The sequence below is a fragment of the Nitrosomonas ureae genome (assembly GCF_900206265.1).
GTDB lineage: Bacteria > Pseudomonadota > Gammaproteobacteria > Burkholderiales > Nitrosomonadaceae > Nitrosomonas > Nitrosomonas ureae_C.
Window position 1 is genome coordinate 1,383,486 of sequence record NZ_LT907782.1, and the last position, 115,343, is coordinate 1,498,828.

102 protein-coding genes, 1 tRNA gene and 6 pseudogenes (1 of these 109 only partly in view) are annotated in these 115,343 nt (G+C 43.0%); 53 read left to right on the forward strand and 56 right to left on the reverse strand.

What is annotated here, in order from left to right:
• Positions 1–190 precede the first annotated feature (190 nt).
• The 4 genes from CPG39_RS06360 to CPG39_RS06375 all read right to left on the reverse strand — a co-directional run bounded on the left by CPG39_RS06360 (position 191) and on the right by CPG39_RS06375 (position 1,955).
• Positions 191–829, reverse strand: coding sequence for a tetratricopeptide repeat protein (locus CPG39_RS06360; RefSeq protein ID WP_096292563.1), 639 nt, complete (start codon positions 827–829; stop codon positions 191–193).
• 48 nt (positions 830–877) lie between these two features.
• A complete protein-coding gene (locus tag CPG39_RS06365; protein WP_096292564.1) occupies positions 878–1,096 on the reverse strand; it encodes a hypothetical protein in 219 nt (72 codons plus the stop codon).
• A 102-nt stretch (positions 1,097–1,198) separates the two neighbouring features.
• Positions 1,199–1,399 (reverse strand): DUF2905 domain-containing protein, encoded by a 201-nt coding sequence (locus CPG39_RS06370; protein WP_074719670.1) that lies wholly within the window; start codon positions 1,397–1,399, stop codon positions 1,199–1,201.
• Between the two features lie 28 nt (positions 1,400–1,427).
• Positions 1,428–1,955, reverse strand: coding sequence for a lipocalin family protein (locus CPG39_RS06375; protein ID WP_096292565.1), 528 nt, complete (start codon positions 1,953–1,955; stop codon positions 1,428–1,430).
• 698 nt (positions 1,956–2,653) lie between these two features.
• On the opposite strand from CPG39_RS06375, the gene CPG39_RS06380 reads away from it, so the two are divergent.
• Positions 2,654–2,848: a hypothetical protein gene (locus CPG39_RS06380; RefSeq protein WP_013646873.1), complete on the forward strand. Its 195-nt coding sequence runs from the start codon at positions 2,654–2,656 to the stop codon at positions 2,846–2,848.
• A 419-nt stretch (positions 2,849–3,267) separates the two neighbouring features.
• Here the strand turns inward: CPG39_RS06380 and CPG39_RS06390 are convergent, their stop codons facing one another.
• A complete protein-coding gene (locus CPG39_RS06390; protein ID WP_096292567.1) occupies positions 3,268–4,230 on the reverse strand; it encodes an MBL fold metallo-hydrolase in 963 nt (320 codons plus the stop codon).
• A 39-nt stretch (positions 4,231–4,269) separates the two neighbouring features.
• On the reverse strand, positions 4,270–6,240 hold the full coding sequence (acs, locus tag CPG39_RS06395) for an acetate--CoA ligase (protein WP_096292568.1): 1,971 nt from the start codon (positions 6,238–6,240) through the stop codon (positions 4,270–4,272).
• A gap of 273 nt (positions 6,241–6,513) precedes the next feature.
• Between acs and rimP the strand changes: the two genes are divergently transcribed.
• The 5 genes from rimP to truB all read left to right on the forward strand — a co-directional run bounded on the left by rimP (position 6,514) and on the right by truB (position 12,597).
• On the forward strand, positions 6,514–6,942 hold the full coding sequence (gene rimP, locus CPG39_RS06400; RefSeq protein ID WP_172424143.1) for a ribosome maturation factor RimP: 429 nt from the start codon (positions 6,514–6,516) through the stop codon (positions 6,940–6,942).
• Between the two features lie 23 nt (positions 6,943–6,965).
• Positions 6,966–8,438 (forward strand): transcription termination factor NusA, encoded by a 1,473-nt coding sequence (gene nusA, locus CPG39_RS06405; protein ID WP_096292570.1) that lies wholly within the window; start codon positions 6,966–6,968, stop codon positions 8,436–8,438.
• Between the two features lie 88 nt (positions 8,439–8,526).
• Complete coding sequence (gene infB / locus CPG39_RS06410) at positions 8,527–11,181, forward strand: translation initiation factor IF-2 (RefSeq protein WP_096292571.1); 2,655 nt, start codon at positions 8,527–8,529, stop codon at positions 11,179–11,181.
• A 31-nt stretch (positions 11,182–11,212) separates the two neighbouring features.
• A complete protein-coding gene (gene rbfA / locus CPG39_RS06415; RefSeq protein ID WP_096292572.1) occupies positions 11,213–11,596 on the forward strand; it encodes a 30S ribosome-binding factor RbfA in 384 nt (127 codons plus the stop codon).
• Between the two features lie 41 nt (positions 11,597–11,637).
• Entirely contained in the window at positions 11,638–12,597 is a 960-nt protein-coding gene (gene truB, locus CPG39_RS06420) for a tRNA pseudouridine(55) synthase TruB (protein WP_096292573.1), read from the forward strand.
• A gap of 106 nt (positions 12,598–12,703) precedes the next feature.
• On the opposite strand, the gene rimO is transcribed toward truB, so the two are convergent.
• The 4 genes from rimO to CPG39_RS06440 all read right to left on the reverse strand — a co-directional run bounded on the left by rimO (position 12,704) and on the right by CPG39_RS06440 (position 16,209).
• On the reverse strand, positions 12,704–14,083 hold the full coding sequence (rimO, locus tag CPG39_RS06425; protein ID WP_096292574.1) for a 30S ribosomal protein S12 methylthiotransferase RimO: 1,380 nt from the start codon (positions 14,081–14,083) through the stop codon (positions 12,704–12,706).
• A gap of 155 nt (positions 14,084–14,238) precedes the next feature.
• The gene (locus CPG39_RS06430) at positions 14,239–14,463 is read right to left on the reverse strand and encodes a hypothetical protein (RefSeq protein WP_096292575.1); all 225 of its coding nucleotides are present in this window, start codon (positions 14,461–14,463) and stop codon (positions 14,239–14,241) included.
• A 41-nt stretch (positions 14,464–14,504) separates the two neighbouring features.
• On the reverse strand, positions 14,505–15,116 hold the full coding sequence (locus CPG39_RS06435; protein ID WP_231990424.1) for a hypothetical protein: 612 nt from the start codon (positions 15,114–15,116) through the stop codon (positions 14,505–14,507).
• 175 nt (positions 15,117–15,291) lie between these two features.
• Positions 15,292–16,209, reverse strand: a complete 918-nt coding sequence (locus CPG39_RS06440) for a LysR family transcriptional regulator (protein ID WP_096292577.1) — start codon at positions 16,207–16,209, stop codon at positions 15,292–15,294.
• 207 nt (positions 16,210–16,416) lie between these two features.
• Between CPG39_RS06440 and CPG39_RS06445 the strand changes: the two genes are divergently transcribed.
• The 4 genes from CPG39_RS06445 to CPG39_RS06460 all read left to right on the forward strand — a co-directional run bounded on the left by CPG39_RS06445 (position 16,417) and on the right by CPG39_RS06460 (position 21,575).
• Positions 16,417–17,838: a form I ribulose bisphosphate carboxylase large subunit gene (locus tag CPG39_RS06445; RefSeq protein WP_096292578.1), complete on the forward strand. Its 1,422-nt coding sequence runs from the start codon at positions 16,417–16,419 to the stop codon at positions 17,836–17,838.
• 77 nt (positions 17,839–17,915) lie between these two features.
• The gene (locus CPG39_RS06450; RefSeq protein ID WP_096292579.1) at positions 17,916–18,272 is read left to right on the forward strand and encodes a ribulose bisphosphate carboxylase small subunit; all 357 of its coding nucleotides are present in this window, start codon (positions 17,916–17,918) and stop codon (positions 18,270–18,272) included.
• A gap of 107 nt (positions 18,273–18,379) precedes the next feature.
• Complete coding sequence (locus CPG39_RS06455; protein WP_096292580.1) at positions 18,380–19,186, forward strand: CbbQ/NirQ/NorQ/GpvN family protein; 807 nt, start codon at positions 18,380–18,382, stop codon at positions 19,184–19,186.
• Positions 19,187–19,247: 61 nt separating this feature from the next.
• Positions 19,248–21,575, forward strand: a complete 2,328-nt coding sequence (locus CPG39_RS06460; RefSeq protein ID WP_096292581.1) for a nitric oxide reductase activation protein NorD — start codon at positions 19,248–19,250, stop codon at positions 21,573–21,575.
• A 14-nt stretch (positions 21,576–21,589) separates the two neighbouring features.
• On the opposite strand, the gene CPG39_RS06465 is transcribed toward CPG39_RS06460, so the two are convergent.
• The 5 genes from CPG39_RS06465 to CPG39_RS06485 form a co-directional block, all read right to left on the reverse strand.
• Positions 21,590–22,783, reverse strand: coding sequence for an HD-GYP domain-containing protein (locus CPG39_RS06465; RefSeq protein WP_096292582.1), 1,194 nt, complete (start codon positions 22,781–22,783; stop codon positions 21,590–21,592).
• Positions 22,784–23,210: 427 nt separating this feature from the next.
• Positions 23,211–23,996 carry an aldolase gene (locus CPG39_RS06470; protein ID WP_096292583.1) on the reverse strand — a complete coding sequence of 262 codons (786 nt, stop codon included), beginning with the start codon at positions 23,994–23,996 and terminating at the stop codon, positions 23,211–23,213.
• Between the two features lie 17 nt (positions 23,997–24,013).
• Complete coding sequence (locus CPG39_RS06475) at positions 24,014–24,418, reverse strand: RNA-binding S4 domain-containing protein (protein ID WP_096292584.1); 405 nt, start codon at positions 24,416–24,418, stop codon at positions 24,014–24,016.
• Positions 24,419–24,424: 6 nt separating this feature from the next.
• Complete coding sequence (locus tag CPG39_RS06480) at positions 24,425–25,657, reverse strand: bifunctional alpha/beta hydrolase/OsmC family protein (protein ID WP_096292585.1); 1,233 nt, start codon at positions 25,655–25,657, stop codon at positions 24,425–24,427.
• Between the two features lie 227 nt (positions 25,658–25,884).
• Positions 25,885–26,739 carry a hypothetical protein gene (locus CPG39_RS06485; protein WP_096292586.1) on the reverse strand — a complete coding sequence of 285 codons (855 nt, stop codon included), beginning with the start codon at positions 26,737–26,739 and terminating at the stop codon, positions 25,885–25,887.
• 299 nt (positions 26,740–27,038) lie between these two features.
• On the opposite strand from CPG39_RS06485, the gene CPG39_RS06490 reads away from it, so the two are divergent.
• Together CPG39_RS06490 and CPG39_RS06495 are read left to right on the forward strand one after the other, a co-directional pair.
• Positions 27,039–29,156 carry a sensor histidine kinase gene (locus tag CPG39_RS06490; RefSeq protein WP_096292587.1) on the forward strand — a complete coding sequence of 706 codons (2,118 nt, stop codon included), beginning with the start codon at positions 27,039–27,041 and terminating at the stop codon, positions 29,154–29,156.
• A gap of 16 nt (positions 29,157–29,172) precedes the next feature.
• Positions 29,173–29,814, forward strand: coding sequence for a response regulator transcription factor (locus CPG39_RS06495; RefSeq protein WP_172424087.1), 642 nt, complete (start codon positions 29,173–29,175; stop codon positions 29,812–29,814).
• A gap of 113 nt (positions 29,815–29,927) precedes the next feature.
• On the opposite strand, the gene CPG39_RS06500 is transcribed toward CPG39_RS06495, so the two are convergent.
• On the reverse strand, positions 29,928–31,088 hold the full coding sequence (locus tag CPG39_RS06500; protein ID WP_096292589.1) for a glycoside hydrolase: 1,161 nt from the start codon (positions 31,086–31,088) through the stop codon (positions 29,928–29,930).
• Between the two features lie 417 nt (positions 31,089–31,505).
• Between CPG39_RS06500 and CPG39_RS06505 the strand changes: the two genes are divergently transcribed.
• Positions 31,506–31,796 (forward strand): hypothetical protein, encoded by a 291-nt coding sequence (locus CPG39_RS06505; protein ID WP_096292590.1) that lies wholly within the window; start codon positions 31,506–31,508, stop codon positions 31,794–31,796.
• Here the strand turns inward: CPG39_RS06505 and CPG39_RS06510 are convergent.
• The 3 genes from CPG39_RS06510 to CPG39_RS06520 form a co-directional block, all read right to left on the reverse strand.
• Positions 31,789–32,001 (reverse strand): hypothetical protein, encoded by a 213-nt coding sequence (locus tag CPG39_RS06510; protein ID WP_013646848.1) that lies wholly within the window; start codon positions 31,999–32,001, stop codon positions 31,789–31,791. The two genes, CPG39_RS06505 and CPG39_RS06510, sit on opposite strands and share 8 nt — an antisense overlap.
• A 54-nt stretch (positions 32,002–32,055) precedes the next feature.
• A complete protein-coding gene (locus CPG39_RS06515; protein ID WP_096292591.1) occupies positions 32,056–32,463 on the reverse strand; it encodes a universal stress protein in 408 nt (135 codons plus the stop codon).
• Positions 32,464–32,552: 89 nt separating this feature from the next.
• Entirely contained in the window at positions 32,553–33,893 is a 1,341-nt protein-coding gene (locus CPG39_RS06520) for a SulP family inorganic anion transporter (RefSeq protein WP_096292592.1), read from the reverse strand.
• A 1,216-nt stretch (positions 33,894–35,109) separates the two neighbouring features.
• On the opposite strand from CPG39_RS06520, the gene CPG39_RS06525 reads away from it, so the two are divergent.
• The 10 genes from CPG39_RS06525 (at position 35,110) to CPG39_RS14495 (ending at position 45,177) form a co-directional block, all read left to right on the forward strand.
• Positions 35,110–35,430: a hypothetical protein gene (locus tag CPG39_RS06525; protein WP_096292593.1), complete on the forward strand. Its 321-nt coding sequence runs from the start codon at positions 35,110–35,112 to the stop codon at positions 35,428–35,430.
• Between the two features lie 315 nt (positions 35,431–35,745).
• The gene (locus CPG39_RS06530; protein ID WP_096292594.1) at positions 35,746–36,666 is read left to right on the forward strand and encodes a branched-chain amino acid transaminase; all 921 of its coding nucleotides are present in this window, start codon (positions 35,746–35,748) and stop codon (positions 36,664–36,666) included.
• 25 nt (positions 36,667–36,691) lie between these two features.
• Positions 36,692–36,895: a zinc-finger domain-containing protein gene (locus tag CPG39_RS06535; protein ID WP_013646842.1), complete on the forward strand. Its 204-nt coding sequence runs from the start codon at positions 36,692–36,694 to the stop codon at positions 36,893–36,895.
• Between the two features lie 107 nt (positions 36,896–37,002).
• The gene (locus CPG39_RS06540; protein WP_096292595.1) at positions 37,003–38,379 is read left to right on the forward strand and encodes a phosphomannomutase/phosphoglucomutase; all 1,377 of its coding nucleotides are present in this window, start codon (positions 37,003–37,005) and stop codon (positions 38,377–38,379) included.
• Positions 38,380–38,403: 24 nt separating this feature from the next.
• Positions 38,404–40,035, forward strand: a complete 1,632-nt coding sequence (locus CPG39_RS06545; protein ID WP_096292596.1) for an NAD+ synthase — start codon at positions 38,404–38,406, stop codon at positions 40,033–40,035.
• 41 nt (positions 40,036–40,076) lie between these two features.
• Positions 40,077–41,591 (forward strand): M48 family metalloprotease, encoded by a 1,515-nt coding sequence (locus CPG39_RS06550; protein WP_096292597.1) that lies wholly within the window; start codon positions 40,077–40,079, stop codon positions 41,589–41,591.
• A 101-nt stretch (positions 41,592–41,692) separates the two neighbouring features.
• Positions 41,693–42,838, forward strand: coding sequence for an efflux RND transporter periplasmic adaptor subunit (locus CPG39_RS06555; RefSeq protein WP_096292598.1), 1,146 nt, complete (start codon positions 41,693–41,695; stop codon positions 42,836–42,838).
• Positions 42,838–43,590 (forward strand): ABC transporter ATP-binding protein, encoded by a 753-nt coding sequence (locus tag CPG39_RS06560; RefSeq protein WP_096292599.1) that lies wholly within the window; start codon positions 42,838–42,840, stop codon positions 43,588–43,590. The genes CPG39_RS06555 and CPG39_RS06560 overlap by 1 nt, the downstream gene beginning before the upstream one ends.
• Positions 43,587–44,810 (forward strand): ABC transporter permease, encoded by a 1,224-nt coding sequence (locus tag CPG39_RS06565; protein WP_096292600.1) that lies wholly within the window; start codon positions 43,587–43,589, stop codon positions 44,808–44,810. Before CPG39_RS06560 ends, CPG39_RS06565 begins: the two co-directional genes overlap by 4 nt.
• Before the next feature lie 211 nt (positions 44,811–45,021).
• The gene (locus tag CPG39_RS14495) at positions 45,022–45,177 is read left to right on the forward strand and encodes a membrane protein (protein ID WP_013646835.1); all 156 of its coding nucleotides are present in this window, start codon (positions 45,022–45,024) and stop codon (positions 45,175–45,177) included.
• Positions 45,178–45,823: 646 nt separating this feature from the next.
• Here CPG39_RS14495 and CPG39_RS06570 read toward each other — a convergent pair.
• Positions 45,824–46,054: a hypothetical protein gene (locus CPG39_RS06570; protein WP_096292601.1), complete on the reverse strand. Its 231-nt coding sequence runs from the start codon at positions 46,052–46,054 to the stop codon at positions 45,824–45,826.
• Positions 46,055–46,385: 331 nt separating this feature from the next.
• On the reverse strand, positions 46,386–47,558 hold the full coding sequence (locus CPG39_RS06575) for an alkaline phosphatase PhoX (protein ID WP_096292602.1): 1,173 nt from the start codon (positions 47,556–47,558) through the stop codon (positions 46,386–46,388).
• Between the two features lie 110 nt (positions 47,559–47,668).
• On the opposite strand from CPG39_RS06575, the gene CPG39_RS06580 reads away from it, so the two are divergent.
• The gene (locus CPG39_RS06580; protein ID WP_231990425.1) at positions 47,669–48,046 is read left to right on the forward strand and encodes a multidrug ABC transporter permease; all 378 of its coding nucleotides are present in this window, start codon (positions 47,669–47,671) and stop codon (positions 48,044–48,046) included.
• A gap of 102 nt (positions 48,047–48,148) precedes the next feature.
• Positions 48,149–49,615, forward strand: coding sequence for a sulfatase (locus CPG39_RS06585; RefSeq protein ID WP_096292603.1), 1,467 nt, complete (start codon positions 48,149–48,151; stop codon positions 49,613–49,615).
• 235 nt (positions 49,616–49,850) lie between these two features.
• Here CPG39_RS06585 and CPG39_RS06590 read toward each other — a convergent pair whose 3' ends face one another.
• Positions 49,851–50,714 carry an HDOD domain-containing protein gene (locus CPG39_RS06590; protein ID WP_096292604.1) on the reverse strand — a complete coding sequence of 288 codons (864 nt, stop codon included), beginning with the start codon at positions 50,712–50,714 and terminating at the stop codon, positions 49,851–49,853.
• A gap of 493 nt (positions 50,715–51,207) precedes the next feature.
• On the opposite strand from CPG39_RS06590, the gene CPG39_RS06595 reads away from it, so the two are divergent.
• Positions 51,208–53,229 carry an ATP-binding protein gene (locus tag CPG39_RS06595; protein WP_096292605.1) on the forward strand — a complete coding sequence of 674 codons (2,022 nt, stop codon included), beginning with the start codon at positions 51,208–51,210 and terminating at the stop codon, positions 53,227–53,229.
• Positions 53,230–53,322: 93 nt separating this feature from the next.
• On the opposite strand, the gene CPG39_RS06600 is transcribed toward CPG39_RS06595, so the two are convergent.
• Positions 53,323–55,449 (reverse strand): WD40/YVTN/BNR-like repeat-containing protein, encoded by a 2,127-nt coding sequence (locus CPG39_RS06600; RefSeq protein WP_096292606.1) that lies wholly within the window; start codon positions 55,447–55,449, stop codon positions 53,323–53,325.
• A gap of 1,113 nt (positions 55,450–56,562) precedes the next feature.
• Between CPG39_RS06600 and CPG39_RS06605 the strand changes: the two genes are divergently transcribed.
• Both CPG39_RS06605 and CPG39_RS06615 read left to right on the forward strand, forming a co-directional pair.
• A complete protein-coding gene (locus CPG39_RS06605; protein WP_172424088.1) occupies positions 56,563–56,859 on the forward strand; it encodes a transposase in 297 nt (98 codons plus the stop codon).
• A 409-nt stretch (positions 56,860–57,268) separates the two neighbouring features.
• A pseudogene (locus tag CPG39_RS06615) lies at positions 57,269–58,074 on the forward strand (IS5 family transposase).
• Positions 58,075–58,154: 80 nt separating this feature from the next.
• Here the strand turns inward: CPG39_RS06615 and CPG39_RS06620 are convergent.
• From CPG39_RS06620 to CPG39_RS06630, 3 genes are all read right to left on the reverse strand, one after another.
• Positions 58,155–58,466, reverse strand: a complete 312-nt coding sequence (locus tag CPG39_RS06620; protein WP_096292609.1) for a P-II family nitrogen regulator — start codon at positions 58,464–58,466, stop codon at positions 58,155–58,157.
• Between the two features lie 784 nt (positions 58,467–59,250).
• Positions 59,251–60,408: a glycoside hydrolase gene (locus tag CPG39_RS06625; protein ID WP_096292610.1), complete on the reverse strand. Its 1,158-nt coding sequence runs from the start codon at positions 60,406–60,408 to the stop codon at positions 59,251–59,253.
• Positions 60,409–60,831: 423 nt separating this feature from the next.
• Positions 60,832–60,907: transfer RNA gene (locus CPG39_RS06630), tRNA-Asn, on the reverse strand.
• Positions 60,908–61,781: 874 nt separating this feature from the next.
• Between CPG39_RS06630 and CPG39_RS06635 the strand changes: the two genes are divergently transcribed.
• The 4 genes from CPG39_RS06635 (at position 61,782) to CPG39_RS06650 (ending at position 65,281) form a co-directional block, all read left to right on the forward strand.
• Positions 61,782–62,519 (forward strand): TorF family putative porin, encoded by a 738-nt coding sequence (locus tag CPG39_RS06635; RefSeq protein ID WP_096292611.1) that lies wholly within the window; start codon positions 61,782–61,784, stop codon positions 62,517–62,519.
• Between the two features lie 128 nt (positions 62,520–62,647).
• The gene (locus CPG39_RS06640) at positions 62,648–63,229 is read left to right on the forward strand and encodes an RNA polymerase sigma factor (protein WP_096292612.1); all 582 of its coding nucleotides are present in this window, start codon (positions 62,648–62,650) and stop codon (positions 63,227–63,229) included.
• 24 nt (positions 63,230–63,253) lie between these two features.
• Complete coding sequence (locus CPG39_RS06645; protein WP_231990426.1) at positions 63,254–63,943, forward strand: zf-HC2 domain-containing protein; 690 nt, start codon at positions 63,254–63,256, stop codon at positions 63,941–63,943.
• A 12-nt stretch (positions 63,944–63,955) separates the two neighbouring features.
• Positions 63,956–65,281, forward strand: a complete 1,326-nt coding sequence (locus CPG39_RS06650; protein WP_096292614.1) for a S8 family peptidase — start codon at positions 63,956–63,958, stop codon at positions 65,279–65,281.
• A 981-nt stretch (positions 65,282–66,262) separates the two neighbouring features.
• Here CPG39_RS06650 and CPG39_RS14745 read toward each other — a convergent pair.
• The 12 genes from CPG39_RS14745 to CPG39_RS06710 form a co-directional block, all read right to left on the reverse strand.
• On the reverse strand, positions 66,263–66,430 hold the full coding sequence (locus tag CPG39_RS14745) for a hypothetical protein (RefSeq protein WP_231990309.1): 168 nt from the start codon (positions 66,428–66,430) through the stop codon (positions 66,263–66,265).
• Between the two features lie 278 nt (positions 66,431–66,708).
• Positions 66,709–67,098: a DDE-type integrase/transposase/recombinase gene (locus tag CPG39_RS14570; RefSeq protein WP_197702905.1), complete on the reverse strand. Its 390-nt coding sequence runs from the start codon at positions 67,096–67,098 to the stop codon at positions 66,709–66,711.
• Positions 67,099–67,575: 477 nt separating this feature from the next.
• Positions 67,576–68,838 carry a hypothetical protein gene (locus tag CPG39_RS06665; RefSeq protein WP_096292615.1) on the reverse strand — a complete coding sequence of 421 codons (1,263 nt, stop codon included), beginning with the start codon at positions 68,836–68,838 and terminating at the stop codon, positions 67,576–67,578.
• A gap of 113 nt (positions 68,839–68,951) precedes the next feature.
• Positions 68,952–69,716: a 16S rRNA (adenine(1518)-N(6)/adenine(1519)-N(6))-dimethyltransferase RsmA gene (gene rsmA / locus CPG39_RS06670; protein ID WP_172424089.1), complete on the reverse strand. Its 765-nt coding sequence runs from the start codon at positions 69,714–69,716 to the stop codon at positions 68,952–68,954.
• Positions 69,706–70,716: a 4-hydroxythreonine-4-phosphate dehydrogenase PdxA gene (gene pdxA, locus CPG39_RS06675; RefSeq protein ID WP_096292616.1), complete on the reverse strand. Its 1,011-nt coding sequence runs from the start codon at positions 70,714–70,716 to the stop codon at positions 69,706–69,708. Before pdxA ends, rsmA begins: the two co-directional genes overlap by 11 nt.
• Positions 70,713–72,038, reverse strand: a complete 1,326-nt coding sequence (locus tag CPG39_RS06680) for a peptidylprolyl isomerase (RefSeq protein ID WP_096292617.1) — start codon at positions 72,036–72,038, stop codon at positions 70,713–70,715. Before CPG39_RS06680 ends, pdxA begins: the two co-directional genes overlap by 4 nt.
• Before the next feature lie 45 nt (positions 72,039–72,083).
• Positions 72,084–74,300, reverse strand: coding sequence for an LPS-assembly protein LptD (locus CPG39_RS06685; protein WP_096292618.1), 2,217 nt, complete (start codon positions 74,298–74,300; stop codon positions 72,084–72,086).
• 198 nt (positions 74,301–74,498) lie between these two features.
• A complete protein-coding gene (locus CPG39_RS06690) occupies positions 74,499–74,873 on the reverse strand; it encodes a DMT family protein (RefSeq protein WP_013646816.1) in 375 nt (124 codons plus the stop codon).
• Positions 74,845–76,308, reverse strand: a complete 1,464-nt coding sequence (gene ubiD / locus CPG39_RS06695) for a 4-hydroxy-3-polyprenylbenzoate decarboxylase (RefSeq protein WP_096292619.1) — start codon at positions 76,306–76,308, stop codon at positions 74,845–74,847. Before ubiD ends, CPG39_RS06690 begins: the two co-directional genes overlap by 29 nt.
• Positions 76,309–76,317: 9 nt before the next feature.
• The gene (ubiA, locus tag CPG39_RS06700; RefSeq protein WP_096292620.1) at positions 76,318–77,187 is read right to left on the reverse strand and encodes a 4-hydroxybenzoate octaprenyltransferase; all 870 of its coding nucleotides are present in this window, start codon (positions 77,185–77,187) and stop codon (positions 76,318–76,320) included.
• Positions 77,184–77,726 (reverse strand): chorismate--pyruvate lyase family protein, encoded by a 543-nt coding sequence (locus CPG39_RS06705; RefSeq protein ID WP_096292621.1) that lies wholly within the window; start codon positions 77,724–77,726, stop codon positions 77,184–77,186. The genes ubiA and CPG39_RS06705 overlap by 4 nt, the downstream gene beginning before the upstream one ends.
• Positions 77,727–78,060: 334 nt before the next feature.
• On the reverse strand, positions 78,061–78,801 hold the full coding sequence (locus CPG39_RS06710) for a pteridine reductase (RefSeq protein WP_096292622.1): 741 nt from the start codon (positions 78,799–78,801) through the stop codon (positions 78,061–78,063).
• Between the two features lie 64 nt (positions 78,802–78,865).
• Between CPG39_RS06710 and CPG39_RS06715 the strand changes: the two genes are divergently transcribed.
• From CPG39_RS06715 to CPG39_RS06785, 16 genes and pseudogenes are all read left to right on the forward strand, one after another.
• Complete coding sequence (locus tag CPG39_RS06715) at positions 78,866–80,053, forward strand: class I SAM-dependent methyltransferase (protein ID WP_096292623.1); 1,188 nt, start codon at positions 78,866–78,868, stop codon at positions 80,051–80,053.
• Positions 80,054–80,328: 275 nt separating this feature from the next.
• Complete coding sequence (gene hisC / locus CPG39_RS06720) at positions 80,329–81,414, forward strand: histidinol-phosphate transaminase (protein ID WP_096292624.1); 1,086 nt, start codon at positions 80,329–80,331, stop codon at positions 81,412–81,414.
• A 41-nt stretch (positions 81,415–81,455) separates the two neighbouring features.
• Positions 81,456–82,043 (forward strand): imidazoleglycerol-phosphate dehydratase HisB, encoded by a 588-nt coding sequence (gene hisB / locus CPG39_RS06725; RefSeq protein WP_096292625.1) that lies wholly within the window; start codon positions 81,456–81,458, stop codon positions 82,041–82,043.
• A 30-nt stretch (positions 82,044–82,073) separates the two neighbouring features.
• A pseudogene (gene hisH / locus CPG39_RS06730) lies at positions 82,074–82,719 on the forward strand (imidazole glycerol phosphate synthase subunit HisH).
• 54 nt (positions 82,720–82,773) lie between these two features.
• Positions 82,774–83,529, forward strand: coding sequence for a 1-(5-phosphoribosyl)-5-[(5-phosphoribosylamino)methylideneamino]imidazole-4-carboxamide isomerase (gene hisA / locus CPG39_RS06735; protein ID WP_096292626.1), 756 nt, complete (start codon positions 82,774–82,776; stop codon positions 83,527–83,529).
• A 67-nt stretch (positions 83,530–83,596) separates the two neighbouring features.
• Positions 83,597–84,370, forward strand: coding sequence for an imidazole glycerol phosphate synthase subunit HisF (gene hisF, locus CPG39_RS06740; RefSeq protein WP_096292627.1), 774 nt, complete (start codon positions 83,597–83,599; stop codon positions 84,368–84,370).
• A gap of 48 nt (positions 84,371–84,418) precedes the next feature.
• Complete coding sequence (hisI, locus tag CPG39_RS06745) at positions 84,419–84,811, forward strand: phosphoribosyl-AMP cyclohydrolase (RefSeq protein WP_096292628.1); 393 nt, start codon at positions 84,419–84,421, stop codon at positions 84,809–84,811.
• Positions 84,808–85,134: a phosphoribosyl-ATP diphosphatase gene (locus CPG39_RS06750; protein ID WP_096292629.1), complete on the forward strand. Its 327-nt coding sequence runs from the start codon at positions 84,808–84,810 to the stop codon at positions 85,132–85,134. Before hisI ends, CPG39_RS06750 begins: the two co-directional genes overlap by 4 nt.
• A gap of 5 nt (positions 85,135–85,139) precedes the next feature.
• A complete protein-coding gene (locus CPG39_RS06755) occupies positions 85,140–85,490 on the forward strand; it encodes a histidine triad nucleotide-binding protein (RefSeq protein ID WP_096292630.1) in 351 nt (116 codons plus the stop codon).
• Between the two features lie 32 nt (positions 85,491–85,522).
• Positions 85,523–85,693: pseudogene (tatA, locus tag CPG39_RS15025) on the forward strand (Sec-independent protein translocase subunit TatA); the annotation flags it as partial.
• A 237-nt stretch (positions 85,694–85,930) separates the two neighbouring features.
• Positions 85,931–86,326: a Sec-independent protein translocase protein TatB gene (tatB, locus tag CPG39_RS06765; protein ID WP_096292631.1), complete on the forward strand. Its 396-nt coding sequence runs from the start codon at positions 85,931–85,933 to the stop codon at positions 86,324–86,326.
• A gap of 44 nt (positions 86,327–86,370) precedes the next feature.
• A complete protein-coding gene (gene tatC / locus CPG39_RS06770; protein WP_096292632.1) occupies positions 86,371–87,150 on the forward strand; it encodes a twin-arginine translocase subunit TatC in 780 nt (259 codons plus the stop codon).
• A 134-nt stretch (positions 87,151–87,284) separates the two neighbouring features.
• Positions 87,285–87,914 carry a hypothetical protein gene (locus tag CPG39_RS06775; RefSeq protein WP_096292633.1) on the forward strand — a complete coding sequence of 210 codons (630 nt, stop codon included), beginning with the start codon at positions 87,285–87,287 and terminating at the stop codon, positions 87,912–87,914.
• Positions 87,915–87,935: 21 nt separating this feature from the next.
• Positions 87,936–88,463, forward strand: a complete 528-nt coding sequence (locus CPG39_RS14930; protein ID WP_331716191.1) for a copper ion binding protein — start codon at positions 87,936–87,938, stop codon at positions 88,461–88,463.
• A gap of 61 nt (positions 88,464–88,524) precedes the next feature.
• Positions 88,525–90,336, forward strand: a complete 1,812-nt coding sequence (locus CPG39_RS06780) for a heavy metal translocating P-type ATPase (protein ID WP_331716192.1) — start codon at positions 88,525–88,527, stop codon at positions 90,334–90,336.
• 17 nt (positions 90,337–90,353) lie between these two features.
• The gene (locus CPG39_RS06785; protein ID WP_231990427.1) at positions 90,354–90,566 is read left to right on the forward strand and encodes a heavy-metal-associated domain-containing protein; all 213 of its coding nucleotides are present in this window, start codon (positions 90,354–90,356) and stop codon (positions 90,564–90,566) included.
• A gap of 290 nt (positions 90,567–90,856) precedes the next feature.
• On the opposite strand, the gene CPG39_RS06790 is transcribed toward CPG39_RS06785, so the two are convergent.
• From CPG39_RS06790 to msrB (CPG39_RS06835), 9 genes are all read right to left on the reverse strand, one after another.
• Positions 90,857–92,863 (reverse strand): CopD family protein, encoded by a 2,007-nt coding sequence (locus tag CPG39_RS06790; protein WP_096292635.1) that lies wholly within the window; start codon positions 92,861–92,863, stop codon positions 90,857–90,859.
• A 13-nt stretch (positions 92,864–92,876) separates the two neighbouring features.
• Positions 92,877–93,278, reverse strand: coding sequence for a copper resistance CopC family protein (locus CPG39_RS06795; protein ID WP_096292636.1), 402 nt, complete (start codon positions 93,276–93,278; stop codon positions 92,877–92,879).
• A gap of 107 nt (positions 93,279–93,385) precedes the next feature.
• On the reverse strand, positions 93,386–93,970 hold the full coding sequence (locus CPG39_RS06800) for a hypothetical protein (RefSeq protein WP_096292637.1): 585 nt from the start codon (positions 93,968–93,970) through the stop codon (positions 93,386–93,388).
• Between the two features lie 67 nt (positions 93,971–94,037).
• Entirely contained in the window at positions 94,038–94,622 is a 585-nt protein-coding gene (locus tag CPG39_RS06805) for a hypothetical protein (RefSeq protein ID WP_096292638.1), read from the reverse strand.
• A gap of 160 nt (positions 94,623–94,782) precedes the next feature.
• Positions 94,783–96,045 (reverse strand): methane monooxygenase/ammonia monooxygenase subunit B, encoded by a 1,263-nt coding sequence (locus CPG39_RS06810; protein WP_096291610.1) that lies wholly within the window; start codon positions 96,043–96,045, stop codon positions 94,783–94,785.
• The gene (locus CPG39_RS06815; protein ID WP_096291609.1) at positions 96,045–96,869 is read right to left on the reverse strand and encodes a methane monooxygenase/ammonia monooxygenase subunit A; all 825 of its coding nucleotides are present in this window, start codon (positions 96,867–96,869) and stop codon (positions 96,045–96,047) included. The genes CPG39_RS06810 and CPG39_RS06815 overlap by 1 nt, the downstream gene beginning before the upstream one ends.
• Before the next feature lie 175 nt (positions 96,870–97,044).
• A complete protein-coding gene (locus tag CPG39_RS06820) occupies positions 97,045–97,854 on the reverse strand; it encodes a methane monooxygenase/ammonia monooxygenase subunit C (protein ID WP_096291608.1) in 810 nt (269 codons plus the stop codon).
• Positions 97,855–98,530: 676 nt separating this feature from the next.
• A complete protein-coding gene (gene nhaC, locus CPG39_RS06830; RefSeq protein ID WP_096292639.1) occupies positions 98,531–99,946 on the reverse strand; it encodes a Na+/H+ antiporter NhaC in 1,416 nt (471 codons plus the stop codon).
• Positions 99,947–99,954: 8 nt separating this feature from the next.
• Positions 99,955–100,422: a peptide-methionine (R)-S-oxide reductase MsrB gene (gene msrB, locus CPG39_RS06835; protein ID WP_013646788.1), complete on the reverse strand. Its 468-nt coding sequence runs from the start codon at positions 100,420–100,422 to the stop codon at positions 99,955–99,957.
• Between the two features lie 30 nt (positions 100,423–100,452).
• Between msrB (CPG39_RS06835) and CPG39_RS06840 the strand changes: the two genes are divergently transcribed.
• Entirely contained in the window at positions 100,453–101,622 is a 1,170-nt protein-coding gene (locus CPG39_RS06840; RefSeq protein ID WP_231990428.1) for a class I SAM-dependent RNA methyltransferase, read from the forward strand.
• A gap of 142 nt (positions 101,623–101,764) precedes the next feature.
• Here the strand turns inward: CPG39_RS06840 and CPG39_RS06845 are convergent, their stop codons facing one another.
• The 5 genes from CPG39_RS06845 to msrB (CPG39_RS06865) form a co-directional block, all read right to left on the reverse strand.
• Positions 101,765–103,300, reverse strand: a complete 1,536-nt coding sequence (locus CPG39_RS06845; RefSeq protein ID WP_096292640.1) for a M10 family metallopeptidase — start codon at positions 103,298–103,300, stop codon at positions 101,765–101,767.
• Between the two features lie 157 nt (positions 103,301–103,457).
• Positions 103,458–105,224, reverse strand: coding sequence for a hypothetical protein (locus tag CPG39_RS06850; protein ID WP_096292641.1), 1,767 nt, complete (start codon positions 105,222–105,224; stop codon positions 103,458–103,460).
• 325 nt (positions 105,225–105,549) lie between these two features.
• A complete protein-coding gene (locus CPG39_RS06855; RefSeq protein WP_096292642.1) occupies positions 105,550–106,659 on the reverse strand; it encodes a cupin domain-containing protein in 1,110 nt (369 codons plus the stop codon).
• 19 nt (positions 106,660–106,678) lie between these two features.
• Entirely contained in the window at positions 106,679–107,218 is a 540-nt protein-coding gene (msrA, locus tag CPG39_RS06860; RefSeq protein ID WP_231990429.1) for a peptide-methionine (S)-S-oxide reductase MsrA, read from the reverse strand.
• 118 nt (positions 107,219–107,336) lie between these two features.
• Complete coding sequence (msrB, locus tag CPG39_RS06865) at positions 107,337–107,861, reverse strand: peptide-methionine (R)-S-oxide reductase MsrB (protein ID WP_096292644.1); 525 nt, start codon at positions 107,859–107,861, stop codon at positions 107,337–107,339.
• Between the two features lie 278 nt (positions 107,862–108,139).
• Here msrB (CPG39_RS06865) and CPG39_RS06870 point away from each other — a divergent pair, with 278 nt between their 5' ends.
• The 4 genes from CPG39_RS06870 (at position 108,140) to rfbD (ending at position 112,487) form a co-directional block, all read left to right on the forward strand.
• Positions 108,140–109,108, forward strand: a complete 969-nt coding sequence (locus tag CPG39_RS06870) for an acetyl-CoA carboxylase carboxyltransferase subunit alpha (RefSeq protein WP_096292645.1) — start codon at positions 108,140–108,142, stop codon at positions 109,106–109,108.
• Positions 109,077–110,429 carry a tRNA lysidine(34) synthetase TilS gene (gene tilS / locus CPG39_RS06875; RefSeq protein WP_096292646.1) on the forward strand — a complete coding sequence of 451 codons (1,353 nt, stop codon included), beginning with the start codon at positions 109,077–109,079 and terminating at the stop codon, positions 110,427–110,429. Before CPG39_RS06870 ends, tilS begins: the two co-directional genes overlap by 32 nt.
• Before the next feature lie 91 nt (positions 110,430–110,520).
• Positions 110,521–111,576, forward strand: a complete 1,056-nt coding sequence (gene rfbB / locus CPG39_RS06880) for a dTDP-glucose 4,6-dehydratase (protein WP_096292647.1) — start codon at positions 110,521–110,523, stop codon at positions 111,574–111,576.
• A complete protein-coding gene (gene rfbD / locus CPG39_RS06885) occupies positions 111,576–112,487 on the forward strand; it encodes a dTDP-4-dehydrorhamnose reductase (RefSeq protein ID WP_096292648.1) in 912 nt (303 codons plus the stop codon). Before rfbB ends, rfbD begins: the two co-directional genes overlap by 1 nt.
• Before the next feature lie 159 nt (positions 112,488–112,646).
• Here the strand turns inward: rfbD and CPG39_RS06890 are convergent.
• The 4 genes and pseudogenes from CPG39_RS06890 to CPG39_RS06905 all read right to left on the reverse strand — a co-directional run.
• A pseudogene (locus CPG39_RS06890) lies at positions 112,647–112,930 on the reverse strand (ATP-binding protein); the annotation flags it as partial.
• A pseudogene (locus CPG39_RS06895) lies at positions 112,870–113,859 on the reverse strand (Mu transposase domain-containing protein). The pseudogenes CPG39_RS06890 and CPG39_RS06895, both read right to left, overlap by 61 nt.
• A 309-nt stretch (positions 113,860–114,168) precedes the next feature.
• Positions 114,169–115,109 (reverse strand): annotated as a pseudogene (locus CPG39_RS06900) (IS5 family transposase).
• 87 nt (positions 115,110–115,196) lie between these two features.
• Positions 115,197–115,343, reverse strand: the end of a protein-coding gene (locus CPG39_RS06905; protein WP_096294270.1) for a S49 family peptidase. The gene runs 798 nt beyond the window's last position; the window shows 147 of its 945 coding nt (coding positions 799–945); the start codon falls outside the window, past its right edge — the gene reads right to left on this strand; it ends in the stop codon at positions 115,197–115,199.

The window sequence follows — 115,343 nt, forward strand, 5'->3', positions numbered from 1 at the left end:
CCGAAGCATATACAAAACCACCTCGAGGTTATACAGTGTGTCATACGATCTCTGTCTCTCCTGCGCCAGATATGCACGGGGTAAAAATGCCTTTGCAAGTGATGTTGCAAAATAACAATGGTAAGGTGGTTCATCAATTGATGAAGGAAATCACCAGCGAAATTACCTGATAATCCACATGAATTTCAATTCAATCCGCTACGGATGATGCACTGCCCAATGCTTCCAGTTTTTCCAGTATGGATACCAATAATTCTTCATCGGGGTCTTGTCCCGCGCGTTTGCAACAAAGAACATAGGCATTGCAGAGTTTGAACATCAAGGGGTCAAATGCCATCGGCATCTGGAAAAACAAGCGACTTAATACCTGAATTCCGTGGACAAACGTTGCTGCGGCCAGCGCATCATCATTGTCGCGAGAAATAGAATCCAAAGTACCCAAACTCATCGCCAAATCCGGCTCAAATGCATCCGGATTTTTCGCGCTCAAACGTTCATAAATTTCTACTGCACGTCGCGCTACTTCCAAAGCTTCCTTGCAATGTCCCAACGCACTATAGAAACCACCCAGACTGGTCATGAGGTATGCTCGTAACCAGCGGCTGGACGGCTGTCCGCTATCCAGTTTAGGCTGATCAATCTGCAAGCGGATGGGCGCTTTGAGTTCGCCTAAGCTACAACCAATTAAGTCTAACCGGTTGAATTGCTGAATCCAGAGTTTGGTCTGCTGATCCAATGCTTTCCATTGTTCCGGATCGACCTGTTGCGATACTGTATTACGCAATACAGTCAAGGATTCCAGTGTTTTTGCGCGCGTTATTTTGAACAAAATTTCTTGGGCAAGCTTTTCGCTAAGTGCTTGATAGGCAGAAAATCGTTACTTTAGCTTATCATCCAGCCACTGCAAGACCTCCAATCCACCTTGGCCAAGACATTTAACTAATATAGGTAGAAGAATGCGCGTGATCACGCGCGTCTGCAATGGACCCAGGCCCCATTCCTTAAGCCACTGATGAATTATTGCATCCCGGTCTTTGTCATCCAGGAATTTCGCCCGTATTTTTTGTTGCTCTTCGGAAAGGGAAAGGTCAAGCATCTTTTATAATCAATGGCAAACGTGACAGGGGTATAAAGTAAAGTCGGAAACACGCCATGGGAATTCACACAAAATAAGAAAGCCCAGTAGACGCGAAAAACTTTACTTACGCAACCACCACATAATCAGTGTCAGTACAATGGAAATCACCAAACCGGTCATCAGAGGAAAATGAAAGCTAAAATTTTCGCGCTCGATATGAATATCGCCGGGCAAGCGTCCTAAGGGTAACTGCGATAACCAAGGCCACAACAGACCCAGCACGAGCAAAATGATTCCTAAAGTAATCAGTATCTGTTGCATAGCGTTTTATCCGATCAACATGCGAAACTTATCGTTTTCGCTCATCCTGCCGCGGAAATATCAACTTATCCGTTGCAAAACCCAGTTCTGCAGTTCGTTGCATGAACTGATCAATTAATGCATCGTTGACTGTTGGTGTTCTTGCTAAGAGCCACAGATACGACTTGTCATAGCTGGTCACAAAAGCGTATTGATAGTTTTCCCGATCCAATTCAAACACAATATAGGCACCATAAAATGGACCGAAGAAAGAGACCTTCAAATAACCTTCTTGCTGACTTCTGATGAAATATGCTTTGCCTGCCACTTCTTTCCACTTGCTCTCCGTCGTCGAGAAACCTTTATTGATAACTTTAACTCCACCGTCATCGCGCAAAAAATATTCCGCAGTCACGTTATACAGTCCACGTTCAAACGAGTGATCAAGCCGGGCAATCTCATACCACTTCCCCAAATATTTATTGAGTTCAAATCCGTGAACCGGTGCGATATTATGGGGTATGGATAAACACCCGCCAAGAAAAAATACAATAAAACCAATTATAAGGAAACGCATTTTCAAATACTCATAATGTCGTTAATACCGGGTACGGTATATCCTTCCTCACCTCAGGCATAAAATGTCGCCGGATTAGATTGACTGAACGTTACGCCCGTTCTGATCCATACCGACAAACCGGAATTCTCCAGAAAACAGATACCGAATACTACTGCATCCACTCTTCTCGCGACGATATTCTTGTTTGCTCCCTCGCCGATTAACCCACAAATGGTGAAAAATATAGCTGTTTGATTGCATTTTCTGGAGCGCAAATGGAATTAAGACACGCAGATAAACAAATACTCATAATTTTAGAATAATCACCTTTTTCTCCCCTTTTTCTTAATTACACCCCAGAGCCCCAAGATATAAAATTCAAATATTCAGTTAGTTTGCTTAGCTTCTCAGTATCTCCAGTGCGATTTCTTGCCTTTTGGAATCAGAATTTCTCAAAGAAAATTTAAAGGATCGAGCAGCAAATCATCGATGAAATTTGTTTATTTCTTATCCCTATAAGGTAGCAGGAGTTGCTAAGCGCTTATTATTATCAAATTAAACAATTAATTGTGACATGACAAAGCTAGATTCCCAAGTGTTCAGAAATAATGTGAATTAAATGTGAAATAAATGTGAACTTTTTGTGAAGTTATCCATCAAATGATCAACAATGCATTTTTAAACAACTTTGATGATTTTTAATTAAGGAGATTCTCATGACTACCAATCAAATTTTTGCTATTGCAGCATTAGTTATCAGTGGAGTTTTTTTTGGAGTTTTATTCATGGTTGGATTGCCACAATCAATTCTAGAATGGGTAATTACCGATGGTGCACTTGCTGTCATTCTTTATATAAGTTACCTAGCAATAGGTGCATTCAAAGGAACATCCAAACCAAGAATGCGTTAATTTAAAACAGCGATAGAAAAAGGCGTGTTTATAAGGAAAGCACTTCGTGCGAAATCCTCTTAATACACAATCTTAATAAACTTTATTTAAAGGAGATTTTATGAAAACAAGTCAAATTTTTATTATTTCAGCAATAATCATATCAATTACATTTTTTGGTGTTTTATCAGTGTTTGATTTACCGGAATCTATAACAGACTGGTTTATTTCTGATGTCATTCTCGGCGCGATACTGTACATCAATTATCTCGTGATTGCTATGTTAAGCGACTCTCCCAAAAGCAGAATGTATTACACGAGATAAAAAGTTACTGCATAGACTCTCCAATTTAATGGGATTAAGGTAATTAATTCAATTGCCCTGATCCCATTTTTTTACTCAAAAATTAAAATATAAGCCTGAGTTGGATCATTCATAATTACTTGAGTCGTTCAACTGGCCGATCAAGCCAATGAATCAAACCTTGTGCATTCAGACGGATATCCGTGTTCAAGAGCTCATTTATTTCATTTTGCGGCAATTGACAGCCATGTTCCGACAATTTCTGCAAAAGCAAATTTCTTAATGTTTCAGAAATGATTGACTGTCTCTCAGCCCCATTATCTTTTGCGCGTTGCGCAATCGCAACGTGCGCATCAATCAGATCATGCAGGGATTGGGCATGACAGGCTAAATTGCCAATCCGACTATAGTGGGTCAAATACGCATAGCATGGCTTATAGCTCATGATACGGTCGATTGAAGTATGTGCCGCAACAGGATCAAATTGAACAGGCGAAGTAGTCGGAAAAACAAATTCTCTTCCATTGACATCGAACTCCCGATACGAAACTCCAAAAGTATCACCCGTAAAAAAAGACTGACTACACTCATCATAGATGCAGTTATGGTGACGTGCATGGCCCGGCGTATCAAGAAACAATAGCGAACGCCCATTAAGATTAATGCGGCTTTCATCAGGCGCTTCCATGATACGCTCGATATCAATCGGAATAATTTCACCATATACACGTTTGAATTCGGCTTCTCCATAAACACTCATTGCACCGGCAACAAGCCGTATCGGATTTGCCATATGGCTCGCGCCACGAGGATGAACAACCAGCTTGGCATTCGGGAAAAATTGCATACACTGGCTTGCACCACCCGCATGGTCAAGATGAATATGCGTCAAAATTACGTAGGCCACGTCTTCAACAGCAATATTCTTCTGCTTGAGTGCTGCAATTACACCTGGAACGGAAAAGGATGTACCGGTATCCACCAGGGCGGCCACTCCTTTCTCGACAATCAAGTGTATAGCCGCTCTTCTAGGGCGGTGAAATTGCGCATCAATGGCACTGATGCCACATTCATAATCGGTAATAAGTGGTAATGACATATCTCTCCGTTTTTATGAAAATCTTTAATTCGGAAAATGCTATTTTGCTGGATATTTCAATTGTTCAAGGATAGCTGGATTCTCCAGCGTTGAAACATCCTGAGTGATTTCTTCACCTTTGGCGAGGCTGCGCAATAATCGACGCATAATTTTTCCGGAGCGGGTTTTCGGTAGATTCTCTCCAAAACGAATTTCATCAGGCTTGGCAATAGGACCAATTTCTTTCGCCACCCACTCACGCAATGTATGAGTAATTTGCGTAATTTCCTCTGCGTGTGGGTATGGGCCTTTTAGCACCACAAAAGCTATCACAGCTTCTCCCTTTATTTCATGGGGTTTACCAACCACAGCAGCCTCTGCAACCAAGGGATTCGCTACCAGCGCCGATTCAATTTCCATCGTTCCCAACCTATGTCCGGATACATTCAGCACATCGTCGGTACGCCCCATGATCCAAAAATATCCCTCTATATCACGATATGCGGAATCACCTGCCAGATAATACTTGCCATGACCTATATCCTGTGAAAAATAAGTCTTTTTGAAGCGCCCGGGATCACCCCACAGGGTACGAATCTGTGAAGGAAAGGGTTTTTTGATTACCAGAAAACCGCCCTTACCATTTTCGACATCGTGCCCAGCTTCATCAACTATTCCTGCAAAAATTCCCGGCAAAGGAAAAGTACATGAACCCGGCTTGAGCGCAATTGCTCCCGGCGCCGGTGCAATCATATGGCTGCCTGTTTCCGTTTGCCACCAAGTATCAACGATCGGACAACGTGACCGGCCTACTTTTTCATAAAACCACATCCAAGCCTCCGGATTAATTGGCTCACCTACTGAGCCCAACAATCGCAATGATGAAAGTTCGTATTGTTCTGGCAAATTCGCACCGAGCTTAATCAAGGTGCGAATTGCAGTAGGTGCCGTGTAAAATGTCGTCACTTTGTGTTTCTGTATAATTTCCCAAAAACGCCCGGCATTAGGATAAGTGGGTATTCCTTCAAAAATCACTTGGGTGGCCCCCATCGCAAGGGGTCCATAAGCCACATAACTGTGACCGGTAATCCAGCCGACATCCGCAGTACACCAAAACACATCGGCAGGCTGGTAGTCAAAAATCCATTGCATACTTTCTTTGGTTCCAAGCAAATATCCTGCGCTGGAATGCTGAACACCTTTAGGTTTACCGGTGGACCCAGAAGTATAAAGTGTAAATAATGGGTGTTCGGCGCTTACCCATTCAGGCTCACATTGGAGGCTCGCATTTTCCGTAAGCTCATGCCACCAAACATCACGCACGGGATCAAATCGAATAGCAGCGCCCGTGCGTTGATAAATCACGACCAATCGTACGAAAATCGGATCAGTCTTACTCAAAGCCTCATCAACAATTGATTTGAGCGAATTGCGTTTACCCCCGCGCACCTGTTCATCGGCCGTTATAACCGCTACTGCACCCGCATCTTGGATGCGCTCATGCAGGCTTTTGGCTGAAAACCCGCCGAATACCACTGAGTGAATTGCACCAATACGTGCGCAAGCTTGCATTGCAACAACCGCTTCAATACACATCGGCATGTAAATGATGACGCGGTCGCCTTTGTTAATGTTTTTTGATCTCAGTGCATTGGCAAGCCTACAAACACGTTGGTGAAGATCGCGGTACGTTGAACGTATTATTTCCCCATCATCAGACTCAAATATGATAGCAACCTTATCGGCTTGCGTTTCCAGATGCCGATCAAGACAATTATAAGAAACGTTTAACTCACCATCACCAAACCACTGAAAAAATGGAGCCATCTGATCATTCAGCACTTGCGTAAAAGGTTTATGCCATGCGATCTGTTCTTGTGCTCGTTTTGCCCAAAAACCCAGATAATCCTCCTCAGCTTCCGCACATAAAGCCTGATATGCTTCAAAACTGGGTATGTTGGCTTTGCTGGAAAATTCTTTCGTAGGTGAAAAAACTCGAGTTTCATTTAATATTGATTCAATGGTCGGCATGCTTAGTCTCCAGTATTTACGGTTCAATACACTGGATCAGAATTGTATCATTGGCACTCTAACAGATACGGTATTCTTACTTTGGAAGCCGGTAAACTGAGCCCATAGTTTTACAAAAAAGCTGACAACAGAGATACGAATAGAAAACGTTGAAAATCGCTAAGGCATTACTCTTTTGCGAAGTTTATATTCCATATTTTATAAATATTTGTTAAAATTAATGTAGTAGATGCGATGGGCTTTTTCAGCCCATTTTTTATTTGTGGTGGAGCTATGACACTGGAAGAATTACTGGAATCAACTCTGCATGGTTTAGGTTATGAGTTGGTCGAGGTGGAACGATCAGCACACAACAAATTGCTAAGAATATTTGTAGATAAGGCTGAGGGTATCTGCATTGACGATTGCGTGACAATCAGTAACCACTTGAGCCGATTACTCGCCGTCGAAAATATTGATTATGGCCGATTAGAGGTTTCATCACCAGGATTAGACAGGCCTTTGCGGAGAGAAGCGGATTTTATTCGGTTTAGAGGAGAAACGATAAAATTAAAGTTGCGTATCCCTTTAGAGGGTCAAAAAAATTTTGTAGGGATTTTACGAGAAGTGGATAATGGCATAATAAAACTTGAAATCGAAGGAAAGTTATTAAACCTTGAATTAAGTAACGTTGGAAAAGCTCGTTTGGTTCCAAGATTGTAGGATAAGGATTTAACTGGAGGATTATGAGCCGCGAAATTTTACTGTTAGTTGATGCATTAGCGCGTGAAAAATCAGTTGAAAAAGAAATTGTTTTCACAGCATTGGAGCTTGCATTATCATCCGCCACCAAGAAACGGTTTCAAGAGGATATTGAGACGCGCATTTCTATTGATAGAGAAACAGGAGATCATCAATCTTTCCGTCGTTGGTTGGTTGTAAACGACGATTCCGTGGAAGATTCAGCACGCCAAGTTGCTTTAAGTGATGCAATAAAAATTGATGCTAATATCCAAGCGGGCGATCATCTTGAAAAACCGCTCGAACCTATAGAATTCGGGCGTATCGGAGCACAAGCAGCGAAGCAAGTAATTTTCCAGAAAATACGTGAAGCAGAACGTGAACAAACTTTGAATGATTTTCTTGAGCGAGAAGATTATTTAATTAACGGCACGATTAAGCGCATGGAGCGCGGCAATGCCATTATTGAATCTGGGAAAATCGAAGCGGAATTGCAACGCGACCAGATGATACCCAAAGAAAACTTGCGCGTCGGTGATCGTGTGCGTGCCTATTTATACAAAGTTGATCGGGCAGCCAGGGGACCACAACTGAAACTTTCACGCATCTCCCCTGAATTTCTAATGAAACTATTTGAATTAGAAGTCCCTGAGATTGAAGAAGGTTTGTTGGAAATTAAAGCAGCTGCTCGTGATCCAGGGTCACGCGCCAAGATCGCCGTTAAATCGAACGATCAACGCATTGACCCGATTGGAACCTGTGTAGGTATGCGCGGATCCCGTGTGCAAGCAGTGATCAGCGAATTGGCGGGCGAGCGGGTTGATATCGTTTTGTGGTCCGACGACCCTGCCACTTTTATTATTAATGCACTGGCACCTGCAGAAATCAGCAGCATCATGGTTGACGAAGAAAAACACAGCATGGATATTGTAGTCGATGATGATAATCTCGCACAGGCCATTGGCCGAGGCGGGCAAAATGTACGTTTAGCTTCCGAGTTGACAGGCTGGGAACTTAATATCATGACCATCGAAGAATCTAAAACCAAGCATGAACAGGAAACATCACAAATCTGTCAACTTTTCATGCAAAAATTGGATGTTGATGAAGAAATTGCAGAAATACTGATGCAGGAAGGCTTTGTTTCGCTTGAAGAAGTGGCCTATATCCCATTAAATGAAATGCTGGAAATCGAATCATTGGACGAAGAAACAGTCAATGAGATAAGAAATCGGGCACGCAATGTATTATTGACAGATGCTATTGCTAATGAAGAAAAAGTCGAGCATGTTGCTGAAGATTTGCTTTCAATCGAAGGAATGGATATCAATATTATTCGAGAATTAGCAGCAAAGGGTATCATTACCCAGTCTGATTTGGCTGATTTAGCTGCTGATGACTTGGTTGAGATGACCGGTATTGATATTGAACTTGCAAATCAACTGATTATTAAAGCGCGTGCACCCTGGTTTACTTAATTTTAATAACTGGCTGATAATAAATTAGCCGATTTTGTTTATTTTATAGTGAAACCTATCTGTAGTTTTGATTGTTGAAAGGTTATAAATGGCTCAAATGAGTGTGGAACAATTTGCGAATGAACTGGGTTTGCTGCCGGCAGTACTGCTGGAGCAGCTTAAAGCTGCCGGCGTAAAAAAGATGCTGGCGGAAGACAGTTTAACTGAGCAAGATAAAGCTCTATTACTTGATTATCTGAGGAAAACCCACGGCACGACTGAAACCAAAAGCAAAGTTACTCTAACACGCCGACAAACCTCTGAGATTCGGAAATCTGACAGCACCGGTCGCGCACGGACCATTCAAGTAGAGGTCAGAAAAAGACGCGTCCTGACAAAACCAATGATGACTGGAGATGCTGATGCTATACCAGCTACAGTGAGTAAATCGGCGGAAGTTACAAAACAAGCTGCGATAGGATCAATCATTGATGAAGACCAATTGGCTTTGCGTAATGAAGAAGCAAGAAAACAAGCTGAGCTGATTGCACGCCAAACTGAAGAAATAAGACAAAAAAGAGCGCGCAAAAGCACGGAGGCGACTGATCATGCACAAAAGAAAGCCACCAAGGCGGAAATAATTACTGAAACTAACCCGACAACAATCGATTCGCAGCCTTCAGAGACTACTCAACCCATCACAGATGCACACCCAATCACCGTCAAGAATAATGAAACTGAACAACCAGGCAATATAGACTCACAATCCAGTCCGACTGGCGGGACATTACATAAACCTCCAGTAAAAGCTGAAGAAAAAACGGATAAGAAAAAGAAACAAACCAAACAACAAGTCATCTGGAAAGATGAGAATACCAAAAAACGGGGTGTTAAAACCCATGGCGATCTTACCAGCGGACAAGGCTGGAGAACCCGCAGAGATAAGCATAGTAAGCCTGTTCATGCGGAAGAACAGAATATTCATGGATTCTCCGCTCCAACAGAACCGATTGTGCGCGACATTATGGTGCCGGAAACCATTTCGGTAGGCGCGCTTGCGCAGAAAATGTCGGTTAAAGCTGCTGATGTTATTAAAGTATTGATGAAAATGGGTAGTATGGTGACGATCAATCAGATGCTAGATCAAGATACTGCTATGATCGTTGTGGAAGAAATGGGACATACTGCAAAATATGCCGAATTGGATAACCCGGAAACTTTCCTGGCCGACCGTGAATCGTCAATTACTGAAGCAGAATTGGTTGCACGCGCACCTGTAGTCACAGTTATGGGTCATGTTGATCATGGAAAAACTTCGCTGTTGGACTACATTCGTCGCACCCGAGTTGCTGGCGGAGAGGCTGGTGGCATTACCCAACATATCGGTGCTTACCATGTGGAAACTGATCACGGTATGATCACCTTCTTAGACACACCCGGCCACGAAGCATTTACCGCAATGCGTGCACGTGGCACCAAAATTACCGATATCGTCATTCTCGTAGTTGCCGCAGATGACGGCGTTATGCCTCAAACTATTGAAGCGATCCATCATGCAAAAGCGGCAAAACTGCCTATCATTGTGGCAATCAATAAAATTGATAAGCCTGACGCAAATACTGAAAGGATTAGACAGGAATTGATTGCTCACGAGGTCTTACCTGAAGAGTGGGGGGGTGATACCATGTTCGTTGAGGTCTCAGCTAAAACAGGTCAGGGTATTGATACCTTACTGGAAACTATATTACTGCAAGCTGAAGTATTGGAACTCAAAGCACCGGTCAATACCCCTGCCAAAGGTGTCGTGATTGAATCACGTCTGGATAAAGGTCGTGGCCCCGTCGCTACAATTCTGGTGCAGTCAGGAATGCTGAAACGTGGCGATGCGCTGCTGGCTGGCGCGGTGTTTGGGAAAGTGCGAGCCATGAATGATGAAAATGGGAAAGCAATTAAACAAGCAGGAACATCTATTCCGGTTGAGATTCAGGGTTTATCCGAAGTTCCTGAAGCAGGCGAGACAGTTCTTGCATTGGATGATGAACGAAAGGCACGAGAAATTGCATTATTCCGCCAAGGTAAATATCGGGATGTAAAGCTTGCCAAACAACAGGCCGCAAAACTTGAAAATGTTTTTGATCAGCAAGAAGATGTGAAAATATTATCATTGATCATCAAAGCGGATGTCCAGGGATCCTGCGGCGCATTGGCATATGCTTTACAGAAACTTGCAACTGACGAAGTTAAAGTCAATATTATCCACAGCGCAGTGGGGGCGATTATTGAATCAGATGTGAATCTGTCGTTAGCTTCAAAAGCTGTGATTATTGGCTTTAATGTTCGCGCAGATGCAGGTGCGCGCAAATTAATAGCTTCCAACGGTGTCGATGTGCGTTATTACAATATCATTTATGAAGCCGTTGAAGAAATAAAAGCTGCACTCTCAGGATTAATGTCACCTGAACGCAAAGAAAGTATTTTAGGGTTGGTAGATATTCGTGAAATCTATCGCATACCTAAAGTAGGCGCAGTAGCCGGATGCTACGTATTGGATGGCATCGTCAAGAGGAATTCGTTAGTCAGAGTATTACGGGATGGCTTAGTAATTCACAGCTGCGAACTCGATTCACTGAAGCGCTTTAAAGATGATGTTAAAGAAGTTAGAGAAGGCTTTGAATGTGGTTTATCACTCAAGAATTTTAATGATATTCAAGTAGGCGACCAATTGGAAGTCTATGAAATTGTCGAAACTGCACGCTTCTTATAGCAAGTGCTCATACGACATATATAGAGCACACATGCCCAAAGATTTTTCCCGTAGTTTACGTATTGCTGATCAGATACAACGCGAATTAGCGGACTTAATACAAAATGAAATCAAAGATCCGCGAATCAAACAACTTACCATCACCGCTGTCGAGGTAACGCGTGACTATAGTCACGCCAAGATTTTTTACACTACGCTTACGCATCAGGATGAAAATTTTCTGATAGAGAAAGGCTTGGAGCACGCTAAAGGTTTTTTACGCTCAAATTTATCTCACCGCATGAAACTGCGCCTTGTACCCCAACTCCATTTTATTTATGATGAATCAGTTGAACGTGGTTTTCGTTTGTCAAAATTAATCGATGAAGCCATTGCCCAAGATCAGGCAATCCATCAAACAGATTCAGATAAATAATTAATTTCAGTTGACTGCACATTAGTATTTCACCGAATAATTTGATTAAGTCCAGGAAACATAATATCAGTGGTGTTTTATTATTGGATAAGCCTTATGGAGTTTCTTCCAATAAGGCATTACAGACTGCAAAACAGTTGTTTCTTGCCGCCAAATGTGGACATACCGGTACGCTGGATCCAATGGCCACCGGATTACTGCCGATTTGTTTTGGTGAAGCTACAAAATTCTCATCAGTACTGTTAGGTGCCAATAAAACCTATGAAGCGACATTGAAGCTCGGTTTTATGAGCACTACCGGTGATGCGGAAGGCATAATCAGCCCGGTTGCAGCAACTGTTCAAAACCCTACACTCACAGCGTGTCAGCAAACACTGCCGCAATTTATCGGAAAAATAAAACAAATGCCGCCCATGTTCAGCGCACTCAAACATCACGGCAAACCACTTTATTGTTATGCCAGAAATGGTGAAACCATTGAACGTCAAGCACGCGAAATAACCATCCATGGAATTCAAATTCGATCACTCCACTGCGATGAATTGCAATTAAGCATTCAATGCGGTACCGGCACTTACGTCCGGGTACTCGCTGAAGACATTGGCAAAGCACTGGGATGCGGTGGAGCCTACTTGACTGGCTTACGACGCACTGCAATTGATCGTTTTAATTTATTACAAGCCTATACTTTATCCGCACTTGAAAATATGAGTGCATCTGAACGCGACAATTCTTTATTACCAATAGATTATTTGCTGCAAGATTACCCTTCAGTTACTCTAGATCGTTTGAGCGCATTACATATTCAACAGGGACGCAATATTTTATGCCCATCAGCCATGCATGGCGTTATCAAGAACGGAAGGCAAGTGCGATTGTATACCGAGCAGGATCAGTTCTTAGGGCTGGGTGAGATCACAATAGAGCAAACTATTGCAGTAAAACGATTGCTTTCAGATTCCTATTTACTAAAATGCACCGCACAAAATCTCTCCAGTTAATGTCTCCCCTCCAGACCGATCATTGCACCAGGAATCTTGCGCATCAATGCAACCATAATCTTTTCATTAACTCATGAGATTCGTATTGTTTCAACCGAGCATCAAGTTAACGCATTTCTGAATTCAGAGAGCCACCTTGTTGTGAAGGATCGCGATTTAGCATGACGGCAAATAAATCATGCGCATCCGATCCAGTAATTTGCACGTCGATCAACTCACCTGGTTGTAGATGTTCAGCATTTTCCACATAAACCAATCCATCAATCTCCGGCGCATCCGCACTACTGCGTGCAATCACTTGACTCCCAGTTAATTCGTCAATCATAACCGTCATTGTATGACCCACTTTCGCAGCCAATCGTTGGCGGCTGATTTCTTCCTGCTGCTGCATGAAACGCGCTCGACGCTCTTGTTTGATTGCTTCGGGAATGTGGTCAGACAACTGATTGGCAGTAGCACCCTCAACGGGAGAGTACGTAAAGCAGCCTACCCGATCTAATTGCGCTTCCTGTAAAAAGGCAAGAAGATCTTCAAATTCCGCCTCAGTCTCGCCCGGGAAACCAACAATAAAAGTACTTCGTAATGTAATATCAGGGCAAATATTCCGCCATTGTTGAATTCGAGCCAAATTATTCTCGGCGCTTGCGGGTCGTTTCATCATTTTGAGAATGCGCGGATTTGCGTGCTGAAATGGCACGTCCAAGTAGGGTAATATCTTGCCTTCAGCCATAAGCGGAATAATTGCATCCACATGCGGATAGGGATAAACATAATGTAACCTCACCCACACTCCCAACGACCCTAAAGCATGCGCAAGTTCAGTCAGGCGGGTTTTTACCGGCCTTCCCTGCCAAAAACCGGTACGGTATTTCACATCAACACCGTACGCGCTGGTATCCTGTGAAATAATCAACAGCTCTTTAACTCCGGCATTCACCAAATGTTCGGCTTCCTGCATCACTTGGTGAATCGGACGGCTTACCAAACCGCCACGCATTGATGGAATAATACAAAAAGTACACCGATGATTACAGCCTTCAGAAATTTTCACATACGCATAATGTTTCGGTGTTAACCGTATTCCTTGCGGCGGTATCAGGCTAGTATAGGGATCATGAGGTTGTGGCAAATGCGTATGAATCGCGGACATGACTTCTGGCAGTGCATGCGGCCCGGTAACCGCCAGCACTTGTGGATGAGCTTTTTTGACGACGTCCCCATCTTCCTTGGCACCGAGACAACCTGTCACGATCACCTTGCCATTTTCTGCCAAAGCTTCACCAATAGCATCCAGTGACTCTTCAACAGCGCTATCAATAAACCCGCAGGTATTGACCACAACCAAGTCCGCATCTTGGTATGAAGCCGATATTTCATAACCTTCGGCCCGCAACTGGGTCAATATTTGTTCTGAATCAACCAAGGCCTTGGGACACCCCAAAGAGACAAAACCAACTTTTTGTGCAAACTGCTTACCTGCTGACATAAAATAATTATATGGAGATAGTTAGGGTAAAAACTCTGGATTGTATCTGGGTACCGATTCAAACAATTCGTTTCTCTCAATCCGTGACAAAACAATCAGAAATCCTGCCAATTCGGTAACCCGATAGACAGTAATTAGTCTCAACTTGCGACTGATTACGCGGATCCAGTAAATCGGGCTGCGTCAATAATTGACCAGAGATGAAAAATTCCGCCGATAACTGCAGGAACAATCAACACCGCAAAAAAGTAGCCTGTGCCACAAATAGCAAAAAACAAAAAAGCCGGCAGCAAACGCCCCTGCACCAGCTGCCCTAATCCCGGTATAAAAAAACTGCATATTGCAGCGATGACATTTCCACCCGATCCTTGTCCTGACATTATTCACCCTCTTTATTTATTTCAACAAATCAATTTATAGGTTACCCGTCGATGGCATCCCTCTTTTTATTTTCTTTAGCGGGTTGCTCATAATCGATACCTACCAGATCGCCCGCCAGCTTTTTTTCACGTATCTCATTCAAATTTGCTAACTTATTCAACCGCATTGTTGTTTCCTGAGTCATTTGATCAAGCTCTTTCATTGATTCCGGTGACAACGAGTTATTTCTATCAATTTCCAGCTTAAAAAAATGTAAATTGTTCATAAAATTACCAGTAATATCCTGCACTGTTCTCATGGTTGCCCGGAGCACTTTTAATTTTTCTTGCTGAATTTCAGTTTCCCTGATCGACTGTAAGTTTTTTAATCGTTCTTGGTGCAACTGATTAATGCTATCGCGCTGTAATAAAGTCAAAATAGTTGTAACCCAAATAGCCAGGACGCTCAAGAAGCGATTGATATAAGTTTTATACATTTCAACATCACTGGGCGGAGATCCTAGATATCCGATCCAAACTAAAACAGTACATAATATTGCAACGGCTATGGTGTAGCGTTTTCCCGGTGATTTTAATGAAATTAATACGATAATAATATAGGGTACACCACTGGCGATACCTAACGATGTATTGAAATCAATCAATAAAATCAATAGCGCACCCAAGCCACACCATAAACTGACACGAACATTTACTGCAGTCGATTTATTCACTTAGACAGAATTTTATCAAGCTAAGGTTGATCATTCATTAAGAATCATACTTAATTAAAAGTCAGTCGATTAACAAGCGCAAGAATGCGCGATATTTTTATATTCGTCAAAAATATTATGATTGTTTTGATACCAACATCAGCTTTTCTGCTTCTTTCAGTAAAAACTCCCTAAATGCATTTGCAACACTGGATAAACGCTTATTCTTACGGTTGACGACATACCAATAACGAACAATGGGAAACCCCTGAACATTAAGAATTTTCAACCGATTCGTTTCAAGCTCCAGTTCCACTGTATGCAACGACATGATACCCAATCCCATGCCCGCCTGCACCGCTTGCTTGATCGCTTCAGTGGTGTCTGTTTCCATACCTTTATTGATAGCGACCTTATGTGCGGCAAAAAAGCGCTCCATGGCACTACGTGTGCCGGAGCCGGGTTCACGTACGAGAAAAATTTCCCTGGCCAATCGTTTTACCGGAATAAATCGCTCTTTACACAATGGATGATCCGACGGTGCCACGACCACCAATGGATTCTCCATAAAAGATTCACTATCAATATCCAGATTCTCTGGAGGTTGCCCCATAATCGCAAGATCAATTAAATTATCCGCAAGTTGCTTTAACACTGCTTCACGATTGGAAACATTTAAACTCACGGTCACCCCCCGGTAACGCTGGCAAAACTTCGCTAACAAATGGGGTGCAAAGTAATTCGCCGTAGTCACTACTGAAATATTCAGCTTACCACGCTCCATCCCTTTTAATTCATCTAAAGCCACTTCCATATCGGCTAGCTGTTGAGCAATAGAGCGACTGTATTGATACAGCTCGCGTCCCGCTTCGGTCAGATAAATTCGTTTTCCCAATTGCTCCAATAACGGTAAACCAATATTGTCTTCCAATTGCTTGATTTGCATTGAGACCGCGGGCTGAGTCAAGTGAAGCTCATCGGCTGCACGCGAATAGCTCAAATGCCGGGCAACCGACTCAAACACTTTCAATTGGCGTAGGGTTAAATGCAGCATTTAAGCGATTCAGAAAAATTAAAGCATATATATAAGTATAACCTTATTATACATATCAATATTACTTATTTGTTCTTATGTATAAAGAGCGCTATAGTGCAATCCATAGGTTTAAGTAGTCATGTTTGTTGTTTGTAACGCAATCCCCTCTCATTTCTGTCGGGACGGTTGGCTGGAACTGAGTGGAATTTAACTGGAGAAGAAACTATGGCAGTAAAAATATATAACGCTGGTGTAAAAGAGTATAGACAAACTTACTGGACTCCTGATTACACCCCATTGGATACTGATATTCTGGCCTGTTTTAAAATCACACCACAACCCGGCGTGCCTCGCGAGGAAGTAGCGGCTGCCGTAGCTGCGGAATCTTCCACAGGCACATGGACCACGGTATGGACCGATCTGCTGACCGATTTGGACTACTATAAGGGCCGTGCGTATAAGATTGAGGATGTACCTGGGGATGACACTTGTTTTTACGCTTTTGTAGCTTACCCGATTGATCTTTTTGAAGAAGGTTCCGTCGTTAACGTGTTGACCTCCCTGGTAGGTAACGTGTTTGGCTTTAAAGCGTTGCGCGCACTACGCCTGGAAGATGTCCGTTTCCCGATTGCTTATGTCAAAACCTGCGGCGGACCTCCTGCCGGTATTCAGGTAGAACGCGATCGTTTTAACAAATATGGCCGCGCACTGTTGGGTTGTACCATTAAGCCCAAACTAGGCCTATCCGCCAAAAACTATGGCCGTGCCGTATACGAATGTCTGCGCGGCGGACTGGATCTGACCAAGGACGACGAAAACATTAACAGTCAACCTTTCATGCGCTGGCGCGATCGTTTCCAATTCGTGGTGGAAGCTTGCCAAAAAGCCGAGCGTGAAACCGGAGAACGTAAAGGTCACTATCTTAACGTAACAGCACCAACCCCGGAAGAAATGTACAAACGTGCAGAATTCGCCAAAGAATTGGGTGCACCGATCATTATGCATGACTATTTGACAGGTGGTTTAACCGCCAATACAGGTTTGGCAAACTGGTGTCGCAATAACGGAATGCTACTGCACATCCATCGTGCCATGCACGCCGTACTCGATCGCAATCCCCACCATGGTATTCATTTCCGCGTTTTAACCAAAGTGCTACGTTTGTCGGGCGGCGATCATCTGCATTCCGGTACCGTGGTTGGTAAACTGGAAGGTGACCGTGCAGCAACCCTCGGCTGGATCGATACCATGCGCGATAAATTCATCAAAGAAGACCGCAACCGTGGTCTGTTCTTCGATCAAGATTGGGGCTCTATGCCAGGTGTATTCCCGGTTGCTTCCGGTGGTATTCACGTTTGGCATATGCCGGCACTGGTCGCGATCTTTGGTGACGATGCCTGCTTGCAGTTTGGCGGTGGTACCTTGGGTCATCCATGGGGTAACGCTGCGGGCGCTGCCGCTAACCGCGTCGCACTCGAGGCCTGCGTGGAAGCGCGTAACCAAGGCGTTGAAATCGAGAAAGAAGGCAAAGCTATTCTGACCAAAGCAGCCAAAAGCAGTCCTGAACTGAAAATCGCCATGGAAACATGGAAAGAGATCAAGTTCGAGTTTGATACGGTTGATAAACTGGACATAGCTCACAAGTAAGAATGCAAACTCAAGGAGAAGAGTTAATGGTTAACGTTGCTTTCCTCCTTCATCTTTCAAAAATTGAGGAATAAATAATGAGCGAAGTAATCGATTACAAATCACGTGTCAGTGATCCGGCAAGCCGTAAATTTGAAACATTTTCCTATCTGCCTGCAATGGCTGACAAAGATATCAAAAAGCAAGTGCAGTATTTAATCAGTAAAGGTTGGAACCCAGCCATCGAACATACGGAGCCTGAGTATGTCATGGATTCCTATTGGTATATGTGGAAGCTACCCATGTTTGGTGAAACTGATGTAGAAAAAGTACTTGCAGAAGCCGCCGCTTGTCATAAAGCGAATCCGAACAATCATGTCCGTTTGATTGGTTACAACAATTTTACCCAATCGCAAGGTACCGCCATGGTGATATACCGCGGCAAGACTGTTTAAAACACAGCGGGTTTCGTACCCTGGAACCCCCTTTGCCTGTAATAGGATCGGGGGTTTTTTTTGATCAAAATAAAGTACTTATCAGATCGCTATAACAGGAGTTCATCATGAGCAAAATCATTGATCAATACCGTGTGACCGCAGAGCCTTATTACCATCCCGTAGCTGATGAAGTGGAATTATATGAAGCGGCCTATTCCGTGCGCATGCCTATGATGCTGAAAGGTCCTACAGGATGCGGCAAAACCCGTTTTGTTGAACACATGGCGTGGAAATTAAAAAAACCGCTGATTACCGTTGCCTGTAATGAAGATATGACCGCATCCGATTTGGTGGGTCGCTTTCTGCTGGATGCCAATGGAACACGCTGGCAGGATGGTCCGTTGGCTGTCGCCGCACGCTATGGCGCTATCTGCTATCTGGATGAAGTCGTTGAAGCACGCCAGGATACAACCGTGGTAATCCATCCATTAACCGATAATCGCCGTGTCCTGCCATTGGAAAAAAAGGGCGAACTCGTTCATGCGCATGCTGATTTCCAAATCGTCATTTCCTACAATCCGGGTTATCAAAGTTTGATGAAAGACCTCAAACAATCGACCAAGCAACGTTTTGGCGCACTGGATTTTAATTATCCCAGTCATAACATTGAGAGTGAAATTATCGCGCATGAAACCGGCGTATCCACTGAAATTGCAGAGAAACTGGTGTCGATTGCCGAACGTGCGCGTAATTTGAAAGGCCATGGATTGGACGAAGGCATCTCAACACGTATGTTGATCTACGCCGGCAGTCTCATCGTCAAAAAAGTGGATGCTCACGCTGCGTGCCGGGTTGCCCTGGTTCGCCCCATTACCGATGACCCTGATATGCGCGATGCACTGGATGCCGCTGTTTCAACTTTCTTTAATTAAAACTGGGCTGATCCATTGCATACAACAGTTGCTCAATAATCTTTTATAAGAGTGTGTCACGATGAGTATTAATCTGGATGACTACAAAGAATTACTGGAAGATCTGGAACCGGAATCGGTTGAATTACTCAGTCATGCCTGGCCTGAGGTAGTGAAAACGTTTTCGGCGCGGGGATTGGATAATTATCTGAAAGGCGTCTCGGCACTGCGTGGATTGGGCCGTGGACGCAGCCTGGTGGATTGCTGGATTGACGAAATCCCATTGGTTGCCAAAGAAATTGGTGAGGATATCATCAGCGATCTGGCGACTTCCGTGCTTTCACTTGCATCAAGAACTTCAGGTGCGGTGATCGAATTGGTATTAGCCACCTCCCCAACAGCCGCCAAGCGCTTAGGTGACGCCCAATTATTCCAGAATTACCTGCAATTTCTGAATACCCTGATTGCACAAGCACCTCGCGGCATGCGCCCCATGCTCAACAAACTGGACATCCTGTTCGGACAACTGACTCTGGGGGGCTTGCGTCGGTGGGCGATGTGGGGAGCCCATGCCCATCGCACGGACTATGAAGAGCAAATGAAGTATTTTGGATTGGAATCCAAAGAATCGCTCGCAGTTTTACAAAAAGAACGTAAAGGTACGCTGTTTGTCGACGTGCAACGCCGTATCAATATGTATTTGCGCGCACTGTGGGGCCGGGATTTTTTCATGAAACCCACTTCCGGTGATTTCGAATCGCGCGAGGGCTACAAACCTTATATTGAAAATTATTTCATCTACTTACCCGATGCTTATGACAGCTATGGTGATGTCACCGCCACCGAAGTTTATCGGGCCGCCGCCGCACATGCTGCCGCACATCTGGTGGAAACCAAACAACCGATTTCTGCGGAAGGATTGAATCCGATGCAAATGGCAGTGATCTCCGTGATTGAAGATGCACGCATCGAAGAACTTGCCATCTGCCGATTTCCCGGTCTACGCAAAACCTGGGCAACGTTGCATACCGCCACCCCGGATATGGCTGCCACGATGGGCGATTATCTCAATCGCCTAGCACGCGCTTTGCTCGATCCAGATTATCACGATACCGATCACTGGATCGCAGAAGGCCGTCGTCTTTTTGCAGCCGCACAGAACAAACTGGACAGCTATCAAATTTCCTGGGACATTGGAGTTCAACTGGCCCACAGCTTTAGAGAAAAAGACATTCCCTTTGCCATGCTCACGGATCACCTCACCGCACCGTATCGCGATGACAACCGTTATTTCTGGGAATTCGAAGAGTTTGATTTAAACAAATCATTATCGGCTGGTTATGAAGCACCGAAACAAGTGCGCAAATACGTCAATGTGATGGAATTCGCCAACGAAGTCGAAGTGGAATCAGCCGGAGACGATGCGCAGGAAATCTGGGTCATGGGCACCGAATTCTTCCCGTACGAAGACATGGGTGTTTCATACAACGATATGGAAGGCAAGGAGCCGGTGTCAGCGCCCTATCACTACTCCGAATGGGATTACCAGATTCAACTGGAACGCCCTGACTGGGCGACGGTACAGGAAAAACGCGCCAAGTTGGGTGACATGCAGTGTATTGAGGACATCGCGCAACAATACAAACGCGAGATTGCACGCATGAAATTCTTGCTCGATGCGATGCAACCGCAAGGCACCCGCCGCATCCGTAAACTGGAAGATGGCGATGAGATCGACATCAATGCCGCGATTCGTTCGATGATCGATATCCGCATGGGTATGCAGCCCGATCCACGCATCATGATGCGCTCGGTACGCAAAGTACGTGATATCTCGGTGCTAGTGCTGCTCGATCTATCCGAATCCACCAATGAAAAAGTAGCCGGACAAGACTACTCCGTGCTGGATCTGACCCGACAAGCCACTGTATTGCTTGCAAACGCCATCAACAAAATCGGCGATCCGTTTGCGATTCACGGCTTCTGCTCGGATGGACGGCATGATGTGGAATATTACCGTTTCAAGGATTTCGACCAACCCTACAATGAAATCCCCAAAGCCCGCCTTGCCGGCATGACCGGGCAATTATCGACACGCATGGGCGCCGCCATGCGACACGCCACCCATTACCTGAAACTGCAGAAATCCGCAAAAAAACTGCTGCTCGTTATTACCGATGGTGAACCGGCAGACGTCGACGTGCGCGACCCGCAGTACCTGCGCCACGATACCAAAAAAGCAGTGGAAGAAGCAGGCCGATCCGGAATTCTTACCTACTGCATGAGCCTGGACCCACGCGCCGATCAATATGTGTCGCGCATCTTCGGCGAACGCAATTATCTGGTGGTGGATCACGTGGAGCGCTTGCCGGAGAAATTACCGGTGTTGTATGCGGGGTTAACAAGGTAGATTATCAAAGCGAATCATATTCCCTGAATCTTATTGAGATCGAAACCCCATTTAGCGGGATCTTCGATACTCTCAATACTATCCATCCCTTTTGATATATCTATAATTTCAGCTGGAATATGCGCATTGGCGCGTGTTGAGAAAAAAATTTTAACAATGGGGGTGGTTAATTTTTTTGTCGATTGCTCCATCACCACGCCCAACCGCCCGGACTTGAGCTTTAACAAAGTGCCGGAGGGATAAATACCAACCGTTTTAACAAATGCTTGGAAAATCGATTCATCAAAATGTCCGTCTTTCCAGGAGGCCATTTTCCGAATCGACTCAGCCGGCGACCAAGCCGCCTTGTAGCATCGATCTGAAGAAATTGCATCATAAACGTCACATACTGCACCCATACGCGCGAACAACGTCAAGGCATCACCGGATAATTTTTCCGGGTAACCCTTTCCATCCACACGTTCATGATGATGCAAGCAAACATCCAAAGCGGCTTCATGAACCTGGTAACAGGATTTCAAAATTTCCCAGCCACGTACCGGATGACTTTTCATAATAGTAAATTCTTCATCCGTTAATTTTCCGGGCTTATTGAGCACTTCATTCGGAATCACCATTTTTCCTATGTCATGCAGCAGTCCGGCAGTACCCGCTTGTTTGATTTGCACCTCACTTAGACCCAAGTGCCTCCCCAGCGCAACCATCAACACGCAAACTGCAACGGAATGCATGTAGGTATATTCGTTAACATTTTTTAACCGGATCAATGTAAGCAATGCGTTTGGATTTCGTTCCATTGATTGATTGATTTCATTCACCAATAATTCCGCTTCCTCAATTTCGAGCGCTTTACCCATGCGAACATCGGCAAACATTGCAGCTACCGCTTCTTTGGTTTTATTTTGGATTTTTTTGGCAACATGCAATTCTTCCTCGACCAAAACCCGTGCAATCGGTTTTTTTATTGACTGTGGCTTATCGGAATCCACACCATCAAGGATTTTCGCTGGATTAGCTTTAACAACATCCAGACCTTTATTAGTATCAATCCATATTGCTTCCAGATTGGAGCTCACAAGCTTATCCAGGTCTTTTTGCTGAGCCAGTTTAAACGATTTTCTCCAGAATGGATGTTCCATCCAGTTGCCGCGGATCTCATGAATATACATCCCCAGCTGAACCTCATTGGCTTGCACTTTTTTTATCATTAGGCTCAATATAAAAGTAAAAAATAAATTCAATACAATGGACTGTAAACTTCATTCGTAGATGACAATGTAATCACGCATCGATCCTTTCGGGAATAATAAATATTCCTATCAATAGGTTACTTAATATTGATTGACTCAGCTTTCCAATATCAATTACTGATTTACACGAAGAGAATATATTGTGCACTTTTGGGTGGAAAAACTAGTGACAGGAATAAGGTATTTTATAGCCCTATTTATACCGAATACATATTATTTAACTATAATACAGATACTTATATAATGTTAAATAAAAACTTGTGTAATTGGATATTTTTGCTTATAAGATGAAACACATCGATTTTCTAATGGATTGTTAAATATAGCGTGTGACTCTGACTCTCCAAATGACAAACACACAAAGTAATACTTGACTTGCACCTACCTACTTCAGACAATCCGCCGCCTTTCTTAAAGTACGTCGTGCATAATATGCAAAAGCCACGGTACTACGTTGTCCGCGCAGAATCCAGTCGCGTGCTTCGCGCCCTAAACCGGGATCAATCGGCTGAATCCTGCCCGCGCATGCTGCCAGCAAATGCATGCGTGCCGCCCGCTCAAAAGCAAGCGCCAGTATACATCCTTCTTCAATACTCGAACTGGCGATCAATAAACCGTGATGGGCTAACAATAAAGCATGCCTGCTACCGATCGCCTTGGAAATCATTTCGCCTTCATCATTGCCGACCGGAACACCCGGCCACTGGGGTAAGAAAGCCACATCGTCATAGAGCACGCAATTATCCATGTGCGATATTTCCAACGGCACTTCAAGCATGCTCAGCGCAGCGGTATGTACTGCATGCGTATGAATAATACACTGCACATCAGGTCGTGCGCGATACAGCCAGGAATGGAATCGATTGGCCGGATTGGCCATACCATCGCCTTGCAGCACTTCCAAATCTTCATTGACGAGCAATAAATTACTGGCACAAATTTCGTCAAAGCCAAATCCCAGCCGTTGCGTCAAATAAGTACCCGGTTGTTCGCCACGTGCAGTAATTTGTCCCGCTAGTCCTGAATCATGCCCGTTATCAAACAAAATCCTGCAGGTCAACGCCAACTTTTGCGCCGGCGTATAATGTGCGCCTTGCAAGTGTTTATCCATTTGCACCAGCGATTGCTGGATCAATTGTTCTTTGCCTAAGTTGAAAGTGTCATGGCTCATATTTACTCACTGGATTCTCAAAATTCGTCGATGTTTGAAGTAAACCGCTGAATTTCCCGCCGGTCCCGTTTGGTTGGCCGTCCTTTGGTAAAAAAAGGCTGTGGCTGGGCTTTTAACCGTGCGGCCAGCAGCACCCGTTGCTCCTGGCTCTCCTCAGTTTCACGATAAAGCTGCTGTGCTTGTGGCGCAGAGCCTCTTTTATTCGACAACCCCAATACTTCAATCGTATATTGATAATTATTAATACGAATTTCCACTTTATCTCCTACAGCAACTGTTTTTGCAGGCTTGATTTTCTGATCATTAATCGCAACCCGACCACGATCGATCGCTTCCGCTGCTAATGCACGTGTTTTGAAAAACCGCGCCGCAAACAACCACTTATCGATACGATATTTCTCATTATTTTCACTGGATTGCATACACAATTAATCCGTAAGATTAGTATTTATTTGGATTTTGTTTTGCAGCGTTTTATGCACCGGGCATTTATTGGCGATTTCCAGTAATCGAGTACGTTGCTGATCGCTCAAATTGCCCGTCAATCGAATATTTCGTGTTAAGAGGTCAATTTGTGTCGTCTGTTTCTCGCAATCGGCGCAATCTTCGGCATGAATCCGGCTATGCTGCAACTCGACTTGAATATCCTGCACGTCAATTTGTTTGTGATTTGCATACATGCGCAAGGTCATTGAAGTACAGCTACCCAGCGCAGCAAGTAATAATTCATAAGGATTTAATCCAAGATCAGAACCACCCAGTGCAATGGGCTCATCACTGATCACACGGTGATGCTGCGTCAAAATCTCGCGGGTAAATTTTTTATCGCACTCGCGCACAATCACCACACCCTGCTCGCCCGCTTGCTTCGCAACTTCTTCTTGTCCAGCTGATGTTTGATTTGTTTTTAGATAACGACTGGCCCAGGCGGATAATACCTCCGCCACATATTGAGAATCTTGCGGATTGGATAGCATATGGTCAGCATGGTCCAACGACACAAAGCTCTTAGGGTGCTTGGCAGCAGTAAAGATGCGCGCCGCTTCGTCTATCGAAACGGTATCATCCAGCGGCGCGTGAAAGATCAGCAATGCTTTTCTTAATGCCCCAATATGCGTCACAGAATTATATTTCTCCAAATCATCAATGAATTGGCGGCGAATGTTAAAACTTCTTCCACCCAACTCAACTTGTACCGATTGCTGATCTTGCAATTTACGATATGAATCCGCGAACAAATGTTTGACATGCGCGGCGGTTGCCGGCGCACCGATGGTAATCACCGCCTTAACCGATGACAAACCCTGTGCTGCGGCTAATACGGCGGAGCCACCCAAACTATGTCCGATTAGCAACGCAGGGGCAGCATAGTGCTGCTCAAGATACTGTGCTGCTGCTAATAAATCCTGAACATTGGAAGAAAAATTGGTATCCGAAAAATCACCTCTGCTCGTACCCAACCCGGTAAAATCGAACCGTAATACGGCGATTCCCCGATCAGCCAGTGCAAAGGCTATCCGTGCTGCCGCCGGATTATCTTTGGAACAAGTAAAACAATGGGCAAATAGTGCATACGATTTAATAGCACCGGACGGCATTTCCAACAAACCCGTCAATGACTCACCCTGCGAATTCTCAAATACTGCTTCAATACGTGGCATGGACTATCGACCTCTTCACCGCAAATTACCTTAAATCCTTTTTACCTTCAAAACCATGTCCGAATAGTATCAAAAATGACTGATTAAAACCCGCTCATTTGCATGAATAAAAAAACCACTAAACCTTGTGACGCAGAAATTTGACGTTTTATAAAAGCGTTCTCATGCTCACTCAAATATTGGATGAAACGCTAGTAGAAGATTGGAGAATTTGTGTGCTGCCCCTGTTAGGCAAACTTTAATTCCTGCGTGGAGGATAAGTCGGAATCTTGTTTCTTATTTTTCAACGCCTCATCCAAGCGAAATGCGTTCAGATGCTGAATCCGCGTACAGGAATTATCCTGCAATGTGTCAATTGCAGCTTTTGCGATCATAATGGTTTCGGAATTCGCCGTAACACCGGACAGAATTTGTTGCAAAGTTGCAAGATCTGTGACGACATCGTTTCTATCGATAGAGTGATATTTTGCAACTTCAACGCGATGATTGAAGAGTTTTGCCGCATTACCCCAAACTGGATTATCGTGATCGACATTCACCAAGGTTCTGATACCCCACACGATCATTGCGCCAAAAGTTTTTCCAGCCTTCATCTGAGTCAAAATAAATTCAATCACAACGGCTTTGTTCTCAGCAGTAAAGGTATCGCCTAACAAGTGATCGATAAATTTTGTGACATTATGGCGATTGTAGTGCAGAGCCGCTTCACCCCAGTTGGAGTCGGAAGTAGAAACCGAGGATAACACACTGACAAATTCCACAATTAATTCCACTTGAGAAGATCCGGCTGATATTTTATTAACCATATAATCGATGATTAATGCTTTATTCTTATGTGATAGACGATTACCGAACAAATCTCTTGTCAGGGCTGCAGAAAAATCAATGGGAGAAAGATTAACATCATACTGTTTATCAAAAAACAAGATAGTTTGCGCCAATGACTGCGCCAAACTTTCCAGCGCTTGACCATTGTTCAATTGAACGGTGAGATAATTAAGATTGCTCGCGCCTGGAGGCGCGTTGAACATTGCCAATATGAGTTGAAGAATTGAGGTTTGTTGTTTGATAAGCAGTGGCATAAGCTGGATTCCCAAGAGTATATAAGTACTAAAAAGAAAATAATGACGAGATGGGTACCGCTTTCGGAATTTAAGCTTCACTTTCCTTCCAGTAGTTCCGGGAAATCGATAAATAATTATTCAATGCTCAGTTACAGTTTTTTGGAAATTATCGGTAAGCAGATGTAATACACTATCGATTAAATCATTACATAGTAGCAGAGGACTCTTGCATTATCGTTTAAGACGCCCCTATTGGCAATGTGACATATTGCCGCATTCAAAAACCGATAAACTAAAAGTAACCCAAGGAGAGTAGCGTGTTCTTTACTAAGGATGTTCACAAAATTAGCATCGTAGGGGGTCTATTGTTATTGGGATTGACACTGACAACCGGAATTACTGTTTATAATGCGATGCGCCAACAGATTGAAACTGTATTGGGCAGGGGTTTGACTGGGGCTCTAGAAGGTAAGGCTTTATTATTTCAGACGAGAATAGAAAAAGGCATAGAAGACGCCCGGGCACTGGCTCTCAGACCCTTTATTGTTCAGTTTATGCAGGATTTAAATGATAATATCGATAATGAAAGTGCCAGTAACAATCTTACTCGTAATGTCAATTCCCTTACACTGATAGGTTTTAGTGCGGCTGCAGTTTATGACCGGAATAACAACGTATTATCTCAGGTTGGTGTATTCAGCTCGAACGAAAATCCCATAATACCGTTAGATACTGACGAAAACACTAAGCTGATTTGGGATAATGTTTTTGTACTGCGTACAACCGTTAATGTCTTTAACCAGGGAAACAGAATCGGAAGAATCACTACGGAAACACGATTGCCTAATTTGACCCGAAGTTTCAGGGATATTCAATCTATCGGAAAAAGTGTGGAATTTCTAATCTGTGCCAAATTGTCAGAAAATCGGCAAGCCATTGCATGTCTTATCAATAGTCCCGGTTCTGTTAGATTTACACACTTAGGGGTTAGTTATAACAAAGAAGGCAGTGTTTCCCCGAAAGAAATGGCGCTGGAAGGGAAGAACGGCGTTGCTTCTGCAGTCGATTATAGAAATGTTCCTGTTATTGAGGCATATACTTCATTACCCGCTTTTGGCATTGTGATGTTGCTGAAATTGGATCAGGATGAACTATTTATGCCCATTAATGATAAATTAAAAGACATTACCCTTTATTTGGTCGCCCTGATTCTTGCTGAAATTCTGTTATTGAACTGGTTTATCAGAAAACTCATCAGCTCTGAAAAGGAAGCACACCAATCAAAGATTAAGGCTGAAGAGTATTCCATTGAATTAACCAATAAAGAAAAAGAGTTACGTAAAAGGCTAAAGGAAATAACTTGCCTCTATGAGATACGCCAGGAAATGGAATTGGAAGTATCAATCGATGGAGTATGTCAGAAAATTTTTAAGCATCTGATCCCCGCTTTACAATTTCCACATACCAGCATAGCGGAAATTTTAATTAACGATAAGCGCTATGTTTCTCAAGATTACGATAAGAGTCAAAGTATTGAGGCACAATCCACTAATATTATTGAAATAATAAAACCTGTCAGGTCAAGCGATAGAAAATCCATATTTAATTTTTTTATTCACTCCGACATCTATATTAATCATAAAAATCATGGATACTTAAGGGTTTACTACACGCAGGATGCGCACAGCTCCAATACCGAAGAGCAAAAACTTATCGATGCAATCGCAAGTGTTCTAGAAGGTTGGATTGAGCTTAGGCAGGTGGAGGAAGCTTTGGTATCCGTCGCCGAAGGTCAGGTTCATAAAATTGGACAGGAGTTACACGACAATATTGGCCAACAAATAGCCGCGGTTGCATTTCAAGCCAGCGTACTGGAAGTACAAACCGGAGATACGAATGTACCGCGCGAGAAAATCTCGGAATTAGCAGCATCCATTGCACTACAAACTCAAAATCTCGTGGTAAATATTAAGCAACTTTCAAAAGTTCTATTACCTTTCGAATTAGAAGCGAATGGATTGATTTCCGCTCTTCAAACACTCGCAACTAGAATTAGCGAGACGTATAATGTAATCTGTAAGTTCACCAATAATATTAGCGATGAGGACGTAGGCAGCGTAATAGCGCTTAATATGTATAGAGTTGCCCAAGAAGCGATTAATAATGCAGTAATTCATGGTAAAGCAAGGCATATATCAATTTCTTTAACCATAGAAGAATCAAATGAGAAACTTCTGCATCTCACAATCAGTGATGATGGTCAAGGCTTCGATGAATCCGAGTCTAGTTCAGAAGAAGATTTATTTTCTGGAATGGGAATAAAGATTATGCATTATCGTGCAAAACAATTGGATGGCAAGTTAAAAATCTTAAGACGAAATGTAAGTGGTGTAGAAGTGCATTTCATAGTTCCAGTAAATCAAGGTGACAATTAGTACCAAATCAAAAATAATGTTAGTCGATGATCACGCCATGATTAGGCACGGCATGGCAATGCTGATTAACATGGAAGCGGATATGGAAGTCACTTGTGAAGCGGGAGATGGTCCGGAAGCAATTGAAATTATAAAGAAAAATATCAAGGAAAACATTCCCATTGATATATTGATCTTGGACGTTTCACTTAAATCTGTATCCGGGCTTGAAATAATCAAAAGCATCCAATCATTAGCCCCCTCATTGCCTGTATTATTTATTTCGATGCATGATGAATCTGTCTACGCTGAACGTGCATTAAGAGCCGGTGCTCGTGGATATGTCATGAAACAGGAACCCAGGAATGTTCTGATAGCAGCCATTCGCGAAGTATTGAAAGGTAATATTTTTCTGAGTAAAAGTATACAAGAACAGGTATTAAGGCGAATTGCAGTGAGAGGCTATGAGCAAGAGGCTACGGTAAGTGCGCTGACTCCCAGTGAATTCGAGGTATTCCATTTAATTGGTCTTGGCTATAACAGCCATGAAATTTCAAACTTATTATCACGTAGCGTTAAAACGATAGAAACACATCGATTTAATATTCGTACTAAATTGAAATTGAGAGATACGGGAGATTTAATACGTTATGCAACCAAATGGTTTGCAGATCAATAATAAATCTCCTAGCTCTGAATTCTCAGTACTGAATCAACGAAGAAAACTGTCGCAAAGTGAAATTTCACAATTATTCCAGCCAGATCTCATTACATAACCAAGAAATTCTAATTCTATATACAAGAGGGATAATTCTTAGGACAAGCGGCTCTCAAGCCGCCTGATGGAGTGCTTTTTTGATTATTATAGTTCATAACCTCCAGAACATCATCGACATATTTAGGGATACGCTGCCAGAATATGTAGTTGGATTTCAATTCGTCGCGTGCAAATACAAGAAGCTCCTGAACGGTGGGCACATGGCCTTTTTTATCGCCCCGCGTGTTTAAATAATTGACCTTCTCCACGGTCGGTGCTATCGGTACAGTTCCTGAGAGCTTAGAGAAATAGTGATATGCGCCTGGGGGGGAATAGGGACTGGGTGGAAAATTCAGCCCCGGCTCATCCGGATAAACATCCGGGCAACCGAGTGCTCCTCCCATTTTTACCATCGCGGTAGTGATTTGCTTGAGATATTCGCGTGGATAATTGATTTCCTGAATGGTCATGGTGTTAGGGAAGAATGTTCGTGCTTTTTGCTGCACAATGATTAAATTGTTGAACCATTTATCAGCTTGAGTCGTTGTCAGCGGTTTCACCGCTTGCCCCATAGCCGTCTCGATCATACCGATACCTTCAAAATTCGGATGGGAGTTGTAGCGTTTACCGAGTGCCTTGAATAAGGCGATCAGGCGGTCACGTACATAGGGATTCCATAATTTGATGTTATAGCCGTCTATCGTTTTAGATCCTCCCCAGTCATTGAATGCAAATGCGCCGCCCTCATATTTAGGGGCTTTTAAATAATCCGGTATGAGCTTCCAGTCAGCCTCGAATGATTTGGTCTGCACTTGAATGACCAGACGCTTGTTCATTTTAGTAAGCTTGGCAAGATGCTTGTCGATGGAAGAGAAATCATAGACCCCCGGTGATTTCTCCAGCCAACCCCATAAGTAACGCAGTTGCATGCCCCGCAGCGCGGGTGTTGCCTGAAGCTCTTTATAGACTTTTGCCATGTAGATCGGGTCGTCATTAGCCCAGTTTTGAATGGTGTAATAGTGACCTGGGTTCCATTTTATCCCCGTGGTACCGGCGGGCAGTGGGGCCGCATGCCCTATTCCAGTGGATGCAACAATCATACTTATGACGAATAACGCTGTAATGAATATAGCATTTATCCGTTTGCGCACAGTCGGTAAGATAATGTTTGGTTTCATGAAATTCTCAACTTTCATTTAAGATTCCTTTGATGAGTTTGAAGAAGTTGTGTATTGCTCAAAGTTTGGAGAAATGCTTCGCAAGATTGTCTGATTTACTCCAATCAGTCTGCAAATGAAAACTATTCACATCGCTGATGTTCATAAATACTCTTTTCTTCCTAATGCAATCTCATAATTTGAGCGCCGTTATATTCCGGATTGCAAAGAATCGCGGATATTTCTCAAAAACACATTATCAAAAAACAGATAATGAGCGCTATTTAGAGCGGAAAACTCCTGAATAAGAACTACCCGCTCTTTTTAATACGTGGCAAATTGATTCATTATCATCAACTTGCCGATTGGCATGGAAAATGTGGTGTACACAGTTAACCATCGAGAGTTTTTTCTGCAATGACTTGAATTGCAGACAGTATTCAGGGAATACTGCTTATGAATGCCACAAAAGCACCTGCTGGATATTGCTGGACCAACCGTAGATCGGGTGATCCTTTGGATAAAATATTGGAAGGCTGTTTCCGGTATAACAATAAGCCAGTAATCCAACAGGTCGTCTGTAGTAGCCGCAGCCTTGATCTGACAAATGTCCATTTTGGCAAAACATTGCCGAATCCAGCTACGGCTACTACAGACGACTCGTTGGTATTGAGCTTACTTAAATTCAGTTTCTTAAAATTAAAAAAATTAAAAAAACCTGAGGCCGTTAAAGTGGTACTTATTTAATGAGACGAGGCGAGGCTTTCTTGGGATAAAAACTACCTAATAATAAGTAGATAATGAATAAAGCTATCCCCATCAAAACTTCATCACTTAATTGAATAATGCCCATATTAACGTTGACAGCAGGATGCTTAATATTCATATACATTACAAATAAAGTAAGCAGCATTGTCATTAAAGAGAAAATAAAAATTTTCTGAATTGCCATATTAACCTCCCATTATGAAATGAAATATTTTGCGCACAATGATCTGGATTTTAATTAACTAATCCTTACCAACATTATTGAACAATCCACCTTCTTAATTAGCTCCTCAGCTACGGAACCGGAAAAGAAACGCTCAAGTCCTTTACGATTTGAGGTGCCAACTACGAGCAAATCCGCTTTCCATTCAGTTGCTGATTCCGCAATCGCCATACTGATTGCATTTAAACCGTACTGATCATCAACGACGAGAAGTTTTGTTTCGATTTCTAAGTCATTGATATTTGATTTTGCTTTTTCCAATACTTCAAGCCCTGCTTCCTGGCCAGACTCAAGATCATCATTATTAATACAATGCCCTATACATAATGATGCTTTGAAAATTTCAGCAATTTTTGTAGCTACTGCCAGGGCCTGTTTTGAGAACTCGCTCTCATCAATTGCAATATAGACTTTTTTGTACATGATTAAATTTTATGAGGTTCATTGATGTTTTTTGTAGCAGTGTTTTAACAACGCGTTGCACACTGCCACAAACATGCTTGAAACTTTACTTACAGCAAATTCGAATTATCAGTCTTCAAGCTACGAAAATATCTTTTTACAACTTCTTTTCCAGGCATATTGTCATGTTTGGTATAAACCATATAGTGAATGACGCCATGGATTGCCATTGCGGCCAATAACCCTTCAAAGATACCCACCTTAAACACCAAACCCGCAGTAATCACTGCCAGAATCAAGGCATATGAACCATAATGCGTCACGTGGACTAATCCTGCTATCATTTTGTAACCGGTAAAGAGCATGATCGCAGCAAGCGCAAATTTTGGAAGAAAATCAAGATACTGCACATTAAAGGTAAAAAAGCAAACAACACAACCGATGATCAAAACTGAGAATTTGGTCATGGCGCCAGCCAGTTTATTGGTCGTGCTCTTGGCAAGGCCATCCAGATTTGTCATGCCATGGAAGAAACTTGAACCCAAATTAGCAATCCAAATCGCCAGCAAGCTATTGTTGCTGTCGGTTTTGCGTTTCAACGGATCAATTTTCTCTATCGCCGCATTACTCATTACTTGCTCGATCACATCGACGATTGCCAGCATGGCGCAGAACAGAATCATGTAAACCATCATCATTACGGTGACATCTGCCGCAGGTAGCGGTAGTTTTAAATGAAGATCCACATCTTCTACTGAAATCATAGGAACGCTTACAAATTGTGCTAGAACTACCCCTCCAATGATGAGTGCGAAGTAAGGAATTGCAGGCTGCTTATCTTTAAATTTTGAAAAAAGAAATAAGAAAAGAGCAACCCCTGCGGCGGATATTCCCGCCATTTGTATCCGTGCTTCATTCCAGAAATCCTCGGTAACCATTTCTGCTGGAATTTCGTAGGTAAACTCAGAGAATTTCAGAAAAATTTTCAACCCAACCCCTGCCAGCAGACCCTCTACCAGATACACCGGTACTGCCACCAGCAAATACTTCTGCCAATTAAATTTCCATATAATCGCTTGCATTACCGCAGTCATGAAAATGCAGAATGCCATATTCTCCCAACCGAAAGAAGCGACTCCAAGTGCCAGAACGGGAGCAAGTCCGGCGGCGATGCCTGGTGATCCTATGTAATTACCTGGCCTGAACCACGAGAATAACCATCCTATCAGTGAAGCAAACACTACGGTCGCTAAACCCACTTTAATAGGATAATCCGACATGATCGCTATTCCGATTGATAATGGAATCGCCATTGCACCCGTTATTAAGCCGGCAGCAGTATCACGAAAAAAATACTGGGCTTGAAAAGCAGCAGACCCATACCCGCTCGCGTTTATATTTTCCAGATGGCGATTGCTTGCTGAAGACTCTTTCTCTATATGAGTTGCCATAAGTTAATTCCCCTCTCCAAATACAACCAATTTATTAAAAATTATAATTAATGGATTAAGACCCATTTTTTAGTTACCAGGATATTTTTGTTGCCCATGTTCATCAATTTGCCATTCCATCTTTCACAAACTGATTCATAAACATAGTGTTAATAATAAAATTATCCCTTTGCGATACGAGAGCATACTAATCCTGCGTGCAATCGGCTGTACATTGGGCAAAGTATTAAAGTAAACAGGGGAATTAATTATCCAAACTAAAACTATTACTTAGGTTTTCTAAGTATTTCTATTAGATTGGGTAAAAAAAGCGGACGAAGAATTTTGCAAGTGATAGATTTATCAGCTGAAAATCGAGAGGGATTGTCGCTAACAATAAGCTCAGAAGCTCTGACAAATTACTCTATAAAAACTATAACATGACTTATTATTATGTTAATGATTATTAAACAAATACCTCCAGATCGTCGTGCAAATAAATTTGTTTTCCTATGAAATATCCCAGCTTGAAATTCTTCTTGAATGAATAAAAAGCTTTATCCGAATTCTCTACGTTTTCCTATATAAACTGTGAGTATATAAACTTCTGCCGCATGACATTTTTGAATACCCTCAGAACTCTTTTGTATATACAGCACGTATAAAGAAGGTTTTGATTAGATAACTTACATATAAGGCAAGAACAATATCGGACAAAAGATAACCCGCAGCGATGCTGGATAATTTTGAAATTAATATCATTACAGAAACAATCAAAATGATCATATAAATCTGATTATGAATCATAAAATTACCCTCACATAAAAACTAATAAAAATTACCTGCGAAACCCGATAAAGCTCATCTACATGACATTATAGGCCATATATTAACAAAAAATTCACACTTATTTCACAAAAAATTCACAAAATGAGGATAACTTCCTGTTTATTAAACACATACACCTTAAATTCATAGAAAATATTTTGATTATGTCCCACTTTAATGCTCTATCTCGAGCTTGAATCCTCGAAAGCAATATTGCAAAAGTAATATGTAGTTATAATGAACACAATAATAATGGGAGTTCATTATTTTGAGCTGAATGAAAATAACAGTATCCTACCGAGTGAACAAATCACCGATGTCTCTCTATCATTCATTGACTGGTAATAAAAAAATCATTCAACTTTCATTTGAAAGTGGTATTGTCAAATTTTAGCAAAAAGGAATTAACATGCTTCGCGCACTTTTTATGCTGATAGTCTTTGTGAGTATGCTTCAGGGTTGTGCAACTTCCAGAGAAGTATTTCTTGCTGATGGAGCCAAAGGATATAACATCAACTGCAGTGGTTCTGGAAGAAACTATAGCCATTGCTTGGAAAAAGCCGGGGATATCTGCGGCACACAAGGATATCACGTGCTCAATCAGCAGGGTGAGATCGTTCCTTTTCCTCAGGCCATTCGTGATCTTAGAAATGCCCAATCAACTTCAATCGGATTTTTAACGCAATCGGGTTCGAGGGTAACTCGCAATCTATTTATCAAATGCAAATAAACGAAAGTACAATTGAAAAAATACTTTTCAAAAACATCCATCACCCCATTCGCATCAGTCAATCATACCTCCATCATGGATGAGCATATTTCAGCTTATTCACCCCGTACTTCGCGCTGTTACCAATCTTCAGCGTATACATACTGTTCGATAAATTGATAACATCATTCCTATGCAAAGAAGTAATTTTCGAGAACCTGCCCGTTCTAATCAATGAATAGACGCACTATCACAATACATTACAGTGTTTTTACGCTACGCCGAATTAAGTTAGAATATGTGCTTTTTAGAATTTATCTTAAGGGGAGTTCCTGAATGTCAATGGCTGACCGTGACGGTGTGATCTGGTATGACGGGAAGATGGTTCCCTGGCGGGATGCCAATACGCATGTATTAACCCATACGCTGCATTACGGCTTGGGCGTTTTTGAAGGGCTGCGCGCCTATGAAACCGCGCAAGGATCAGCGATATTCCGCTTGCAGGAACATACTGACCGCTTGTTTAACTCGGCACATATTTTCATGATGAAAATACCTTATAGCAAGGATGTCATCATGCAGGCGCAATGCGATGTCGTAAAACAAAACCAATTGACTTCCGGTTATATTCGCCCGATTGCCTTCTATGGGGCCGAAGCCATGGGGCTTTCCGCCAAAACATTATCCGTGCATGTCGCCATCGCCGCCTGGCCGTGGGGTACGTATTTGGGTCCTGAAAGCCTGGAGAATGGCATTCGCGTCAAGACTTCGTCGTTCACCCGGCATCATGTCAACATCAATATGTGCCGCGCCAAATCAGTAACCACTTACGCCAATTCCATTCTCGCCAATCAGGAGGTCGGACTGAATGGATACGATGAAGCATTGTTGCTGGATGTTGAAGGGTATGTTGCAGAAGGATCGGGAGAAAATATTTTTATTATCAAACAAGGCAAAATTTACACGCCTGACCTGACTTCCTGCCTGGAAGGCATCACTCGCGCATCCATTATTGAACTGGCGGCAGAAGTGGGCATTCCCGTTATCGAGAAACGCATTACACGCGATGAAGTTTACTGCGCGGATGAGGCTTTTTTCACCGGCACTGCTGCCGAAGTAACACCCATTCGCGAATTGGATAACCGCATTATCGGAGCTGGCAAGCGCGGGCCGATTACCACCCAGTTACAAACGCTATTTTTTGATTGTGTCAAAGGCAAAGCCAAGAATCACGCCAACTGGCTTACCTTGATTTAATAATGCACCATTGGAGCTAATTTGTATGAATCAACAAACCAATAATAAAGCCCGAGAAATCGAAGTGACTGCCGACGATCTACCACTCCATTGCCCCATGCCATCGATGCTGTTATGGAATTCCCATCCACGCGTTTTCCTGCCGATCGAGGCCACCGGAGAAGCGCTTTGCCCGTACTGCGGCACCCAGTACACCCTGAAAGGCGGCGCTGCACCCGGTCATCACTGAGACACACGGATTCACGATGAAACCTGCGTTTTGATGATCAACTGCAATGCGAACAATATCGGTTTACCGTGCTGTATTAACTACTTCTTTTTCGGATTTACTAAATAATGCCAACCATTCCTCACGAAATTTTTAAAGCTTATGATATCCGCGGTATTGTCGGCAAAACCATCACCGTAGAAAATGTCGAAAGAATCGGTCATGCCATAGGTTCCGAAGCGCGTGCCAGGAATCTGACCGCGATTGCAATCGGGCGCGATGGCAGATTATCAGGCACCGAACTTTCCCAAGCGCTCGCACGTGGTATCCGCAACAGTGGAATCGATGTGGTAGATGTCGGCATGGTCGCAACGCCCATGCTCTATTTCGCCGCACATCAACTTTGCCAATATTCCGGGGTAATGGTGACCGGCAGTCATAATCCACCTGAATATAATGGCTTCAAGATTGTGCTGGGCGGTCAGACGCTCGCAGCTGAAGCCATCCAGGCCTTGCGAATACGTATCGAAAATAATGACTTAACCCACGGAACCGGCAATTATTCCGAACAGACTATTGTCAACGCTTATCTCGAACGCATCACCCAGGATATCCAATTGAACCGTCCGCTCAAAATCGTTGTTGATTGCGGCAACGGCGTAGCGGGCGCATTCGCACCGGCGCTGTATCGCGGTCTGGGTTGTCAGGTCACTGAATTGTTCTGTGATGTGGATGGATCCTTCCCCAATCATCATCCTGATCCATCCGTACCCGAAAATCTCAGTGACGTTATTCATGCGTTAAGAACTACCGATGCCGAAATCGGCTTGGCTTTTGACGGCGATGGCGACCGGCTGGGCATCGTAACCAAGAATGGCAATATCATTAATGCCGATCGCCAGCTCATGTTGTTCGCAGCAGACGTATTATCGAGAAATCCCGGTGGAAAAATCATTTTTGACGTGAAATGCACCCGTAACCTGGCACCCTGGATTAGCAAACATGGTGGCACCCCTGTGATGTGGAAAACCGGACACTCATTTATCAAAGCCAAACTCATTGAAGAAAAAGCTCTGCTGGCTGGAGAAATGAGTGGACATTTGTTCTTCAAGGAGCGCTGGTATGGCTTTGACGACGGGTTATATGCCGGTGCACGGTTGCTGGAATTGATGAGCCGCGTAGCGGATATCGATGCAACGCTGAACAACCTCCCCGACAGCCTCAACACACCGGAAATACAGGTACGCACCGCTGAGGGTGAAAATCATGCTTTGATCGCACAATTACAACAGCAGGCAGTTTTCAGCGATCCGCAACAAGTCATTACTATCGACGGATTACGCGTTGAATACAACGATGGATTTGGCTTAGCCCGCGCCTCCAATACCACGCCCGTGATCGTGTTGCGCTTTGAAGCGGATAATGAAGCCGCGCTCAAACGCATTCAGGAAGATTTTCGCCACAATATTCTACAAGCAAAGCCGGATGCTCAACTACCCTTCTAGCTTGCACTAGTATCGCGGCAAATCATGTACATTGCCATTGCTCAGATTAATTGCACGGTAGGGGATATTGCCGGAAATGCAGCAAAAATACTGGCTGCGGTAAAACAAGCCCAGCAAGCGGGCGCCACGTTGATCATCACACCCGAATTGGCTTTATCCGGATACCCTCCTGCGGATTTGCTGCTGCGCGAAACATTTTGCCAATTGTGCCAGCAGACACTCACACAACTGGCACAATCGATTGACGACATCACACTGATCGTGGGTCACCCCAGTTTCGACGAAAACAAGCTTTTTAACGCTGCCTCGATCATTCATCAAGGTCAAATTCAACATACCTATCACAAAAGAATTCTCAATAAATCGCCTTTTTTTAACGAAACCTATTACTTTGACGCCGGCACTCAACCCTATCTGCTTGAACTGGAAGGCATCAAATTCGGCATTGATATTTGCGCCGATTTCTGGCTCGGCCATTTACCCGCGGAAACAGACCAGCCCCAGCCGGACATCGTACTCGTGCTGAATGCATCAGCCTACCATATCAACAAGCAAGTTTCCCGCTATCAAACCACGCACCAATTTATCAAGCATACCGGCATCCCAGTGATCCACACCAACTTGATCGGCGGACAGGATGAACTGGTTTTTGATGGCGCATCGTTTGCCATGAATGGACAAGGCGAACTTACCCATCAATTGAGTGAATTTTCTGAAGTCATCGAACTCATCGAGATTCAGAACAAACAACCGGTAAAAGGCAAATTAATGCCGGCACAATCCCCTGTAGCCAGTATCTATCAGGCATTATGTTTAGGCGTTCGCGACTATGTGCGGAAAAACGCTTTCCCCGGTGTGTTACTGGGACTCTCCGGAGGAGTGGATTCGGCGCTTGCACTCGCGATTGCGGTCGATGCATTAGGTGCAGACCAGATCAGAACCGTCATGATGCCGACACGATACACCGCCAGCATGAGCCTGGAAGACGCCAATGAAATGGCGGAGTTATTGGGGGTTAAGCATATCGAATGCGATATAGAGCCGCTATTTGACTTGTATCTCAAGAAAATTGCCGAGGATTTTCATATCTCGCCGGACTTGGCAGATGTTAATACCATGCCGGAAAATATTCAGGCGCGCATCCGCGGCACGTTACTGATGGCGCTATCCAATTATACCGGCTCAATGGTATTGACGACGGGCAACAAATCGGAAATGGCAGTGGGCTATTGCACCTTGTATGGTGATATGGCAGGCGGCTTTGCGCTATTAAAGGATATCAGCAAGACCCTGGTTTATCAGTTGTGCGAATATCGGAATCAAATCCAACGTGTTATCCCTGAACGCATTATCCGCCGCGCGCCATCGGCTGAGTTGCGCTTGAATCAGACCGATCAGGACAACTTACCAGCGTATGAAGTTTTGGATGGAATCATCGAGGCCTATGTCGAGAAGAATCTTACTCCGGCTGAAATCATTGCATTGCATTACGACGCAGCCGATGTTACCCAAGTTATCCAATTAATCCATAGTAACGAATACAAACGCCGCCAGTCTCCTCCAGGAATTCGCATCACGCACTGCGATTTCGGCACCGCATGGCGTTATCCCATCGTATCGCACTTCAAAAACTGGGCAACCCTCACTGCAGAGTAAGCATCCGCGGAACTCGTAAAACAAATCGATATCCTATTATCATGAAATTAGCTTGTTTGATAATTGCGCTATCGATCTATTTTCCAATCAATATCTTAGCGCACGAGTTGCCCGAATTGGGAGACGTATCGCAAGCTTCCATTACACCTCATCAGGAACGGCAGTTAGGCCTGCGAATCATGCGTCAGATTCGCACCGATCCCAGTTATATGGATGATCCCGAAATTGCCAGCTATCTTGGCAATCTGGGTCATAAATTGATCGCCAATTCAAATGAAGCCAATGCCAATCAATTGTTTGAGTTTTTCGCGCTCGATAATCCGGCAATCAATGCATTCGCATTACCGGGGGGCTTCATGGGCTTCAACAGCGGTCTGATCATCGCCGCGCAAAGCGAATCCGAATTAGCGGCTGTAATGTCGCATGAAATTGCGCATGTCACGCAAAAACACCTGGCTCGTATGATCGCTGCGCAGAAATACGATCTGGTCAAATATATAGCGGCTCTGGCAGTCGCCATCGTCGCCTCGCGCGCTGACGCTCAGGCAAGCCAGGCCGTATTGGTTGCCTCACAGGCCAGCATGATCCAATCAAAGCTGGATTTCACCCGTAACCATGAAAAAGAAGCAGATCGTATCGGTTTAAGTATTCTATTAGACGCAGGATTTGATCCTCAAGGCATGGCAGCTTTCTTTGAACGCTTGCAACGAGCGGGGCGTTTTCATGAAAATGGCGCGCCTTCTTATCTGCGCACACACCCGATCACCTATGAGCGCATCGCGGATATTCAGAATCGCACACGTGAAATGCCTTACCGGCAAGTTCCGGATAGCCTCGATTTTCTACTGGTACGCGCCAAATTACGCGCATTGCAAGGCAATGCACGTGATACCGTGCGGCAATTCAAAACGCGCCTGACCGAGAAACGCTATAGCAATGAGGCGGTTGAACGTTATGGCTATATTCATGCGCTATTGCGCGCTAAAAAATACAAACAAGCCGACGCTGAACTCACACTCCTGTATCAATTTTTGCATAGCGATCCAACCGGATTTACGCTGACTAATCATCAGTTGGGAAAAACCGTACGGATTGAATCCAAAAATGTTATCGCCGGTGCAATGATTGAAACACTCTCAGCCCGGGTTAAACTCACCAATGGAGAAACTGCCGAAGCTTTCAATGCCTACAAAACTGCATTAAAAATTTACCCCCAATATCGGGCACTCATTCATGGTTATGCACAAGCCTTAATAGAAAACCATCAAATTGAGACAGCGCTGGAATTTATTACCCAGAAATTACAACTGATCCAGAATGATGCGCAATTGTTTAGCCTGCAAGCCCAATGTTATGAGCTATTAGGTGATAAAATGCTCAAGCATCGTGCGCTCGCCGAGTCTTATCTGCTAAAAGGGCACTACGCGGGCGCTGTTGATCAACTGAAAACCGCGCTACAAAACAGCAATGGTAATTTCTATCAGCTTTCCAGTGTGGAAGCACGTTTGAAGCAGGTAGAAATACTCCGGGAAGAAGCAGATAAAGCGGAAAAATAAAAGTACCCGGAGAATTTTAAACGCTATATTCGCCGTGCATTCCCGAGTTGCCTATTGCTACTGATCGGACGGTCCCATTGAATTTAAAATAAATCTCGCAAATGAGTATTGCTGGCACAAGAAAAATCATCATTGTTCTAATACTGGCTATCATTGCCGCCCTCTATTGGTATACCCGTGACACCAACGAATCTTCAGCGAGCAAATATAAAACCCGGAGCATAGAACGTGGCGATATCATACAAACCATCTCCGCCAATGGTACGCTTACACCTGTCGTGCTGGTCAACGTAGGCACGCAGGTATCCGGAACGGTCGCTAAACTGCATGCAGATTTTAATGATCAGGTAGAAATCGGGCAGATTCTGGCTGAGCTCGATCCCGCCATATTACGTGCGCAATTGCAGCAATCCAAAGCCAATCTTCTCAATGCGCAAGTTGCGTTGAGAATTGCTGAAAGTAAATTAAGGCGTCATCGGTTATTAAAGGAAAAGGAATTCATTTCATCCGAAGCATTAGAAATCATTGAGCAGGAAGCTGAAGCCGCACGCGCGCAACTGGCCATTAACAAAGCCCAGGTCGAACGGGATCAGGCCAATCTCAATTATAGTGTGATTCGTTCACCGATTTCAGGTGTCGTCATCGCACGGGATGTCGACATCGGTCAAACCGTAGCTGCGAATTTTCAGACCCCGATTTTATTTCAAATCGCCAAAGACCTGCGGCAAATGCAAATCAACATCAGTGTGGCCGAAGCGGATATCGGACAACTGCATATCGGCCAATTGATAAATTTCACTGTAGATGCCTTTCAGCAGCGGAAATTTTCCGGTACGGTCAAGCAAGTCCGGCTCAATCCGACCATCCAGGAAAACGTCGTGACTTATAACGTTGTGGCGATGGTTGATAATGATGATGGCACATTGTTACCCGGAATGACCGCCAACATCCATTTTGTCGTCAAGCAAAAAAACGACGTACTGCGAGTCCCCAATGCAGCCTTAAGATTTCAACCGAGAGACACAGAGCCAGGTGAAAGTGGGAAAATGACCAAACCCTCGCAACAACCGACTGTCTATCTGCTGACGGGAAATCAACCTTCACCCATTACCGTTGCAACCGGAATCACCGATGGCAATTTCACCGAAATTATCAGCAACGAAATCAAAATAGGGGATAAGGTGATCCTCAGTGAAGTAACTGATAAAAAAGAATCTGAAAGCAGATTCAAATTACGCGTATTCTGATGCCTTTGATTCAGTCCACACACTCCACTCAGTCGCTCATTCAATTAGAACGTCTTTGCAAAAGCTACAGTTTGCAGGATGCGCATGGCCAAACCCTTACCACCCAGGTTCTGCATCATATCGACCTGACCATTCATCAAGGTGAGTTTGTCGCCATCATGGGGCATTCGGGATCGGGCAAATCCACCCTGATGAATATACTCGGCTGCCTGGATACGCCCACCAGAGGTTCATACTGGTTATCCGGAAGAAACGTCGCGGCACTTTCCAGTAATGAATTAGCACAAATTCGTAATCGAAACATCGGCTTTGTATTTCAGGGATTCAATTTGCTCAAGCGTATGACAGCTCTCGATAATGTTGCAACACCCCTGCTCTACGCTGGCGTCAGCCGCTCCAAGAGTCGTCAGCAAGCATTGGAATTCCTGCGCCGCACCGGCCTGGAAGATTTTGCCATGCACCAACCCAACCAGCTTTCCGGGGGACAACAACAGCGAGTCGCCATCAGCCGCGCCTTGATCAATCATCCCTCGTTGATTCTGGCTGACGAACCCACCGGCAATCTGGATACGCAAACCAGCAATGACATTATGCAGTTATTCGAGCAACTCAACCGCAACCAAGGGATTACCATCATATTGGTCACACACGAGAACGATATTGCAGCCTACGCCAAACGTTTGATCCATTTGAAGGATGGACGCATTACGATTGACAGTTACCCTACCGCAGCAAGCACAACTAATCGATGAATCTATCCGCGATCTTTGGTGAAGCATTACGCGCCTTACGTCAGAACCGTCTGCGTACAGGATTGACCATGCTGGGCATGATTATTGGCGTTGCTGCTGTCGTATTAATGCTGTCGATCGGTCAGGGTGCACGCACCAAAATCAACGAAACCATCGCGGCGATGGGCAGCAACTTGTTGCTCGTAGTGCCTGGCGCCATGTCCTCCGGCGGTTTTAGTTTCGGCAGCGGCAGTGTCAGAACTTTGACCATCAATGATGCGCACGCCATCGCGGAGCTCACATCGATCCGGGCAACTGCCCCGGTAACCAGCGGCACAGTGCAACTCAACTATGCCGCCAAGAATTGGAGCACCCTTATTACCGGCACTACACCGGAGTATTTTGAAGTCGGCAACTGGACCATGGAATCCGGAACAGCCTTTACCGAAGCGGATGTACGTTCGGCTGCCCGCGTAGTTGTATTGGGATCGATTACGGCGAAAAATCTCTTCGGCGATGAAGAGCCCGTGGGCAAAACCATACGCGTCACCAACCGTCCGTTTCTGATAGTGGGGGTGTTAATGGCCAAAGGCCAAAGTCTCACCGGACGGGATCAGGACGATAATGTTTTTGTTCCGATCTCTACCAGCGAACGGCAAATCACCGGCAATCAGTTTCCCGGTTCTATCCGCTATATGCTGGTACAAGGCGCATCTGCGGATGAAATGGATATTGCGGAAATTGAAATTACGCAATTATTGCGTCAGCGTCACCGCATTCCCAGCGGCAAGGATAATGACTTCACTGTCCGCAATCTAACCGCCATCGCGGATGTTGCCACCGATGCTGCCAAGATTATGTCCATTGTACTCGGTGCAATCGCATCGGTTTCTTTGCTGGTTGGCGGCATCGGAATCATGAACATCATGCTGGTATCGGTGACGGAACGTACCCGTGAAATCGGCATTCGCATGGCGATTGGGGCCAATCAACGCGCCATTCTTACACAATTTTTATTGGAAGCGATGATGATTTGTATCATGGGCGGTTTAATTGGCTTGCTCATAGGCATTGGCGGGGCCTGGCTGGTCAGTCAGGTTGCTGATATGTTGATTGTCATTACTCTCGGAATGATTGGTTTGGCGTTTTTATTCTCTTCCGCAGTCGGCATTTTTTTTGGTTTTTACCCCGCTCAAAAAGCGGCTTCACTGAAACCTGTCGATGCGCTTCGATACGAATAAATGGCTGACATAACGACTCTAATCGACACGACAAGAATTTTTATACTCATGATTTCACTGATTTTAATTTAATAGCACTTGTGTTTGCCTTCATTTAATTCGATATATTAACCGTTTTCCAAAAGATAAACGCTTGCAATGTGCTATAGTCTTGGTGTGACAAATTCACAGATGTAGTACTTATCAATTTATTAAAGAGAACGTTAATTAAATGAAACTTTTAAAATTTTTTGCAGCAACAATTTTTGCATTGACATTAGTAGCTTGCGGTAAACCTACGGCTCCGGAAAGCGCTAAGGAAGAAGGTTACGGAACGACTCATGAAGGCAAACCGGCTGAAGGCCGTAATGAGCTTCCTGCTAATTAAATAGCCGCTCTGAAAAGCATTATTGGCATTGTTTATCGTTCAATGTCAGTGAATTGACTTAAGACCTCTGTAGGATCAGTTTATCGTTCCTACAGACCTTTAATCTTTAATACCAATAGAAATTTCATATCCCCGCGCGATCTCTGTTTAAACCGCCTCCGATTGTGTTAGAACTTTACTTGCTAGTTACGCTACCTTAAATTCCTACTCACGCCTATATACTCTCTGCGCTTCATCCGGATTCCGCCTTGGAATTCATATAAAACCGAAAAGGCTTTCTGCCACAAATACCAATGAATATTATATTTTGGTATCAATCGTTTTTTCATGTGAATTGTTATACTTCTTAAGGTCTTTACAAAATGCCGCAACCTTATCATTTCGATGCAATTGCGGGTTTATTTTTGACTGATCGGGTGATTCTTAGTCATTTCTCCACTAATGAGCCATAAGCAATCACTCTAAACCAGGCATTTCCGGTCAAACCCTCTATTTGCTGATCATTCGGCGATCAGCAAAGATTGTGGGTAGCCTTTTCAGGTTATACGCCATCGCCAATAGCATATGTCCGGCATGCACTAATGCTAAGTCACGGTAACACAGGATTTGGCATTGAACCAACGTGCCTGACTACCGAAGGTGCGCTCTACAACATTCCGGGCTTTGTGATCAGACTGTTGCATTGTAATTGCCGACGCGTGACTGAATGGTTCTTCGCGGCTTTATCCTGAATCCCGTTTTTAATGCCGTGTGATTTCAGAACATCGCGATGTTTCTGGCTGCTATATGCTTTGGCGGCATGGATGCGGGCTCCTGGCTGGATATGGGCTTTCTCCAACAAATTCAGAATGGCCGGACGCCCTGCTGTATCTCCCACATCGGTGCGTAATGTACAGCGATCGCTTTCTCGATAGTGTTCCAGTCTATCAATTGATTAACCTACTTCAGAAAATACCCTTTCCGAGTGCGGCGGGTTCGTCATATTCCGAAAAACTCATAGTCAACACTTCAATACATTTGGTTTAAAACATAATTGTAACGCCCGATCCTATAACCGAGGGAATGACCGTGCATAGGGCTCTCGATAATTTATAGGAGAGGTTATTGCTTGTTCTGTTTTTTTATTTGGGGCAACAGTTTCTCCATCAGTTGTGGAAACATCAAACGCTGGAAGTCTTGTCGGATTCCTGAAGACCCGAAAAATCACATCAGAATGGACCGGTTATTTCAAACGTTACACCATCCGCGCTATTTCCGGTTTTGCCTCGCTGAGAACTGAAATATAACCGTGATCCATCTGGGCTCAGAGCCGGGCCGGCTATTTCTGAACGATCATGACCAATTACTTGTAATAAGGGTAAAACATCATCTCCAGATAGCACTACAATTTGCATATTACCGCCATCCTCAGCCACGAGCAATTCACCTGCGGTATTGCCGGTAATATTATCAACACCGGTTAACACCGGTGAGAGGCATGATGCTGCATTATAGAGGATGCTGAGACGCTGTTTCTGTATGTCAAAAACCCATACGCAATCATCTCCCTTGGTAGCAAAGTAAATAAAATCCTGGTGATACCAGATGCCTTCACCGCCATCGAATGCAGTGCTATGGGGGATTTGTTTGCGTGTTGGCATATTGGCCGCCGATGGATCTGTCAGCGCATGCCAGCGGACTGTACCGATGCCGTCATCAATTACCTCGGCAACTTCAAGAACACCGTCATCCAGGTTGGGATTGCCGACAGTATCGAATGAATGAGCAGTGTAGCGATAAAATCGACCTTCCGGTTTGTCTTCAGTCAGATATAGCTGTTTGTTGCGCGTATCCACCGCAACAGCTTCATGCCGGAATAAGCCTAGGGATTTTCTGGCCTGTGCTGGTTTGTAACCAAACGGATCGCATTCCCATACCTGACCTTTATCGGTTTCTTCACATGATAGCCATGTTTGCCAGGGCGTATGCCCACCTGCACAGTTACGGTCGGTTTGGGTCAAAATCGAATACGCATCAACCAGTTCTCCCTGTGCATTAAAACGTAACGCACCTGCACCGCCTGCTTGATTCTCCAGCTCGCAGTTGGAAACATAAATCCAGCCACCATCTGGAGAAGCAAAGGTGGCGCCGCCATCCGGTGCGGCATGCCACGTATAGTCAAAAAGCTTTTCACCTGAATGTGCTACGATACGTGAAGTAAACCCTGCTGGTAAACGCACACCATTATGATCCGGCGGCAAAAGCTTGCCGTGAGTAGCTATCGATAATGACATAGTTGCGGCTTTTAGTGGAGAAGGCAGCAAGGTGTTGCCCAGAAATGCACCTAAGCTCATGAATCCATACTGCAATAATTTACGCCGTTTTAGATCTGATATTTTCATTTTACATGTAGCCTTATGTATTAAACCTCATGATAGACATAAGGTTTTATGCGGCGAGATAGTTTACAATGCTGCATCGTCTTATATCTATGGAATGAAAGTATTGAGCAATGATTCAAATATTAAAACCAATTGTATCGCTTCTAATGTTTTTAACCGTGCTGTTTTTTATCAACACAATACTTACAATCACGACCAGCTTTTCCAATGGGTTTAATACACTTTTTTCTCTGGCCTGCGCTGTGCTAGCTACTGGATTTACCTGGAAACTGATTGCGGGTAAAAAAATAAATACGCTCGTTGCTGTCATTGGAGGTGCGTTAATTCTTGGAGGATTATTTTTTACGTTAGGTTTCTTAGGACCGATGGTTATCGCCAAAGACACCAATCAAGGCCCCATGATCGGAATCTTTATTGCAGCACCGTTGGGGATTATTCTGGGTGGAATTGGGGGGTATGTTTATGTTTCGCAGCAAAAGGGGGATTGATGAACTTCTTACAGTAATGATGAAAATTGAATGGCTTATTTGAAAATTCTGGTTTAGTGAGAGAAATTTTTTCAAACTTATTAATTAGAGAGCTATATAACCATGCGCAAAAATTTTTTAGCAATAATTCTAGTATTGTCAGCTTTATTTCTTGCTATACCTATCTCGGCAGTAGCGAAGCCTAATTTCATATTCATACTGACAGATGACATAACACCTGATGACCTACGTTTTATGCCACGAACACAGGAGTATTTTACTGTCAATGGCGTTCGATTCACAAATGCCTTTGTATCATATGCCGCTTGCTGCCCATCACGAGCAACTTTTCTGACTGGAAAGTATTCTACAAATCATAGTGTAAGATCCAATGTGAGACCATCCGGTGGTTTTGATGCATTCTATAACTCCGGATTGGAGTCGGCGACAATCGCGACAAAATTGCAGGAAGGTGGCTATAACACGGCCTTCTTCGGCAAATATTTCAACGAATATGGAACATCAGCTTTAGTAGATCCGGAAAGCTATATTCCCCCAGGTTGGAATTATTGGTATGCATTTGTCAACACAAAGTACTTCAACTATAAGCTTAACGAGAATGGAATAACTAAAAGTTACGGGGATAGCGCTGAAGAATACGGTACAGACGTTATTGCCATGCACGCAAGAAATTATCTTGAAACAGCCCTACTAGGGGATTCTCCTTTTTTTATGATGATTGCCCCCTATGCTGCCCATGCATCAATTGAATCAACGGAAACCCCCCGTCAGCCCATACCCGCTCCGCGACATAAAAATCTATTTAATGGCATGACCGCACCTAGATTTGCCTCATTCAATCAAGAAGATGTTTCGAAGAAAAATTTTAATGTGCGAAACAACTCTTTATTGTTGCCAGAGGATATCGAGTGGATTGACAACAATTTTCGTGCGCGAATAAGATCGTTACAATCGGTAGATGAAATGATTGGAAAATTAATCGATCAACTGCAAAATTCTTCTAAAGAGCAGGAAACCTATCTCATCTTTACATCTGATAACGGATACTGGTTTGGAGAGCATCGCTTCAAAGTTGGGAAAGCTGATTTGTACGATCAATCTCATCACGTTCCGTTTGCAATGGCCGGACCAAATATTCAGCGTGGCTTGGTGCGTAACGATCTTGTTGTCAATACTGATTTTTTCCCGACAATATTAGAGTTAGCTTCTGTTTCGCTTTCTGGAAGCAACTACGATGGTCGATCATTTCGATCATTGATAGAGGCATCAACAAGAGAAACAACATTTAGCAGAAACTCATTCCTGATCGAAACAGGTGTAGATCAGAAAGCTGGGATTCGATTTAAAAGCTATGCATATTTTGAATCCGCATTCCAGGGAGTGCCTTTAAAAGAGCTGTACGATACCGAGTTGGATCCTGATCTTGTTTATAATATTGCAGAAAAATTAACCAGTGAATCTTCTGCTTCTTTACAGAGTGCTCTCGCTGAATTGCTCACTTGCAAAGGTGATACTTGTAGAGCGCTCGAAAATAAATTTTCAGATTTGCTTGTAAAGTTAACTGATTGAACTAAATTACCTTCGCTGGGGAGTCGAAGCAGTTTATATATTGTGTTGTATGCGAGTTAAACGCTGCGTGTGTTAATGAACTGGTGAATGCGATTGTCAGGATAAGAAAAGCAAAAAATGCTAACTGTACGATATATAACCGATGATTACTTTTTCGCATTTTATGTTCTCCTGATTAGCTGTTTGCTGGAGTGCTCAGATGAGAAATCAGAAAATTCTGACCCAATCTGAGTACTCAAGCAGCATTAGCCAACTGTGTGACTTGTTCGACAATGACCCGGATTTCTTCTGCAATTGCATCAGCTTCGCTGGGATCGATACCTAGATTGATCCACTCCTGCTCAGTAATTTCTTGTGCAGCGTGTTCAGAAATCCCTAAGTCAGGCAGTAATTTTTCTGCGATATTAACCAGTCTGACTAAGGATTGATCCACTTCCGAATCCATTTTGTCGGGTATATGGTGGTAGCGTATCACGGCGATAATTTCCGCCGGTAGTTCCCAATGAGTGCCAAGTTGTGCGCCGATCTCACCATGGTCTGTGTCCAGTAGTTCATGTTCTATCTCTAATAGTGATGCTTCGGGAGTTGTTCTCAATCTTTCGTGAAGTGTATCGCTGAGATCTTTAGCGATGAAGCTTAAAACGTTATAGCCAATATCATGCAAGAGACCTGCAAGGAAAATCTGATCCTCCATCGGGCGGATTCGTGGGGGCATGTGTTTGGCGATGGTGCGCATTGCAGAAGCGATAGTGAGACTGTGAGTCCATAAATCCCTCGCTTTCAGCTTTCCTTCGGGCGACCTGGTGAATGCTGAAATGGCTGCCATGCCGATAGCGACAGTTTTAATCTGTGTTAATCCTAGACGCATGGCAGCATCGCTGATTGAAGAAATCATGCCGGGTGAACCAAATAAGGAAGCATTTGACAAGCCGATAATACGTGCAGAAATTTGTGGATCTTGTGCGATAAGCTTGAGTAATTGAGTTTCGCCTTCATCGGTATTTAACGCTAATGCAAGCATTTTTCTTGCAATAGCCGGCATGGCGGGAAGTGTATGGATATGCTCGAGGGATTGCTTTAAATCAATAGGGTTAATCATAACAGTATGCTCCCGCAATGGATTACCATTTCTTGATATACAATTTTATTCATCTTGATGACTCTTAATCAATTAAAAATAAGACAAATAATAGGATCCTGGGTATTCTTATAGGATGGCCAGGGTAATTATTTATCTTGATGCTTGAAGTAAATTACATCTAGAATTACTGAGCAGTGTTGATATTTATCATTATAGAAAACAAAAGAAATAAGTAGAAAATGAATAGAAGTGTGAAAGGTTATCTTTTCTGAGTTTTTTTATTTAAAACAAGATCGATGAATAAGTGAACTGATCAACTAGTAGTGTGGAGATTTTGGCTTGGCGGTATACAAGCTATAATTTCTAATCATAATTATCTGTCTGCGAAGATACGGGCATAATGAGAAGGGTAAGTGGTTCATGACCTGCAATCCAATACAACGCAAATTTAAATCTTCGATCGTTATGTGCTCATTCTCCATGGTATCGACAGTCTTTTAAGCTCCAGTTTATGAGTAACAATGTAGCTTGTCTTCAGACTTTTCTGCATAAAAGGCAATTGTTCTTTTTTCCGGCTGTTCTGGTTGGGATTTGTTTATTAGTGATAGGGTTTTATGCGGATCACCTACATTCACGTAATCTGGAACGTGAAATACGTGATGCGGCATTAATTCGCTTAAGTTTGTTACGTGCTGACCTGGAAGGAAAAATCACCAGTAATGCTCAACTAGTACAGGGGCTCGCTGCATCTATCTCTGTTGAGCCGGATTTGTCGCTGGAAAAATTTGCCCAATTAGCACAATATTTATTTAAAGGCCGATCACAGCTTCGTAATATTGGTGCTGCTCCTGACTTGATAATACGTTATATGTATCCGGTTGAAGGCAACGAGGCGGCAATAGGTCTAAATTTCCGGGAACATCCACAGCAGCTTGAGTCGGTATTGCGTGCGCGGGATAGCGGACATCTTATTATCGCGGGGCCGGTTGATTTGGTTCAGGGCGGATTGGGATTTATCGCGCGGATTCCGGTATTTCTTGATAATGCTGAATCCGAAAAGAAAGCTTTCTGGGGCATGATCTCGGCCGTGATTGATGTGAATAAACTATATCAAGCAAGTGGCTTATTGGATTTTGTGAAAGAATTTGATATTTCGATCCGAGGCAAAGATGCGTTAGGTAAAGCAGGCGAAGTTTTTTTCGGCACTGATCAATTATTTGTGCAAAATCCTGTGTTGCTGGATATTTCCTTACCCTATGGTTCTTGGCAGATCGCTGCCATTCCTAAAGGAGGGTGGTCGGTCACTGGCAACGAGGGTATTGTCTTTCGCTTGGGTTTGGTATTCACAGGCATTTTAATTTTATTACCCGTTGTTTTAATTGCCAAGTTTCAACAAAAGGAACGGGATAACGAGGCCCGGCTTAAAGCTTTATTCGCAATATCCCCCATTGGTATCGCGTTGAATGATTATGAAACAGGAAAGTTTATTGAAGTCAATGATGCATTGTTGGTTCCAACCGGTTACACGCGAGAGGAATTGTTAAACCTTACTTATTGGGACATTACACCTAAAGATTATGCGATACAGGAGGCCCAACAGCTTGAAAGTATGCAAGTGACAGGTAGTTTTTGTTCCTATAAAAAAGAATATATTCGCAAGGATGGCAGTCATTACCCGGTTCAGCTTTATGGGATAGTGATCTACGATGTTTCTGGTCGAAAATTAATCTGGTCGATGGTTGAAGATATTACCGAGCGCAAAGCCGCAGAGCTGTCGCTTATTACGGCTCGATATGAAGCGGAACGGGCAAATAAGGCTAAATCCGAATTTCTTTCCAGCATGAGCCATGAATTACGTACGCCTATGAATGCGATTCTTGGTTTTAGTCAATTACTTGAGTTGGAGGGTTTGGATGACCGTCATTTGACATACGTTAAAGGAATCAAGTCGGCGGGCGTTCATTTGCTTGCATTAATCGATGAGGTACTGGATTTGGCAAAAATTGAATCGGGACGCATAGATTTGCAACCCGAGTGGATTGATATTTGTACCGTAGTTGAGGAATGCATCAATTTGGTGAAAATACAAGCAGATGGGCAGGATATCAAACTGACACACAGTGGAATGGCGGATAAGGTTTTATATACTGACCGAATCCGATTCAAACAAATTATCCTCAATTTGATTCACAATGCGATTAAATACAACCGTAAAGGCGGATGGGTGCATATCGAACTCAAGAATTCGGATAACCCGGAATATTTAAAAATTATTGTTATCGATTCTGGGATTGGTATTGCTGCTAATAGATTGACAGAGTTGTTTCAACCTTTTAATCGTCTTGATGCTGCAGGTAGCGCCATTGAAGGTACAGGGATAGGATTATCGCTTACGCGCCGAATCATTGAAATGATGGGTGGTTGCATTGGTGTGAAAAGTGAATTGGGTGTCGGAAGTACTTTTTGGTTCGAATTGCCGGCGAGAGGAATTAATGACAGGGATACCATAATCAATACAGAGCAGGCCACATGAATCAGCTCAGCCTTTCTGTTTAATGACAAGTAACCCTTCTCCTGTTTATAGCGAGGGAAGGGTTACTAATTGGGAATTACTGGAATCAGCGTATTACCATTCAACCTTACCCGCTAATGCCCAAGTCAGGCCACTATCGGTTGAAATATAAGTACTATCTCGTGCAACGCCTAAAATAGTGGCATCAAGCGCAAAGCCGGGAGAAAGACGGAATTCAGTAAATTGAATATTTTCTTGCAACAATGAAGTGCCTATATTTTCAGATACTGCTATATTTCCTTGATTATTAAGTGTAATCTTATACAAACCTTTCCCATGGACATTGACGAAGATAAGTCGATCATTGGAAAAATTGGGAGAAAACTCAATTTGATGGATTGCGTTCCCTGGACCTATATGGTTCTGAGTCATTGTAGTCCACACATTGCCCCCATTCTTTGAACGATATAAGCCATTACTTGTGCCGATAAAGACTAATTTGTCCGTAGCGTATTGAGGGGAAACGGCAATTGATAAATGCTGCTGTCCCGGTAGGCCACGTAATGTGATTGACTCGAATCTCTGTGATTGTAACCAGCTGTTACCACCATCCGTTGTGCGCCAGACTTTTCCAGCACGATTTGCGGCAAAAGCTGTACGATCATTCGCGTAGTTGGGTGAAATAGCCAGGCTTACAATATGGGATGTAGTAGGGACACCCCGCAGCCAGCGCCAGCTGTTACCACCATCAAGGGTTTGAAGAATTCCATGTGATCTTGTCCCTATATAGATCTCCCGATCAGTTTCAAATGTGGGCGATAAAACGAATGCATTGATAAAAACCGCAAATGGCGATATCTCAGTAATTTTAGGAATAAATTTTGTAGTCCAGTTTTGTCCGAAATCGTTCGAAAATCCAATATGCCCAGTATTCCGTGAGGCAACTGCCGTAGGCGAACCTGATTGATTCTGAGAAAAATTGACATCAAAAGCACTCATTGGAAGACTCAGACTAATTGGAACTGGCCACCCCGTTCTATCCATAGTCCATGTCGTACCACGATCGCTAGAAGTGTATATACCCCCACCGAAGTATGTTGTTGCGATCACGGATTGATCATTGATGAAGTTAGGTGACAAGGCCAATCCGGTGAGTAGATTTTTTCGGGTTTGTTTTTGTGCCCAAGTAATACCGCCATCTTTCGAAATGAAAAGCCCATCATACGCCGACAGAAAGACCGTTTGGTCTGCTGAGAATGTATTGGATACCTGCAGCTCACTGAATTCTTCCAATGCAGCAGTTTGTCCGGTAACTGCCGCTCCGGATGCATGATAAGTCCAGCTGTCGCCGCCATCCGTTGATTTATATACAGCCTTTGTTAAGCTGGTACAGAAAACGGTGCGATCAGTTAAATAGTTTGGAGATAGTGAGACATTATTAATTGCCTCCAATGGCAAATTGGCTGGTTTGAGGGTAAAGCTTGCGCCCGTATCATTGCTGTAATAGATTCCGTCAGCAGTAGCCAGAAATACTTCTTTAGGGTTCCCTCCTGACATTGCGATGTCATAAAAGGTTGTTCCTGCAATATTTCCGATACTGCTCCAAGTGAAACCTCCATCAGTAGATTTCTGCAGATTACCTGTTTTATTGACAGTAATGACCGTCAGATCGGTTGTGAAGCTGGGTGATACGGCTACCAACTGTATGCCTAGAGTTGAATTTTGTACTCTAGTCCAGGTGGTTGCTGCCCTGGAACGCCGGTAAAGCTGACCATTCATTGTAGTTAAGAAAACCACGTAATCATTGTTTCCGAATTTGGCTATAGTCAATTCCTTTATTTTTAGATTGAGAAGCCCGGTATTGGAAAGCTGCCAGGAATTTCCTTGATCCAAGGATTGATACACCCCATCTCCCCTGGTTGTGGCAAAAACCGTATTATCGGTACCATAGTTTGGTGAGATGCGAATAGAGATTTCTGCAAATACATTATCCAACCCGTTTGGCAATCGAGTCCATGTCGTACCACCATCAGTTGATCGCAGAATGTTTGTATATTGATCTGAAGTCGCTTCTGCATCGGTGGACAGAAAGAGAGTCTTATCAGTAGCATAATTAGGGGAAATACCTAATCCAAATACCATATCATGCGGATTATGGGCATGAATTTTATTGCTACTGATACATAGTAGTATGAGGAGGGTAAATAATGTTACTGGATATTGAAAAAAACTAGTTTTCATTCTTGTACCTCTGGTTAGTAGATATAATTACTTATCATTATTAGTCAATAATTACAATAGGTTGTTTAATATATTATATGCTTGCGTTTAGTTACGTTTAAATTCTTAATTTAATTTCTTATGGTCATTCTTAGCCATTTATATAAGTCGCTTGATTCTATTTAAATAAAGCACCCCGCCGCAAGCAGCGGGGTATTAACTGCGCTCTACAATCTGCTGGTTTTCAACCAGCTTTCGCCCCAAGGGGGCGGGGAATTAAACCCGCAGAGATTAAAATGATTGTGAATACTAAGCAATTGATTATTATTTAATATGATTAATTTATTAACTATTGTCGAAATGTCATCGAATTGTATATTATAAAAATATTAAAATTCTACTCGCTGCTAATGAAATGTATTTTAAAAATTAAGCATTTAAAAAAAGGCTTACATTGTATGTTTGTTTAATACCGATCAGTGTGATAAAAATCGCAACTTTGTAGCTTTAAAACTCAGTCAGTGGCAAACGTCCCGAGATACGAGAGTTATGACACAGACGTACCCTTTGACGATCAATACTCGATGATAGTTTTCTCTGAAATCGACTTTTTCTCATAACAGGTCTTAACTTACAGCGGGCGAATAGGTATGCAAGTAATGAATACTCTATTGCAGTTACCAAATACGGCCATTAAAGATTGATAGACTGATTGGAGCTTTTGCATACAGAGTATTGCTTATAACAAATCACGCTATCCACCAACCCGCTATATCGTTCTTTAACTTGCTACCTCAAATTTTGCCATCAGACTCTAGTTTCTATCTGTTGCATAGTATTCTCATAGCTCTCAAATAATAAGTGACAGGCCGCTGTAATTTTATAGTAACACTGTACTGAATATGTCCTAATATATGTAGGAATGTTCTTGTCAGATTAATTGCAGCAGAAACGGGGCCAAGCTTTTTTCGTGATGTTGAACCCAAAGGCTTTGCTGTGTGGATCACTGCATCCGAAGTTGGTTGAACAAAAGCATTTATCTCGCTAAGAAAATGCTGAACAAATCCCGAAGTTTGGGACAATCGTGTTTTCTGATATTTTTTTACATACACCATGTCATGCCAATCGAGCTTTGTGGAGCTTGACTACAATCACAAGAAACGGGAACGGGCGCGTGATCCTGAAATGCATCAGACGAAGAAGGGGAAGCACGGGCACTTTGGCATGAAAGTGCATGCTGAGGTAGACGTGGATTCCGGAGCGGCGCATACGGTTGAAATTGCCGCTGCCAATGAAGCCGATATCAACATCCTGTCCAAGCAGCTGTGGGTGGAAGACGAGGTTACTTTTGGCGATACGGGCTACACCAGTGATGAATACAAACGCGGGGCACGACAGTTTGGATTCACCCGGCCCCGCACCGCGGACTGATGAAGAATGCTGTCCAGGTAAATATACTGATGATGGATTTGGCCAACCTGTACCTGCTGCGCAGGCGACTGCTGACCAGTTGAGGAATAAGGCCGCTCAAAATACCCCGGCGGCAGACGATGAGCGGAAACGGGGGAAATTCGGCGTCAAATTGTCGCTGAAGAATAAAGTGCCGCGAATCCGTGTTCAAAAAACTGGCAGTAGTACCAAAAAATCTGGAAACCGCTAATTGTTCAGCGGCTCTTTAGATAATGAAGTCACGAGATTAGAACTATGAGATTCTTGTAAAAACACAAGGATTTCATATGACATATTCACACCGCAGACATGACGAGACCTTTGCACGGTGTCATGAGCGGTACCAGAATAAGGCAAAAATTTGCGAAAAAGCGGAGTTTACACGAGGTAAATGAGCATTTTTCGCAAATTTTTAACGCAATTATCGTGCCGCGTAGTAACCGTACAAAGGTCTCATGACATATCAGAGGAAGTATGGTCGCGGCTAGAGACACATCTGCCTGGACGCCAAGGCGTTTGGTGAGGGCTGGCCAGAGATAACCGGCAATTCATCAATGCTGTTTTCTGGATTATGCGCACGGGTGCGCCATGGCGGGATTTGCCGCCGGCTTATGGCGATTGGAGCAATACGCACCGTCGCTTTATTCGCTGGCGCGACAAGGGCATCTGGGAAAAATTACTGGAAGTGCTGATTGACGACCCGGATTACGAATGGCTGACGATTGATGCCAGTCATTGTAAGGTACATCCTCATGCTGCCGGAGCCAGATGCGGGAATCAAGACATGAGCCGCACAAAAGGGGGCTCAATACCAAGATACATCTGGCCGTGGATGCGCATGGTATGCCGGTCAGAGTTTTTATTACACAAGGTACCACAGCGGATTGCACGCAGGCTGGCCGCCTGATCGAAGGGCTTGATACGGATTATTTACTGGCGGATCGTGGTTATGACAGCAATGCGATTATTGAACAAGTAAGAAAACAGGGCATGGAAGCTATAATTCCTCCAAAGAAAAGCCGTGCAGCGCAAAGGTTCTACGATAAGGCATTGTATAAATTGCGGCATCTTGTAGAAAATGCTTTTCTGCACCTCAAGAGATGGCGCAGCATCGCCACAAGATACGCCAAAAATACCGCCTCTTTTCTCGCCGCTGTACAAATCAGATGCATCGCTCTCTGGGCAAATATCTCGTGACTACACTATCTAGAAGACAACAACAATTTTTTGGACATGGTACAAACAATTTTTCACTGGGATAATTTTAAAGCGTGCACTTAATTATCGAAATGCGTTTGTGCATGGCAATCTGAAATCATACATATACCACCGAAACCTTTCATCGCGGGTTGCAACTCATTAAGTACTTTCTGTGCTAGATCTTCCTTACAAGCAAAAATTGTCACGGCATTTTCATCGGGTAAAATTCTATCATCAGGATTTCGTAGACCTCGCGCTCCCCGTCCTCCTGCATTCTTAATGACGGTATATCCGCGTATTCCGGATCTTTTTAGTAATTCAATTAACGCATCGTGATATTCTATTTCTACAATGACTTCGAATCTTTTCATTGCAATTGCATTGTCCATTACTTTCTCCCAAAAACATTATAATTATTAAATAGCTCCAGGAAATTCTAATTAAACTCCTTTACAAGCTTGAAACAAGGCTGTGTATATTGATTTCGTGCACCCTAAGCTCCAGGATCACAAATAAATTAACCATATCAAAGCATCATTCGAGATATTGTTTTATATGTGCAGCTTTATGAAACTATCCCCCTCACATCTCCCAGTCAATCCATAGGTCAATAACTTATGAAATGAAAGGGCATTCTTAGAGAACTTCTGCTAAAAATACTCAATCAGCACAAAAACAGCATACAAATTTGTCAACAAACACAGTACGTTTCAGCTTGTTAAACAATACCCCCAAGGTACTTTCTATTAATTCCTTTCACATCAAGGTACGACGCAATCTTAATAGAATCGGCACGATATGCCTATTAAGGAAACTATTGTTTTTTCTTAAAGGAAACCATTAAAAAAAACAATCCACCTGCCACATCAAGGAACAAGAGAAGAATTCATGGATGGTAAAGAAAAGCGACATAAATATGTCGCTCGGTGTATAACGTGAAAGACTCTATGACTTACCTGAATGATGAAGACATAAAGCGTTTAACAAGCTGATGGCATTCAGAATAATTATTCCCAAACAACGGTATAGCTTACCGGATGCAGCATAAGGGAACAAGGGGAGAATCTCCTAAAAAATGTATTGCAAGTATCATCTGGAAATTATTCCCCATCAACACAACAAAATTCTCACGGTTGCGCAGAGAGCTTTTAAGACTATGAAATGCAACAAACCTTAATCTATACAAGATGCATACACTGCTGGACATGCAGGATTCAATCCTCCAGCAGGGGTTTTTTGTGCATTCAGATTTAACACCTCCAATACTTGCTCGTAATGCTCTTCCCGGGTCCAGAAAATATAATTGGCATGCAGGGTATCGCGTGCAAAAGCCAAAATCTGTGCAATAGTTGGCACATAACCAGTTCCATCGCCTTTCGTATTTTCATAATTCTTTGGCATAACCGTTGGAACCATAGGTATCATCCCAGAGAAATCTGCATAGTAATTATAAATTCCTTTATCAAGATCAAATTTCGTTATTTCATAAAGCAGACCTTCCTCCTCAATAAAAGTATCGGGGCTACTCAATGCCGTCCCGATATCTTTGAGACTGCCCACGAATGATGCGAGGATTGAACGCGGATAGTTTACTTCTTGAATCGTCATTGTATTAGGAAAAAACAAACGCATTTGCTGATGAACGATGATCTTATTGTTATAAAATTCAGCAACCTGTGCAATTGATAGTGGTTCCTTAGGATTTCCCATCGCAGTTTCTATCATGCTGATACCCTCAAAGTTGGGATGTGAGTTGTAACGCTCTCCCATTGCTTTGAATAAAGCAATCAGGCGATCCCGCACTTGGGGCTTCCATAATTTAATATTACGTCCTCTTATTTGCGTGCTGCCATAGTCGCTAGTATAAAATTCACCCCCTTCATATTCGGCTGTCTTCAAGTAATTGGGTACAACTTGCCTGCCATTAAATGATTTAGTTTGTACTTGAATAACAAGACGCTTCCCCCGGGCAGTTAGCTCGGCAAGACGTTTATCAATGGATGAAAAATCATACACACCTTCCGAATCTTCCAGATCCATCCAAAAATACCGGATCATCATTCCCTTCAATGCGGGTGTTGCATCAAGTTCGCTATATACTTGTGACAAGTATTCAGTGTTGTTTTTTCTCGAACCCTTTATTATGTAGTAGTGTCCCGGATGCCACTTGACTGCTGTGGAGTCCGACGCTGCTACAGCTCTCAGTGGAACTAAAATCATACTTATACAAAGTACCAGTGCAATCAAAAAAACACATGCCTGATTATTCTGCTTGCTAGTGATCGATGTTCTGAGACTGATTTCCACTAAGGTTTGAATATTACTTCTCATATACCATTCCCTTCTAAAGTTGAAAGATCAGAACTGCTTGAATAAAGCGCGTGATTTCATTTCAGAGACTTGTACAATCTATATCAGAAAGTAAAACAAGAACGCTATCCAGCAATTCTGTCATTTTGATTTGCTTTACCTCTGGCTTTGCCAGATATCCGGTAACGCATTGAAAAATTTACAAGAAATTAACCAGACAAAAAACCATGTATATCTAATCATTAAACCTGCTTTCTCAGCATAGCAACCACACGAAAGCATACGCCCCGAATAATGAGGGTCTGAAACTACATGGGATATTTAAAATTGTTGCGAGCTACTCGCGAAATGGCGATCAAATCGAGATAAACAAGCAGCAATTTAGCAGTTGTAGATAATCACAATCACGGGTCTTTTGAGTGTAAAGTCCTGATTATATTTAATTGGCTCCCCGACCAGGGCTCGAACCTGGGACCTGCGGATTAACAGTCCGTCGCTCTACCGACTGAGCTATCAGGGAACTGGTGAGATGCGCATGTTAACGTTTTGAAGCCTTATGGTCAACCATGATATTCACTCAAATACAAAAAATCGTACTAAAAAATTTTTTGAGCCTTTATGGGCTTTGAGCAACTACCACAACAATATCGAACCGCATCTAATGTACAACCCTGTATTCAATCTACAGATATTCCCAGCATACCGTTAAACGTTAAAAAATATTCCATGTGCCATCACAGTGATATATAACAGCGCAATCACTCGGAATAAGCAGAGCAGCTCATTAATTATTGAAATAAACTAGCGGTTAGTCATTAACAGGTATAGCAATTATCTTGCAGAGCGCAAATCAAGTAGCCTTGTTATTTATCTTTGCATGCTTCAACCCGTTCCCCCCATCCCCCGCTCGAATGCAGCCATTGGTACTCTAAAAAAAAATGATGTTACTGAGACTGTTGTTATATAAAACTTATTCAATCTTACGATCTCCCAATATTAATATACACTTAAAATGGATCAAGAAGACACAACGATCTTCTTTTAACAACCCAATCCCCTTCCATCGACAGTGTTTATTCCATCAAAACTAAAAAAGTTCAAATCGTAATGAGAATTTCTCACAGCCTTCGACTATATAATTGAAACAAAGAAATAAGTTAATTTCATAATGCTTCTTGTTCTATACTTCATATAGAAAACCAATATACTTTGTTACAAAATTAAGTGACAAAATAAAACGGCAACAATCGAATTATCTAATTAAAAATCTATGCGACCAGACCTTTAGCAAAAAACATCAACTTATCCCAATCATTTCTTTGTCCAGAGAATAAATATGCCCTCCAAATTAATTTTTAAATTATTGACAGCAGTTCTAATTTAATAAAACAATAGTGCGCTTAACACACTTAGAAAATATTGTTCTTGGGCTCGTATTATGGCTTACTAATCCGTTGAGCTGCTATGCTCAACTTAGTGGAAGCATTACTGGAACAACAGATTATTTTTGGCGTGGCTACTCGAAGAGTGACGGAAAACCAGCCGCACAAGCCAATATTGATCACGAATTCAAATCCGGTATCTACCTGGGCTCAAATATTACAACTGTTAATCTTTCCGACTTTGGATTTGAAAATCGTTCTAATTTGGAATTCCGTCCTTACTTAGGTTGGACCTATAAGGTATCTGACAACTGGCGATTAAATGCTGAATGGACACGCTATATTTTTAATGGAAAAATATTCGATCAAAAGGCCGATTATAACGAATTTTATATCTCAGGACATTTTCGTGACTTACTGACATCCAATTTATTTTTTTCTGAAAATAGCTATCAGCAAAATCACCCGGCATTCGGATATGAGATTATCGGACGTTACTCAATTACTAATTCAATCCAGATATCCAGTACCTTAGGCTATAATAATCAGAAAAAAATACTGCAATATAATTATCTTTACTGGACTACCGGATTAACTTGGTATTTTGCCCGCAATATCGGTGTAGACGCTCGTTATTATGGAGCCACACATACTGCAACAAAGTATTATGCGCCCTCATCGCCACATTGGGAGTTTCATCCACATGCCGTCGATGATCGTATATTATTCTCCTTTACCGTAGGATATTAATTTTTCAAAATTACCTACCAAAATGAACCTTTTATTCAATATAAGTAATAAACGGGTAAATTTTAGTTGGCGCTGATATCAGTACAATAAATTTAATAAATAAACATGCGGAAATACCCGACTTAAAAATGATGCAAAAACCCTTTAGCTCGCTAGAACAACAGGCTAAGGAACGGCATTTGATCGCAGAAGCCGCGGCTGGCAATGGAAAAGCTTTCGAACAACTTTATCAGCTCTATTTTAATCGGCTATATCAATTTATTTTTCGTGTTAACAGGCACCATGATTGTATTGAAGAAATTATCAATGATGTAATGTATGTGGTTTGGGAAAAGGCCGCCACTTATGATCAAACGTGTCGCCCGTCCACATGGATTTTAGGTATCGCATATTTAAAATCATTAAAAAACGCCAAGCAGAATACAAAAAGAGAGGATGAGTCAGTTGAGTTTAATGATGAGCTGGATTATTTCCCTGACCGAAGAGCCCACTGGGTCTCGCAATTAGAAGACAGCAATTGGCTTGAAGCCGCGCTTGAAAAGCTATCGGCAGAACAACGTGCTGTTGTGGAAATGACATATTTTCAAGGATTGCACTACAGTGAAATTTCAGAAATTATGCAATGTCCGGAAAATACAGTAAAAACCAGAATGTTTCATGCACGCAAAATTTTAGCTAAATTTTTTCTAGAGCTTAATAGCAGGAGTTAACGGATGGTATCCACGCAGATCAAAATGACCAGTCAAAGTGAACATCAAAAGGCCTGGAATCTTTTGCCTTGGTATATCAACCGATCGTTAGATCCTGTTGAACATGCGATTGTAAAAAATCATGTTAAGACCTGCATTACATGTAGAATTGAATTAAATCAACAAGAGCGACTGTTCAGGGATATACAGCAAACTGATCTGCTACAACAAGTAGCACAAGCTTCTTTTGCCCAATTGAAAAAACGGATTGAAACACAACCAGAAGCTTATATTCCGAGCAAACACACTGTTTTAAATAAAAATTTAATATTTTTTCCATTCCAAATTCGGTTTCTTAGTTTTGTAAAATACGCTGCCTTAGCAGCTAGCTTGCTATTCCTGGCAGCACCGTTCATGCTTAGTTCTTTGACTGTACAGCCTGAAATAGAAGGTGCATACAGAACACTAGCCAGCTCAACTGAAAGCGTAAACAATACAAATAGCGTCGTTAGGATTGTTTTCGCAGATCACCCTGATTCAGAGCAAATTGACGCCGTAGTGCACAGCGTTTCAGGGCATATCATTAAAGGGCCTTCTCCAAATGGCGTTTACGAAGTTCGAATTGGCGATCATCAAACAGACTCTCAACAAATAAATGAAGCAATTTTTCGTTTGCGAGAGCATTCATCTGTTATATTTGCTGAGCTGGCTCAAGGATTATCGGTGTCTGAATAAGTTCATACTTTGATGTTAAATAGCCATATTAAAATCTTTCTGGGTATTGCCTTATTGTTAATGGCAATGGTTGTTGCTTTTTCGGTAAAAGCCGGGCGGGATTTATTTATCGATCCTGAAGTTTATGATAGCAAACAAACAAATCGCATCATATTAGTAACTTACACTGATATGCACATCAACAGTATCCCCATTGGGATGTCCAATCTAACCTATCGTCAAAGAGGCAGTTATAGCAGTTCAACCTGGAGCAAAAGAATAGCATCCAATATTGGAGATGACTACAAGTTAAAAATTCTTTCCCAATGGTCAATCAGTGAGATTGGTGAGCATTGTGTAGTATATGCAATTGATGAGGATCGTTCTATTGATGAGGTCATTAATGCGTTAACCAAAGATCATCGCATCAGTAGCGTTCAAACAATGAGCACATTTCAGGTTATGGCAAATGGTGAATACACTGATCCTTATTACCGCCTGCAAGTCAACATTCAATCAATGAATATCAATGAAATACATAAGCGGACTACCGGCAAAAATGTAACTATCGCAATCATTGATACCGGTGTGGATACGAGACATCCTGACTTGGAAGGTCAGATTCAGCACAGTAAGAATTTTGTTGCACAAAAACAACTGGAACAACAACCATCTAGCGAACTTCATGGTACAGCAGTTGCTGGGGTTATTGCAGCCAAAGCGAATAATGGGGAAGGCATAGTCGGTATTGCTCCGGATAGCAATGTAATCGCACTAAAAGCTTGTTGGGAAGTTAAAGCGGGTAGCCTTGAAGCCATCTGCAATAGCTTTACATTAGCATTAGCAATCAACACAGCTATCGAGATGGAAGCAGATATTCTTAATTTAAGTTTAACTGGGCCGTATGATCCTCTCTTGGCTAGATTGATCGAAAAAGCCATTCAGCGCGGCATCATTATCATTGCCTCAAAAGCTGATAAAGACGACGAAGAATCCGGATTCCCAGCTCAGCAACCTGGCGTCATCGGTGTCAGCAGCATTAATGCCAACAATATCATGCAATCGTTATACGAAGATCATCTTCTTACCGTATATGCACCGGGTGAAGAGATATTGACAACCTTACCCAAAGGTACCTATGACTTTGTTTCTGGAAATTCTTTAGCAACAGCACATGTTTCAGGTCTTACTGCTTTATTACTACAATTGAAGCGAGATTTAACGAATCATCAACTTTTCAATTTGTTAGTAAAAGCAAACGAGCCGAGCTTTCATAAAATATTCAGAAACCGCCAATTAAATAATGCAGTTAAACTCACATTGAAATCTGAAAAGCAAAGCAGAAACAGAGTTAATTAGTCATCGCTGAAAAAGATGTCTTACAATTATCATTGAGATTGAGAAATTGAATTTGATATTTCTTTTTCTTTGGAAAATTGCTTTCATTGGCTAGATTTTCATCGAAAAATTAGGAAATTTTGCATCCTTCCCCCATAGAAGGAACAACCAAAAATGGCTAGCAGCCATTTTTCCAGATTCCAGGCGCAAGCGGCCGTCAATAAATTGATACAATCGCCAATAACTCCTTTCAAGAAGTTTCTCGCCAATCTGTAATCCGATTTCAGGTGACCGATAATCGGTTCAATCGCTGCACGTCTTCTGCATTGTTTGCACTTTTTATCTTTCTGGTAGCGTGAATCTCGTTTAAGCGCTTTCCCTGATAAAATGATTCGGGTGCCATTGACTTCACTTCACGTTTGCCACGGTAACCACGATCACACACCGCTTGCTTGACGGCTTTGCCGCGCGATGCTTCAACTGACGCAATATTTCCGGTAACGTATGAATATCATGCTGGTTTTGTTCGTGACTGATCACGCCCAATGATTAAATTACCTTATGCGATACTAGCAATCGATGCTTTGCTGCCATACTCGTATTGCTTGTGGTCTTCTCCCTTAGCCCTACAATACACTTGCGGCTCATGCAACGAGTAGATCTTGTTTGTGTATCCTTCGGTTGCAGGGCTAGAACCCGCTCATACAGTAGAAAATCCTCTTGGTAGCGCTCAAAAAAACAGTGTTGCAGCAATCCCCGGCGTAATTCCCGTATCAAAATACCGGATAGACAAGCGCAATGATTTCACTTCTTTGACGAATGTACGCCGCTGACAGATCTCCATAGATTTTACCGATCCTGTTCAGGCGATTAATGATTTTGATCGCTAGTTTGCTGTCAGTAGGATAGGTAATGTTCTTCTCTTATATCGTCGTCTTAATAAGAACCACATCTTCCAACGCTGCACGCCCATGCAATCCACCACTCATACAGAAAATTCCCTCAACTCCTGCAACGCCAATCATTTACAATGATGCACCAGTTTCGTACTGCGGCAAGGCAATTTCGTTGGAATTCCATCATGCCGGAAAACGCCTGGTAATAAGGATTGCGTTTCCTCTGCAACACTACCGCTTCATCGCTCAAATCCTCTAATTGCTTGAAATCCATAACCCAACCATCAAGCTTATTGGTTTACCGGGCGCACCGATGCCGCCAGGGTATTTCCAGTGCGAGCTAGCGGGGGCAAGCTGTAATAATAGGTCTGTTACAAACTGGATGATGAGAAGTTTTGTTGAGTGTAAGCTCGTTCATCACCATTGCGCCAGTGAGAATCATTAGGGTTATTTACAGAATAAATTTGCTTCGCGCGCCCTGCACCTATCCCCGCGGCAAAACCACGAGGAATCGTAAGTTGAAGAAGAAGTTTGTTAATTTTTCATACGGAATCATGTTACTAATTCCGGTATGGGGTTCCACCGGATTATAGAAGTTAACGAATCTAGCCAGGCTGAGTTGACCATCATTCCGTGAGATAAAGATTGTTTGCTCATACGCATCTGCAAAATGGTTTTGATGACGTGTTCAGCTTTTCCACTGGCTTGAGGATGCCGAACTCGCGTAAATTTCTGAGCAACTCTATTGGTTTTACAACAGGCAACAAAAGCATGATCCAGTGTTTCCTTATATTCCGTGCCATTATCAGAATAGGCACATTCAATCGTGTAAGGGCATTCCTCGATAACCTGCTTAAGAAAAATACCCGCAGAGTTTGGTGTCTTATCAGGAAGAATGACAGCATACAATTCCCGCGAAAAATCATCGATACCTACAAACAAGTAATTCTCGGCAAAGTTTTGGCCTCACCCTTGAGCAAAAGTAGGCATTCTGTATCAAAATGAACCATCTCACCGGAATAGCTTTTATTATAGCGACGTGCTGCCAATTTTTTCTTGATCTCGAGAGAGAATTCAACCTTGCCAGGCGTTCATACCATACTTTGCCTGCAAGAAGCGCTTGTTGGTCGATTTCCGAGGAGAAAATTCCTGCCTCCTCGCCCGCTGCTCTATTACCTTGTAAATCTTAGGACGGGATACTCGAAACTTCTATGCAAGTGCTACAACCCTCCACTCACGGGCGCCGTACAAGTCGCCAGATCTCCACTCGATCAAGGGGGATAGCCATGTTCTTTCGTGTATATTCATGTTCACATCCTCTCAAAAAGATGTAAACAACGCTAATAAAAATTACACATTGCTTGCAATGGAAAACAATCCGAACAATTCCATCAATCAGCTTGCATGCAGCATATCTTATCAGTGCTCCCGGATCTTAATATTTACAGGCGCACGGTTGCTCTGAACCGATGCGCGAGTCCGATTTAAACCCAATATTGTAATACGCTGCGCGGCATTGAAACTGGGTGCACCATCTTTGTCACGCAAAATAGACGATACTTTGTATTCTAGGCTGCTCGAATTTGAGTCAAAATGAATATCGTGTAACCAAATCCCGGCTCGTTGCACTCGCTGCTGCTCACACTCATAAGAAAGATCCCAACCGGTCAGCAGTGGTACAGCATAATCAAAGGGTAGATCTCTGATGCGGAACGTCTGGGTACGTACAATACCATCGACATTTTTGCGGCAAATACCGGCTTTTCCAGTGCGTGAATTCAATGCCAGAAAATCTGCGCGCAATTTAACGCCATTGCCACGAATCATTGCCGCACGTGCCTTGATCCGGTATGTGCGCGTGCTGCTATCCTTAAACAATGTCTGTACCGTCCAATGCGAGCTGCCATCCAAACTGGGAAACGCGCCGGATTGAGAGAGACTATACGCGACTTGCAGCAAATGATAATCCACGCGATCTCCCCACTTGCAAGGCAGAAATCTCCACTCGCATTCAAATGTATCATCAAACTGAAAATCAAATCCACGGGGGATAATTGCAATAGCGGCGTTACCTTTTAACGTACCTTTGCTTCCAGTATTTTCCAGCGTAGCAACTGCGCCTTGATTTTTGTCTTGTAATGTTGAAACTTCAACTCCGTTATAATCGTCTTCGATCGTGGCATCAAAGAAAACTGAGCGATAGCCAAAACCGCTATAAAATACACAAAATTCATAAGCATCTTTGCGATTCTGATCATTTAGCTTACCTTGTGCTTCAAATACTAGAAAAGTTGAACCTTCACTCTTAATCACCTTGCTATGCGTGATATCCGCAAGCATCGAATTAACTTCGCGGTCGCCATGCAAAAATCGCAGATCCCAGCCATTCAAGACCACTGTACCACTATCCACGTAACTGGGTAGTTCAATCCATTGAAGCACAGTGGCCGTCTCTTCACCACTGTCATGCTGAACACATTTATTTCCTTCAATCAGAATGAATTTTCCTTCATCTTCAAAAACCGTTCTTCCTTCTGACTTGAAGGTCAGTTGTTCAAAGGATGTCGGAGCTTTTATTTTATCCGCTGGATTGCTCGCTTTCTGTTCCTTGTATTTGCTGGCGCAAGCGGGTAGCAGGAGTAAAGTGAATAACACAAGCAACATATACCCGTAGCGAATCATTTACTCTCTCCAGAAGTTAGTATCGTCATATCACAACAAGCTTTCTTGATTCACTTTTGCAAAATCCTGTTGCTATTAGAATAACAAAAAAGTCCTGGCGACTGGTGGAATAATCAGGTTAGAAAATGGGTGATTGCAACAAATTTTTCCACTGGTAAATTTTCAGCACGTAACCCAGAATCAATATTCAGCGCACTGAAATCCTCCACAGTTAAATATTGCTGCAATGCATTACGCAACGTTTTACGGCGCTGCGAAAATGCTGCTAATACAATTTGTGAGAATAATGTTTCATCTACAGTCATCGACAATGGTATCGGTCGGGGAATCATGCGTACTATGGCTGATTCGACCTTCGGTTGCGGACGAAAAGATTCTGCCGGTACGTCAAATACATATTCCATGTCGAACCGATACTGTAACATGACGGAAAGCCGCCCGTAATCGGATGTCCCAGGCACACCTACCATGCGCTCGACCACCTCTTTCTGCAACATGAAGTGCATATCCAGAATATGTTCAGAAAACTGACTCAGGTGAAACAGTAACGGGGTAGAAATGTTATAAGGTAAATTACCGATAATTCGCATTTGATTGCCAAGAGCAGAAAAATCAAACTGCAATGCATCAGCTGCATGAATAGTCAGATTTTCATGCGAGAATTCGATCTTCAATTTATCGACAATGTCACGATCAATCTCCACCACATGCAAATGATCAATCGCTTGCAGTAGAGGTCGCGTTAACGCCCCCAAGCCCGGTCCAATTTCAATGATACGATCATCTTTCCGTGGATAAAATTCCGTTATAATTTTCTTAATAATATATTGATCAAAAAGAAAATTCTGACCGAAACGCTTACGGGGATTATGTCGCATGATTATAAAAGGATACTTGGTTGCCGGCCAGTTGAGCAGCCATGTCAATGGCTGTCAACAGACTTCCGGCATTTGCCTTCCCGGTTGCAGCCAATTCCAGAGCCGTGCCATGATCCACTGAAGTTCGAATAATCGGCAATCCTAATGTGATATTTACGCCTCCGCCAAAACTCGCGTGCTTCAAAACAGGCAACCCCTGATCGTGGTACATGGTGAAGATGCAGTCATATTGTTTAAGTTGTGCAGGACTAAATAACGTGTCCGCGGGAATAGGACCGGCTAACTTCATGCCTTCAGCCCGTAGTTTATTCAAAGCGGGAATAATGATATCAATTTCTTCGCGTCCCAAATGACCGGATTCGCCTGCATGCGGATTAAGTCCCGCGACCGCGATACGTGGTTTATCGAGCATGAAACGGGTAATTAAATCACGCTGAAGAATACGCAATTTACTTTCAATGCCGTCTGCTGTAATCGCCTTTGCCACATCCTTGAGTGGCAAATGAGTTGTCGCCAGCGCGACACGCATGTTTCCACCCACTAGCATCATGACAACCGGGCTATGCATCAATTCTGACAAGTACTCCGTATGGCCGGTAAAAGAAAAACCGGCATCATTAATCACTCCCTTATGCACCGGTGCAGTGACCATGCCGTTAAACTGTCCTGATCGACAAGCTTCCACAGCGCGATCCAATGTAGCCAAAACATATCGTGCATTTGCCGGATTGAGCTTCCCTGGTATTACCGGTTCCGCACCGGGGGTATGCAAAATATGCAAGCTTCCCGCGGTGTGTTGAACCGGAGAAATCGCAGAAACCTCGATCAGATTTAAAGGGAGTTCAAGTTGTTTCGCACGTTGCAGCAATACATCGCCATCTGCAATCACCACCAGCTTGCATGACAATGTTTGTTGTGCAACCTGTACGCATAAATCAGGGCCGATTCCTGCCGGCTCTCCTGCAGTAAGTGCCAATGCCGGAATAAATTCTTGATTCATAATTCCTGATCCAAACGATATTCAATATAGGCTTGATCCCGCAATTGTTGTAGCCAATCCTGAATAACCACATCAGCTTTGCGAGTCCGTATCGCTTGTCGCGCTGTTTGTCTACGTCGGTCTAGACTGATATCCTGAGTACGGCGCTCCATAACTTGAATTAAATGCCAGCCAAATTGAGATCTTACCGGATCACTGATTTCACCGGGTAACAGCGCATTCATCACCCGTTCGAAATCCGGTACGGTATCACCGGGTGAGAGCCACCCCAAATCACCACCGGATGATGCACTGGCATCCTCAGAGTAGAGTCTGGCAACTTCTTCAAAACTCTCTCCTCGATCTAATCGATCTTTAAGCGCAAGAATTTTTAGCTTTCCATCATTCTCGGAAGTCAGTTCATTGATTTTTATCAATATATGACGCGCATGAGTTTGATCAATAATGACTGTCGGCGTTTCCTGAGCACGCCTACCCAGTAATTTAAAGATATGAAAACCGTTCGGACTTTGCACAATTGATGTGATATCACCGGGTTGAAGCGCTTCCAGTATTTGAGCAAAAGCCGGTCCCATTTGAGAAATGGGTCGCCATTCGATGATACCGCCATTTTTTGCATCTGCCGCATCAGAAAACTCAGAAACTATCTGTGAGAATTCAGCACCTTCTCTCAATCTGGTCAACGCCATTTCAGCACGTTCGGCTCTTTGCTGGATCTGATCTGCGGTCATGTTTTCCGGCACCAGGATCATAATGTGTGCGAGACGATATTCATCATCACCTACAGCCGATGCTTCCTGAGTTTGCAGAAAATTATCTACCTCTCCTTCTGTAACATTGACCTGATGTTTAACTTCCCGTTCTTTTAGTCGCGCGATAATCATTTCTTCCCGGATTTCTTCGCGAAACTTGTTATAACTGATACCATCATTCTCCAGCACAGTATGAAATTCAGGCAAGGTTAATTGATTATCTACGGCAATGCGGTTAATAGTTTCGTCCAATTCAGTTTCAGCAACGGACAAACCGACTTCCTGTGCATGTTGGATCTGTATGCGTTTGGTAATAACAGACTCCAGTACCTGTTCTTCCAAAATATGCCGATCCGGTATTTGCATCCCTTGTTGCTGCATTCGGCTGATAGTTGTTTTTATTGCCTCATCGAGTTCATGCCGGGTAATCACATCTTCATTCACAACAGCGACTATGTGATTAATCGGCTTAGCTTCCGGAACAAACGCCAATTCTTGTGCGGTAATTTGAGCAGGTATGAGAATAATGGTCAGTATCAGAAAAATCCAAAAATCGTTTTTTTGATGCATAGAATGATGATACGTGATGAATACAATAATGCAAAACCAATATAATTAATGAACGCTGGTATAACCAGGAATCGTCTGCTGCAATACTTGCAGTGGGTTGTTACCTAGCCCCATCAATCCTTTGAGCTCAAGTTGCAAAAAAAATGCTGTCGTTGTTGTCTGTGTCGCTGTCGTCAATCGTTGCAATACTACCCTTAAAGCCCAGCAACAGGAGTTGTATTCAAGTCCTGCCAAGCCTGCCAGAATTTTATCGTCGTTTAATGAATAATTTACCCGCGTAACACCACGCAAATTCCCATAAATAGGCCACTGCATGGATGTGTCGACTTGTTCAATGGATGTGTCGACTTGTTCACGCACATCACGTGTAAAGCGATAGCCAAAATTTAAAACCTTTCCAGGTTCCGGCTGATAACTGATACCGCTGCGGATTTTTTCAATCACCCCTTTGGATTGATCTATCTGAACATTCGAATCGGTGCTGATATCCTGGGTTAAACGACCTGAGATGGCAGCAATAAAATCCGATCTTCCGCTGGTCACCTGCGGCAGCGGCAACTGAATTCTGGGGTCGGTGAAATTCACCATCTGACCGACAGCCAATCGCAAAAATTCGACACCGGTATCCTTATCAACAAAACGAGATGTAAGTGCCGCTACCGCACGATTGGCATCGTTAATACGGTCACCGCCACTGAACTTGTTTTCGGTCAGCATCTGCGCAAAGCTGAAGTCATTGACTGCCGAATCGAAATTCGGCAAATAATCCTGATTACGATAGGGTGCATAAACATAAAACAAACGTGGCTCGAGCGTCTGAATAATATTCCTATCACCCAGATTCAATTGACGATCAAATGCAATTCCACTATCCAGGCTTACAATGGGAACCGTGCGATCCACGTTTTCTCCTTTGGTATCCACCGGGGCCGCCAGATTATAATGCGTGTAATGCAAGCCGAATTTCGGGGTAATATAGCCATACTCATTGCGTAATGGCGCACTGACGCTAGGATAAAAAATAGTCCGGTTTCCGTCGACAAGCGTCGGATGATAAAAATTCGTCCAACTACTCTGTAGTTCAAAATCCAGTTTCCCACCTACATTATATTTAGCCGCATTTACAGCAAAATGCGGCAATCTTTCATAAGGTGACACAATTAGTGCAAAGGGATCTTGAATAGTCTGAAAACGTTGCGCAAATCCGGTGAAATTCAATACACCATCTGTTCCCAACCTACCGTTATAATTCACCCCTCCCTGTTGCGACAAGTTAACCAAACTGGTTTGCGCCAGATTGGGCGTTAGCTCACGAAAATAACGATCATCCGATACTTGGTTGTAATTCATAAAACCCTGCCAACCTTTCCCAAGATTTTGCGTGTGCGTAAATAAAATACCCCAGCGGGTCCGATTTCTATCAATATCCTGCGGCAAGATATCAAACTGCAGATGGCCGTTCATATTGTTATTACCGATATACCGAAACTCGTTACTCAGCAAGAAACCACGCTCAGTCATAATCCGTGGTGTTATCGTGGCATCAATATTGGGTGCAATATTCAGATAAACCGGCAAGCCCACATCAAAGCCGGTTCTAACGTTATACCCCGCAACGGGCGCCAGTAATCCGGATTTACGTTTGCCGCTATAGGAGAAATCCAGCCAGGGTGAATATAAAAGCGGAACATCTTTAAACACGACACTGACATGACGTGCAGTACCCACCTCTTTTTTGTTATCAATCTCCAGTTCCTTGGCGCGCAAATACCAATCGTGATTTCCTTCCGGGCAAGCGGTATAATTGGTATCTTTAATCCGGTAATTATCTTTACCTTCGAACAACAAAATATCGCCCGCACCACGTCCTTTGCCTTCTTTCATCGAATAACGCGGTTCGGTTAAATGACCTACTTCGGTTTTAAGATTAATTTCAAGCTGTTGCCCTTGCAGGATATCGGTGGGTCGTTCCAGACGCACATTACCTTCAACCTCTGCATCTTCCGTTTGCTGATAATATTTCATCCGATCCGCAGTGAGGACTTTATCGCCATGATGTAACATTGCATCTCCAGTCGCCTCGATTTCCTGCTTGTAATAACCAGTAATCCTGTCAGCCTCAATCAGTACCGGTTTTTTCTGCGGCTTTATAACTGATTTCTGCTCGCTTTCCAGTTTGACGGCAGATGATTCATTACTCCAGCAGGTCAGCGGCAAGCCAAGCAAAATAAGAAAGGATATGCTTCGGATAATTCGTTTCATTATTTTGCTGCTAGTCTAGAAAATCCCGGTGAAACTGATTCAATTGCGCGCTTTTTCTTTTGTTTTGATTCATGCAACCGGATAACCTCAATATTTGGCGAAAATGACTATTCAAATTATTAGCTATTGTACTATCTCTTTTAACAGCTAATCTATCAAAAAACAGAATTATAATTCAGCAAGATAGCTGAATTATAATTATCGCGCGCGAAACATAAAATAAACCGCTCCCATCATGCACAGCGCAGCCCATAAATAATCCAGCTTTAGCGGCTCTTTCAAATACAGTAACGCAAAAGGCACAAAAACCGTTAGTGTAATTACTTCCTGGAGTATTTTAAGTTGTGCGACTGACAACACGGTATATCCGATCCGGTTAGCAGGAACTTGCAACATATACTCAAAAAATGCAATGCCCCAACTGATTAATGCGGCGATCATCCACGGTTTGTGGTTCAGTTCTTTCAAATGGGCATACCACGCAAATGTCATAAAGACATTACTGATAATCAATAAAAAAACAGTTTGCCAAATCTCACGCAAATTAAATCTCCAAATCACTCCAGATTGCATCAATTCGTTGCTTAACCGCCACATCCATCACAATCGGCGTTCCCCACTCCCGATTGGTTTCACCTGGAAATTTATTCGTCGCATCCAATCCCATCTTGCCACCCAGCCCCGAAATCGGGCTGGCAAAATCCAGATAATCAATCGGCGTATTCTCAACCAACAAAGTATCGCGCACCGGATCAACCCGGGTAGTTATCGCCCATATCACTTCTTTCCAGTCACGCACATTGATATCTTCGTCGGTGACAATAATGAATTTGGTATACATAAATTGACGCAAAAAACTCCAGATACCGAACATCACGCGCTTGCTATGCCCTGCATATTGCTTTTTCATACTGACTACCGCCATACGATATGAACATCCTTCCGGCGGCAGATAAAAATCGGTAATTTCCGGAAATTGTTTTTGCAGTAACGGCACGAATACCTCATTCAATGCCACACCCAAGATCGCAGGCTCATCGGGGGGTTTACCGGTATAAGTAGAGTGGTAGATCGGACTGCGTCGCATCGTGATGCGATCGATCGTAAATACCGGAAAAGTTTCCTGCTCGTTATAGTAACCGGTATGGTCACCGTAAGGGCCTTCCAACGCTGTTTCACCCGGATAAATCGCACCTTCCAGTACAATTTCTGCGGTTGCGGGCACTTGCAAGGTATTGCCGATACATTTAATCACCTCTGTTTTAGCGCCCCGCAATAGACCAGCAAACTGGTATTCGCTTAAGGTATCGGGCACCGGGGTCACCGCACCCAGGATAGTCGCCGGATCTGCGCCCAAGGCCACTGCCAAAGGATAAGGCTTATCGGGATGCAGCATGCTGAATTCACGGAAATCCAACGCTCCGCCCCGATGCGCTAACCAGCGCATGATAACTTTATTAGGGCCAATAACCTGCTGGCGGTAAATACCCAGATTCTGCCGCGTTTTGTGCGGCCCTCGGGTTACCGTCAGACCCCAGGTAATCAAGGGCGCAACATCGCCCGGCCAACAGGTTTGAATCGGTATTCGGCTCAGATCGACATCATCACCCTCCCACACCACTTCCTGACACGGCGCACTGCTTAATTCTTTGGGTGCCATATTCAGCACTTGTTTCAGTACCGGCAATTTATCCCAAGCATCCTTCAATCCTTTCGGCGGATCAGGTTCTTTCAGATAAGCTAATAACTTACCCACTTCACGCAACGCTTCGACTGATTCCTGTCCCATCCCGAGTGCAACCCGTTTTGGTGTACCAAACAAATTTCCCAGTACCGGCATGTCATACCCTTTGGGATTCTCAAATAAAATTGCCGGCCCCTGTTTTTTCAAGGCACGATCACAAATTTCCGTCATCTCCAACATGGGATCAATTTCTGCTTGAACACGCTTCAGTTCCCCCATTACTTCCAGCTGTCCCAAAAAATCGCGCAAATCTTTATATTGCATGAGAAACCCTTAATGCTGAAAAATCAGAAAGTCGAGCGCAATGCCGACAAACACCACCAAGCCTACCCAGTTATTATGCAAAAATGCTTTAAAACACAACGCTCGCTCACGATTACGAATCAACGTGTATTGGTATGCGATTAACCCTGCTGCAACCACTAGCCCGGCATAATAGGCCAAATTCATCTGCTGCCACTGACCGATTACAATCATAATCACAATAAAACAAACATGACACACCATCACACCCAATACATCGAACTGACCCAAAGTAATCGCCGAAGTCTTGATCCCAATTTTCAAATCATCCGGCTTGTCGACCATGGCATATGCAGTATCATAAGCTATGACCCAAAACAAATTGGCCAGCATTAAGATTCCGGTAATCATTGGCAAGCTATCCGTTTGCGCAGCAAAAGCCATCGGAATGCCAAAACTGAACGCAATTCCCAGATAAGCTTGCGGCATGGCAAAAAAGCGTTTAGTAAAAGGATACGTGCCCGCCAAGAAAAGAGCCGGCACGGATAACAGGATAGTCAATTGATTTAATGGCAAGATTAGCAAGAACGCTCCCCCGCTCAATCCCGCCGCCAGCAGCAAAGCTTCTTTGGAGCTGACACGGCCCGCCGCCATCGGGCGATTCTTAGTGCGCTCGACATAAGGATCAATTTCGCGATCGGCAAAATCATTGATGACACAGCCCGCCGAGCGCATCAGCACGGTACCCAAAACAAAAATAAACAAAATATGCCAATCGGGCAACCCCTTTGCCGCAAACCACAGCCCCCAAAGCATCGGCCACAACAAGAGCAAAATTCCAATCGGCTTGTCCAGTCGCATCAATTGTGAATAAGTTCTAATTCGATCAGCAATATTCACAAGGGTAAATCCAAAATAGCTGGCAAAAATACCTCCGTTACTAAAATCGATTGTCCGTGCAATGTAAATAAAGAACGCCGAGCCCATAGATAATGGGGTTCTTCTGACAAACGTGCACAAGCTCGATCATACAAAAAATGACCACGGCTTATTTTTTTAAATTCCAGAGGAGTACGTTTGATTTTTGGATTGGTAAACAACACCGTCCCTAAAGATTTATTGCCCAAACCACTTAATCCTCGCCAAGCACCGCGCAAGTTTTTATGTGCCACCACCGAATGCGCAAACACCACGGGCGTGGAGTCACAATAAAGATACACTTCCCGCACCATCGCCAACTCACTCGCGCGCAATCCCATCATTCTTTGCTCATCCTCATAAATTCTGCTGAGTGATTGAAAAACACGCTTGACACAAAACTTCATGCAGCGGTCCTGGATACGGCGCGTCAAGGATCCCCGGTCTTGCAGCCAGACACGGTGATGATATGAAATACATGTCAGTGCAGTGCGCCATGCCAATGGATGGACTTTATTCATTGTGGCAGGACAAATAATTGGGATAATTGCATGACGCGTAATTTTGTACAGCTACTGAAATCAGGCAAACCGCTCTAAGCTAAGAATTGTTGGAACGAATTATACAATAGTCTCAATGCCGGAATGACATAGCCCGCTAAAACTATCGGAATGGATCAGACAACCAAAGCCACATAAATATATAACTGTCAATAATCAATTTCTTATCTTAACCAGGGTAACTGTCATTATCTATACAACATTTGAAATAATTCCTTAAAATTGGCCGGTGTCGAAAGAAAAACCAACGGCGGTGATAGAAATACTCTCAATGGCATCAACCTCATTTCATGAACTATAAATGAATACTGCGCCCCCCATCCACTGCGATAACTTGTCCTGTAATATAAGGTGCATCAGAAATTAAAAATTGCACGGTTTTAGCAATGTCATTCGGTTCACCACAGCGCTTGAGCAAGGTACCGGCGATTATCTGCTGACGCGTTGCCTCATCCTCCCAGATACCTTCTTGTGGCCACAAGATGGGGCCTGGAGAAACTCCATTGACACGTACATCGGGCGCCATTTCCACCGCTAGGGATTTGGTCAGTGCTAACAATCCGCCTTTGGCAGCATTATAAATCACATAATTCTTCAGCGGCCGCTCGGTATGAATATCCACAATATTCACGACACACCCCTTCTGCTCTTTAAGATATGGCGCTACTGCTTGGGTCAGAAAAAGAGGTGCTTGAAGATTGCTGCCAACAAGATCGTTCCAATCTTCCAATGTGCATTGAGAAAGCAGTGTCGGAAAAAAACTTGAAGCGTTATTAATCAACACGTCCAGTTGCCCAAAACAGTTAGCTGCCTTTTTCACCCATTTGGAAAATGATCCAATCTCTAACAAATTGGCCTGCACCAAAGCCACCGAATCCGCCCGTTCCCGATTCAATTCATCATGTAATAGCTTGGCTTCTTCGAATGAAGATCGATAATGCACAATCAATCTGGCACCTTGTGCATGCAATCTGCGACAGATAGCTGCGCCTACCCGTTTCGCCCCTCCGGTAACCAGAATCACTTTTCCCTGCACTCATACCTCCTTCAAGTACTGCTACACTATTTGCTTTTGCAATTTACCATAAAGAAACCTGCTTATGTCTTTACATACTCCCTTCCCCCTTGCCAGCGAAATCGCCCTGGCTCACAGTCAATCAGTATTGACCCTGATAAAAGAGCAGATTCTTGCTTCAGATGGGTGGATTTCCTTCGAACAATTCATGAATCTGGCGCTGTATGCACCTGGAATGGGTTATTACAGCAGTGGCGCAACTAAATTAGGCCGTGCCGGAGATTTTGTCACTGCGCCAGAAATTTCTTCGTTATTTGGTCGCACACTGGCACAACAGTTATCACAAATCTCCCAATGCCTTCAACATCCTTACATACTTGAATTTGGCGCTGGGTCAGGCAGACTGGCGCTCGATATATTGATTGAACTGGAAAAAACTGCTGAATTACCGGAGAAGTATTTTATTATGGAAGTAAGCGCTGAATTGCGCCAACGACAACTAACATTACTTGCAAGTAAGGCACCCCACCTCATACATCGCGTGGAATGGCTGGAGCGACTACCCGATCAATTTAACGGCATTATACTTGCCAATGAAGTACTGGATGCAATGCCTGTGCATCTGATCGCATGGCACGATAATGCCATCTTCGAGCGTGGCGTAAGCTGGCACAACGATCAGCTCACCTGGCAAGATCAGCCATTGCAGGATATCGATCTTCATTCAATTGCAAGTCAAATAACATCGCAAATTAACCCGAATAGTGATTCGCACTTTGAATATGTCAGCGAATTTAATCTTACTGCCATCGGTTTTATGCGCAGCCTGGCGAAACTGCTCCGCCAAGGCGTTATTCTATTGATTGACTATGGATTTGGTCGGGATGAATACTATCACCCTCAACGCAACCAAGGTACATTGATGTGCCATTATCGCCACTACGCCCATGACAATCCATTTTATCTCCCCGGCCTGCAAGATATTACCAGTCACGTTGATTTCAGTGCAGTCACTCATGCTGCGGTCGATAGCAACCTCACACTCCTGGGCTACACAACCCAAGCTTTCTTCCTGATCAATTCTGGAATTACCAAAATTCTTGCACAAATTCCTGTCGAGGATACGGCGCGTTACTTACCACAATCCAATCAGTTGCAAAAACTAATCAACCCAGCCGAAATGGGCGAATTATTCAAAGTTATCGCTTTTGGAAAAGAATTTACTGAACCATTAATCGGGTTTAGTGCAGGAGATATGAGTCGCTTGTTATGAAAACCCGATAAAAGAGTTGATATTTGACCTTATATCGACCACGCAGCATTAACCAATGGTGTATACAATAACGAACTGAAAACATTAATTACACAAAGAATGTGCAGATATCAAAATAAGTCTTACAAACCAATCTAAGAGTCCAATCATTTAGAAAATGATGACCTCACTGCATCTCACATTGCAAGTTAAATTGCCTCCGGCAACGCCAAGGTATATCTATTATTAATGATAACTTCAATCATTACCCTAAGATTAAGTTAAAATAAGCGCCTATGAGTAATTCTTATCTTCCCGAACATATTATCAGGCCGGAAATTCTTGCACTTTCTGCTTATCATGTTCCGTCCGCTACCGGCATGATTAAATTGGATGCTATGGAAAATCCTTACCCATTAACACCGGAGCTGCGTGACGAAATTGCACAATTGGCAGCAAATGCACCATTAAATCGTTATCCCGATGCCAGCGCCATTTTGCTTAAGGAAAAATTACGTCAGACTTTGGAGATTTCCGATGACATCGACATTCTGCTTGGCAATGGATCAGATGAAATTATTCAAATCATTGCGATGGCTGTAGCCAAACCCGGTGCGGTATTAATCAGTGTGGAACCCTCTTTCGTGATGTTCCGGATGATCGCCACATTCGCGAACATCCAATATGTCGGAGTGCCCTTAAAACAGGATTTCTCGCTAGATCTGGAAGCCATGTTGACCGCAATTGCCAAACATAAGCCTGCCGTCATCTTTCTGGCCTACCCCAACAATCCAACAGGAAATCTTTTTGATTATGCAGCGATCTTAAACATAATACAGGCCACTTCCGGTATTGTTGTCATTGATGAAGCTTATCAAGCTTTTGCTGATGCAAGCTTTATCAATGAAATAAATCATCATCCCAATTTATTATTAATGCGTACGTTATCCAAATCAGGATTGGCAGGCTTACGATTAGGGTTATTACTTGGAAGATCTGAGTGGCTGACGCAGCTGGAAAAGATGCGTTTACCTTATAACATTGGCATAATGACGCAGATAATCGCTGAAAAGGTATTACATCATACTGTGGTTTTGTCGGAGCAAGCGGAGGCTATTAAATTAGAGCGTACGAAAATGAGTGCTTTTCTTGCTACAATAGATGGTATTAAAGTATATCCTTCGAAGGCTAACTTTATTTTGTTTCGAATCCATGCTGCCACTCAAATTTTTCTAGCACTAAAACAGCAAAAAATATTAATCAAAAATTTGGATGGCACTCATTCTTTATTAGAAAACTGCTTACGTGTAACTATAGGCACACCCGATGAGAATGCTCAATTTTGTTCAACATTACAAGCCATTCTGAGTAAAACAGTTTAAAATCAACTTTAAATCCGTTATCTTATTCAAGATTACCCCCTATGCGCAAAGCACAAGTCATTCGTAACACACTAGAGACTCAGATCAGCATCAATCTGAATCTGGATGGAACAGGTCAATCTATTCTGGAAACTGGGGTACCATTTCTTGATCACATGCTTGACCAGATAGCTCGTCATGGCATGGTCGACCTTGAAGTGATAGCTAAAGGTGATTTACATATCGATGCACATCATACTGTTGAAGATATCGGCATTACTTTAGGCCAAGCACTGACGAAAGCAGTGGGAGACAAAAAAGGATTGCGCCGCTATGGTCATGCCTATGTTCCACTTGATGAAGCACTGACACGCGTTGTAATAGACTTGTCCGGTCGGCCTGGCTTAGTATTTAATGTTGATTTTACACGTGCACATATTGGTGATTTTGATGTCGATTTGATTCATGAGTTTTTTCAGGGGCTGGTAAATCATGCTCTGATAACTTTACATATCGACAATATTGCCGGAAGAAATGCGCATCATCAGGCCGAAACTGCTTTTAAGGCATTTGGACGAGCTTTACGTATGGCCGCTGAACTTGACTCGGCATCAACCGGCATTATTCCGTCTACCAAAGGTACTTTGTAGTTTATTTTCTTCAACTAAATCATCATACATATGATTGATATCGCAATTGTAGACTATGGAATGGGGAACCTGCGTTCCGTTCACAAAGCATTAGAGCATGTTGCACCTACTTTATCGATTGCGGTAACCAGTGATCCAGATATCGTGCGAAAAGCGAAACGTGTCGTAGTACCGGGGCAGGGTGCAATGCGTAATTGCATCCAAGATGCTTGAAGCTCGCGGAATGCGAGAAGCCGTAGCAGAAGCGGCTACCCACAAACCCTACCTCGGTATATGTCTCGGTCTACAGATGCTATTTAAAGAAAGTGAGGAAGGAAATGTCCCAGGCTTGAATATCTTACCGGGAAAGGTAGTACGCTTCCCTACCACAGCCATGACAACACCGGATGGACAAAAGCTGAAAGTACCTCATATGGGGTGGAATCAGGTGTATCAGGCTATAAAGCATCCGCTATGGGAAGGTATTCCTGAAGATGCACGTTTTTATTTTGTACACAGTTATTATGTCGAAACCCTTGTTGAAACATCAATCGCTGCCCAAAGTCAGTATCCTTTTTCATTTACCTGCGCCATTGCACAAGATAATATTTTCGCGGTACAATTTCATCCAGAGAAAAGTCAATCAGCAGGATTAACTCTATTGAACAACTTTACCAAATGGACACCCAATTTCTAAAATCACAACGTAGTAAACTGACCTTTTTAATCAACTATTAACTCTGATTAAACTATGCTGATTATTCCTGCAATAGATCTTAAAGATGGCCACTGTGTTCGACTAAAACAAGGGGTAATGGAAGATGCTACAGTATTTTCCAAAGAACCCGGTGAAATGGCATCCCACTGGTTAAGTCAAGGCGCACGCAGACTCCATCTGGTCGATTTAAACGGTGCATTTGCCGGCAAACCAAGAAATGAAGTAGCAATACGGGAAATTGTCCAATCTCTCGATGATCAGATACCTATTCAATTAGGCGGCGGCATTCGTGATCTTGATACAATCGAACGTTATCTTGACGATGGTATCTCCTATATAATCATCGGTACTGCAGCCATCAAGATACCAGGCTTTCTGCAAGATGCCTGTAACGCTTTCCCAGGACAGATTATGGCTGGACTGGATGCAAAAGATGGAAAGGTAGCGGTTGATGGCTGGTCTAAAATTACCGGCCATGATGTCATTGATCTAGCCAAGAAATTTGAGGATTATGGAGTAGAAGCGATTATATATACGGACATTGGCAGAGACGGCATGCTCAACGGTATTAACATTGAAGCAACCATCGAATTAGCTAGAGAACTTACTATACCGGTTATTGCCAGCGGCGGTATTACCAATATCAGTGATGTTCAGAAACTGTGCGCAATCGAATCCGAAAGAATTATTGGAGCCATTACTGGGCGCGCCATCTATGAAGGCTCTTTGAATTTTAAAGAAGCTCAGCAATTGGCTGACAAACTGAGTAAAGATAACGATATATCGTAAAAAATCCTTTTTATAAAATTAATACCGCGCATTTTACTTCCTTACCTACAATCGGCTTTTTACACTGATGAGTCTCGCAAAGCGTATTATTCCATGCCTAGATGTAACCAATGGGCGTGTAGTTAAAGGTGTTAATTTCGTTGAACTTCGTGATGCAGGAGATCCGGTGGAAATTTCGCGCCGCTATGATGAGCAGGGTGCCGATGAGCTCACTTTTCTGGATATTACAGCCAGTTCGGATAATCGTGATCTGATTCTACACATTATTGAAGATGTTGCCACGCAGGTATTTATTCCTTTAACTGTTGGCGGCGGCGTACGTCAGGTTGAAGACGTGCGCCGGTTGCTAAATGCCGGCGCTGACAAAGTAAGCATTAATACATCGGCTATTCTAAATCCGCAGCTGATAGCTGAGGCAGCCGAGCATTATGGTTCTCAATGTATTGTTGTAGCAATTGACGCAAAACAAGTTAACGCATCCGGCAATTCCCCGCGCTGGGAAGTTTTTAGTCACGGGGGGCGCAAAGCAACAGGCATTGATGCTGTTGAATGGGCAATAAAAATGCAATCTCTGGGTGCCGGTGAAATTTTACTTACCAGTATGGATAATGATGGCACACGTAGCGGTTTTGACCTTTCTTTAACCCGCGCAGTATCGGATGCTATTAATATACCCGTGATCGCCAGTGGTGGTGTTGGCAATCTGGATCATTTGGTTGCCGGCATTCTGCAAGGACATGCGGATGCCGTATTGGCAGCCAGCATCTTTCATTATGGCGAATTCACCGTACAACAAGCAAAACAATATATGGCACAGCATGGCATTGAAGTGCGGTTATAATGTGAAATTTATAAAAGATTAATAAATTTAATCTGTGTAAGTTACAGCATGCCTACAGATATTTGGCTCAGCAGAATTAACTGGTCAGGAGACGGATTAATACCGGTCATCGCTCAAGAAGCGGATAGCGGTACTATTCTCATGGTTGCGTGGATGAACCGGGAAGCGCTTAAGTTGACGGTAGAAAAAGGTGAAGCGGTATACTGGTCACGTTCACGCAAAAAACTCTGGCATAAAGGTGAAGAATCTGGTCACACGCAAAAAGTAAAAGATATTTTTCTTGATTGTGACGAAGATGTATTGCTTCTTATTGTGGAGCAGACTGGCGGAATTGCCTGCCACACTGGTAGACACAGCTGTTTTTTCCAGAAATTGGAAGGCAGTAACTGGGTTCTTACTGCACCTGTTATCAAGGATCCTGAGAAAATTTACGATAAATGAATGATATAACTATTCTCCGCCGTCTGGCACAAATCATTGAATCACGCAAATCGGCTGAGACAGACAGTTCTTATGTAGCTAAACTGTTTCATGGAGGACAGGATAAAATACTTAAGAAAATCGCTGAAGAATCGGCGGAGACTATCATGGCTTCTAAGGATGGCAATACCGATCAGATTATTTACGAAACCGCAGATTTGTGGTTCCACTGCCTGATACTACTCGCTTTCCACGAACTCTCGCCTGACGATGTATTGAAAGAATTGGAAAGGCGTGAGGGTGTATCCGGCATACAAGAGAAAGCTTCAAGAACATCGGATTAGTGATTATGGAAAATTGTATTTTTTGTAAAATCGCAAGAAAAGAAATACCTGCTAACAAAATCTACGAAGATAAAGATATTCTTGCCTTTAATGACATCAACCCTGCCGCTCCCGTCCATTTCTTATTAATCCCGAAATTGCACATAGACTCACTCATTGATGTTCAAGACATTCATCAGAGTTTGCTTGGAAAAATGCTATCATTAGCTCCACAGCTGGCGAAAGAACAGGGATGTGAAAATGGTTTCCGCACTATTATTAATACTGGGCCTGCAGGCGGGCAAGAAATATTTCATTTACATTTCCATATCATCGGTGGCCGGGAGCATTTACCTGGAATGATTCACACAGGCTAGACCCGCCCCGTTCCATTTCACAGGAGGAAGTAATGGGTACATTTAGCATTTGGCATTGGATTATTGTACTGGCTATTGTCGTTCTGGTATTCGGAACAAAAAAATTACGTAATCTGGGTGGTGATTTAGGGAGCGCCTTAAAAGGCTTCAAAGAAGGAATGAAAGAATCAGAAACCGAGAACCCCCCTTCATCCACCAATCAGTCAGTTTTTGGAATTACAACAAACAAAGATACTGCTGCTCCCAATAGCTTTAAAGAAAGTAAATCAACCACCGAAACCGGAAGCAGTGCATCACAGCCATCAGGTACCAATAGACAAGCCGATGACGCAGACTTTAAGGAAAATCAAACCAAGACCTGAGAATTAAATTGTATATTATCTGCTGCACCGGGTCCTGATACGAATTTATATTCATGCAATCTCACTCAACGAGACAACATGTTTGATATCAGTTTCATGGAGTTACTGATCATTCTGATGGTAGCCTTAATCGTTATCGGACCTGAGCGACTTCCAACTGTTGCACGAACAATCGGGCATTTATACGGGCGTTGCCGTAATTTTATGTATAGCATCAGAACTGATATTCATAATGAAATGCGCATGGAAGAACTAAAAAAAATGCAATCTTCCGTACAAGATACAGTCGACTCACTGGAAACCTCCGTTCAAGAAAGTGTAGAACAACTAAAGACTGTTATCACCAATGATCCCCAGACTATGGAAAAATCGCCCAAAGATCTGGTAATGCCTCAATCGCAATTAGAATCCGAGCAATTAAAGCCAAGCGATAGCAGAACTTCGCAACATGCTGGTATACAGAAAGAGAAATAGCAGTTTGCAACGTGTCGATTCCACAACCTCTAATATAGAAAACTATGCTTGAAGGTTCATTCCTATCTCATTTAGTGGAATTACGTGCCAGGATGATACGTATTCTGGGTGTACTCTTACTGGGCTTTATCCCCTGTGCCTTTTTTGCACGGGAACTCTATACTGTGCTGGCACAACCATTACTGGAAAAACTTCCACAAGGTGGACAAATGATCGCCACGGATGTAGCAACGCCTTTTTTTGTACCCATGAAAGTCGCCATGATGATGGCCTTTGTCATTACTTTACCGCATACCTTATATCAAATATGGGCTTTCGTTGCACCCGGACTCTATTCCCACGAAAAGCGCGTGGCACTGCCTTTAGTTTTCGGTACCAGCTTACTGTTCTTTGCTGGAATGGCATTCGCCTATTTTGCTGCACTGCCGGTGGTATTTGAGTTTATTACTTATTTTGCACCGGAAGGTGTAGCGGTAATGACGGATATCAGCAAATACTTAAGCTTTGTTTTATCCATGTTCATGGCTTTCGGGGTCACATTTGAAGTACCCGTATTTGTCATCGTTTTGGTTAAAACAGGCGTGATTACCATTGAGAAGCTCAGAGAAATGCGCTCTTACGTGATTGTCGGTGCATTTATCGTTGCTGCTATTTTTACACCTCCTGATGTTATTTCACAATTTATGCTAGCTATACCACTGTGCCTGCTCTATGAACTGGGAATATTCATAGCGGCATTGATGCTCAAAAAAAGCAACCGGGGAATTCATCCAAACACTTCATCCGAGTCTAAAAAAATCTCTCCAGAGCAAAAGGATAGCTGAAGGAAATAGATCAAAATATACATGCCCACAAAGATTTGTGCAAACAGCAGTTATAATACAATGCAACCATCCCGATCTCATTTAATCTAAAAGTTTTAAATTGATTCTGATCTGTATGTTGAAGGAGGTTGGCGATGTCAAACAGTTACCCTATCACTGAGTTAAGAGCACTGGTTATTGCAATAAGTCTTGTATTGGGCGCATTCCACGCTAGTTTTACCTTTTCACAAATGACCGATAATGAACATAACCACTCATTACCGCCAAAAACTCAAAATTTGACAACCCAATCTTTACCGCCCAACACTCCTCTTGATTCAAAACCACCAAGAACCATTCATCGTACTGGCACAGCGATTAGCGCACCGCGCAACAGTATCAGCATCAAAAGCACGGACGCAGGAGCTATTCGTCGGCAATCGCCAGTATCAGGGTGTACCAACTGTGGAATTATCCATTCAATCAACAAAATTGGACAAGGGTTTGGCATGAATGCGATAGCGGGCGGAATCATTGCCGGAACTGTCGCTCGAGAGATCACTCGTCAAATTCCTCATCCGCATAACCCAGACTATCCGCAGACTCCGATTGATAATTATTACAATCAGGAAGGGAATATTATCTATCCTGGGAATCAGTATCAGATCAACATCACTATGGATGATGGTAGGCAAGCAATTATTGCACTCCCTGAAGGCGCAAGTTTTCAGCAAGGAGATAGAGTTAGATGGGTTGATGGTGCATTAATATTGGATCGTCAATAGTTATATGATCGGAAAACATTGTTGAATTCATCGCCTCTCAGACAAATCGAATTGCCAACTGAAGGCATGACGTGTGTTGCTTGCGCCGCGCGTATTGAAAAGAATTTAAACAAACTTTCGGGTGTTCAAGCTTCGGTCAACTTTGCGAATGAAGAAGCTCATGTAAATTATGATGAAAAACAAGTAAATACAGATAAATTGATTAATACCATCGAACATGCCGGCTTTCATATTGCACCACGATCAGTGCAACTTCAACTGCACAAAATGACTTGTGCGGCCTGTGCAGAACATATTGAGAAAGCATTGGTGAATAAACTACCCGGCGTCACAACCCTTGTCAATATCGCAACAGAAACCGCAAAAGTTAAATTTATCTCGGGTTTGATAACTGTCGAAAACTTAATTGATGCGGTCATCAAAACAGGCTATGGAGCCAACGAAATCAATGATTCCAGTATCATGCCGCAGAAAAAGCACGACGTCGAGCAGCCTATCAAGCTGAATTACGCTTATTCTGGATCTCCGCAATTCTCACATTACCATTAGTACTTCAAATAGGCGCTATGTTTACCGGTCATGAGATGGACATACTGCCTCATTGGTTGCAATGGTTATTAGCTACCCCGGTCCAATTCTGGATTGGACGCCGTTTCTATATTGGCATCTGGATTCCCTGCGTGGCGGTAGTGCCAATATGGATGTATTGGTTGCGTTAGGTACAAGCATGGCTTATTTTTTTAGCACCGCAGTCACAATATTTGGACTGGATCAACACGTTTATTTTGAAGCCGGCGCAGCCATAATCACTCTTGTACTATTTGGTAAATTATTGGAAGCACGTGCCATAGGCAAGATCTCCGAAGCAATAGAATCATTGATCAAGTTGCAACCCAAGACAGCCCGGATTGAGCGCAACGGAAAAATTCTCGAGGTACCCGCAGATAGTCTAAAAATCAACGACATCTTCATTGTGCGCCCCGGTGAGAATTTACCAGTTGATGGGGTTGTAATTGAAGGATCTTCTAGCGTTAATGAATCCATGTTAACCGGAGAAAGCTTACCTGTCGGCAAACAGAGAGGCGTAAAAATATTTGCCGCTACGATTAATCAGCAAGGTTTGCTCAAATGCCGCGCAATCAGTGTTGGTGCCCAAACACAACTCGCCGCAATTATCCATCTGGTGGAAGAAGCACAAGGATCTAAAGCACCGATTCAACGTATGGCTGATAAAATCTCAGGAACCTTTGTACCAGTTGTCGTGGTAATCAGCATCCTGACTTTGGGAATAACCTGGTGGCTTACTGGTGGTTTTGTTACTGCTCTTATCAATGCAGTCGCAGTTTTGGTCATCGCTTGCCCGTGCGCATTAGGATTAGCGACACCAACTGCCATTATGGTCAGCACTGGACGAGGCGCACAAATAGGCGTCTTGGTTAAGAACGCAGCGGCATTGGAGCATGCTGAGAAAATCCAAACCCTTATAATCGATAAAACGGGCACGCTTACCGAGGGCAAGCCAGAAGTTACCGGCATTGTACCGGTGCAATCCATTGGCAAGCAGGATTTATTACAAATCGCAGCTTCCTTGGAACACGGCTCGGAACATCCGTTGGCACGAGCTGTGCTTAACTGCGCACAACAAGAACAATTATACCTTCAATCAGTTAACGATTTTAAAACGATTACCGGCAATGGCGTTACGGCCTACTTGCATGGGATAAAATGCCTGCTTGGTTCCCCAAAATTTCTAACACAACATAATATTGCCATTGATAAACAAAAAATAAGCAGCTTACAGGGAAAAGGAAAAACCGTTATTGGTATTGCTTCTGTTACTCATAACACCGGCAAAATACTTGGGTACTTAGCCATCGCAGATCAGCTACGCAACACCTCTATCCAAGCAACCAACGAGTTGAAATCCTTAGGTATTGAGGTAATTATGCTAACCGATGACAATACTGTAACTGCAAAAACAATTGCCAAACGTACTGGCATTACACAATATCGCGCTGAGATGTTGCCACAGGATAAAGCCACAGAGGTATTGAAAATAAAAGCCAGTGGCAAATTTACGGTAATGGTCGGGGATGGGATTAACGATGCGCCCGCTCTAGCTGCTGCAAATGTTAGCTTTGCTATTGGCGCCGGCTCGGATGTAGCGATTGAAGCTGCCGATATCACTCTGATTCGCAATGATCTGATGAGTGTCGTCGATGCTATTTCTCTATCGCGCGCCACACTTCAAAAGATCCGTCAGAACCTAATTTTCTCTTTTATCTATAATATATTGGGAATTCCATTGGCAGCCGTCGGCATGCTTAATCCGGTCGTCGCCGGTGCCGCCATGGCTATGAGCTCTGTATCAGTTGTCAGCAATTCGTTGCTATTGAAACGATGGCAAACCAATCATGAATAATTTTCTTTAGGAAAAAGATGATGCAAACTGCCACCATCATAATAAAAGGCATGACCTGTATAGGCTGTGTTAATAGCGTCAAAACGGTTCTCAAGAATCTATCAGGAATAACCCGAGCGGAAGTAACGCTCGAACCCGCCCAGGCAAGTATTCAATATGACTCGAACAATATCAATATTGATCAAATCAAAGAAGCTATAGTCGATGCAGGCTTTGAAGTAATAAATTAAGATAATCCATTACACGACACGCTACTAATAGATTGTTTCGCGGATACATGCAAGTATCGATAGAAGAAACAGTGATTGAATTATATCAACTACCTGAAACAAACAGAGTTAAGATTGATAGAAATTGTCTGAAGGACGGTGACGATTACATCAATTTATCATGGTCACACCTTTCTGCTTAGAACCTGAAACAATATCTATCAGATCAGCCATTTCTGCTTTCCCTTCAATGATCTGTCAGAATTGCCAGATTCAAAAATTTCTCCACGTTAACTTGAATAGGTAACAAATTATTGAACAAAATCTTCCGGAAAAGGTATATTCATTTTCTCACGATTTAACGCATTTATTTGCAAGTTTAGTTGATCAATATTTGACCACCCCGAGCTATCTACAGATGGAATCCAACGTGCACGCAAATATCCCTTTCTATCTATGAGAAACTCCATATGATCTGGAGTTGTTCCTCGGCCAATAATATCAGGATGACTCATGGTTCTACGTGATAATGCAAAGCTGGTTGCAATTTCAGCAGCGCCTTGAGTAACAATTGGAAAAGGTAGTTCTTTAGCTATTAATTGCTTCATATCTTCAACAACAAGATCTATATTTGGCACTGCGAGCAACATAACATCTTGCTCCTTTAATCTTCCATAAGCCTGCTTTAACTGTTCCAAACGACTCATAGACTGAGGCCAAGAAAAAACGACCATCAAAACAGCTTTGTTTTCTCTAAATTCTTGCAATGTGCCTGGACTTCCATCATGACCCTGGTATGAAAAAACTGGTGGCTTTACATATGCTTTATTGGGCACAATCTCCGGTGTTAAAATCCGTGCCTGATAGCCGCGTGATAATGCATGAATATAATTAACCAGATCCCATCGGTCTTCATCAGATAGTTTATCGATGTAACCTGGCATATCTGTATTTACCATACCGTTCGTAATCCAGTTATAGAAATCTCCTGGCGTATGTTCTATGGTATGCGGTTCAATTAGTAGATCCGGCAATTTTGTGGATAAAGTTCGTGACTTAATACCATTACCCATTCCCTGCGGCCCATGACACTCCACACAATGCTGTGCAAATAATGTAGCGCCATGCGCCACAGAAATCACATCAAAAGGTACAGGTGTTCTCCGATAGGTTTCAGGGTAAGCTTGGATTGTCAGAGCTTGCAATGCAATCGCTCCCCCTGATATAAACAATAAAGCTGGAATAAAAATTAGGCGCTTTATCCCCCAGTTTCTTAACCAGCCTAGTTGTAAAATCGCTATAGCAGCCACCAGAATCGCCACGCCACTCCAAACTTGAATAGCAACATTAGGTTGATTCCAAGTGGCAATAACCGAGAAGCGAAATGAAAATGGCCAATTTTCAATAAGTGTATGCTTTGCAGGGGTTGTATTGGTAATGATGGTGGCTAATAGAAGTAGTAGCAACGCCAAAATAAATTCAATGCGGACCCATCTTCTGATTCCATTGTTACCGTTACTAACATCAGAATCTTGTTTACAATTTAACAAAGGCAACCAGTAAGAACGTACTCCCGCGGCAATTAAGAGAATAATAACTAATAAGAATATTTTGATACTTAAAAGCCAACCATAGGGAGTAGCAACTAATGCAGCATAATAGCCATCAAATATCTGATTAGCGACTATTAATCCAGTGAATATAATTAATAGCATTACCGGTAATGCTACCGATGAGAACCGTCTCAATATATTAAATTTATTTGTTTTATTTGTTTTATCAAAGATTAGCAGCATAAAAGCTGGCAAAGCTCCAAACCATACCCCAGCAAGAATGAGATGAAGCGCATATGGCATTACAGCAGTTACTGAAAGCTCCTCTGCTGCGGCATGGCTAGCTAATGAGCTTGCAATGAGCGGTAGAGTCGCAATTGCAACACATAAAGCATAGCGCCACCGCGTTTTAGACACATTGCAAAGATATAAAATTGCTAGCAACAGCAGTATTGCTGCTGCGAAACGAAAAATCCAAATCTGTCCTACACGTGTATCTCCTAATAATCCCAGCCAGACTTCATACTCCCCTAAGCTGTTAGCACTTCCAGTTACTTGCACTATGGTCGTAGCTAGAATTACAAGCAAGCCTGTCAGCATACTCACAGCCAACCATGGAAACAGGCGCTCTAACCGCCCTACCCATACTTCTGAATGAATTTGCTTTACAGTGCTCGTAATTATCAAAAATAAACAGCTGCCAAGCAAAATTAGATTTGATACAAGCTGAACCCAGCGTGCTAATGTTGCAATTGCATCTACCATTTATTACCGTAAGTTATTTTTTAACACTAAAGTCATATTTTGACTCAATGACATGACCATCTACAGACATCACCCGATAATGGACGGTATAAAGTCCGGGTTGAATCTGAGGCAAATTTAATATGATAGATTTTGAATCATGTGTAAGTATCTCTGGCGTATCTTCAGTAACTAGTTTTTTATTCGAGTCTTCTACTGTTACTGATGCATAAGATCCCTCTATTTTCTCATTAAACCAGAGCTGTATTTGTTTAGGGGGAGTAGAAAGCGTAGCCCTACGTGGTGGCTCAGATTTAACTAAAGTAGCATGCGCTATTGCAGGATTAACTTGAAATAATAAAGGAAGTAGCGTTAATAAGGCAACAAAAGCTGCTACTTCTCTACTACCATATTTTGATAATCGCTTATTTTGCACAATTTTTCCTCGATACTTTGTTTATATTATTTTTCCAATAATTATTGGATGCTTTTCGTAAGGATGAGTTCATCGCTCATCCTTAATTCAACTTCATAAATTATTCACTAAGCCGTTGCATCTCGTTCGTCAGTTTTACGTTTACGCATCATGATAAAAGCTGCAGCCCCCGCAATGAGCATTACTATTGGTGCAATGATTGCAACCTTCGATACCGGACGACCCTCCCCTACTGAAAATGGAAACCTCGATACATAGTCCTGCGCACCTCCCGTAACCGTCACCAGTCCTACAAACTTACCCTTTTCCGGAAAAACATGCTCTACCGTAATCGATGCCGAGGGATATATTTTAGGTGGCAAGTGATATACCGTAATCTCGTCCAGTTTTTCTTCTGAGCCCGTATCCCGAATTATCCTTACCTCTGTCGTCAACGGACGCAGTTCCTCCTGAATATAATCCAACGCTATCACGGTCTTGCCTACTTCTGGTATATCTTCACAAAATTCCTCTTCCTGTGATAATGGCTGATAGCCCGTAAAATGCATCCGATATGGTCCAACTGTTAATATACACATATCATCCGCTAAAGCCAGCCCACCATGGGCTTGTACTTGTGCTGCGAGTAGCATGCTCATCGCAAGCAATGCTGCCAATAATACTTGTTTGATTTTTATTAATCTTGCTAACATTTAAAATTTTCCTGTATCGATAAATGGTTGTTGCTAAGTTCTCTTGATTTTGAATTGTCAATGTTATTTAGTTCGGCTTTGCGCGGCGCGATGCCAACCAACTCTTGAAACGCCTTGATCTAAACAGCTTATATACCAGTATTGTGGCCAACAACAAACCCACTGCAGGCCCTACGGTGGCTCTGAATACATTGGCATAATTAACCATTTCCACCCGCAGATGATACTCATAGTTCAACGGCGGCAGGCCTTCGGCTGTAATCAGTACCAAATATTTCCCCTGATCCAATACATTTTGCGTGCTAATTACACCGTCTTCATATAATGCAGGTCGCAAGCTGGTAATTGCTTCTCCTTCGGCTGCATTGCTGCCTTTTATTATCTTTACTCCAACCGGTATATCTCGCAACTCAGGATCAACCAGATCTATAACAAGTATGGCATTGCCGGCTTTGGGTATATCTGTACAATAATGACCTTCCTTATCAATTTGAGGTTGATAAGTACTGAGGTGAATCATGTTCTCCCCGATCCGACGCATACAATTATCTTCTTCCATGGCTACCTTGCCATGTGCACCAACTGTACTTGTGTAAAGTGCCATAACAAGTATAAAGACTGCAATCCCTGCTTGTGTTATTTGTCTGACCACGACAAATCCTCCTCTTGGGTAAGCATCTCTAATTTTTCCAGTTCCATTATCCGCATTCTCTTGTGATACCTTAAATTTCACTCTGTTTTTACTTATAAAAAAACCGGTACACCGGCTGTCTTCCGACAGTGGTGTACCGGTGTATTGATGCTATACCAGATTATAACTTGGTAAAGACTGGAATTACAGCACCAGCAATACTGTTAATATAACGATTGCCGTCATCATCCCATGTCATCAGCAAACCACCAAAGCGACTTTCCGGATCACCCAACAAAGCCATCAAACGTTGGACTTCCCACAACGCATCTTTGGCTTCCATCTTAACTTCACGGGTTTCTCCAGGTTCAATCCCTCTGTCGTCATCCATTGTCAAACCAGTAGCTACCAGCTCTTTTGGATAATCAGGATCCAGATGCTTTTGACCCAATGGATTTACAAAACGAACACCCGCTGTCGTAAACTCTCCGATGTTAACCGCTGAGTCTCCGTTGTTGGTGATTTCCATCGTCACGCGTAACGCACGTCCAGGAACGTCATAGTTAGCATGGGTTACCTTGATCGCTACCGGATTCGGTGCAATCGGTAATGGCTCTACCTTGGATTCACCCGCTTGGATCGGTATGGTATAGGGGTGTACGCTTTCAGTATAACGATAGCCTCCCCATACCAGCGCGCAGGTCAGTATCGCTATCGCCATACCAAATTTCCTGTCTGTCGGTGATGTCAGTAGTTCGTCACCATATGCCAGCAATACACGACTACGCGGCAGAAACATCGGTTTCGCTACAAAATAACCAATCCAGAATACCCCTAAGCCTGTCCATAAAACGTGCCAGAATATACCATTGCTGAAGTTAAACGTCTCCAGATCAATCGTTTTTCCTGTCAATGTGGTTACAGGATTGGTAAAGTCATCCCAGCTGCCTGAAATGTTCATCCACGCTGCTGGTCCTGCAATAGGGCCCGCATCTTTTACGTTCACCATTGCATGCATGTGATGACGGCCTGGAATACGCGCTTTCAGTTTAACTTCAAACTCATAATCACGACCAATGATCAACGGTCCTGATATGAATGTCGGTTCGCCATTCAGCTTGGTACTCAAACGTACAAACACCGGACTTGGGCTACCTACGTTAAAGAATGCACGATCAGGCTTACCTACCGCACGTGGCCAATCTTCCGCCAGGTGAAATTTCCCTGTCATGGTTGCAATGTCATTTACTTTGGTGACTTTAGGTTGCCATTTCAGGTCATACCATTGAATACTACGCATACGCAGAAACGGTTCTTGTGAACGTTCACCGTGTGCCGCCGCTGTATTAACATCTACCGTCAGCGTCAGCGCCAGTGAGGCCGCCCCTATCGCCGCTCCATACAGGCCTAATACGCCCAGTTTAAAAATGCTTTTTATATTCATTATTTAATCCCCTGTGCAAAGCCTTTTTCACCAAATGCCGTTACGTCATTCTTCATCGATATACGTCCTCTTTCTCCTTTAACATAGTAGAAAGCAGTACAGTATAGTTTGCCAAAGTACCACCATACGCAGAACATCAGCATTGATACAAAGGCTGAGAAAAACGCAGCAATAACCGTGGTGTGACCACCAAAAGTACGCAGCGATCCTTGCTCAATCAGGCGAACATATTCCGGTGTACCTGTACGTACATACAGAAAACCTGTGTAGTCAGCTACTGACAGCAATACGCCTTCTACAACCAGCGGTAAGTGGGTGGGGCCAAAAATAGGCCAGTTGCCCGGATAGAAAAATAAACCCCAGAATCCACCGCCTAACAGTGCGGTTACCAACCAGTTACCCGTCAATAATAAAATCGTATCCAGCATCAACGCACCAGGAATCATGGTCGATGGCAGTACAAAATTGATCGGATAGTGCGACCACCAGTAAAAACCCCAGTAACGGGTCAGCCATTCACCTACTAACAGGCATACGATACATAGTGTCGCGCCAAATGGCAGACGATAGTTTACCCACAGGTAATACATCAGTGCCGCACAGTACATGACACCTACAATCGGTGTTACTACAGGCCACCATTGACGGTCTTTCCAATCAAGCCAGAAATCCCAGTCTCCTGCCAGCAGCATGAAGTGCATGTGATACGTTCCTACCAGAAGAATACAGAGAATTGGAAAATAAACCGCATCTATATATCTGGACATCTTGACCGCTTCCGGCGGCATCTTCGCTGCCGCTATAATTTCGTCTGTTCTACTCACTAGACCCTCCCTTCATTTCATGTGATATTAAATATGAAAACATGACGATACGCTTCCCTTACTTCTCTCTTTATCGTCAGCCTATAGGCTTGTTCCCATTAGTACAAAAACTTAGTCGAGATATTCCTTACCTTCCTCCCCTTTTCCTGACAGAAGAAGGTAAGTTCCATCCAAATTAAGGAACGATACGATTGTTCAGAATTTCTCTGCTTGCGTTGTTCCAGGTTACATCGGTCAGGTTAGAGTAACGGGTGATAATCTGTGCTGCAATACCACCTGAAAATAAACCCGCCCAGCCCAGAATCACAAAGCCCCAGTGCAACGGTGCGCTAAACAGTTCTTCCATGAACCAGAAAGCATGTCCCCATTCGTTCAACCCTACGTTCGGCAGAATCATCAATGGGCCTGCAATCGCCATCACCAACGGGAACGATGTGCCGCGGCTATACAATGGCAGACGCGTCATCGCGTACAGGTAGGCCGCTACTCCGCATACAATGTACATCGGGAATGAGCCATAAAACACCACTACGTGACTCGGTGTAAAGCTCGTGTCACGAATAATCACCTGGTGCCAGCTTGCATCCTGTTCGGTAAAGAAGCTGCCGCCCCAGTAAACACCAAACAAATACACACCCAGCCACATCATCCAGTAAAAATAACGTTTGATCTCAAGCTTGGTATCCAGATTGTCCAGTTGTTCCTTGGTATCGCGGGTCTTCAGTATCCACCCCCAGGTTACCAACGCAAACAGTGGCATCAGTGTCATGTGTACGCGCCACAGTCCCATCCATACCTTGTCAAATTCAGGCTCCATCGAGTCCATGCCATGTGAATATGCAAATGTCCTTTGGTACCAGATCCAAAATATCGCTACCAAAAGCATCGTTAACATGCCCAGCTTGTAATACTTCGAGTCGTACCACAGCGACATGTCATAGTTGGCGCTCGCCGCGCCGCTAGTTGTGCCATAGGTTGTTGCCATGTTTCTACCTCCTAACTGTTAATCAAAACTACTTCTCGTTCTTCTCTAATACTACCCTTATACTTCTTACTTAATACTAATTAATTAGTACTTCTAAACTCGGTAGCCAAAACCTTCATATAACTTATATTATTCTACCCCGCTTTTAGCTACACCTCTCAGGCTAGTCGACCTTGGGGTTCAAAGTCAAGTCATTTGTCATAAAATTACCTTCCCAAACCCATGGTCTCTTCACCTACTTTCCCCTCTTTCCCCTTTACTCACAATAACTAAAGGGATAATCAGCATTACTCCAATATCAACAGAAATATTTTTGTCCAATAGATACCGAAATCATTGATGAATTTATCTCATGACACTGACGAATAAGATATTTACTAGAAACATAATTATTCCGAGTATTAACCAATTCTTTCCTGCTGTTTTCATATCTGGATGATCCCTTCTATAATAGGTATATCCCATCGCTATCCCCACAATGGGAAAAATTATAGTACCCACAATAATTGCAATATTCAATCCAGCCGAAACTGCAGGCTTTTCATTAGCTATCTTTCTCATTTGTTTTTATGGCATTTAGCAAAAATAAAGAATCATAAAATTAGAGAATTTGAACTTATTCTCAGAGTAAACATACCGTTAATGCCGCATAAGACAGGCAATATTCATATAATACTTATCGTATTTTCTGTAACAGCCCAATTCCCAAGATTGCCATAACAATGGAAACCAAGGGGTTCAGCAAATTCAACAAAGCATACCCCGCATAATCCAACGTCGGAACCCCCAATGTAGCAGCATAAAAAGTACCTGCCGTAGTCCAAGGAATTAATCCCGTTGTCAAAGTAGAACCTTCTTCCACTGAACGAGATAATATGGCTTGATCTAATTCTTTCTCCTGATACGCCCCTTTAAATAACTGACAATTAAGAATTATCGATATATATGCTTCACCCATCGCTATATTACCGAGAAATCCTGCTGCGATTGTGGTGAAAATTAATGTGCTAATACGCTGAATGCGCAAAATGATTTGCAGCAATAACACTCGCAGAAAACCAGCATGATGCATGATGCCACCCAGTGCGAGCGCCAGAATGGATAATAACAATGTCCAAGCCATATTGTATATACCACCGCGCCCAAGCAAAGCATCGATGCTTTCAATACCGGTGGCTTCCGGCAAGTTTATCCACAGTGCATTGATCACATCGACACCATCCTTGTCTTGATACACCACAGCGATCAACATCGCCAGCAGAATACTGCATGACATACTGACTTCCGCAGCATAACGCTGAATACTCAATCCAAGCATCAGCAACAAAGGCAATAATGTCACCCACAAATCTAATTGATAGGCGCCTGCCAATGCGTCACGAATTTCATTGATATAGTTTCCAGGCAACAGATTTCTGTCATATTGCATTCCCCATATAGTAAAAATAATCAGAACGATGATAAACGTTGGCACAGAAGTATAAAGCATCGAACCGATATGGCGATAAAGACTGGTGCCTGCACTCATAGCAGCAAGATTAGTGGTATCGGAAATGGGTGACAATTTATCACCAAAGGTCGCGCCAGAAACGATTGCTCCCGCCACCAAGGACAATGGGATACTCATTGCATCGCCGATACCAATCAGCACTATGCCGACGGTACCGACAGTTCCCCATGAAGTACCCGTAGCAATCGACATTAAACCACATAAAACAAATCCTACTACCAAGAATATGCTGGGATTGAGCCAGTCCAGTCCGTAATATAACAAACTGGCAATAGTGCCGCTTTGCATAAAACTGGCAATCACCATGCCGATTAACAGAAAAATGTAAATTGCCGGCAGCGCTTTGGTAATGCCCGCATCCATCATACGACGGATAGCACCAAACGAATAACCAAGCCCGCGTGTTTGTATGCTAACCCAGATTAATGCCAGAAAAATGAGCGCGTGCAAACTGGCTTGCCAAACAAACAATCCAAGTGAAATCAGTAGCAATACACCAGCAAAGCAAAACATTGCATGGAAAAATGACGGCAGTCGACAGGCAATTGATAACTCATCTATCGACACATTTTGTTCAGTCATCGGCCACTCTATTTCGCCGTTTCATTTTCGAACAATGCCACCCAGTCACCATATCCCTTCACTTGCAGATCCTCCTTTTTGATGAATTTCAGCGCTGCGGAATTAATACAATATCGTCGGCCAGTAGGTGCTGGACCATCTTCAAAAACATGACCTAAATGACTATCTGCATATCGGCTACGAACTTCGGTGCGTGGCGTCCAGAGCTCATAATCGGTCTTGAATTGGATATACTGTTCACTTATCGGTTGATAAAAACTCGGCCAACCGGTGCCTGAGTCAAATTTATGAATCGACGCAAACAACGGTTCACCCGATACAATATCCACATAGATACCTTCGGTCATGTGATTCCAGAATTCATTCTGAAATGGCGGTTCGGTATCAGCGTGTTGCGTAACCTGAAATTGAAGTGCTGTTAAGTCATCTTTCAGTAATTCGGGATCTTTTTTAAAATTTTCATACGGATTAGCCATTGTGGTTTTCCCTTTTCTGCTCACCTATTGATGATGAAATTTATCGGTACAGTTACCCACTTATCGCAAAAAGGCCTCGGTGTTGTCAAAAATGCCCAGAATAACATGTCCTACTTTGTTTATGGCACTTGGCCGGGCGATAGCGGCGAATTTGCTGTCATCAACAAGCCTCTCGGTAATAAGAAATTCGCCTATGCCAAACTGCTGCATTTATTGAAACCCTCAATACATAGACAAATTCCCATTTGCCCGCACTTGAGTCAAGAAGAAAATGCCTGCACCGGTTGTCCTTGGATGATTGCCGATTATACAAGCCAACTTGAGCAAAAAAGAAATCGCTTTATATATGCGATGAAAAGAGTCGGATTTGACACTACGCAGCTTACTATCAATCCTGTTCACCCTGCGCCACAATCTTATGGTTATCGCAATCGCTGTCAATTAAAAACCGATGGTGTGCAACTGGGCTTTGTGTCTGAAAACTCCTATCAAATCGTACCGATCAAAGATTGCATTGTACTCAATGATACTTGCAGAAATTTATTAAAAACAGTCATCCAGCAGTTACCCAACGCGAACTGGCAAATTGATAATGATCAAAATTGGAATTTCATCGAACTGGATGATGATATGCAAGCTAATGAAATTCTCATTAATCAGAAACGCCCTTTCAAACAAGGTAATACCTCGCAGAATGCATGGATGCAATCCTGGCTAAAAGAAAAACTGGTCAGCACCTCCTGTTCTGGCAAGGTGGTAGAATTATTCTGCGGCTCAGGTAATCTCACTCAAATCATAGCCGAATCAAATTGCACCTCGATAATTGCATTGGAATCTGACGATAATGCAATTCAACAACTTAAAACAAGAAATTTCGATAAAGTAATACCTCAAAAATACAATCTATTTGATCCATTAGTCTGGAAGAAACTGCAACAGAAAATCAATGATGCAAAAATACTGGTACTCGACCCACCCCGTGCGGGATTAAAAAAACATAACGGATTCTTTAATGGATTCAGAACTCTAAAAACGATTATCTATTTCTCGTGCAACCCAGAAACTTTTGCGCGCGATGCTTGGTTTTTTTATCAGAACGGTTTTTTGATCGATGAAATTCAATTGATTGATTTGTTCCCCCACACACATCACGTTGAAATATTAGCTGTATTTAATCGACCTGAGCGATCGAATATTTGAGTTCCGTTGGCGCTTCGCAAAACTCGTTGCAGCTTATCCCAGTTTGACGTTCGATAATCAGAATCAATCGGCTTGATGCCACCCTCCAACACTATTATTGAGGTAACTCGGAACATAATAACTTCAAATCAACGGGGTAACGCTAAATATACGCAAGACCTGTTTGCATGAGCTCAGTTAAATGAATGTTTTGTGCATTCACCTCACTCTCCGCGGCCAGCATGGCTAAAGAACCGACTGATATCTCACCATTATCGAGCATATTGATATAGGGCGATTTATCGCTTTGTGTTGGAATGGTTCCGAAAAGATTTTGCCATAACAAAGTTACAATTTCCCCGTGATGAGTAAGGTTTGTAGCATTGATAGCAAATTCGCCTAACTGTTCGTAGCTTAAACCTTCATCAGCTTTGGTCAGACCGATCCCGGCGTATTCCTGATTGGCAACGCTGGAAGCGCCAAATACTGCACCCAGCAGCTTTGCAATCTCGCCTGCATGTCCACCTAGATCAAGTGCCAGTCCAGTATCGTCGAATTCTACGCGCTCAATATTCAAAAGTATGTCTTGATTAGCGGGATTGGTGTCAGCGGCGATAAAGTAATGGTCGGAGGATTTACCGAATGTAAATTGATGGCGCGGAAATCCGATCACCACAGTATCTATTCCTTCTCCCCCATCCAGGCTATTGCTGGCGTTGTTACCTATGAATGTATCATTGCCTTGACCGCCAATAGCATTCTCAATCATCACATTATCAGCAATCCATATATTGTGAATGGGTGAACCGATATTTACGCCATTGGATTGCATATATACCGGCTGACCTATCTGCGATGCACTAGCCGGATTCAAATCAATCAAACTCGGGATTGCACCTGCGTACCGAAGGGTATCGGAGGAACCACCTGCATCCCAGATGGTTTCGTGATAGGTGTTTGCATCATCGAAAGTGTAAGTATCATTGACAGCATGATAAAAATTGTTAAAACCATACAGAAATTGTATGGCGGAAATATCAAGCACCATCGGCGTTGTGGGATGAAAGGAAAATTCTGTACCTTCATTGCCCTCCAAGTTTGAGTAGGTATAACTCATGATAGTGTACCGGGTGTTATCCAGATCTCTTGGCAATCCAACTTTTGATGGATCATTAGGATCCGCAAACGGATGCTCGAGACCCAAAGCATGGCCAAGCTCATGTAAGATAGTTTCAAAAGAAATACTGCCTGGATTCCAATCCTGAAAACGAAGAAGACCTTTCGTGTTAATCCAAATATCGCCTGCCAGAGTGCTGGGACTGGGAAGATAAGTCCAAGCAAGGGTTGATTCATCCGGATCTTCCGTATAGGCTGCACGTATATCCCCCACTTCACTGGCTGTTTCCGCCACCTGCACAAAATTCAAATTAGCAACATTGGCCCATTGCTGTAACGCTCTCACAAAATTGATTTGATCTGCTGTGGTAAGCGGAACGAAGGCACTATTCCATGGCTCACCATCACCAAATTGAAAACCATATCCTCCCGAAAGCGAGGACCAAAATAATGGATTATCGCTAATTGGAAAGCTATATGAAATCGTTGTGCTTGCCCAACGAGAAATGCTCAATAGTGAGTCAATCGTATCATTGGCTGGATCAACATGAGTAATCTCACTGGAAGTAAAAGGTGATGGCATTAATGAACTCGAATAATGAATCAAATATCAGGGAAAGAAGCTATCCAATGCAGGATCTGGATTTAATCTATGAGTAATGATGTAAATTCCATCTCATGCCCCACTCGTTCAACAAAAAATAATAAGAAGCCATATTTATCCATTAATCATATTGTTATCATACAAATTCCAGTCCTGTCGCCGCTAACCCGATGAGATCGATATTGCCGGCGTTGATTGCCGAGTCGGCCGCCAGCATACCCAAACTGGATTGCGTGTAAATACCCTGCTGGAGTAGCTCCACATAATAATTCAAGTCGCCTAGCGATGGTGCATTGCCTACGACATTGATATACAGCAAGTTAACAATATTATTATAGTTTGCATTCGCTCCTAGTTTGATACTTAAAGCCAATTCCATTAAACTGCCATAGCTCAATCCACCATCCAGCAATTCCAGCCCGATTCCCACATATTCTTTGTTTGCAATCGAAGCTGTACCAAATACTGCGCCAAGCGTTTTGGCAGCGATGCCGGCATTACCATCGACATCCAATGCAAGATTTACATCACTAAAGCTGATCCGTTCAATCTCTTTCAGCGTGTCAGTTCCTTCTATGCTTGCGTTATCGTGAACGTTAACGCAGCTACTGGTGTTACGGGTAAGGGTAAAAGCATCGTGGCTACCGGCATAGATAGCTACATCAATGCCTTCTTGCCCATTGAGATTATCATCCCCACCGCTACCGTTTAAGCTATCGTTGCCTCCTCCACCCGTGAGAATGTCATCGCCATCTTCCCCATCAATCCTATTATCGAGTGAATTGCCAATAATCCGGTCGGCCGCTACTGAACCGGAAGCTTTCTCGTATTCTCCATAAAACCAGCGCAAATTGGCAGGATCCTTACCCAAGGAAACGGTATTTTGCACATCAAAGGTACTCACGGATACGCCGACTAAATGGGCAGCGCTCGTGATGTTAACTCCCATGTTCAGGTAAGCACCACCGGCATACTCTGATAGATCGATCGTATCTATACCGCCGGTATCGAAATAGGTTCGATATCCTGCCACACCTGCCGTGATCGTGTCATTGCTTAATCCGCTCGTTCCAGTTCCTTCACCATAAGCCTGTTGCAGTGCAATCACATCCAGAATCATCGGAGTATAGGCCTGAAAAATAACGCTTGAACCAGGTAACAAGGAATGCTGATTATCATACGACATGATCGTAAAATATTCCTTGTACATATCTTCCGCGCTGTTTATACGAAAGCCAAGCTGAGCAAATCCAAGATCTTTGGTAGCAGCGTAATCTGTGGTAATGATAGGTTTACCGGTGCTGACGTTATATGTGCTATGAGGATGAGAAAGGCCTAGCGAGTGCCCCAATTCATGCACCAGAGTTTGCCGGGCTCGTGTATTTAAATCGAGTGTTAAGTCACCGTTGAATTTTGGAGCATAAACGTTAAGAAAAATATCATTTGCCCCTCCTGTATAGTTAAACAGAAAATTATCGGAATTCCCTCCGGAAATTCCGGCAAAATTCACGTCCGAACGATAAATCCAGCCAATGTTGATATCGGAAACACCAGCCCTCCCAACGTCTTCAGGATTTGGCGTAACATCAATACTGCTGGTAAAGCTGTCATAGTCCCCTAACCACTGAAAAGTAATATTTGCAAATTGCGAGTAGGTTTGCAGAATAGCCTGAATATTATTCTCCATACGGGTGGTCCATGTAACCTCGTTCGTGCCACTCGTATAAAGTATTGGATTGAAACTGGAATAATTTGAATTCAGATAATCATCCCGGCTAAAATCATCCGAAACGGAAACGTGGATGGTACCTCCGAATTTGTAATTGGATAAGCCGAATGCATCAAAGTTGAACATGGCTTTAGTGATAGCAGTATCCGGTGTATAAGCAATATTGGTAGCCATTTTTTCTCCTTTGCGACCTGATTTATCAAATCACAATCTGCACAACTAATTCAAGCACATAATGGCCGAAAACTTAAATCGCTCAATCGCATTGTCGGAATTTTCAGCTATCTTGGCGAGAGCTTTCCTTGCTTCACTTGATAAATACACCTCAGTTTAGCTAAACGAAAAAAATCTCTCGGGCGATTTCACAATAAATTCGAAGCTTATTTCCCGAAATTTATTACTTACCTACTTGCAAAAAATTATTGCGGATAATAAGTTTTGTCAGATTGCACAACTATCACTTCATGCCGAATCGTTAAATTATATTTAATTAATCCGATCAATCTTTAATCACTTCCACATATCCATTGACATACCACTGATAAAGCACTTCTTCAGTTTCTTCATCCATAGAGAGGGGGGGTAATATTTCTTGATCATTAGCCAGCTTAATCAACACATGATATGCATCATCACCAACTTCAAAAATTTCACCATTCATAAATAACTTATTGACTCCACTTAACATTCTACTTTTTAAGTTAAGTTGAACACCATTCTTCATAATTTGCCGTAGAAATAAATCCGAACTCAAGGGATTCGTCGGCTGTTCAAAAAAAACATGAGGTTTGGGTTCTGAAAGATAAATACCCAGAAAGTTTTGAATATCGGTGCGATTCCATTTAATCTTTTTCAGAATTGAATCTACCTGAGACAGCATTGCCACATTGATTTCTGATGGATAAACTTGCAATCGCAAATCAGGATCCGAATACCTGCCTTCCACAGTTAAGCCATCTTGTAAATAAATCAAAAATTGCATCATTAACTCATGATAACTGGGTGCACGGAACCCGATGGAATAAGTCATACAATCAGTTTCAGCGATACCGTTATGGGCATATTTGGGAGGCAAATAAAGCATATCTCCAACATTAAGCACCCATTCTTGTTCCGGCAAGAAATTTTTCAATATCCTAAGCGGAGCATCGACAATAAATTCATCATCCTGTTGAGAGGATATTTGCCAGCGCCTGGATCCCATACCCTGCAACAGAAACACATCGTAAGAATCAAAATGCGGTCCGATTCCGCCACCTTTAGGCGCGTAACTCACCATCAAATCATCCAGGCGAGCATGGGGAATAAAGCAAAATTTTTTCAACAAATCACGAGCGGAAGGGAGAAAATGATTTACTTCCTGTACCAGTAAAGTCCATTGCTTTTTAGGCAGCTTGGTAAAGTCATACTCATTTAAAGGGCCATGCTGGAGATGCCATTTTCCCTTTTTATGAATAACTAGACGAGATTGCACATCTTCAGTACATGCGTACTTGATCAGCTCGTCGCGCGTTAACAAACCGTTAAACCCAGGTAATGCATTTTTGATCAGCAACGGTCGTTTCTGCCAGTAATCACTTAGGAAATCTTTGGGGGTAATTCCTCCCAATGAAATTGTCTTAATCTTGTTAATACCGAGTTCCCCACAATTCTTCCAAGCGTTTATCCCGTCCGCAATTGTTCCGGTAATATTTATATCGCAACGGATTTTTCTGATAGTAATCCTGATGATACTCTTCGGCTCGATAAAATTCTGTCGCGGGTAAGATTTCAGTGACTACCGGCTTAGTAAATCTACCGGATTGATCAAGCATCTTTTTCGAGGTTTCAGCTTGTTCTTTTTGCTCAGAATCGCGATAAAAAATTGCACTACGATATTGCGCACCGGTATCACAAAACTGTCGGCCAGGAGTTAGCGGATCAATGGTAAACCAATAGGCATCCAGTAGCTTGGAATAGTTGGTTTTTGTTTTATCAAAATAAACCATGACTGCCTCAACATGCCCCGTTTTTCCGACGACTACCTGCTCATAGGTTGGATTTGCAACGGTACCGCCAATATAGCCGGATATCGTCGATACCACGCCCGGCATCTTGTCAAAATCAGACTCGGTACACCAAAAACAGCCACCGGCAAAAATTGCAGTGTCTAAATTCTCATTTGTCAAATAAACAGATTCCGATTCAGCAATCATTGAATCAACTTGTTGGCACCCGCTCACGGATACAAATAACAAACTCACATACAAAAAATATCGTGAATACAAAACTCGCTCCCACATAAAATCATCCTCTGAGCGCTGGTAGTTGATCCGCTTGCCGGATAAATTTTAGCGCCACTCCATTATTGCACCATCGTTCATTTCTGGGTGGCGGGCCATCCTTAAAAACATGACCCTGATGTCCTCCACAACGCGCACAGTGATACTCTATTCGCAGAATAATCAATTTAAAATCACGCTTAGTACCAACGTGCCCAGAAATAGGTTGTGTAAAACTTGGCCATCCGCTTCCACTCTCATACTTATATTGACTTTCAAACAGAGGGAGATAGCATGCGGCACATATGAAAGTTCCTTCTCTATGTTCGTGATTCAATTCACTGCTGTCTGGATCTTCGGTGTGCTCTTGGAACAATACCCGGAAAGCTTCTGGAGAAACTAAGCTACGCCATTCTTTAGGAGATTTCTTTAGCCGTTCAATTGGCACGCCATTAATGGTTATAGCAAATGACTGATCAGGAATTAAAAGCATTGTTATGGGTAATGCAGTGGCTAAACTCATTCCCTGCAGAAAGGTGCGTCGATTCATAAGAAATTCCTCACAACATTGACATCGATACATAACAGACTGGCAAGCAATAACAACTCGAAAATGCAATTTATTAATTCATCCTAGCACCATTGCCGCTTTAATCATTCCCGGAAAATCGTAAGCCTATTAACAATTCAAACAAATACTCATCAGTTCATTTGGTTTACTGAAATTTGATCTATTGGTTGGCACTAAGTTTCAGACATACTCCGCACCCTGCAGATTCCTCTACAAATCCTGTATCATCACGGTTTTAAGATTATATCTCAGCCTACATGAAAATAACTTTTCTGGAATTTGAGCAAAGTATTGCTGAATTTGAATCAAAAATTGAGGAATTACGTTTTGCACAAGATGATTCTGCACTGGATATTTCAGCAGAAATCACTCGTTTACAAGCTAAAAGCCAATCTCTCACAAAGAATGTTTATGCAAAACTGACTCCCTGGCAAATCTCACAAGTGGCTCGACATCCGCAACGTCCGTATACACTTGATTATATCGAACACCTATTTACTGATTTCGAAGAATTACACGGTGATCGTAACTTTTCCGATGATCATGCAATCGTGGCCGGTCTGGCTCGTTTTAACGGGCAAGCTATCATGGTTATCGGACATCAGAAAGGACGCGACACGAGGGAAAAAATTTACCGAAATTTTGGCATGCCCAAACCGGAAGGGTATCGTAAAGCCTTGCGTTTAATGTACTTGGCAGAAAAATTTTCTATCCCGTTAATTACTTTTATTGATACTCCCGGAGCATATCCAGGAATCGATGCGGAAGAACGAGGGCAATCAGAGGCCATTGGCAAGAATCTCTATGTCATGGCGCAACTCAAAATTCCCATTATTTGCGTAATTATTGGGGAAGGGGGTTCAGGGGGAGCCTTAGCAGTAGCAGTAGGTGATGTAATTCATATGTTGCAATATTCCACTTACTCGGTCATATCTCCAGAAGGTTGCGCATCAATTTTGTGGAAAAGTGCGGACAAAGCACCAGAAGCAGCTGAGATTATGGGTATCACTGCTGATCGGCTAAAATCGTTTAATTTAGTGGATAGTGTAATTAATGAACCTGTAGGTGGTGCTCACCGTGATTATCCGGCAACTATGCAGGCTGTAAAAAATGTTTTACAGGAATCCCTACGTAAACTCCAGGATCACTCTATCGAAACACTCTTAGAAAAGCGTCTGGAGCGGCTTATGGCCTATGGTTCATTCAAGGAAGTTAAAGTCGATTAATTTTCTGTGTAATGTTCGGAATACATTACTCGCTCACATCAAGCCGGGTGACCACTTAGCTGTCGCTCTGAGTGGTGGTGTTGATTCAGTTGTTTTGTTGCATGCACTCGCCACTCTTTCTAGAGAAATGCATCTAACGCTATCCGCAGTACACATTAACCACGGAATAAGTAGCAATGCAACGCTCTGGAGTAAGTTTTGTTGTCATTTATGTCATTCTTACGGTATCTCTATTTATATTGCTTATTTAAAAATCAAGAAAGAAACTGGTGAAAGTCTTGAAGCAAAAGCTCGAGAAGAACGATATCGCGTATTTAGTCAAATACACGCAAATTATGTGGTATTAGCGCAACATTTAGATGATCAAGCAGAAACATTGTTATTACAATTACTTCGTGGCGCTGGCATAAAAGGGTTATGTGGCATGCCTCCAGTCAGAAAACTATCGTCTCCAGCTATACCGCAAATATTACGCCCCTTACTAGAAATTTCTCGCGATGAAATAGAAAGTTATGGACGATTAAACAAATTGAACTGGATCGAGGACGAAAGTAATGACAGCATTATTTTCAATAGAAATTTTCTCCGTCACGAAATTTTACCGATATTAAAAAAACGCTATCCTAATTATCCCAAAACATTGCTACGCACCAGTCGCCATTTCTCAGAAGCTTCATCGCTACTGGATGAATTAGCTGCGATGGATAATGAAAATTGTATGGTTTCAGGAAAAATCCAAATTAGCAACATACGTATGCTTAGCTTTGCTCGCGCTAAGAATCTGCTCCGTTACAATCTGGCACAACGGGATATAACACTTCCAAGCACAGTAAAATTAGAAACCATTCTGCACCAGATTATGTCGGCAGGACCAGATAGCCACCCTTGCATCAGTTTCGGGAATACTGAAATTCGCTGTCACAAAGGCTCAATTTATATCTTATCCAGTAAAGCCTCTCTTTCAAGTTCTGCACGTTATATATGGAATGGAGAAAGCCATTTAGTACTGGATCATTTTAACGGTACTATCTGCTTCACAAACGTAAAAAGCCAGGGTATCAGTCGAAAGAAAATATCGACTGAATTGATTACCGTTCGCTCACGTAAGGGTGGCGAACGTTTTATGCCAACCTGTAATCGTCCACGAAGAAGCTTGAAAAATTTGCTGCAAGAAGCATCAATTCCACCCTGGGAACGTAACACAATACCTTTAATATTTTGTGGAGAAAAACTGATATGGGTTCCTGGTATCGGCATTGATTGTGAATTTCAAGTAAAATCGGATGAGTTCGGAATCTTACCTATATGGCATCCTATGTAACAAACAACAAGAAATTATGTGCTTTGAATTACGGGTTTCCGTATTACAAGGATTGTCGTTCCGGATTACTTATTCTTTATAGGAAAGCAAAATGATTTTTGTCACCGGAGGCGCAGGGTTTATTGGAAGTAATTTTGTTTTAGATTGGTTAACCCAATCTGATGAAAAAGTGGTAAATCTTGATAAATTGACTTATGCTGGAAATCTAAAAAATTTACTGTCGGTAGCTAAAAATCCACGACATATCTTTATACAAGGAGATATTGCTGACACACAGCTTATCGATCGAATATTAACGCAGTACCAGCCACGCGCAATTATTAACTTAGCTGCAGAAAGCCACGTCGACCGTTCAATTCATGGCCCCGAAGATTTTATTCAAACCAATATCTTAGGAACATTTCGCTTATTGGAATCTGTTCGAACTTATTGGAATAATCTTTCAGTCGCCACAAAACAGAATTTCCGCTTTCTTCATGTTTCAACCGATGAAGTTTATGGTTCATTAGCATCCAACGAGCCTGCATTCACAGAGAGTCATAGATATCAGCCCAATAGCCCTTATTCAGCCAGCAAAGCTTCCAGCGATCATTTAGTACGCGCGTTCTATCATACTTATGGTTTACCCGTACTTACCACAAATTGTTCAAACAATTACGGTCCCTTTCAATTTCCGGAAAAATTGATACCACTAGTCATTGTTAATGCTCTGGCGCAAAAACCCTTGCCTATATATGGAGATGGCTTGCAAATTCGTGATTGGCTTTTTGTTTTGGATCATTGCAGCGCCATTCGCCGTATCCTAGAAGCAGGCACTCCAGGAGAAACTTATAATATCGGAGGCTGGAACGAAAAACCAAATATTGAAATCGTAAAAACGATATGTACGATACTTGAAGAAATTTATCCAAAAGTAGTTTTTCATAATCTGATTACTTACGTCAAAGATCGCCCCGGTCATGATCGGCGTTACGCTATTAATGCCATTAAGATCGAAAAAGAATTAAGCTGGAAACCGGCAGAAACATTTGAAACCGGAATTCGTAAAACCATTCACTGGTATCTTAATAATCAAGAATGGATAGCAGATATCCAGACCGGAACATACCGTGAGTGGATAAAAAAAAATTATAACGAGTCAAGATAATGAGAATCTTACTTTTAGGCAAGAATGGACAGTTAGGATGGGAACTACAACGAAGTCTAGCACCTTTAGGAGAACTTATTTCTTTAGATTCAACAAGTAGGGAATTGTGCGGTGATCTTTCTAATTTTAAGGGAATCAAACAAACAATTCAAAAGACTGCGCCTAATATCATTGTTAATGCCGCAGCTTATACCGCCGTTGATAAAGCAGAAAATGAACCAGAATTAACACAAATTCTTAACGCAGAAGCGCCTAAGATATTGGCGCAAGGGGCAAAAGAACAAAATGCGAGGTTAGTTCATTATTCAACGGATTATGTTTTCAATGGTAATAGCAGTCAACCTTATGTTGAAACTGATACTGCTGATCCTCTAAATTATTATGGCAAAACAAAACTGGAAGGTGATGAAAATATAATGACATCAGGTTGCTCGCATTTGATATTCCGTACTAGCTGGATTTATGCAACTTTGGGAAGAAATTTCATCAAAACGATTCTTTGCTTGGCACAAAATCGGGATAAGTTAACCGTTGTGAATGATCAGATAGGTTCTCCAACAAGCGCAGAATTAATCGCTGATATCACAGCGTATACGCTATTTACAGTAAAGTATAAACCCGAGATCTCCGGATTGTTTAACCTAACAGCAAAGGGTTATACATCCTGGTACGAGTTCGCTAAATTTATTCTGGAACATGTTGAGAAAAGAAATCTCCCACTTAAAATTCACTCGACTTACATAGATCCCATTTCAAGTGTTGAGTTTCCTTTACCAGCTAAACGACCTCTTAATTCATGCTTGAATACAAACAAATTGGAAAACACATTTCAATTAAGTTTGCCAGCTTGGCAAGTTGGCGTGTCCCGTATATTAACGGAGATATTGTGTAAAAGAACTTTAATTGAATAAACAAGCCACTATAATGTTGATACCGGTTTAAAATTGACCACCCATTACAGTAGAAAAATGGCCAAAGGGAAACAGAGCGGAGAATAGTAAGCATCTGTAGATAAGTGAACCGGATTGAGTTGGTTTTACCTCCTGTTGAGGTTTTAGTTTAATTGTAATTTACTGCAAATCAGTCAGATTTTCTTCTGATGAGCATTTTTCTTTTTCTTGTTGCTGTATTCTGATCTCCGCACTGGCAGCGCTTTGTTTGTACCGGAGAAAGACTCATTACCAGTTTCAATAATGTGGCAATGGTGTGTGAATCGATCCAGAAGCGCGGTGGTCATTTTGGCATCGATAAAAACGTTACTCCATTCTGCGAATGCGAGGCTGGTGGTAATGATTATGCTGGTGCGTTCATACAGTCTGGAGAGTAAGTGAAACAATAAAGCACCTCCGGCTTGTTCAAGCAGTCATAGCGCGCTGTATCGACCTGCAGTTCTTCATTAAGTTTAAGCGTCGTTTCGACTGGTGCCGGCATGTCAGTTTGCTTCAGGCGTGCCAATACATTGGAGACATGCTCGGTACTGGGCACACCGCGGATTCCAACACCATCTCAACAACGGTGACCAGCACCGCTTCCAGCCCCTGCGTTGGCACCAGACTGAGTCCTTTTGCCATGATTCGATCAGCCTGCTGGGTTCTCTGCGCCGCAGCGCTGTCAGCAACTGCAGCAAAAGAATATGGGTAACTCGGCAAATGGGGCGCCGTTACGCAAGGCACCCAGCTTGTTCTCAATGACCAGAATATAAATGTTGCCAGTCATAACTGACTTAGTCGCCATCCAGCAGACGGATATGATAGGCTGTTATAAACGATTTCGATACGGTCGGCATACTGATGAACGGCTACCATCTGGTTAGCCAGACGACAAGGTACGGAATAACGGTTGCGCTGCAATGTAACCAGACACGTGCTGAATAATACGCGCATAATCCGGATCAAACAGGTAATGCGCCGTCATCGCAAAGAAACGCGTATTTACTACACTTACTCTGTCCGTCTTGATTACGCCACTTACGGATAAAATCGCAAACAATGCTATAATCACCTGTATAGCCTTCGTTCAATATTTTTTTGAACAACGTCGACACCGCTGTGCGCCGATCCTTCTTCGGACGACGTGCATCTGCTTCTAGCGCCAACAGCAACTTGGATTCAAATAGTGTTAGCTTGCCGGCTTCTTCGCTCTCTGATATTTAACCACGCTGTCGTTTGGCGCTTTCAATCACTTCTTTATCGTATTCCGTAACAGACTCGTACAGCGCCAAATCTCATTAATTGACAAATGTTCGCGGTAATACATCCACCGTATCTTTGCATACATAACCATGGTAATCACCTCTTAAATTCTCTCGCCTAAAATTTTGGCAAGATACATAAGTTACCTGGTCAATTTTCAATCGGTACAACTAGGCTTCTAGTATCAAGTTTCATTCGGTGTCACCAACGCTAAGGAGGTATGGGACGATAAAATCACTGCTTTGAATAACTGAATTTGATCTAACAGACACATCGTCAGATCGGGCCTGAATTACTACAAATAAATTCTATTTTTTGTGGCTACTGACATTTCTGTGATCATTTTGTGCACTTATGGGTGCACCTCGCCTGCATATGCCAACAGGAAGCTGCGTGCCACCTACAGATGGGACACAACAAACAAAGCGTCATCACAGTATGCCATGTTTCTGGCCAAGCTACGAAAACGCCTCTTGATATAGCCCAACTGACGTTTAATCACCCGGAAGGAATGTTCAACCCTGGTGCGCACCCTAGCCTTAGCACGTTCAATTCCACGTAGGAGCTTATACAAAAAGTTTTGTTCCTCAAGCTTCTATAAGCAGTCACGGCGTGTAGCAATCTGCCACATTACCTTGCGACCAACATGCTCAGCGCGCTTCTCAATACCCGTATAACCAACAGCACTAACGGTGCTTTCCTCGCCATGCAGCAGCTTGTCGGCTTGGGTGACGTCGGCCACATTGACTGCCGTGTCTGCGACACTGTGCACCAAGCCTAATTCACCGTCGACACCAATGTTCGCTTTCATGCCCAAGTGGTACTACTTACTCTTTCTGGTCTGGCGCATTTCCAGGTCACGTTTGCCGTCCTTGTTCTTGGTAGAGAGTCAGGTGTATGGATCAAGATGGCATCAACGATGCTGCCCCACGTAGTAACAAGCCGATATTTCCCAGATAACTATTGATGACAACCAGAATTTTCGCTGCCAGCTTATGTTGCTCCAGCAGCTGGCGAAGTTTAAAATGGTGGTTTCATCTGGAATCCGACTTACATCAAGACCGCAAGACCGGTAAACTGGCTCAGGATCATGGTTTCGTACAGCGCTTCCTACATCACCGGATCACAGTACCAAACCCATTCTGCATCAGATGCACCTACAACATAATCTGCAATGGATAAGCAGGACGGCCACTTTCTCCACGCGGGTAATGCGATTCAATCAACCCTATCAAGCTCTTTTAGGGCACAACCTGTTCCACCTTGTTCAGGAACAATTCCTTACAGGTCTGCTTGTGTTTGTTCGAGTATTTTGCATCAAGCAAAGGCTATCTTTTTCAATAACAGGCTCAGAGAGTGTAGATACGTCACTTTTGACAGATTAGGAATCTAACTAGGGGTTTTCAAAGCTTTCTTAAGAATCGTGTTTTACCTGATAGTCCACCCAGCGTCAAATATAAAATTTGAAATGATTTGGCTAAAACGCTTAGAGAATACATCTGACAATCCCTCGCGAGGTGTGAAATCGGTAAGCGTTTCAGCTTTAATGATTTCACGGGCAACATACTCCGCATT

Excerpts from the sequence above, each read along its gene's own strand:
- CPG39_RS06365 (WP_096292564.1), bottom strand. The coding sequence starts at position 1,096 with ATGCTTGACCTTTCCCTTTCCGAAGAGCAACAAAAAATACGGGCGAAA.
- CPG39_RS06370 (WP_074719670.1), bottom strand. The coding sequence starts at position 1,399 with ATGCAACAGATACTGATTACTTTAGGAATCATTTTGCTCGTGCTGGGT.
- CPG39_RS06375 (WP_096292565.1), bottom strand. The coding sequence starts at position 1,955 with ATGCGTTTCCTTATAATTGGTTTTATTGTATTTTTTCTTGGCGGGTGT.
- CPG39_RS06380 (WP_013646873.1), top strand. The coding sequence starts at position 2,654 with ATGACTACCAATCAAATTTTTGCTATTGCAGCATTAGTTATCAGTGGA.
- CPG39_RS06390 (WP_096292567.1), bottom strand. The coding sequence starts at position 4,230 with ATGTCATTACCACTTATTACCGATTATGAATGTGGCATCAGTGCCATT.
- acs (WP_096292568.1), bottom strand. The coding sequence starts at position 6,240 with ATGCCGACCATTGAATCAATATTAAATGAAACTCGAGTTTTTTCACCT.
- rimP (WP_172424143.1), top strand. The coding sequence starts at position 6,514 with ATGACACTGGAAGAATTACTGGAATCAACTCTGCATGGTTTAGGTTAT.
- nusA (WP_096292570.1), top strand. The coding sequence starts at position 6,966 with ATGAGCCGCGAAATTTTACTGTTAGTTGATGCATTAGCGCGTGAAAAA.
- infB (WP_096292571.1), top strand. The coding sequence starts at position 8,527 with ATGGCTCAAATGAGTGTGGAACAATTTGCGAATGAACTGGGTTTGCTG.
- rbfA (WP_096292572.1), top strand. The coding sequence starts at position 11,213 with ATGCCCAAAGATTTTTCCCGTAGTTTACGTATTGCTGATCAGATACAA.
- rimO (WP_096292574.1), bottom strand. The coding sequence starts at position 14,083 with ATGTCAGCAGGTAAGCAGTTTGCACAAAAAGTTGGTTTTGTCTCTTTG.
- CPG39_RS06430 (WP_096292575.1), bottom strand. The coding sequence starts at position 14,463 with ATGTCAGGACAAGGATCGGGTGGAAATGTCATCGCTGCAATATGCAGT.
- CPG39_RS06440 (WP_096292577.1), bottom strand. The coding sequence starts at position 16,209 with ATGCTGCATTTAACCCTACGCCAATTGAAAGTGTTTGAGTCGGTTGCC.
- CPG39_RS06445 (WP_096292578.1), top strand. The coding sequence starts at position 16,417 with ATGGCAGTAAAAATATATAACGCTGGTGTAAAAGAGTATAGACAAACT.
- CPG39_RS06450 (WP_096292579.1), top strand. The coding sequence starts at position 17,916 with ATGAGCGAAGTAATCGATTACAAATCACGTGTCAGTGATCCGGCAAGC.
- CPG39_RS06455 (WP_096292580.1), top strand. The coding sequence starts at position 18,380 with ATGAGCAAAATCATTGATCAATACCGTGTGACCGCAGAGCCTTATTAC.
- CPG39_RS06460 (WP_096292581.1), top strand. The coding sequence starts at position 19,248 with ATGAGTATTAATCTGGATGACTACAAAGAATTACTGGAAGATCTGGAA.
- CPG39_RS06465 (WP_096292582.1), bottom strand. The coding sequence starts at position 22,783 with ATGATAAAAAAAGTGCAAGCCAATGAGGTTCAGCTGGGGATGTATATT.
- CPG39_RS06470 (WP_096292583.1), bottom strand. The coding sequence starts at position 23,996 with ATGAGCCATGACACTTTCAACTTAGGCAAAGAACAATTGATCCAGCAA.
- CPG39_RS06475 (WP_096292584.1), bottom strand. The coding sequence starts at position 24,418 with ATGCAATCCAGTGAAAATAATGAGAAATATCGTATCGATAAGTGGTTG.
- CPG39_RS06480 (WP_096292585.1), bottom strand. The coding sequence starts at position 25,657 with ATGCCACGTATTGAAGCAGTATTTGAGAATTCGCAGGGTGAGTCATTG.
- CPG39_RS06485 (WP_096292586.1), bottom strand. The coding sequence starts at position 26,739 with ATGCCACTGCTTATCAAACAACAAACCTCAATTCTTCAACTCATATTG.
- CPG39_RS06495 (WP_172424087.1), top strand. The coding sequence starts at position 29,173 with ATGTTAGTCGATGATCACGCCATGATTAGGCACGGCATGGCAATGCTG.
- CPG39_RS06500 (WP_096292589.1), bottom strand. The coding sequence starts at position 31,088 with ATGAAAGTTGAGAATTTCATGAAACCAAACATTATCTTACCGACTGTG.
- CPG39_RS06505 (WP_096292590.1), top strand. The coding sequence starts at position 31,506 with ATGAATGCCACAAAAGCACCTGCTGGATATTGCTGGACCAACCGTAGA.
- CPG39_RS06510 (WP_013646848.1), bottom strand. The coding sequence starts at position 32,001 with ATGGCAATTCAGAAAATTTTTATTTTCTCTTTAATGACAATGCTGCTT.
- CPG39_RS06515 (WP_096292591.1), bottom strand. The coding sequence starts at position 32,463 with ATGTACAAAAAAGTCTATATTGCAATTGATGAGAGCGAGTTCTCAAAA.
- CPG39_RS06520 (WP_096292592.1), bottom strand. The coding sequence starts at position 33,893 with ATGGCAACTCATATAGAGAAAGAGTCTTCAGCAAGCAATCGCCATCTG.
- CPG39_RS06525 (WP_096292593.1), top strand. The coding sequence starts at position 35,110 with ATGCTTCGCGCACTTTTTATGCTGATAGTCTTTGTGAGTATGCTTCAG.
- CPG39_RS06530 (WP_096292594.1), top strand. The coding sequence starts at position 35,746 with ATGTCAATGGCTGACCGTGACGGTGTGATCTGGTATGACGGGAAGATG.
- CPG39_RS06535 (WP_013646842.1), top strand. The coding sequence starts at position 36,692 with ATGAATCAACAAACCAATAATAAAGCCCGAGAAATCGAAGTGACTGCC.
- CPG39_RS06540 (WP_096292595.1), top strand. The coding sequence starts at position 37,003 with ATGCCAACCATTCCTCACGAAATTTTTAAAGCTTATGATATCCGCGGT.
- CPG39_RS06545 (WP_096292596.1), top strand. The coding sequence starts at position 38,404 with ATGTACATTGCCATTGCTCAGATTAATTGCACGGTAGGGGATATTGCC.
- CPG39_RS06550 (WP_096292597.1), top strand. The coding sequence starts at position 40,077 with ATGAAATTAGCTTGTTTGATAATTGCGCTATCGATCTATTTTCCAATC.
- CPG39_RS06555 (WP_096292598.1), top strand. The coding sequence starts at position 41,693 with ATGAGTATTGCTGGCACAAGAAAAATCATCATTGTTCTAATACTGGCT.
- CPG39_RS06560 (WP_096292599.1), top strand. The coding sequence starts at position 42,838 with ATGCCTTTGATTCAGTCCACACACTCCACTCAGTCGCTCATTCAATTA.
- CPG39_RS06565 (WP_096292600.1), top strand. The coding sequence starts at position 43,587 with ATGAATCTATCCGCGATCTTTGGTGAAGCATTACGCGCCTTACGTCAG.
- CPG39_RS14495 (WP_013646835.1), top strand. The coding sequence starts at position 45,022 with ATGAAACTTTTAAAATTTTTTGCAGCAACAATTTTTGCATTGACATTA.
- CPG39_RS06575 (WP_096292602.1), bottom strand. The coding sequence starts at position 47,558 with ATGAAAATATCAGATCTAAAACGGCGTAAATTATTGCAGTATGGATTC.
- CPG39_RS06580 (WP_231990425.1), top strand. The coding sequence starts at position 47,669 with ATGATTCAAATATTAAAACCAATTGTATCGCTTCTAATGTTTTTAACC.
- CPG39_RS06585 (WP_096292603.1), top strand. The coding sequence starts at position 48,149 with ATGCGCAAAAATTTTTTAGCAATAATTCTAGTATTGTCAGCTTTATTT.
- CPG39_RS06590 (WP_096292604.1), bottom strand. The coding sequence starts at position 50,714 with ATGATTAACCCTATTGATTTAAAGCAATCCCTCGAGCATATCCATACA.
- CPG39_RS06595 (WP_096292605.1), top strand. The coding sequence starts at position 51,208 with ATGAGTAACAATGTAGCTTGTCTTCAGACTTTTCTGCATAAAAGGCAA.
- CPG39_RS06600 (WP_096292606.1), bottom strand. The coding sequence starts at position 55,449 with ATGAAAACTAGTTTTTTTCAATATCCAGTAACATTATTTACCCTCCTC.
- CPG39_RS06620 (WP_096292609.1), bottom strand. The coding sequence starts at position 58,466 with ATGGACAATGCAATTGCAATGAAAAGATTCGAAGTCATTGTAGAAATA.
- CPG39_RS06625 (WP_096292610.1), bottom strand. The coding sequence starts at position 60,408 with ATGAGAAGTAATATTCAAACCTTAGTGGAAATCAGTCTCAGAACATCG.
- CPG39_RS06640 (WP_096292612.1), top strand. The coding sequence starts at position 62,648 with ATGATGCAAAAACCCTTTAGCTCGCTAGAACAACAGGCTAAGGAACGG.
- CPG39_RS06645 (WP_231990426.1), top strand. The coding sequence starts at position 63,254 with ATGACCAGTCAAAGTGAACATCAAAAGGCCTGGAATCTTTTGCCTTGG.
- CPG39_RS06650 (WP_096292614.1), top strand. The coding sequence starts at position 63,956 with ATGTTAAATAGCCATATTAAAATCTTTCTGGGTATTGCCTTATTGTTA.
- CPG39_RS14745 (WP_231990309.1), bottom strand. The coding sequence starts at position 66,430 with ATGGATTTCAAGCAATTAGAGGATTTGAGCGATGAAGCGGTAGTGTTG.
- CPG39_RS06665 (WP_096292615.1), bottom strand. The coding sequence starts at position 68,838 with ATGATTCGCTACGGGTATATGTTGCTTGTGTTATTCACTTTACTCCTG.
- rsmA (WP_172424089.1), bottom strand. The coding sequence starts at position 69,716 with ATGCGACATAATCCCCGTAAGCGTTTCGGTCAGAATTTTCTTTTTGAT.
- pdxA (WP_096292616.1), bottom strand. The coding sequence starts at position 70,716 with ATGAATCAAGAATTTATTCCGGCATTGGCACTTACTGCAGGAGAGCCG.
- CPG39_RS06680 (WP_096292617.1), bottom strand. The coding sequence starts at position 72,038 with ATGCATCAAAAAAACGATTTTTGGATTTTTCTGATACTGACCATTATT.
- CPG39_RS06685 (WP_096292618.1), bottom strand. The coding sequence starts at position 74,300 with ATGAAACGAATTATCCGAAGCATATCCTTTCTTATTTTGCTTGGCTTG.
- CPG39_RS06690 (WP_013646816.1), bottom strand. The coding sequence starts at position 74,873 with ATGCAATCTGGAGTGATTTGGAGATTTAATTTGCGTGAGATTTGGCAA.
- ubiD (WP_096292619.1), bottom strand. The coding sequence starts at position 76,308 with ATGCAATATAAAGATTTGCGCGATTTTTTGGGACAGCTGGAAGTAATG.
- CPG39_RS06705 (WP_096292621.1), bottom strand. The coding sequence starts at position 77,726 with ATGAATAAAGTCCATCCATTGGCATGGCGCACTGCACTGACATGTATT.
- CPG39_RS06715 (WP_096292623.1), top strand. The coding sequence starts at position 78,866 with ATGTCTTTACATACTCCCTTCCCCCTTGCCAGCGAAATCGCCCTGGCT.
- hisC (WP_096292624.1), top strand. The coding sequence starts at position 80,329 with ATGAGTAATTCTTATCTTCCCGAACATATTATCAGGCCGGAAATTCTT.
- hisB (WP_096292625.1), top strand. The coding sequence starts at position 81,456 with ATGCGCAAAGCACAAGTCATTCGTAACACACTAGAGACTCAGATCAGC.
- hisA (WP_096292626.1), top strand. The coding sequence starts at position 82,774 with ATGCTGATTATTCCTGCAATAGATCTTAAAGATGGCCACTGTGTTCGA.
- hisF (WP_096292627.1), top strand. The coding sequence starts at position 83,597 with ATGAGTCTCGCAAAGCGTATTATTCCATGCCTAGATGTAACCAATGGG.
- hisI (WP_096292628.1), top strand. The coding sequence starts at position 84,419 with ATGCCTACAGATATTTGGCTCAGCAGAATTAACTGGTCAGGAGACGGA.
- CPG39_RS06750 (WP_096292629.1), top strand. The coding sequence starts at position 84,808 with ATGAATGATATAACTATTCTCCGCCGTCTGGCACAAATCATTGAATCA.
- CPG39_RS06755 (WP_096292630.1), top strand. The coding sequence starts at position 85,140 with ATGGAAAATTGTATTTTTTGTAAAATCGCAAGAAAAGAAATACCTGCT.
- tatB (WP_096292631.1), top strand. The coding sequence starts at position 85,931 with ATGTTTGATATCAGTTTCATGGAGTTACTGATCATTCTGATGGTAGCC.
- tatC (WP_096292632.1), top strand. The coding sequence starts at position 86,371 with ATGCTTGAAGGTTCATTCCTATCTCATTTAGTGGAATTACGTGCCAGG.
- CPG39_RS06775 (WP_096292633.1), top strand. The coding sequence starts at position 87,285 with ATGTCAAACAGTTACCCTATCACTGAGTTAAGAGCACTGGTTATTGCA.
- CPG39_RS06780 (WP_331716192.1), top strand. The coding sequence starts at position 88,525 with ATGGTTATTAGCTACCCCGGTCCAATTCTGGATTGGACGCCGTTTCTA.
- CPG39_RS06785 (WP_231990427.1), top strand. The coding sequence starts at position 90,354 with ATGATGCAAACTGCCACCATCATAATAAAAGGCATGACCTGTATAGGC.
- CPG39_RS06790 (WP_096292635.1), bottom strand. The coding sequence starts at position 92,863 with ATGGTAGATGCAATTGCAACATTAGCACGCTGGGTTCAGCTTGTATCA.
- CPG39_RS06800 (WP_096292637.1), bottom strand. The coding sequence starts at position 93,970 with ATGTTAGCAAGATTAATAAAAATCAAACAAGTATTATTGGCAGCATTG.
- CPG39_RS06810 (WP_096291610.1), bottom strand. The coding sequence starts at position 96,045 with ATGAATATAAAAAGCATTTTTAAACTGGGCGTATTAGGCCTGTATGGA.
- CPG39_RS06820 (WP_096291608.1), bottom strand. The coding sequence starts at position 97,854 with ATGGCAACAACCTATGGCACAACTAGCGGCGCGGCGAGCGCCAACTAT.
- nhaC (WP_096292639.1), bottom strand. The coding sequence starts at position 99,946 with ATGACTGAACAAAATGTGTCGATAGATGAGTTATCAATTGCCTGTCGA.
- msrB (WP_013646788.1), bottom strand. The coding sequence starts at position 100,422 with ATGGCTAATCCGTATGAAAATTTTAAAAAAGATCCCGAATTACTGAAA.
- CPG39_RS06840 (WP_231990428.1), top strand. The coding sequence starts at position 100,453 with ATGATGAAATTTATCGGTACAGTTACCCACTTATCGCAAAAAGGCCTC.
- CPG39_RS06845 (WP_096292640.1), bottom strand. The coding sequence starts at position 103,300 with ATGCCATCACCTTTTACTTCCAGTGAGATTACTCATGTTGATCCAGCC.
- CPG39_RS06850 (WP_096292641.1), bottom strand. The coding sequence starts at position 105,224 with ATGGCTACCAATATTGCTTATACACCGGATACTGCTATCACTAAAGCC.
- msrB (WP_096292644.1), bottom strand. The coding sequence starts at position 107,861 with ATGAATCGACGCACCTTTCTGCAGGGAATGAGTTTAGCCACTGCATTA.
- CPG39_RS06870 (WP_096292645.1), top strand. The coding sequence starts at position 108,140 with ATGAAAATAACTTTTCTGGAATTTGAGCAAAGTATTGCTGAATTTGAA.
- tilS (WP_096292646.1), top strand. The coding sequence starts at position 109,077 with ATGGTTCATTCAAGGAAGTTAAAGTCGATTAATTTTCTGTGTAATGTT.
- rfbB (WP_096292647.1), top strand. The coding sequence starts at position 110,521 with ATGATTTTTGTCACCGGAGGCGCAGGGTTTATTGGAAGTAATTTTGTT.
- rfbD (WP_096292648.1), top strand. The coding sequence starts at position 111,576 with ATGAGAATCTTACTTTTAGGCAAGAATGGACAGTTAGGATGGGAACTA.